General features: G+C 65.2%; 102 protein-coding genes, 2 tRNA genes and 1 riboswitch (1 of these 105 running past the window's edge). Of the genes, 42 read left to right on the top strand and 62 right to left on the bottom strand.

Features of this window, described 5'->3' with window-relative positions; all coding sequences use genetic code 11:
- On the top strand, positions 1-162 hold the 3' portion of the coding sequence (locus tag OIT41_RS06640; RefSeq protein WP_241707887.1) for a glycine zipper domain-containing protein. The gene continues 18 nt to the left of window position 1, outside the view; the window shows 162 of its 180 coding nt (coding positions 19-180); its start codon lies off the left edge, out of view; its stop codon occupies positions 160-162.
- Positions 163-220: 58 nt separating this feature from the next.
- On the top strand, positions 221-628 hold the full coding sequence (locus OIT41_RS06635) for a hypothetical protein (protein WP_078105782.1): 408 nt from the start codon (positions 221-223) through the stop codon (positions 626-628).
- Positions 629-735: 107 nt separating this feature from the next.
- On the opposite strand, the gene OIT41_RS06630 is transcribed toward OIT41_RS06635, so the two are convergent.
- Positions 736-808 (bottom strand) — tRNA-Asn (locus OIT41_RS06630).
- Positions 809-1,035: 227 nt separating this feature from the next.
- Between OIT41_RS06630 and OIT41_RS06625 the strand changes: the two genes are divergently transcribed.
- Positions 1,036-1,806: an MBL fold metallo-hydrolase gene (locus OIT41_RS06625; RefSeq protein ID WP_264637614.1), complete on the top strand. Its 771-nt coding sequence runs from the start codon at positions 1,036-1,038 to the stop codon at positions 1,804-1,806.
- Positions 1,807-1,929: 123 nt separating this feature from the next.
- Here the strand turns inward: OIT41_RS06625 and OIT41_RS06620 are convergent.
- The 13 genes from OIT41_RS06620 to OIT41_RS06560 all read right to left on the bottom strand — a co-directional run bounded on the left by OIT41_RS06620 (position 1,930) and on the right by OIT41_RS06560 (position 16,964).
- Positions 1,930-2,002: transfer RNA gene (locus OIT41_RS06620), tRNA-Asn, on the bottom strand.
- Between the two features lie 61 nt (positions 2,003-2,063).
- Positions 2,064-4,022 (bottom strand): DNA primase, encoded by a 1,959-nt coding sequence (gene dnaG, locus OIT41_RS06615; protein ID WP_264637613.1) that lies wholly within the window; start codon positions 4,020-4,022, stop codon positions 2,064-2,066.
- A gap of 60 nt (positions 4,023-4,082) precedes the next feature.
- Positions 4,083-5,393 (bottom strand): deoxyguanosinetriphosphate triphosphohydrolase, encoded by a 1,311-nt coding sequence (locus tag OIT41_RS06610; RefSeq protein WP_370873900.1) that lies wholly within the window; start codon positions 5,391-5,393, stop codon positions 4,083-4,085.
- 113 nt (positions 5,394-5,506) lie between these two features.
- The gene (dusB, locus tag OIT41_RS06605; protein ID WP_241707890.1) at positions 5,507-6,688 is read right to left on the bottom strand and encodes a tRNA dihydrouridine synthase DusB; all 1,182 of its coding nucleotides are present in this window, start codon (positions 6,686-6,688) and stop codon (positions 5,507-5,509) included.
- A 58-nt stretch (positions 6,689-6,746) separates the two neighbouring features.
- A complete protein-coding gene (locus OIT41_RS06600; RefSeq protein WP_241707891.1) occupies positions 6,747-7,358 on the bottom strand; it encodes a response regulator in 612 nt (203 codons plus the stop codon).
- Positions 7,355-8,461 carry a sensor histidine kinase gene (locus OIT41_RS06595; RefSeq protein WP_241707892.1) on the bottom strand — a complete coding sequence of 369 codons (1,107 nt, stop codon included), beginning with the start codon at positions 8,459-8,461 and terminating at the stop codon, positions 7,355-7,357. Before OIT41_RS06595 ends, OIT41_RS06600 begins: the two co-directional genes overlap by 4 nt.
- 22 nt (positions 8,462-8,483) lie before the next feature.
- A complete protein-coding gene (locus tag OIT41_RS06590) occupies positions 8,484-9,260 on the bottom strand; it encodes an ABC transporter permease (protein WP_241707893.1) in 777 nt (258 codons plus the stop codon).
- Positions 9,257-10,195: an ABC transporter ATP-binding protein gene (locus tag OIT41_RS06585; protein ID WP_264637612.1), complete on the bottom strand. Its 939-nt coding sequence runs from the start codon at positions 10,193-10,195 to the stop codon at positions 9,257-9,259. Before OIT41_RS06585 ends, OIT41_RS06590 begins: the two co-directional genes overlap by 4 nt.
- A gap of 103 nt (positions 10,196-10,298) precedes the next feature.
- Positions 10,299-11,738 (bottom strand): YibE/F family protein, encoded by a 1,440-nt coding sequence (locus OIT41_RS06580; protein ID WP_264637611.1) that lies wholly within the window; start codon positions 11,736-11,738, stop codon positions 10,299-10,301.
- Positions 11,739-11,874: 136 nt separating this feature from the next.
- Positions 11,875-13,248, bottom strand: a complete 1,374-nt coding sequence (locus OIT41_RS06575) for an FAD-binding oxidoreductase (RefSeq protein ID WP_264637610.1) — start codon at positions 13,246-13,248, stop codon at positions 11,875-11,877.
- Positions 13,249-13,457: 209 nt separating this feature from the next.
- Positions 13,458-14,432, bottom strand: coding sequence for a GNAT family N-acetyltransferase (locus OIT41_RS06570; protein WP_078105792.1), 975 nt, complete (start codon positions 14,430-14,432; stop codon positions 13,458-13,460).
- Between the two features lie 2 nt (positions 14,433-14,434).
- Positions 14,435-15,820 (bottom strand): glycine--tRNA ligase, encoded by a 1,386-nt coding sequence (locus tag OIT41_RS06565; RefSeq protein ID WP_264637609.1) that lies wholly within the window; start codon positions 15,818-15,820, stop codon positions 14,435-14,437.
- A gap of 127 nt (positions 15,821-15,947) precedes the next feature.
- The gene (locus OIT41_RS06560) at positions 15,948-16,964 is read right to left on the bottom strand and encodes a DMT family transporter (protein ID WP_241707899.1); all 1,017 of its coding nucleotides are present in this window, start codon (positions 16,962-16,964) and stop codon (positions 15,948-15,950) included.
- A gap of 33 nt (positions 16,965-16,997) precedes the next feature.
- On the opposite strand from OIT41_RS06560, the gene OIT41_RS06555 reads away from it, so the two are divergent.
- Entirely contained in the window at positions 16,998-17,228 is a 231-nt protein-coding gene (locus OIT41_RS06555) for an RNA-binding S4 domain-containing protein (RefSeq protein ID WP_078105795.1), read from the top strand.
- Between the two features lie 76 nt (positions 17,229-17,304).
- Here the strand turns inward: OIT41_RS06555 and OIT41_RS06550 are convergent, their stop codons facing one another.
- Complete coding sequence (locus tag OIT41_RS06550) at positions 17,305-17,958, bottom strand: alpha/beta hydrolase (protein ID WP_241707900.1); 654 nt, start codon at positions 17,956-17,958, stop codon at positions 17,305-17,307.
- A gap of 69 nt (positions 17,959-18,027) precedes the next feature.
- On the opposite strand from OIT41_RS06550, the gene OIT41_RS06545 reads away from it, so the two are divergent.
- Entirely contained in the window at positions 18,028-18,867 is an 840-nt protein-coding gene (locus OIT41_RS06545) for an SGNH/GDSL hydrolase family protein (RefSeq protein ID WP_241707901.1), read from the top strand.
- A 64-nt stretch (positions 18,868-18,931) separates the two neighbouring features.
- Positions 18,932-19,348, top strand: coding sequence for a hypothetical protein (locus tag OIT41_RS06540; RefSeq protein WP_264637608.1), 417 nt, complete (start codon positions 18,932-18,934; stop codon positions 19,346-19,348).
- An 18-nt stretch (positions 19,349-19,366) separates the two neighbouring features.
- On the opposite strand, the gene metX is transcribed toward OIT41_RS06540, so the two are convergent.
- Both metX and OIT41_RS06530 read right to left on the bottom strand, forming a co-directional pair.
- On the bottom strand, positions 19,367-20,488 hold the full coding sequence (metX, locus tag OIT41_RS06535; RefSeq protein ID WP_264637607.1) for a homoserine O-acetyltransferase MetX: 1,122 nt from the start codon (positions 20,486-20,488) through the stop codon (positions 19,367-19,369).
- A gap of 13 nt (positions 20,489-20,501) precedes the next feature.
- A riboswitch (SAM riboswitch) is annotated at positions 20,502-20,617 on the bottom strand.
- A 160-nt stretch (positions 20,618-20,777) separates the two neighbouring features.
- Entirely contained in the window at positions 20,778-22,094 is a 1,317-nt protein-coding gene (locus tag OIT41_RS06530) for a bifunctional o-acetylhomoserine/o-acetylserine sulfhydrylase (protein ID WP_241707904.1), read from the bottom strand.
- A gap of 246 nt (positions 22,095-22,340) precedes the next feature.
- Here OIT41_RS06530 and OIT41_RS06525 point away from each other — a divergent pair, with 246 nt between their 5' ends.
- Entirely contained in the window at positions 22,341-22,979 is a 639-nt protein-coding gene (locus OIT41_RS06525) for a VOC family protein (RefSeq protein WP_028266517.1), read from the top strand.
- Between the two features lie 121 nt (positions 22,980-23,100).
- On the opposite strand, the gene OIT41_RS06520 is transcribed toward OIT41_RS06525, so the two are convergent.
- Entirely contained in the window at positions 23,101-23,865 is a 765-nt protein-coding gene (locus OIT41_RS06520) for a CPBP family intramembrane glutamic endopeptidase (protein ID WP_264637606.1), read from the bottom strand.
- Positions 23,866-23,965: 100 nt separating this feature from the next.
- On the opposite strand from OIT41_RS06520, the gene OIT41_RS06515 reads away from it, so the two are divergent.
- Entirely contained in the window at positions 23,966-24,646 is a 681-nt protein-coding gene (locus tag OIT41_RS06515; RefSeq protein WP_264637605.1) for a histidine phosphatase family protein, read from the top strand.
- A gap of 16 nt (positions 24,647-24,662) precedes the next feature.
- Here the strand turns inward: OIT41_RS06515 and OIT41_RS06510 are convergent, their stop codons facing one another.
- The 11 genes from OIT41_RS06510 to tdh form a co-directional block, all read right to left on the bottom strand.
- The gene (locus tag OIT41_RS06510) at positions 24,663-25,454 is read right to left on the bottom strand and encodes a DeoR/GlpR family DNA-binding transcription regulator (protein ID WP_078105802.1); all 792 of its coding nucleotides are present in this window, start codon (positions 25,452-25,454) and stop codon (positions 24,663-24,665) included.
- Between the two features lie 22 nt (positions 25,455-25,476).
- Positions 25,477-26,316, bottom strand: a complete 840-nt coding sequence (locus OIT41_RS06505; protein WP_253190691.1) for a class II fructose-bisphosphate aldolase — start codon at positions 26,314-26,316, stop codon at positions 25,477-25,479.
- Positions 26,313-27,284: a 1-phosphofructokinase family hexose kinase gene (locus OIT41_RS06500; RefSeq protein ID WP_264637604.1), complete on the bottom strand. Its 972-nt coding sequence runs from the start codon at positions 27,282-27,284 to the stop codon at positions 26,313-26,315. Before OIT41_RS06500 ends, OIT41_RS06505 begins: the two co-directional genes overlap by 4 nt.
- On the bottom strand, positions 27,281-28,231 hold the full coding sequence (locus OIT41_RS06495) for an ROK family protein (protein WP_264637603.1): 951 nt from the start codon (positions 28,229-28,231) through the stop codon (positions 27,281-27,283). Before OIT41_RS06495 ends, OIT41_RS06500 begins: the two co-directional genes overlap by 4 nt.
- Positions 28,232-28,239: 8 nt before the next feature.
- Positions 28,240-29,172: an SIS domain-containing protein gene (locus tag OIT41_RS06490; RefSeq protein ID WP_264637602.1), complete on the bottom strand. Its 933-nt coding sequence runs from the start codon at positions 29,170-29,172 to the stop codon at positions 28,240-28,242.
- 194 nt (positions 29,173-29,366) lie between these two features.
- Positions 29,367-30,590 carry an imidazolonepropionase gene (hutI, locus tag OIT41_RS06485; RefSeq protein WP_241707911.1) on the bottom strand — a complete coding sequence of 408 codons (1,224 nt, stop codon included), beginning with the start codon at positions 30,588-30,590 and terminating at the stop codon, positions 29,367-29,369.
- Between the two features lie 11 nt (positions 30,591-30,601).
- A complete protein-coding gene (locus OIT41_RS06480; protein WP_241707912.1) occupies positions 30,602-31,699 on the bottom strand; it encodes an NAD(P)/FAD-dependent oxidoreductase in 1,098 nt (365 codons plus the stop codon).
- A 40-nt stretch (positions 31,700-31,739) separates the two neighbouring features.
- Positions 31,740-32,210 carry a pyridoxamine 5'-phosphate oxidase family protein gene (locus OIT41_RS06475; protein WP_078105809.1) on the bottom strand — a complete coding sequence of 157 codons (471 nt, stop codon included), beginning with the start codon at positions 32,208-32,210 and terminating at the stop codon, positions 31,740-31,742.
- A gap of 54 nt (positions 32,211-32,264) precedes the next feature.
- On the bottom strand, positions 32,265-33,665 hold the full coding sequence (locus OIT41_RS06470) for a 6-phospho-beta-glucosidase (RefSeq protein WP_241707913.1): 1,401 nt from the start codon (positions 33,663-33,665) through the stop codon (positions 32,265-32,267).
- Positions 33,666-33,672: 7 nt separating this feature from the next.
- Positions 33,673-34,881 (bottom strand): glycine C-acetyltransferase, encoded by a 1,209-nt coding sequence (locus OIT41_RS06465; protein ID WP_241707914.1) that lies wholly within the window; start codon positions 34,879-34,881, stop codon positions 33,673-33,675.
- 44 nt (positions 34,882-34,925) lie between these two features.
- On the bottom strand, positions 34,926-35,972 hold the full coding sequence (gene tdh / locus OIT41_RS06460) for an L-threonine 3-dehydrogenase (RefSeq protein WP_078105812.1): 1,047 nt from the start codon (positions 35,970-35,972) through the stop codon (positions 34,926-34,928).
- Between the two features lie 115 nt (positions 35,973-36,087).
- Between tdh and OIT41_RS06455 the strand changes: the two genes are divergently transcribed.
- Positions 36,088-37,032 carry a LysR family transcriptional regulator gene (locus tag OIT41_RS06455; RefSeq protein WP_264637601.1) on the top strand — a complete coding sequence of 315 codons (945 nt, stop codon included), beginning with the start codon at positions 36,088-36,090 and terminating at the stop codon, positions 37,030-37,032.
- A 65-nt stretch (positions 37,033-37,097) separates the two neighbouring features.
- On the opposite strand, the gene OIT41_RS06450 is transcribed toward OIT41_RS06455, so the two are convergent.
- The 11 genes from OIT41_RS06450 to OIT41_RS06400 form a co-directional block, all read right to left on the bottom strand.
- Positions 37,098-38,279, bottom strand: a complete 1,182-nt coding sequence (locus OIT41_RS06450) for a Gfo/Idh/MocA family protein (RefSeq protein ID WP_264637600.1) — start codon at positions 38,277-38,279, stop codon at positions 37,098-37,100.
- Positions 38,280-38,289: 10 nt separating this feature from the next.
- A complete protein-coding gene (locus OIT41_RS06445; protein ID WP_264637599.1) occupies positions 38,290-40,011 on the bottom strand; it encodes a DUF4091 domain-containing protein in 1,722 nt (573 codons plus the stop codon).
- Positions 40,012-40,069: 58 nt separating this feature from the next.
- Positions 40,070-41,065, bottom strand: coding sequence for a carbohydrate ABC transporter permease (locus OIT41_RS06440; protein ID WP_264637598.1), 996 nt, complete (start codon positions 41,063-41,065; stop codon positions 40,070-40,072).
- Positions 41,058-42,008, bottom strand: a complete 951-nt coding sequence (locus OIT41_RS06435; RefSeq protein WP_241707919.1) for a carbohydrate ABC transporter permease — start codon at positions 42,006-42,008, stop codon at positions 41,058-41,060. Before OIT41_RS06435 ends, OIT41_RS06440 begins: the two co-directional genes overlap by 8 nt.
- The gene (locus OIT41_RS06430) at positions 42,005-43,327 is read right to left on the bottom strand and encodes an extracellular solute-binding protein (RefSeq protein ID WP_264637597.1); all 1,323 of its coding nucleotides are present in this window, start codon (positions 43,325-43,327) and stop codon (positions 42,005-42,007) included. Before OIT41_RS06430 ends, OIT41_RS06435 begins: the two co-directional genes overlap by 4 nt.
- A 285-nt stretch (positions 43,328-43,612) precedes the next feature.
- Complete coding sequence (locus tag OIT41_RS06425; protein ID WP_264637596.1) at positions 43,613-44,617, bottom strand: LacI family DNA-binding transcriptional regulator; 1,005 nt, start codon at positions 44,615-44,617, stop codon at positions 43,613-43,615.
- A 97-nt stretch (positions 44,618-44,714) separates the two neighbouring features.
- Positions 44,715-45,332, bottom strand: coding sequence for a hypothetical protein (locus tag OIT41_RS06420; RefSeq protein ID WP_241707921.1), 618 nt, complete (start codon positions 45,330-45,332; stop codon positions 44,715-44,717).
- Between the two features lie 243 nt (positions 45,333-45,575).
- Positions 45,576-47,084 carry an Asp-tRNA(Asn)/Glu-tRNA(Gln) amidotransferase subunit GatB gene (gatB, locus tag OIT41_RS06415; protein ID WP_078105820.1) on the bottom strand — a complete coding sequence of 503 codons (1,509 nt, stop codon included), beginning with the start codon at positions 47,082-47,084 and terminating at the stop codon, positions 45,576-45,578.
- A complete protein-coding gene (gene gatA / locus OIT41_RS06410) occupies positions 47,084-48,640 on the bottom strand; it encodes an Asp-tRNA(Asn)/Glu-tRNA(Gln) amidotransferase subunit GatA (RefSeq protein ID WP_241707922.1) in 1,557 nt (518 codons plus the stop codon). The genes gatB and gatA overlap by 1 nt, the downstream gene beginning before the upstream one ends.
- Positions 48,641-48,644: 4 nt before the next feature.
- Positions 48,645-48,941 carry an Asp-tRNA(Asn)/Glu-tRNA(Gln) amidotransferase subunit GatC gene (gene gatC, locus OIT41_RS06405; protein ID WP_078105822.1) on the bottom strand — a complete coding sequence of 99 codons (297 nt, stop codon included), beginning with the start codon at positions 48,939-48,941 and terminating at the stop codon, positions 48,645-48,647.
- Between the two features lie 137 nt (positions 48,942-49,078).
- Positions 49,079-50,527, bottom strand: coding sequence for a CitMHS family transporter (locus tag OIT41_RS06400; RefSeq protein ID WP_264637595.1), 1,449 nt, complete (start codon positions 50,525-50,527; stop codon positions 49,079-49,081).
- A gap of 226 nt (positions 50,528-50,753) precedes the next feature.
- Between OIT41_RS06400 and OIT41_RS06395 the strand changes: the two genes are divergently transcribed.
- Complete coding sequence (locus tag OIT41_RS06395; RefSeq protein WP_264637594.1) at positions 50,754-52,526, top strand: sensor histidine kinase; 1,773 nt, start codon at positions 50,754-50,756, stop codon at positions 52,524-52,526.
- A complete protein-coding gene (locus OIT41_RS06390; RefSeq protein WP_264637593.1) occupies positions 52,523-53,197 on the top strand; it encodes a response regulator in 675 nt (224 codons plus the stop codon). Before OIT41_RS06395 ends, OIT41_RS06390 begins: the two co-directional genes overlap by 4 nt.
- Positions 53,198-53,293: 96 nt before the next feature.
- Here OIT41_RS06390 and OIT41_RS06385 read toward each other — a convergent pair whose 3' ends face one another.
- The 10 genes from OIT41_RS06385 to OIT41_RS06340 form a co-directional block, all read right to left on the bottom strand.
- Positions 53,294-53,674 carry a RidA family protein gene (locus OIT41_RS06385; RefSeq protein ID WP_078105825.1) on the bottom strand — a complete coding sequence of 127 codons (381 nt, stop codon included), beginning with the start codon at positions 53,672-53,674 and terminating at the stop codon, positions 53,294-53,296.
- Between the two features lie 57 nt (positions 53,675-53,731).
- A complete protein-coding gene (locus tag OIT41_RS06380) occupies positions 53,732-54,244 on the bottom strand; it encodes a GNAT family N-acetyltransferase (RefSeq protein ID WP_241707926.1) in 513 nt (170 codons plus the stop codon).
- A 234-nt stretch (positions 54,245-54,478) separates the two neighbouring features.
- Positions 54,479-55,306, bottom strand: a complete 828-nt coding sequence (locus OIT41_RS06375; RefSeq protein ID WP_241707927.1) for an inositol monophosphatase family protein — start codon at positions 55,304-55,306, stop codon at positions 54,479-54,481.
- Positions 55,303-57,579: an NAD-dependent DNA ligase LigA gene (ligA, locus tag OIT41_RS06370; protein ID WP_319801843.1), complete on the bottom strand. Its 2,277-nt coding sequence runs from the start codon at positions 57,577-57,579 to the stop codon at positions 55,303-55,305. Before ligA ends, OIT41_RS06375 begins: the two co-directional genes overlap by 4 nt.
- Positions 57,580-57,618: 39 nt before the next feature.
- On the bottom strand, positions 57,619-58,281 hold the full coding sequence (locus tag OIT41_RS06365) for a hypothetical protein (protein ID WP_264637591.1): 663 nt from the start codon (positions 58,279-58,281) through the stop codon (positions 57,619-57,621).
- A gap of 143 nt (positions 58,282-58,424) precedes the next feature.
- Positions 58,425-59,183: a PP2C family protein-serine/threonine phosphatase gene (locus tag OIT41_RS06360; protein ID WP_413542313.1), complete on the bottom strand. Its 759-nt coding sequence runs from the start codon at positions 59,181-59,183 to the stop codon at positions 58,425-58,427.
- On the bottom strand, positions 59,183-60,346 hold the full coding sequence (locus OIT41_RS06355) for an adenylate/guanylate cyclase domain-containing protein (RefSeq protein WP_264637590.1): 1,164 nt from the start codon (positions 60,344-60,346) through the stop codon (positions 59,183-59,185). Before OIT41_RS06355 ends, OIT41_RS06360 begins: the two co-directional genes overlap by 1 nt.
- Entirely contained in the window at positions 60,336-60,962 is a 627-nt protein-coding gene (locus OIT41_RS06350) for a PH domain-containing protein (RefSeq protein WP_264637589.1), read from the bottom strand. The genes OIT41_RS06355 and OIT41_RS06350 overlap by 11 nt, the downstream gene beginning before the upstream one ends.
- The gene (locus OIT41_RS06345) at positions 60,955-61,863 is read right to left on the bottom strand and encodes a biotin--[acetyl-CoA-carboxylase] ligase (RefSeq protein WP_264637588.1); all 909 of its coding nucleotides are present in this window, start codon (positions 61,861-61,863) and stop codon (positions 60,955-60,957) included. Before OIT41_RS06345 ends, OIT41_RS06350 begins: the two co-directional genes overlap by 8 nt.
- A gap of 47 nt (positions 61,864-61,910) precedes the next feature.
- Positions 61,911-62,801, bottom strand: a complete 891-nt coding sequence (locus OIT41_RS06340) for an SDR family oxidoreductase (protein WP_264637587.1) — start codon at positions 62,799-62,801, stop codon at positions 61,911-61,913.
- Between the two features lie 211 nt (positions 62,802-63,012).
- On the opposite strand from OIT41_RS06340, the gene OIT41_RS06335 reads away from it, so the two are divergent.
- From OIT41_RS06335 to OIT41_RS06295, 9 genes are all read left to right on the top strand, one after another.
- Positions 63,013-64,596, top strand: a complete 1,584-nt coding sequence (locus OIT41_RS06335) for an acyl-CoA carboxylase subunit beta (RefSeq protein ID WP_264637586.1) — start codon at positions 63,013-63,015, stop codon at positions 64,594-64,596.
- Complete coding sequence (locus OIT41_RS06330) at positions 64,593-64,847, top strand: acyl-CoA carboxylase epsilon subunit (protein ID WP_241707934.1); 255 nt, start codon at positions 64,593-64,595, stop codon at positions 64,845-64,847. The genes OIT41_RS06335 and OIT41_RS06330 overlap by 4 nt, the downstream gene beginning before the upstream one ends.
- 141 nt (positions 64,848-64,988) lie before the next feature.
- Positions 64,989-66,674, top strand: a complete 1,686-nt coding sequence (locus OIT41_RS06325) for a DUF885 domain-containing protein (protein WP_241707935.1) — start codon at positions 64,989-64,991, stop codon at positions 66,672-66,674.
- A gap of 230 nt (positions 66,675-66,904) precedes the next feature.
- The gene (locus OIT41_RS06320; protein ID WP_241707936.1) at positions 66,905-68,317 is read left to right on the top strand and encodes a dicarboxylate/amino acid:cation symporter; all 1,413 of its coding nucleotides are present in this window, start codon (positions 66,905-66,907) and stop codon (positions 68,315-68,317) included.
- Between the two features lie 89 nt (positions 68,318-68,406).
- On the top strand, positions 68,407-68,862 hold the full coding sequence (locus tag OIT41_RS06315; protein ID WP_241707937.1) for a YbjQ family protein: 456 nt from the start codon (positions 68,407-68,409) through the stop codon (positions 68,860-68,862).
- 37 nt (positions 68,863-68,899) lie between these two features.
- Positions 68,900-69,604 carry a TetR/AcrR family transcriptional regulator gene (locus OIT41_RS06310; protein ID WP_241707938.1) on the top strand — a complete coding sequence of 235 codons (705 nt, stop codon included), beginning with the start codon at positions 68,900-68,902 and terminating at the stop codon, positions 69,602-69,604.
- Positions 69,605-69,630: 26 nt separating this feature from the next.
- The gene (locus tag OIT41_RS06305; RefSeq protein ID WP_264637585.1) at positions 69,631-72,153 is read left to right on the top strand and encodes an MMPL family transporter; all 2,523 of its coding nucleotides are present in this window, start codon (positions 69,631-69,633) and stop codon (positions 72,151-72,153) included.
- Positions 72,154-72,323: 170 nt separating this feature from the next.
- On the top strand, positions 72,324-72,998 hold the full coding sequence (locus OIT41_RS06300; protein ID WP_241707940.1) for a Maf family protein: 675 nt from the start codon (positions 72,324-72,326) through the stop codon (positions 72,996-72,998).
- Positions 72,999-73,147: 149 nt separating this feature from the next.
- A complete protein-coding gene (locus OIT41_RS06295; protein WP_241707941.1) occupies positions 73,148-74,956 on the top strand; it encodes an acetyl/propionyl/methylcrotonyl-CoA carboxylase subunit alpha in 1,809 nt (602 codons plus the stop codon).
- Between the two features lie 94 nt (positions 74,957-75,050).
- On the opposite strand, the gene OIT41_RS06290 is transcribed toward OIT41_RS06295, so the two are convergent.
- The gene (locus OIT41_RS06290; RefSeq protein ID WP_241707987.1) at positions 75,051-76,460 is read right to left on the bottom strand and encodes an MFS transporter; all 1,410 of its coding nucleotides are present in this window, start codon (positions 76,458-76,460) and stop codon (positions 75,051-75,053) included.
- A 288-nt stretch (positions 76,461-76,748) separates the two neighbouring features.
- Between OIT41_RS06290 and OIT41_RS06285 the strand changes: the two genes are divergently transcribed.
- The 3 genes from OIT41_RS06285 to OIT41_RS06275 are packed head-to-tail and all read left to right on the top strand — an operon-like array spanning position 76,749 to position 81,908.
- Positions 76,749-78,155 carry an MFS transporter gene (locus OIT41_RS06285; protein WP_372489633.1) on the top strand — a complete coding sequence of 469 codons (1,407 nt, stop codon included), beginning with the start codon at positions 76,749-76,751 and terminating at the stop codon, positions 78,153-78,155.
- Position 78,156: 1 nt separating this feature from the next.
- On the top strand, positions 78,157-80,349 hold the full coding sequence (locus OIT41_RS06280; protein ID WP_264637584.1) for a molybdopterin oxidoreductase family protein: 2,193 nt from the start codon (positions 78,157-78,159) through the stop codon (positions 80,347-80,349).
- Positions 80,346-81,908 carry an FAD-dependent oxidoreductase gene (locus OIT41_RS06275; protein ID WP_241707943.1) on the top strand — a complete coding sequence of 521 codons (1,563 nt, stop codon included), beginning with the start codon at positions 80,346-80,348 and terminating at the stop codon, positions 81,906-81,908. Before OIT41_RS06280 ends, OIT41_RS06275 begins: the two co-directional genes overlap by 4 nt.
- Before the next feature lie 92 nt (positions 81,909-82,000).
- Here OIT41_RS06275 and OIT41_RS06270 read toward each other — a convergent pair whose 3' ends face one another.
- Positions 82,001-82,354 (bottom strand): hypothetical protein, encoded by a 354-nt coding sequence (locus OIT41_RS06270; protein WP_241707992.1) that lies wholly within the window; start codon positions 82,352-82,354, stop codon positions 82,001-82,003.
- Between the two features lie 244 nt (positions 82,355-82,598).
- A complete protein-coding gene (locus tag OIT41_RS06265) occupies positions 82,599-84,014 on the bottom strand; it encodes an NAD(P)H-quinone dehydrogenase (protein ID WP_241707944.1) in 1,416 nt (471 codons plus the stop codon).
- Between the two features lie 145 nt (positions 84,015-84,159).
- Between OIT41_RS06265 and OIT41_RS06260 the strand changes: the two genes are divergently transcribed.
- The 4 genes from OIT41_RS06260 to OIT41_RS06245 all read left to right on the top strand — a co-directional run bounded on the left by OIT41_RS06260 (position 84,160) and on the right by OIT41_RS06245 (position 88,434).
- Positions 84,160-84,960 (top strand): purine-nucleoside phosphorylase, encoded by an 801-nt coding sequence (locus OIT41_RS06260; protein ID WP_241707945.1) that lies wholly within the window; start codon positions 84,160-84,162, stop codon positions 84,958-84,960.
- A 106-nt stretch (positions 84,961-85,066) separates the two neighbouring features.
- Positions 85,067-85,669 (top strand): hypothetical protein, encoded by a 603-nt coding sequence (locus tag OIT41_RS06255; RefSeq protein ID WP_241707946.1) that lies wholly within the window; start codon positions 85,067-85,069, stop codon positions 85,667-85,669.
- Between the two features lie 113 nt (positions 85,670-85,782).
- On the top strand, positions 85,783-86,508 hold the full coding sequence (locus OIT41_RS06250; protein ID WP_241707947.1) for a YcnI family protein: 726 nt from the start codon (positions 85,783-85,785) through the stop codon (positions 86,506-86,508).
- A gap of 177 nt (positions 86,509-86,685) precedes the next feature.
- The gene (locus OIT41_RS06245; RefSeq protein WP_241707948.1) at positions 86,686-88,434 is read left to right on the top strand and encodes a phospho-sugar mutase; all 1,749 of its coding nucleotides are present in this window, start codon (positions 86,686-86,688) and stop codon (positions 88,432-88,434) included.
- On the opposite strand, the gene nirD is transcribed toward OIT41_RS06245, so the two are convergent.
- On the bottom strand, positions 88,435-88,806 hold the full coding sequence (gene nirD, locus OIT41_RS06240; protein WP_078105873.1) for a nitrite reductase small subunit NirD: 372 nt from the start codon (positions 88,804-88,806) through the stop codon (positions 88,435-88,437). It lies immediately after the preceding gene.
- A 279-nt stretch (positions 88,807-89,085) separates the two neighbouring features.
- Between nirD and nirB the strand changes: the two genes are divergently transcribed.
- From nirB to OIT41_RS06225, 3 genes are read left to right on the top strand one after another with little or no spacing between them, the layout of a single operon-like run.
- Positions 89,086-91,710 carry a nitrite reductase large subunit NirB gene (nirB, locus tag OIT41_RS06235; protein WP_241707949.1) on the top strand — a complete coding sequence of 875 codons (2,625 nt, stop codon included), beginning with the start codon at positions 89,086-89,088 and terminating at the stop codon, positions 91,708-91,710.
- Positions 91,711-91,723: 13 nt separating this feature from the next.
- Entirely contained in the window at positions 91,724-92,758 is a 1,035-nt protein-coding gene (gene cobA / locus OIT41_RS06230; RefSeq protein WP_241707950.1) for a uroporphyrinogen-III C-methyltransferase, read from the top strand.
- 10 nt (positions 92,759-92,768) lie between these two features.
- Positions 92,769-93,929 carry a uroporphyrinogen-III synthase gene (locus tag OIT41_RS06225; protein WP_241707951.1) on the top strand — a complete coding sequence of 387 codons (1,161 nt, stop codon included), beginning with the start codon at positions 92,769-92,771 and terminating at the stop codon, positions 93,927-93,929.
- Here OIT41_RS06225 and OIT41_RS06220 read toward each other — a convergent pair.
- Positions 93,926-95,383 (bottom strand): sugar porter family MFS transporter, encoded by a 1,458-nt coding sequence (locus tag OIT41_RS06220; protein ID WP_274619665.1) that lies wholly within the window; start codon positions 95,381-95,383, stop codon positions 93,926-93,928. The two genes, OIT41_RS06225 and OIT41_RS06220, sit on opposite strands and share 4 nt — an antisense overlap.
- A gap of 133 nt (positions 95,384-95,516) precedes the next feature.
- Here OIT41_RS06220 and OIT41_RS06215 point away from each other — a divergent pair, with 133 nt between their 5' ends.
- The 9 genes from OIT41_RS06215 to OIT41_RS06175 all read left to right on the top strand — a co-directional run bounded on the left by OIT41_RS06215 (position 95,517) and on the right by OIT41_RS06175 (position 103,280).
- Positions 95,517-96,527: a LacI family DNA-binding transcriptional regulator gene (locus tag OIT41_RS06215; protein WP_241707952.1), complete on the top strand. Its 1,011-nt coding sequence runs from the start codon at positions 95,517-95,519 to the stop codon at positions 96,525-96,527.
- A 74-nt stretch (positions 96,528-96,601) separates the two neighbouring features.
- Positions 96,602-97,549: an acetoacetate decarboxylase family protein gene (locus tag OIT41_RS06210; protein WP_264637583.1), complete on the top strand. Its 948-nt coding sequence runs from the start codon at positions 96,602-96,604 to the stop codon at positions 97,547-97,549.
- A gap of 177 nt (positions 97,550-97,726) precedes the next feature.
- Positions 97,727-98,638 carry an FAD-dependent oxidoreductase gene (locus OIT41_RS06205; RefSeq protein ID WP_241707954.1) on the top strand — a complete coding sequence of 304 codons (912 nt, stop codon included), beginning with the start codon at positions 97,727-97,729 and terminating at the stop codon, positions 98,636-98,638.
- Positions 98,639-98,804: 166 nt separating this feature from the next.
- Positions 98,805-99,509 carry a deoxyribose-phosphate aldolase gene (gene deoC / locus OIT41_RS06200; RefSeq protein ID WP_241707955.1) on the top strand — a complete coding sequence of 235 codons (705 nt, stop codon included), beginning with the start codon at positions 98,805-98,807 and terminating at the stop codon, positions 99,507-99,509.
- 53 nt (positions 99,510-99,562) lie between these two features.
- The gene (locus tag OIT41_RS06195) at positions 99,563-99,787 is read left to right on the top strand and encodes a hypothetical protein (RefSeq protein WP_078105872.1); all 225 of its coding nucleotides are present in this window, start codon (positions 99,563-99,565) and stop codon (positions 99,785-99,787) included.
- 342 nt (positions 99,788-100,129) lie between these two features.
- Positions 100,130-100,612, top strand: coding sequence for a hypothetical protein (locus OIT41_RS06190; RefSeq protein WP_078105874.1), 483 nt, complete (start codon positions 100,130-100,132; stop codon positions 100,610-100,612).
- Between the two features lie 73 nt (positions 100,613-100,685).
- On the top strand, positions 100,686-101,525 hold the full coding sequence (locus tag OIT41_RS06185; RefSeq protein ID WP_241707956.1) for a hypothetical protein: 840 nt from the start codon (positions 100,686-100,688) through the stop codon (positions 101,523-101,525).
- A 49-nt stretch (positions 101,526-101,574) separates the two neighbouring features.
- Positions 101,575-102,051 (top strand): hypothetical protein, encoded by a 477-nt coding sequence (locus OIT41_RS06180; protein WP_308196775.1) that lies wholly within the window; start codon positions 101,575-101,577, stop codon positions 102,049-102,051.
- Positions 102,048-103,280, top strand: coding sequence for an OmpL47-type beta-barrel domain-containing protein (locus tag OIT41_RS06175; protein WP_241707957.1), 1,233 nt, complete (start codon positions 102,048-102,050; stop codon positions 103,278-103,280). Before OIT41_RS06180 ends, OIT41_RS06175 begins: the two co-directional genes overlap by 4 nt.
- 9 nt (positions 103,281-103,289) lie before the next feature.
- Here the strand turns inward: OIT41_RS06175 and OIT41_RS06170 are convergent, their stop codons facing one another.
- Together OIT41_RS06170 and mfd are read right to left on the bottom strand one after the other, a co-directional pair.
- Positions 103,290-104,096 (bottom strand): metal-dependent hydrolase, encoded by an 807-nt coding sequence (locus OIT41_RS06170; protein WP_241707958.1) that lies wholly within the window; start codon positions 104,094-104,096, stop codon positions 103,290-103,292.
- Between the two features lie 3 nt (positions 104,097-104,099).
- A complete protein-coding gene (mfd, locus tag OIT41_RS06165; protein ID WP_264637582.1) occupies positions 104,100-107,816 on the bottom strand; it encodes a transcription-repair coupling factor in 3,717 nt (1,238 codons plus the stop codon).
- A gap of 142 nt (positions 107,817-107,958) precedes the next feature.
- On the opposite strand from mfd, the gene OIT41_RS06160 reads away from it, so the two are divergent.
- The 3 genes from OIT41_RS06160 (at position 107,959) to nhaA (ending at position 110,152) form a co-directional block, all read left to right on the top strand.
- Positions 107,959-108,456: a DUF2505 domain-containing protein gene (locus OIT41_RS06160; RefSeq protein WP_241707960.1), complete on the top strand. Its 498-nt coding sequence runs from the start codon at positions 107,959-107,961 to the stop codon at positions 108,454-108,456.
- A 1-nt stretch (position 108,457) separates the two neighbouring features.
- Entirely contained in the window at positions 108,458-108,679 is a 222-nt protein-coding gene (locus OIT41_RS06155) for an SCO4848 family membrane protein (protein ID WP_241707961.1), read from the top strand.
- Between the two features lie 183 nt (positions 108,680-108,862).
- Entirely contained in the window at positions 108,863-110,152 is a 1,290-nt protein-coding gene (gene nhaA, locus OIT41_RS06150) for a Na+/H+ antiporter NhaA (protein WP_241707962.1), read from the top strand.
- Here nhaA and OIT41_RS06145 read toward each other — a convergent pair.
- From OIT41_RS06145 to OIT41_RS06125, 5 genes are all read right to left on the bottom strand, one after another.
- A complete protein-coding gene (locus OIT41_RS06145) occupies positions 110,149-111,138 on the bottom strand; it encodes a glycosyltransferase family 2 protein (protein ID WP_241707963.1) in 990 nt (329 codons plus the stop codon). The two genes, nhaA and OIT41_RS06145, sit on opposite strands and share 4 nt — an antisense overlap.
- A complete protein-coding gene (locus tag OIT41_RS06140; RefSeq protein ID WP_241707964.1) occupies positions 111,135-112,673 on the bottom strand; it encodes a polysaccharide pyruvyl transferase family protein in 1,539 nt (512 codons plus the stop codon). Before OIT41_RS06140 ends, OIT41_RS06145 begins: the two co-directional genes overlap by 4 nt.
- A gap of 536 nt (positions 112,674-113,209) precedes the next feature.
- Positions 113,210-113,347, bottom strand: coding sequence for a hypothetical protein (locus tag OIT41_RS06135; RefSeq protein ID WP_241707965.1), 138 nt, complete (start codon positions 113,345-113,347; stop codon positions 113,210-113,212).
- A gap of 68 nt (positions 113,348-113,415) precedes the next feature.
- Complete coding sequence (sufU, locus tag OIT41_RS06130) at positions 113,416-113,931, bottom strand: Fe-S cluster assembly sulfur transfer protein SufU (RefSeq protein ID WP_241707966.1); 516 nt, start codon at positions 113,929-113,931, stop codon at positions 113,416-113,418.
- The gene (locus OIT41_RS06125; protein ID WP_241707967.1) at positions 113,928-115,262 is read right to left on the bottom strand and encodes a SufS family cysteine desulfurase; all 1,335 of its coding nucleotides are present in this window, start codon (positions 115,260-115,262) and stop codon (positions 113,928-113,930) included. Before OIT41_RS06125 ends, sufU begins: the two co-directional genes overlap by 4 nt.
- Between the last annotated feature and the right edge of the window lie 81 nt (positions 115,263-115,343).

The following is a 115,343-nucleotide window of genomic DNA, read 5'->3' as shown; positions in this document are numbered from 1 at the left end:
CGCAACGGCAGGGGCCTTTTCCTCGGAGCGATGCTTGGCGCCGTCGTCGGCTTCCTGCTGGGCCGCGGGGCCGGAAACCCTGTGTTCGGAGCCCTGCTGGGCGCGGTGATCGGTTCAGCACTCCTCTACCGGATCAATCCCGGGCCGTGGAAAAAGGACTAGGGGCCTTCCGTTGCTGCGGGGCCTGTTGCCGGTCATGGCCCGGCGATAAAGTTGAGATGTGCCCCGTTGGCAGGAACTGCAGCCTATTCCAGCTCCATGGCAGCGCAAGGATGATGGCATCCTGCCGCTGTGGTGGGATCGTCTATGCACGGTGACCAGCCCGCAATCGGCAGCCCTCTATGCGGCCGGCCTCTTCACGGAGGACCGCCGCCGCCCGATTGCGCAATGGTTCAATCCGAGCAACGGCGCGGCCCTGCTCGTGGCTCCCGAGACCTCTCCCGAATGGCCTGTCCAGCGCTTCGGAATCTTCTACGCACCCCCAGGGGGCGGATTCACCCGAGTCCACTCCGCCGCCCACGAATGGCACCCGAGGGAACCGCGGACCCCGCCCACCGAAGATGACGCCTTCCAGTCCGCCGTGGCTGAGGCAGCGAGGTTCCTCCAGGTGGAGATGGACTTTGTCTGAAGTCGTGACGGCGGAATTCTGCCCGTTCGAATAATCGCGCAAAATCAGGCAAAACGAAGCAAAAAACAGGCCCCGCACCAGATAAAACCGGTGCGGGGCCTTTCGCGCTCCTCCGACTGGACTTGAACCAGTAACCCTTCGATTAACAGTCGAATGCTCTGCCAATTGAGCTACGGAGGAATGAAGCGGTTATGACTTTAGCAAAGGTTTTGCCTCAAGTGAAATCGAGCCCCGGGCACTGCGGGAAGGACGGCAAGATACCCCTCCCGGGTATCTTCGATGGTGCCATGCCGACTCCCTCCCCGAGGATAGGATGGTCCGGCGCGCGCGAGGCGCTCACGATCCGCGCACGGGGCTCGCGAGGTGCGTCCACGGCGCATCCGTGACGCACAGGAACAGAAGGAAGCATGTCGAAGAACTGGTCAGCCGAGGACAACGTGAAGGAAGTTGCCGAGGACGTCTTTTTCGTCCAAGGCCCGGCAGTCAATTGGACCATCCTCACGCGGGGCGAAGAATTCACCCTCATTGACACGGGCTATCCCGGGAACTGGCCGCTGCTCCAATCCAGCGTGAATTTCCTGGGACTGGCCATGGAAAATGCCGCCGGAGTTCTCCTGACGCATGGCCACTCTGACCACATCGGCAATGCGGCGAGAATATCCGCAATGGGCATTCCGGTATTCGCGTCCCAGGCGGAGTTGCCGAACATCCGCCGGGAGGTCCTCGAGCAGGTCACCATCAAGGATCTCGGTGTGCGGATGCTCCGGCCCAGGGTCGGCGCGTGGGCCCTGCACGCCGTCCGATCCGGGGGCCTGTCCGACGTCGCGGTCCCGGGCGTCGCTGCGATGACCCCGGACACCCTGGACGCGCTCCCGGGATCTCCCCGGATCATTGCCACGGCAGGGCACACCAGCGGCCACGCGTCTTTCTTCATCCCTTCAGCCAAAGCCGTGGTCACCGGGGACGCGCTCGTCACAGGCCACGCCGTCAGTCCGGCCTGCGGGCCACAGCTGTTGCCCGCCGTCTTCCATCACCTCCCGGCGCAGACCGTGGCCAGCATAGGGATACTCGGGGAGTTGGGCGCCGAAACGATCCTCCCGGGCCATGGACCGTTGATGAGCGTGCCCGACGGGACAATCGAGCTCGTCTCTGACGGCACGTACTCCCCTTTCGGCTGAGTCGGCGGCCCTTCCGGCCGGGTACGCGCACCGCAGCCTGAGTGGACGAGTGGAAGACCCGGTCCGACACATAGACGCCAAAAATCCCCGCCCTCTGCTGAGGACGGGGATTTTTGAGTAAAGCTCCTCCGACTGGACTTGAACCAGTAACCCTTCGATTAACAGTCGAATGCTCTGCCAATTGAGCTACGGAGGAATGAAGCGTGTACAAGCCTAACAAAGGGCTGACGGGAAACGAAATCGGCGCCGGGGAGGCCCTAGCTGTCCATGCGCAGGGCGCGGCGCTGCATTTCCAGCTGCATGAGTTCCCGGTTGAGGCGTTGGAACTCTTCCGGCTGGGCCGAGGCGTCCAGGCGCTGCAACTGGCCCATCTTGTCCGCTTTGACCCTGGTGATCTGCAGCTCGAAAAGCCGGGCCAAAATGTCGCGGCAATACCGCTGAAGCGCTTCGGGCGTGCTGGCGGGCAATGGAACCACGGCAAGCTCGGAAACCAGGCCCTGGAGCGGCTCCGGAACCTCCTGCCGGATCCCTTCCACCCAGGCCACAGGGTCCCCCGCGTGGACCAGCCCGGCAGCCCGGATGGCGGTGTGCACAGCTGAGTAGGCAGGAGTGACGAAGTGGCAGGCCTCAAACCGTTCCCAGGCTCCGCCGCCAAGGGCAGCCTCGCCCCCAAGGACGGCAGGGTTCTGGATGACCACTTCGAGCGCCTGCCGCTCCATGGCGGCGATGGGATCCCGGGGATCCGGCCGCATGAAGGCGATGTGGGCGTCCGACGGCGGTGCTGCCGCCGGTTGGCCGGCTTGGCCCGGCTGCGTGCCCTGCCCGTGCCCCGGCGTTCCTGGAGTGCCCGCAGTTCCCGCGGTGCCCGTTGCCGGTACGCCCGAGGCGGCACGTTTGGCGGCCAGGCCCACTGCGCGGCTGACTTCCTCGATGGGCATGCCGAGCCAGCCCGCCAACTCCCGCACATAGGCCGGACGGATGCCGGAATCCCTGATCTGGGCCACGACAGGGGCGGACTCCCGCAAGGCGGCCACCCGGCCTTCCACGGTGTCCAGGTTGTGGCGTTTAAGGGAGGCCCGGATGGCGAATTCGAAGAGGGGCCGGCGGGTGCCGATCAGGTCCCGGACGGCCGCGTCCCCCTTGAGCTGGCGCAAATCGCAGGGGTCGGCTCCGCTAGGTTCCACGGCAACATAGGTCTGGGCGACGAAACGCTGGTCCTCCTCAAAGGCGCGCAATGCCGCTTTCTGCCCGGCGGCGTCGCCGTCGAAGGTGAAGATGACCTCACCCCCGGTGCCGTCGTCGGACAGCAAACGGCGCGCGATCTTGATGTGGTCTGTGCCGAAGGCCGTACCGCAGGTGGCCACGGCGGTGCCGACGCCGGCAAGGTGGCAGGCCATGACGTCCGTATACCCCTCCACCACCACCAGTTGCCGGTCCTTGGCGATGTTCCGTTTGGCGAGGTCGATGCCGTAGAGGACCTGGGACTTCTTGTAGAGCACGGTCTCCGGAGTGTTCAGGTACTTCGGGCCCTGGTCGTCCTCGTAGAGCTTGCGGGCACCGAAGCCGATGGTGTCGCCGGCGATGTCCCGGATGGGCCAGATGAGCCGGCCCCGGAAGCGGTCGTAGATGCCCCTGTTGCCTTCGGAAAACATCCCCGTCAGCTTCAGCTCAGCATCCGTGAATCCGCGTCCCCGCAGGTGTTTCAGGAGCGAGTCCCAACCCTGTGGCGCATAGCCGACGCCGAACTGTTCGGCCGCGGTCCGATCGAAGCCGCGGCCGTGGAGGAAGTTCCGGCCCTCGGCGCCACCCGCAGTGAGAAGTTGGGCACGAAAGAACTCATCAGCGATCTTGTGGGCATCGAGCAGCCGTTGGCGCTTGCCTACCTCTTCGCGGTTGGGACCTGTGCCGCCGTCTTCATAGCGAAGCTCGTAGCCGATCCGGGCAGCGAGCTTCTCCACGGCCTCGTGGAAGGAACTGTGATCCATCTTCTGGACAAAGGAAATGGCATCGCCGTCTTCTCCGCAGCCGAAGCAATGGTACCGGCCTACTTGGGGACGGACTGTGAACGACGGCGAGCGCTCGTCGTGAAAGGGACAGAGACCTTTGAACGTGCCCAGGCCTGCGCCCTTGAGGGTGACGTAGCCGTCCACGACTTCCTTGATATCGGTGCGCTGGCGTACTTCGTCGATATCTTCACGTTTGATCAGGCCAGCCACGTCACCATCCTAGTCGCTCCGCACGGGCAACCGTGGGCCGCCGTCGGTGTCGCCCGGGGCCTACCAGAGCGACGGCAGGCTGCCTACAAGCCGTTCGTACATCGCCAGCGCCGAAGCGTCCGTCAGCGACGCCACCTGGTCGATGACGACGCGAAGACGGGCGCCGTCGTCGGGCGCGTCCCGCCAGTCCGCGGCGAACATCGGTTCAAGATGCCGGTCTCCGCTCGCGTTCAGCACGCCGACGAGGGCGTGCAGGACTTCGCGCTGGCGCTCATAGACGGGCTGCCGATGGTCAGTGGAGATCACGAACGTCGTGGCAAGTCCCTTCATGGCCGCGATCTCGGTGACCGTGTCCTCGGGGACCATGAGTTCCGCGGCGTATCGGGTGAGGTGGTCCGGGCCGAAGTGCGCCCTCGTGGTCTCCAAGGCGCTTTGGCAGAACCGGCCGATCAACTGGCTGGTCATGTCCTTCAGCGCGGCCATCGACTTCCGGCTGCCGTCGGCCTCACGCACCCACACGCTGGTGGCTTCGAGGCGGGCCAGCGCAGCGTCGATTTCAGCGGGATCATTGTGGGGCAAGTACCACTGCTTGGTGTACCCCACCACGCGGGCCCGGTGGTCCGGATTGTCCAGCCACTTCAGCTGGAAATGGCCGGCAACGATGGCGTCCTCGACGTCGTGGACGGAGTACGAGATGTCGTCGGCCAGGTCCATCACCTGGGCCTCGATGCAGGAGCGGTTGCCCGGCGCTCCGTCGCGAAGCCACGCAAACACGGGCAGATCGTCTTCATAGGCACCGAATTTGCTGCTCCGCTGCCCGTGGATGACGGGGGCGTCGACGGCGGACCACGGGTACTTGGAGGCGGCGTCAAGGCTGGCGCGGGTCAGGTTCAGGCCCGCGGGCCGGCCGTCGGCGGCAAGGACCTTGGGCTCAAGGCGGGTCAGCAGGCGCAGGGTCTGGGCGTTGCCCTCGAAGCCGCCGATTCCGTGGGCTACCTCGTTGAGCGCGGATTCCCCGTTATGCCCGAACGGCGGGTGGCCAAGATCGTGGCTCAGGCACGCCGTGTCCACAACATCCGGATCGCAACCGAGCGCGCGGCCCAACTCGCGGCCCACCTGGGCCACTTCAAGGCTGTGCGTCAGGCGGGTGCGGACAAAGTCGTCGGTGTCCGGGGCCACCACTTGGGTCTTCGCCCCGAGCCGCCGGAGTGCTGACGAATGCAGCACCCTTGCCCGGTCCCTCTCGAAGTCCGAGCGGTAGGTGTTCTTGCGGGGTTCCTGGACCCAGCGTGCCGAGTCGGCTTCCACATAGCCTGGAATGCCCGTTGCGTTTTCGGCCGGGCGTGCTGCAGACATCGCTTCAGTTCCCATGGGTATCTGCCTCCTCCGCTTGCCGTGCGCCGGTGTCTCTTCAGCCGGTGCCTATGCAGCAAGTTTTCCACGACTCGGGCCGTGCGCGTGCACGCGCCGGTCCGGGCCGCGCCCTAGCCGCCTGAGACGTCGAGTTCGGCTGCGGCGATATCGCGGGTCTGGTCCGCGTCCATCTGGCGGCTGAGCAGCCAGTCCTTGGGCAACGCCGGCTTCTTGGGGGAACCCGCACGCCCGCGCGGGCCTTCCGAGTCCGTTCCCGGATACGGCAAGTCCATGTCCAGTTGGTCCAGCAGTTCGCGCAGTACCTCGAGGGTCGGCACGGTGGCCAGTTTGGCGCGCAGTTCCCCGCCCACGACGTAGCCCTTGAAGTACCAGGCCATGTGCTTGCGGATCTCGCGCAGCGCCTTGTACTCGTCGTTGCCGAAGGTTTCGATCATGAGCTCGGCGTGGCGGTAGACGCCGTCGGCCACTTCGCGCAGCCCGGGACGATGGCGGTGATCGCTTCCCTCAAACGCGGCCTGGAGGTCGCCGAAGAGCCACGGGCGGCCCTGGCAGCCGCGGCCCACCACGACGCCGTCGATCCCGGTTTCGCGCACCATGCGGACGGCGTCTTCGGCGGACCAGATATCGCCGTTGCCCAGGACGGGAATGTCCGGGAGCGCCTCACGCAAGCGCGCGATGGCGGACCAGTCGGCCTGGCCGGAGTAGAACTGCGCGGCCGTGCGGCCGTGGAGCGCGACGGCGGCAACGCCGGAATCGCGGGCGATGCGTCCGGCGTCGAGGTACGTGAGGTGGTCCTCGTCAATGCCCTTGCGCATCTTGATGGTCAGCGGGATATCGCCCTTGGACGCTTCCTTGACGGCCGTCTGGACGATGGAGGTGAAAAGGTCGATCTTCCAGGGCAGTGCGGAGCCGCCGCCGCGCCGGGTGACCTTGGGCACGGGACAGCCGAAGTTGAGGTCGATGTGGTCCGCCCGGTCTTCTTCGACGAGCATGCGCACGGCCTGGCCCACGGTGACAGGATCCACGCCGTACAGCTGCACGGAACGGACCTTTTCATCATCGTCGTGGGAAATGATGCGCAACGATTCCGGGGTGCGCTCCACCAGGGCACGGGAGGTCACCATCTCCGCGACGTACAGGCCGCCGCCGTATTCACGGCACAGCCGGCGGAAAGCCGAGTTGGTGATTCCGGCCATCGGCGCGAGGATCACGGGGGTGTCCACGGTGATCCGGCCGAGCTGCAGCGGGGGCAGTTCGAGCTTGGGCGAAGGGGGCGTTGCTACTACAGTCACCCGTCCATTGTCTCAAAGCGGGGCAAATCGGATGGCCCGTCCGTTCTCGCGGCGCTGGCTAGAGCAGCCAGCCGTTGTCTTCGGCGATCCGCACAGCCTCGGCACGGGTCCGTCCGCCGGTCTTGGCCATCGCTGCGGACAGGTAGTTCCGCACGGTCCCTTCGGAAAGCATCGCCGACTTCGCGATATCGGCCACCGTGCCGCCGTCGGACGCTGCCTTGAGCACCTCCACCTCACGTTCGGTCAACGGGCTGTCCCCCGCGGTCAAGGATTCCGCGGCGAGCACGGGGTCCACCACCCTGAGCCCCTGATGGACGCGGCGCACCGCTTCGGCCAATTGCCGCGCCGGCGTGTCCTTGACAACGAATCCGGCGGCGCCGGCCTGCATGGCGCGCTTGAGGTAGCCGGGCCGCCCGAACGTGGTGACCATGAGGACGCGGCACGACGGTGCGGCCCGCCGCACGGCCGCTGCCGCGCTGATCCCGTCGAGGCCGGGCATCTCGACGTCGAGCATCGCCACATCCGCGGAGTGCTCGACGACGGCGGCCGCCACCCCTGTCCCGTCGCCCAGTTCGGCGACCACCTCGATATCCGGCTCCAGGCCCAGCAAAGCGGCCAGTGCCCCGCGCACGAGTGCCTGGTCATCTGCGATCACCAATCGGATGCTCATACCTCCACCGCCAATCTGAACCCTCCCAGGTCACTTGGGCCAATGTTTACCGTTCCCCCGGCGGCACCCACGCGTTCGCGGATCCCGGCCAGTCCGTTCCCGGAGCGGCCCCCGGAGGCCGGTCCGACGCCGTCGTCCTCCACCAGCACGCTCGACGCCGTCAACTGGACGCGGCAGCGCGCGGCACCGGAGTGCCGCACGACGTTGGTGATGCCTTCGCGCAGAACCCAGCCGAAGAGCTCCCGGTGGCGTGGCGGAACCTGCTCCACGGTTCCCGGCAATTCCGCGTCGATCCCGGCCGATTCCAAGGCCGTCCGGGCGACGGCGAGTTCCGCCAGGACGTTGACGCCGCGGTAACCGGCCACCGTGGCCCGGACGTCGGCGAGCGCACCCCGGGCCAGGTCCTGCACCGCGGAGATCTCGGCGGCCGCCCGGTCCCGGGCAGGGTGGTCGCCGTGGACGGTTTCCAGCATCCTGCCCGCCAACTCGGCCTTCACGGCGATGACCGTCAGGGAATGCCCCAGGATGTCGTGCATGTCCCGGGCCACGCGGCTGCGCTCCGCCGCCACGGCTGCGTCGGCCAGTTCAGTCTGCGCTTCCCTGAGCCGTGCTGTCTGCCGGATCAGCCGGGCGAAGGCGGACATCATGAGGCCGAGGGACAGGATGATCCCGGCCTGGAGCAGGGCCTGCTCGCCGTTGCCCGTCACCAGCTGCGTGGCGAAGGAGACGAGGGCCAACGCGACGATGAGGAAGAAATCGGTGCGCGGCGGAAGGGACGTCATCGCGATGGCGCAGGCGAGGAACGTCCAGGTCCATAAGGCTTCCCTTCCGATGATGAGGACCATCAGCCCGTTCAGCGCGAGCAGGATGCAGACGGACACGATGCCGGCGCGGACGCCCAGGCGCCAACTGACCTGGGGCAGGAAGACGTAGGCACCGAAGAACACGATCAACGACGCCGACGCCGCCATTTTCCAGGCCAGCGGCTCGTCCACGGACCACACGATGTTCCACGTCGGCCACGCCCAGAGGAGGATGGAGAGTCCCGCACCGATGAACCAGCCCCGTGGCCCGGGACCACGGAACATGGCTTTGCTGGTCATGCTGCCCACCCTGGCGGCCTGTTCAGACACGTTTCGTGTCGCGGCGGAATGCCATGGCGGCCCCGGCCACGAAGATCGCGAGCCAGATGAGCACGTTGAGGATCCACGCCCAGTCGAACTCGCCGGTGATGGGGCTCCGGGCCAATTGCCCGATCCCGTAGGCGGGCGTGAACTTGGCGATGTTCCCGAAGGTCTCCCCCATGATTTCGATCGGCATGAACAGCCCACCGAGCATGGCAAGGATGGCAAGGGCCGGGCCGAGGATCTGCATGACGTTCTGGCTCGGCATGAGGTATCCGACGAACAAGCCGAGGGCCGCGAACACCAGGGAGCCCAGCCAGGCTACCAACCCTGCCGTCAGCCAGGTCCGGGCATCCATGGTGACACCTGCCAGGGCGCCGATGACGAACTGGGCCACGACGGCAACGAGGGACAGCGTCAGCGCGGCCATGGCTTTCACCGCGATATACGCACCGGGCAGGAGGGGCGTGAGGCGAAGCTGGCGGCTCCAGCCTTGGGCACGTTCCACTGCCACCTGGCTGCCGGCGCCGGTAGCGGCGGTCATCGCGGCGTAGACCGTGAGGCTGATAAGGATGTACTGGCCGTAGCTGTGCCCGTTGGGCAGGAGCTTGTCCTTGTTGGACAAGCCGAAAATGAAGAAGAAAACGGCCGGCATGAACACCGTGAAGATGATGGTCCGGCGGTTCCGGAGCATCCGCTTGATCTCGATCCACAGGAACGTGCGGTTGACCCCGCCGGCGGACGGTTTCCGTTCCTGGACGACTGCTGCCGTGCTCATACGAGGTCTCCTTCAAAAGTGATGCTCGTGGACTCCGGAACGGCATCGTCTCCGGTGAGGGCGACGAAAGCCTCCTCGAGGTTGTTGGCCGCCACTTCGACGTCGTGGGCGCCCGTGTTGTTGAGCAAGTACCGCACGACGGCGTCCGAGTCACCCGTGCGGACGGTGAGGCGGCCGCCGTCGTAATCCATGCTTTCGACGGGCGGCAAGCCGGCCAGCAGTCCGCGTTCGGTTGCCGGAAGCGAAGCCTTGACGGTGCGGCCCGAGGCAAGGTTCTTGATCTGGGCGGCGGTGCCGTCGGCAACGATGCTGCCTTGCCGGACCAGGACGATCCTGTCCGCGTAGGCGTCGGCTTCTTCGAGGTAATGCGTGGCGAAGATGACGGTCCGTCCGCGCTGGGCGTCGGTCCTGATGGCGTTCCAGAAGTCTCGTCGTCCCGCGACATCCATGCCGGTGGTGGGCTCGTCCAGGATGAGCAATCCGGGATCGGAGACGAGGGCCATGGCGAAGCGCAGCCGCTGCTGCTGGCCGCCGGAGCACTTTTCGACCTTGCGGTCGGCAATCTCCAGGATGCCCGCCCGCGCCAGGACTTCGTCCACGGGGCGGGCGGAATCGAACATGGCGGCGTTGAGCTGTACGGTCTCGCGCACAGTGATGTCCCGCAGCAGGCCGCCGGTCTGCATCACCGCTGCCACCTGGCCGCGGGCGATCGCTCCCCGCGGAGTGTGGCCGAAGATTGAAACGCTTCCCTGGTCCGGGGCGCTCAATCCGAGGATCATGTCGATCGTGGTGGTCTTGCCCGCCCCGTTGGGACCGAGGAACGCCACCACGTCCCCCGGCTGCACGGTGAGGTCGAGGCCGCGTACGGCGTGGACCTTCCCGAAGCTCTTGTGCAGTCCGGCGGCGTGGACTGCCGGCACACTCGCTGTTGTCATGACTCTCCTTGGCTTGGTTTACTCCACTACCCATCAAAGCCGGGATCCGCGTCCGGCGCCGGGGCGTGTGTCACCAATGCGGGATGACAAATGTCATCGGGGGCTAGCGACGCTCGGCTTCCCTGCGTGCCCGCCTGGTCATGACAACGGCGGCGAGCTCGCCGGTGTCGAAGGATTCGAAGGCGTCGGCGGGCCCGGCGGCTTCAAGCTCCCGGACGTCGCCGTCGTCGTGGGCTGCTTCCGAAACCGCCGCGCCGGCGGCCCCGAACCGCTTCGGACCGGTCGCCTTGACCACCAGGACGGCGATCAAGGTGGTCACCGGGATGGCCAGCACGAGGCCGATGGAGCCCACCAGCGTGCGGATGACTTCCTCGGACAACTCGGCACTGGTGAGGGCATCCACCAGCGGGCGGTCGTACAGCATGACGATGATCAGGATGGGCAGCGCGGCACCGGCGTAGGCGAAGGCGATGGTGTAGACCGTGGAGGCGATGTGGTCCCGGCCGATCCTCATGGCCGAGGTGAACAGCTTGCGCGCCCCGGTCTCCGGCGCCAGCTCGTAGAGTTCCCACACGGCCGCGGACTGGGTGATCGTCACATCGTTGAGGACTCCAAGCCCGGAAATGATCAACCCGCACAGGATGATCCCGGAGAGCGAGATCTTGTCCGACATGTTGACGAGCGTGGCGCCCTCGCTCGTGGCGATCCCGGTCAGGTTGGCTGCATCCGTGGCCCAGGCCGCCAGCAGCGCCGTGATGCCGAGGCCGAAGATCGTGCCGAGCAACGCGGTGGAGGTCTTGGCCGAGAATCCGTGGGCGAAATAGATCACTCCCATCATGATGGCCGTGGAGCCGACCAAAGCCACGAGCAGCGGCGGTTTGCCTTCCACCAATCCCGGAAGCATGAAGCTGACCATCACCACGTAGGCCCCGGCCAGTCCGAGGAGCGCCCTGAAACCGCGCCAGCGCGCAACCGCGATGACCACCACGGCGTACAGGATCGCAAGGAGGGCCATCGGAACGGTCCGCACGAAGTCAAGGAAAACGTACGACGGCGAGCCGTTGCCTGCCGCTGCGCCCTGCACCCGGGAGAGGTTCAGGTAGCGGATGCTGTCCCCGGCTTTGACGCCGTGGGACTTGGCGACATCCGGGTTGATGACCACTTTCACGGGGCTGCCGCCGTTATCCGGCTGCGTCGACGCGAAGGTGCACTGGGACCCCTGCGGCTGTGCTCCGCTGCTTTGGTTTGTGCCGTTCGCCCCGTTCGCTACCGGAGCCTGGGTCCCCTGCGTGCAGCTCTCTTGGGTGACGGATTGAATCTTGCCGGTATCGAACGTCACCCCGGGAGCAGCGGCGTACGGGCTCGCGAAGGTGATGCCCTCCTTGCTCCCGGACGGCCACATGAGCAGCATGGCAACGATCGTGAGCACGGCAATCGGAGCCAACACGGCCACGAGGAGCCAGTTGGCCCGTTTGCGTGCCGCGAGCGCCGTCGGGCTTGGCTCGAAATTCTCGGTGTGTCCGTGTGAATGGCCGTGACCCATTAGCTGCAAAACCTCATGCCCACAAGCCTACGTGGGGCAGCCCGGTGTCCCGCCCAACTGACTCGCATTTGTGGCCGTTTTGAGGGCTCAAAACGACAACTAATGCGAGTCAGTTGAGCCGGGTCCGCACCCGGGGTCAGGCGGGTTTGATGTTTTGGTTCACGTGGAAGAGGTTTCCGGGATCGTACTTGCCCTTGATGGTTTGCAGCCGCCCGTAATTGACCCCGTAGTTCTCACTGATCCGGCCTTGGTCGTCACCGTCCATGAAGCCGATGTAGCCTCCCGGCGAAGAGTGCGGGCGCAATGCCGCGGCATAACTGCGCACCCAGTCGATGTTCGCCTCGTTGTCTGCGGGATCGTTCCACATGCAGGCGATCACGGGAGAGAATTTGACGCCGCGGTTGACGAACGCAGTGTCTGTCTGCCCCACGCGCTGCACCGCGCCGTCGATCGGATAGACGTGGACGGACGTCTGCACGCTGGGAACTTTGCTGCCGTACTCAAGATGGGCCGCGATGGCACCGTCGTTGAGTTCGGAGAGGAAGTCCGCTTTCCAGTAGGCCTGCATCCCTTTCGGAAGGAGCGGATCGAATGCCGAGTTGAGTACCGGGTACGGCATGGGTCCAACCAGCGAACCCGCCACGGGGGCAACGTCCAGGAAAGGCTGCCAGCAGGCTGTTCCTTCGGCAGGATCACCCGTCCACATGCCGATGACCACGCAGACTGGCTTCCCGTGCCATTCCTCGGGAAGGAACGGGACGGGAGGGCCCTGGTGGAAGCCTACGAACGCTCCGAATTCCTCAGGGGCGGTGTCCATGTAGTCGCGGTAGAACTTCGCGACGGTGTCGGCCTGCTCCATGCCGTAGATGATGATGGCCGCGTGGACCATGTCCACAGGATGCAGCTTGTATTCCAACGACGTCACCACACCGAAATTGCCTCCGCCGCCCCGCAACGCCCAGAAGAGGTCCTCGTTCCGGGTTTCGCTGGCGGTCAGGAATTTGCCGTCCGCAGTCACCACGTCAGCGGAGATCAGGTTGTCACAGGAAAGGCCGTGCTTGCGGGCGAGATAGCCGATGCCACCGCCCAAGGTCAGGCCGGCGATGCCGGTGGATCCCACAATCCCGCCGGTGGTTGCCAGCCCGAAGGCATGGGTGGCGTGGTTGAAGTCAGCCCAGGTTGTCCCCGCCTCGGCACGGGCCGTACCGGCTTCGGGGTCAACGCGGATTCCGGTTCGGTTGACGAAATCGATGACAAGGGCATCGTCCCAGGTCCCGAAGCCGGGCGCGCTGTGGCCGCCGCCGCGAATGGCCAAGGGCAGGGAGTTGTCGCGGGCGAAGTTCACGCTCGCAATGACGTCCGCCACCTGGGCCACGCGGACGACCCCTGCCGGACGTTTGTCGATCATCCCGTTGTAAACGGCCCGGGCGGAATCATAGTCAGGATCACTTGGGGTGATGAGTTGCCCGCGGAGCTGTTTGCGCAGTCCGTCGAGGGCTGTTCCATTCATGGGTGTTACCGCCGATTCTCTTCATGAGACCGGATCCGTTCCACCCGCCGCCACCCCACCAGACCAACGGCCGGGGCTTACGTCGTTATGCCTACACCCACGCCGCGGACTCGTCAAGGGTTCACCCAACTGGCTCGCAGTTGTTGTCGTTATGAGTGCCCATAACGACAACAACTGCGAGCCAGTTGGGCGGGGCGAGGGGAAGGGCGCTATTCGCTGACCACCAGGGTGTCCGCACCGCGGAGCTTCGCCTTGCCCAATTCCAGCAAGGGATCGACGACGGCGCACACGGCCGTCATGGAGTCGTCCACTTCGAGGAGCACGGGGTGCTGGTAGGCAATGAGCGCCAGCAGGTCACGGATTGCGGCGCGCGCTTCGTCGTCCTGCAGGAGCGGATCGTGCCCGAGGAACACTTCCGAGGGCTCGTCCGAGCTGCCCTGTGCATAGCTGATCGCGAAGGCCTGCAGCTTGCCCTTGCGGGTGGCCGGGACGCCCGAGCCAAAGGCACTCGCCTTCGGCGCGCGAAGCACAACCGCCCCGTGTGCCCCAGTCAGGTCGTCGAGGAACAGACGCTGCACGGTGGGGATGCCGAGCTCGCCGGGGTTGTCCCAGTGGTGCACGGCGGTGTAGTACCGGCCTACGACGTCGCTCAGTTCCACGGATCCCGTGGCGAGGTCTTCCACCTGCTCGGAAGCGGCTTCTTCGGAGCCGTCACCAAACACCGGAAGCCTGAGCGGTTCGGGATCAACCACCACGAGCCGGGAGCGCTGGATGGGCGCCAGCCCTGCCCACTCGGCGAAGGCGGCACCGGCCGTGCCTGGCTCCACTTTGCTGCGCAGCGTGGAAACGCCCGACGGCGACTGCTCGGCTTCGCGCCGCAGCATGGTCAGGAGCGTGGCCCCTATCCCGCTCCGGCGGTGGTCCTTGGCGACCTCGATGTAGGCCCAGAGGCGTTCCGGGTGCAGGGACGCCTCATGGACCACGCCCGCGGCCACCGGGATGCCGATGCCGTCGACGACGTCTTCCGCCACGATGCACCGGCGCCAAGGCTGGCCTTGACCACTGTTGCTCGACGGCGCCAGGGCTGCACGGAATTGCTGGGCCGGCAGGGTCTCGGGCCCACCCCACATCTCCAGGAGCGCGAGGTCGTCGCCCTCACGCCATTCGCGGTATTCGATGGACACGCTTAGGCGCCGATCAGCCGTGCGGCCAGGTAGCCCTCCACCTTGTCCAGGGAAACACGTTCCTGGCTCATGGTGTCGCGCTCGCGGATGGTCACGGCCTGGTCGTCAAGGGTGTCGAAGTCCACGGTGATGCAGAACGGGGTACCGATCTCGTCCTGGCGACGGTAGCGGCGGCCGATGGCGCCGGCGTCGTCGAAGTCGATGTTCCAGTTCTTGCGCAGCTGGGCGCCCAGGTCCTTCGCCTTCGGGGACAGGTCCTCGTTGCGGCTCAGGGGCAGCACAGCTGCCTTGACCGGTGCCAGGCGCGGATCGAGCTTCAGGACGGTGCGGACGTCGACGCCGCCCTTGGCGTTGGGTGCCTCGTCTTCCGTGTAGGCGTCCACAAGGAAGGCCATGAAGGAACGTGTCAGGCCGGCGGCCGGTTCAATGACGTACGGCGTGTAGCGCTCGTTGGTGGCCTGGTTGAAGTAGCTGAGGTCCTGGCCGGACGCCTTCGAGTGGGTGGAGAGGTCAAAGTCGGTGCGGTTGGCGATGCCCTCGAGCTCGCCCCACTCGGAGCCTTGGAAACCGAAGCGGTACTCGATGTCCGTGGTGCCTTTGGAGTAGTGGCTGAGCTTGTCCTGCGGGTGCTCGAAGAAGCGCAGGTTCTCCGGCCGGATACCCAAGTCCGTGTACCAGGACATGCGTTCCTTCATCCAGTACTGGTGCCATTCTTCGTCCGTGCCCGGTTCGACGAAGAATTCCATTTCCATCTGTTCGAACTCGCGGGTGCGGAAGATGAAGTTGCCCGGCGTGATCTCGTTGCGGAACGACTTGCCGATCTGGCCGATGCCGAAAGGCGGCTTCTTGCGGGACGTGGTCAGCACGTTGCTGAAGTTGACGAAGATGCCCTGCGCGGTTTCCGGGCGCAGGTAGTGCAGGCCTTCTTCGCTGGCCACGGGGCCCAGGAAGGTCTTGAGCAGGCCGGAGAACTCTTGCGGTTCGGTCCATTGGCCGCGGGTGCCGCAGTTGGCGCAGGCGATGTCCTTGAGGCCGTTTTCGGCGGGACGGCCCTTCTTTTCCGCGTACTCTTCCTCGAGGTGGTCGGCGCGGTAGCGCTTGTGGCAGGAAAGGCACTCGACGAGCGGGTCGGAGAACACCTCGACGTGGCCGGACGCTTCCCACACCTGGCGGGGCAGGATCACGGAGGAATCGAGGCCTACTACGTCTTCGCGGCCGCGGACAACGCTCTGCCACCATTGGCGTTTGATGTTTTCCTTGAGCTCGGCACCGAGGGGGCCGTAGTCCCATGCGGACCGGGAGCCACCATAGATTTCACCGGCCTGGAACACGAAGCCCCTCCGCTTGGAGAGGGAAATGACCTGGTCGAGGACGGATTTTGCTGCCATGGGTACTCCAATGTTTTACAGGGCCGCTGGGTGCGGTCCGTGGTTGTGCGCGAAGGTATTGCTGTGCAGGAAGCTGCGTGTCCTAGCCTACCGGCCTTTGGCCGCGGTCCTGCTTCCGGGACCGGCCCTAAAGGCTCTTCGAGGGACGGCGGGACGAGATCGCGCCCTTCGGCCAGGGCAACGTGGCCACGATGATGGCGAACAGCGTCAGCAGGGTGCCGAGGATCGTGGGGTACGCCACTACTGTTCCGGGAGCCGGCAGGACCAGGTCAAGCGCCAGCGATCCCAGCAGCTGCCCGGCGATCATCCCGAGCCCGGTGACCAGGACACCGAGGCTCCGGACCAACAAAGCAGCCAGGCCAATGAAGACGCACCCCATCGGCCCGCCCAGGTAGTACCACCATTCAGAAGGCAGGGCGTGGCCGGGACCAAGGAGCAACACTTTGATGAGCCAGGCAATCCAGAGAATCACCGTTCCGGCCACGAAATTGACGAGCGTTGCAGCGATCGGACTGCCGTAGTGCACGGTCGCAGTCCCGTTCATGGCCTGCTGGAAACTCATGAGGCAGCCCGCCACGACCGGCAACAGGATGGGGAGCAGCAAGGACCCGACGTCGCTGGCCGCCCCGAGGCGCGGCGACACGGCCCAGACGACGGCGGCGATCGTCAGGACGCTGCCGAGGATTCGGACTCCGGTGATCGAGCGTTTGCCGCCGGGCCCGATGCCGAGCCGGTCCACGAGTAGTCCGCTCAGGGTCTGGCCCGTCACTGCAGCGACCGTGAACAAGGCCACGCCAAGCAGGCCGACCGTGAACGATTGGGCGAAAACGAACAGCGCGCCAATGCCACCGGCCAGGACGTAGAACCGTGGAAAGCTCCGCTCCGTGAGGGCCGGCAGGATCCTTCGAAGGGCCGCGCGGCCTTTCGGCAGCACGAGTCCGATCGCGGCGATCAGTACCAGCCCGGTGGTGAAGCTCACGACGGCGGCCGCGATACCGTCGTCGAGCTTTGCCCCCAAGGCGCCGTTGATCCGGCCCTGGAGCGGAATCACGAGTCCGGTTGCCACGGCAAGGAGCAGCCCGGTGAGCAAGGGCAGGGGCGTACGGGAGGGACTTCCAGGCAAGGTGCGGGACGACTGCGGCATTTTCACCACCCTACTTCAGGCATCATTGCTTGTATGAGCAACCCGGAAATCGAAGAAATCCCCATCCGCGACGACATGATCCGGCTCGGCCAGCTCCTGAAGCTCGCCAACCTCGTGGAGGATGGCGTGGAAGCCACGGAACTCATCAAGAACGGCCTGGTCAAAGTCAACGGCGAGATCGATGATCGGCGCGGCCGCCAACTCCATGTGGGCGATACCGTGACCGTCAACGGTCAGACGGTGCGGATCACCACAGAGTCCTAGCAACGCGGGGTCACTTACGGCCCATTGCGCGCCTCGTCATGGGCCGCAAGTGACCCCGCGTTGTTGTCAGATGGAGTCAGACGGACGCGAGGACCTTGTGCTCCAGGAATTCGCCAACGTGCCCGATTTCCTGCTGGTTGATGCCGTGCCACATGCCCGTGTAGAGCACCTTGGTAAGGTCCGTGTGCTTTCGGGCCCAATCCATGGTGTATTCGATCTTGTCCGGGGTGATGACAGGGTCCTGCTGGTCGCGTCCCCAGAAGAGCGGCACGGATCCGTCCAGCTCGGCGTCACGGAACGCGGGGTCCTCACCGGCGTCGACGGCGAACCCTGAAAGCCCGACGACGGCGGCAAAGTCCGCCGGGCGGTGCCGGAGCAGCGAGGTGGCCATGGCCATGCCCATGGAAAACCCGAGGAGCGTCACTGAACTGTGGTTGGACTTCAACGAATCCAGCCAGGAAAACACATACTCCGCGGCGTCCTTGACGGCGTCGAGGGAGTAGTCGATGGACGCCGTGAGGGGGAACCACGTGAAGCCCGGACCTGTGGCGATCGGCGCGCGGAGCGAGGCCACGACGAAGTCCCGGGGCAACAGGCCGGCCAGGCTGAAGAGGTCCTGCTCGTTGGATCCGTAACCGTGCAGAAGGACCAGCAACGGCTTTCCAGCCCGCTCTTCCTCTTCGTGGGACCACAAAACGACCGGGGCAGGAAAGGCGGAAGCTTGACTCATGGGACTATTCTTGCAGTTACCGATGAGTAACAAGCTACGGGCGCGTAGCGACGCAGCAAGAGGCAGGATATGGACGTGAGTGACACTGATTCCACGGTGGCAAAGTCGGACGAGCGGATTCATCCGTGGACCCGCTACGTGGCGCTAGGTGATTCCTTTACCGAAGGCATCGGCGACCCCGAGCCCAACAACCCCGGAGCACATCGCGGCTGGGCCGACCGCGTCGCCGAGGAACTGAGCCGGGGACACCGCGACTTCGCCTACGCCAACCTCGCCATCCGCGGGCGCTTGCTGCAGCAAATCCTCGACGAACAACTTGGCCCGTGCATGGACCTCAAGCCGGATCTCGTGAGCATCTCCGCAGGCGGCAACGACCTCATCCGTCCCGGCGGCGATCCCGACGCCCTGGCCGAAAAACTCGATGCCGCAGTGCAGACCCTGAGTTCCGACGGCGCCACGGTGGTTCTCTTCAACGGTCCGGACACCGCGTCATCGGTCCTCGGCCGGATCCGCGGCAAGGTGGCCATCTACAACGAAAACCTCCGCACCGTGGCCGCCCGCCACGATGCCGTGGTGGCTGACATGTGGTCCTTGAGGCAGCTTTCCAACTCCCAGATGTGGGACGAAGACCGCCTCCATTTCTCGCCGCTCGGCCATCACACCATCGCCGCGATGGTCCTCGACTCACTGAATGTGCCGCACAACCTTGAACCGCTCTACCCCAAGCCGCTCCCCCAGCGCAGTTGGCGCCAAGCCAGGTCTGGCGACCTGGTCTGGGCACGCGAATATTTTGTCCCGTGGGTCATCCGCCGGATCAGGCACCGCTCCTCCGGTGACGGGATCCTGCCGAAACGCCCGACGCCGGGACCCGTCTTCGGTCCTGCTGACACCTTCCTGCCCGGGAGCTGAACGAACCGCGAGGTTAGTCACAGGGAGCGGGGCTAAGCTGGTGAAAGACAGGGAGGCCTCCGCCGTGAACAATTTGATCTTCTGGATCATCGTCTGCTCTTGGCTGATTCCCATGGGGATCCGCATGTACAACCGGTCGCGCCAGCGCAGGATCTTCCCTCCGCAGAATTACCCCGGGCAGCCCTATCCTCCGCAGAATTACCCTGGGCAGCCCTATCCTCCGCAGCACAACCCCGTCGGATACCCGGAGCAACCCCCGGTGGTCATCCCGGATGAGCCGCAACCCCCGATGGCGACGCCCGCGCGGCAGGCCGTTCCGCCGTCGTCGGCTACTCCGCAAGCGAGCGGCGCTCCCCAGCCGAACAGCGCGCCCCAAGGCTACCGTGCACGGAAACTGGCCGAGCTGGACCAGGAGTACAGCGACGGGAAAATCGCCATGGAGGATTACATGAAGCTCCGCCAGGAGATCATGAACGGCTGATTCAGCCGAAGAGGCGCGCTAGCCGAAGAATGCCTCGCGCAGTTGGGGGCCGAGCTGGCCGATCTCGGTGAGGAAACCGTCGTGCCCGATCGGCGCCTCGATGACATGAACCGGGACCTCTCCGGGCAAGGCCTTGGCAAGCTCGCGGGATTGCTCCGGGAAATAGAGCCGGTCCGAGTCCACCGAGGCCACGAAGAACGTCGCCGTGGCCACGGACAACGCGTCCTCCAACGAGCCCCGGCCGCGCGTGATGTCGTGGCTCATGAGCGCTTCGGTAATGGCGATGTAGCTATTGGCGTCGAAGCGCTGGACCAGCTTGCTCCCCTGGTGGTCCAGGTAGCTCTCCACTTGGTAGCGGCCCCGGTCCCCCAACGCGGCAGCCTGGAGGGGTGCCTCGCCGCCCTGGGCGTTCCGGCCGAAGCGGAAGTCCAGCTCGTCTGCCGAGCGATAGGTGATGTGGGCAATCCGCCGGGCAAGGGCCAGACCCGCTTCGGGGGCGGCCTGTCCGTAGTAGTCTCCGCCGTTGAAGTCGGCGTCCTGCCGGATGGCGAGCGTCTGGGCCTGTGCGAACGCGATCTGCTCGGCGGTGCTGTACGCCCCGATGGAGATCACGGCGCATCGCTTGACGCGGTCCGGATAGCCGACGGCCCATTCCAGTGCACGGGCACCGCCCATGGACCCGCCCACGACGGTGTGCCAGCTGTGGATCCCCAAGGCGTCGGCCAGCCTGGCCTCGGCCACCGTGCTGTCCCGCAGGGTCACGAGCGGGAAGCGGGAGCCCCACGGCTTGCCGTCAGGAGCGCTCGACGACGGCCCCGTGCTGCCGTAGCAGCCCCCCACAATGTTGACGGAGACCACGAAGTAGCGGTCCGTGTCGATGGTGGCGCCGGGACCCACAAGCTGCTCCCACCAGCCGTCTTCGTCGCTCTCGCCACGGGCCACATGGGTGCTGCCGGTCAATGCATGTTCCACGAGGACAGCGTTGGTAGCGTCTGCGTTGAGCCGCCCCCACGTCTCGTACGCAAGGACGACGTCCGGGAGGGAACCTCCGGCCTCCAGCTCGAGTCCGCCCACGGAAACATACTTGAGGGTTCCGTCCTGGGTACCGGAAAGGGGTATGGCTGTTGCAGCAATTGTCATTCGTTGACACCTCACATCGCGCTTGCCCGCCGCCAACACAGCGAAGGGCCAGGTCTTCACCCGGGGCACCCCACCGCGAATGGAGGGTTGCCGGCCAGCAAGCCGGGGCTGTCGCTGGCACTCATGACCTATAGGAAGAGTCTAGGAAAACCGGACCCCTTCTGACGAAGATTATGACATCTTTGTGACACTTGGCCGCGTTTTGTTCACGAAGGGGTGGCTGGGAAGGCTGGCCGGCGAAGATTCATCTTGCGTCGCCGGCCAGCCTCGTACGCCCTCCGGGCCCGTGCTAGGCGCTCTTGGCTGCCCGGAATCCCGACTCGAGGTCCGCGAGGATGTCGTCGATGTGCTCGATTCCGACGGACAGCCGCACCAGGCCAGGGGTCACTCCCGCAACGGCCTGCTGTTCCGGCGTCAGCTGGCTGTGCGTCGTCGACGCCGGGTGGATGACCAAGGACCGGACGTCGCCGATGTTGGCCACGTGCGAATGCAGTTCCAGGGCGTCCACGAAGCGCTTGCCCGCCTCGACCCCGCCGTTGATGGTGAAGGACACCACGGCGCCGGTGCCCCTGGGGCCGTACTTCCGGCCCCGTTCGAACCACGGGCTGGAAGGCAGCCCCGCGTACGCCACCGATTCGACGTCGTCGCGCCCTTCGAGCCATTGCGCCACCTTGGTGGCGTTGTCCACGTGGCGCTCCACCCGCAGGCTGAGGGTTTCGATTCCCTGGGAGATCAGGAAAGCGTTGAACGGGGAAACCGCCGAGCCGAGGTCGCGCAGGAGCTGGACCCGGGCTTTGAGGATGTAGGAGAGGTTCGCGCCGAGGGCCCCGTCCTTGCCGAGGTCGCGGGCATAGACCAGGCCGTTGTAGCTGGGGTCCGGGGTGTTGAAGCCGGGGAACCGCTCAGGGTCCTTGCCGAAATCGAAGTTGCCGGAGTCCACGATGACACCGGCAATGGCGGAGCCGTGCCCGCCCAGGTACTTGGTGGCCGAATGCACCACGATGTCCGCTCCCCACTCGATGGGCCGGATCAGGTAGGGCGTGGCGAGGGTGTTGTCCACGACGAGCGGGACTCCCGCCTCGTGCGCGATGCGGGAGACACCCTCGATGTCCAAGACGTCCTGCCGGGGGTTGGAGACGACTTCGGCGAAGAACAGCTTGGTGTTTGGCTGCACCGCGTCCCGCCAGTGGTCCAGGTTGTCCGGATCCTCGACGAAGGTGACCGAGATGCCGAATTTCTTCAGTGTATGGGCCAGCAGGTTGTACGTGCCGCCGTAGAGGCTCGGGCTGGCGACCACGTGGTCACCGGCCTCGGCCACGTTGAGGATGGCGAAGGTTTCCGCGGCCTGGCCGGAGCTCAGCAGGAGCGCAGCCAAGCCACCCTCCAAGCTCGCTATGCGCTGCTCCACGGCATCCTGCGTGGGGTTGCCGATCCGGGTGTAGATGGGCGCCAGTTCGGCCAGTGCAAAACGGTTGGCCGCGCTTTCCGCGCTGGGAAAGACGAACGAGGTGGTCTGGTAGATGGGGAGGGCGCGGGCGCCGGTGGCGGCGTCCGGCTCCTGGCCAGCGTGGATTTGGCGCGTTTCGAATGACCATCCTTGGGACATGCGGACTCCTGGTTGTCTGGGCTCTTGCCGTGCGTCAGCCTGCCGGGCCGAAGGGTTCAGCATGCCGGCGAGCGGTTGCCGCCAGTCTAGGGAGGGTATTGCGGGCTCCGGAAGCTTTGTGACGAACGCAGAAGTTTTCTGTCCCGGTGCGTCCTGAAGTGACCCTGAGCGGCCTTTTCGATACATCCCACCTTGGTTAGGCTTGACTTAGCTGAGAGCTCCATCACAAAGTGCCAAGATGAAGCCATGCGCATGGATCACGTCTCTTACGCTTGTGAACGAGATGGCCTGTTGGCCACCACCGAGCGGATTTCCGCAGCATTGGGAGTGGACGCGGTCCGGGGCGGAGTGCATCCGCGCTTTGGTACCCGGAACATGATCATTCCCCTTGCTGACCACAAATACCTGGAAGTTGTCGAGGTCCTGGACCACCCGGCCTCCGACAAGGCACCTTTTGGACAAGCTGTCCGTGCACGCTCCGCCGCAGGAGGTGGGTGGATGGGCTGGTGCGTCGCTGTGGACGACCTGAGCCCGTTCGAGCAGCGGCTCGGACGCGCCGCCGTCCCGGGCAACCGCAAGTTCCCGGATGGCCGGGAACTCGTCTGGTCGCAGATCGGCATCCTGGGACTCATCGCCGATCCCCAGGTTCCCTACCTGCTCCGCTGGGAGGGCGACCCCGCACTTCACCCGTCGCTCGTTTACCCAAGCGACGTCAAGATGTCCAGCCTCACCATTGCCGGCTCCGCGGAGCGCGTCACCGAGTGGCTTGGTGAACCCGTGGAGAAGCCCCTCGAGGACGTCGCAGTCCAATGGATGGCTCCGCACGGGACGCCGGGAATCATGTCAGTAACGTTCGAAACCGCCAACGGAGCCGTCACGATCTGACGGACCATCCCGTCACGATCTGACGGATCAACGGGCAAGGAAGCCCGGAAAAGCTTCGGCCGCCATGTGCGGGTGCCAATGACGTCACCCAGCAATGGCGGCCGAAACCTTTTAACGCGCGCTAGCCCAGGCCAATGGCCTTGCCGAAGACGCTGAAGCCGACGAAGGCCACGATGTCCAGGAGCGCGTGGGCCACCACGAGCGGCATGACCCGTTTGGTCCTGGTGTAGATCCATCCGAACACGAGGCCCATGACGGCGTTGCCGATGAACGGCCCGAAGCCTTGGTACAGGTGGTAGCTGCCGCGCAGGAGCGCGCTGAGCACGATCGCCAACGGAGTGCTCCATCCGAACTTCCCGAACCGGTCCAGGAGATAGCCCACCACGATCACTTCTTCGACGATGGCGTGCCGCACGGCGGAGAGGACGAGCACCGGCACGGTCCACCAGTAGGAGTCCAGGCCGCTGGGGATGATCGCCGTCGTGATCCCGAGGGCGCGGCCAACAGCATAGAGGCCCAGCGACGGGATTCCGATGAGTGCGAACAGGCCAAGTCCTTGCAGCGCGTCGCGGCCCGGGCGGGCGAAGTTGAAGCCCAGCCGGGTGAACCCCGAGGGACTCTCGGCGGTTTGGCGGTGCAAGGACAGGAAGTAGAACACCAACACCACCGGGACCAGCGCGAACGCGATGTCCAGCAGCTGGTAGGTGAGATCGAAGTACTCGCGCGTGCTCTGCGAACGGTTGAGGGTAGACGTCGCATGGGCCAAAGGTCCCTGGGTCATCTTGTCCAACAGCTGCACTACGGAGTACACCGCCGATTGGCCCAGGGACAGTCCAAGGACAATCAGCACTTCGGCGCGCAAACGGCGCGTTGAGGCTAGGAGCATGCTCCTATCTTGCCCGTATTTGCCTGATGTTTTCCTCGGAGCTGGGTCTCCGCTGTCCGCGTGCGCAGCCAGGGCGGCTCCTGAGCCTATGCTTGGTGGGATGAGCGCGCCCGCACGAATCTTCATGATCCGGCACGGCCAGTCCGCCGCCAATGCCGACACGTCCATCTACAACCGTGTGCCCGATTACCGGATCCCGCTGACGGAGCTTGGCATCGAGCAGGCACGGGCCGCGGGTGAGGCTTTGCGCAGGAAGCTCGACGGCGAACCGGTGTGCGTTTACGTCTCACCGTACCTCCGGGCCTACCAGACCCTCGAGGCGCTGAATCTGGGCAGCCTCACCGAACGGGTGATCGAAGAGCCCCGGCTGCGTGAACAGGACTGGGCCAACTTCCAGATCGCCGGGGACATCGGGGACCAGAAGGAACTCCGCAACCTCTACGGGCACTTCTTCTACCGGTTCCGCGAGGGCGAATCGGGCTCCGATGTGTACGACCGGATTTCGTCCTTCATGGAAACCCTGTACCGGCATTGGCAAAAGCCCGACTACGCGCCCAACACCCTGCTGGTGACCCACGGCCTCACGATGCGGCTCTTCTGCATGCGGTGGTTCCACTGGTCGGTGGAGTACTTCGAATCCCTCAACAACCCGGGCAACGCGGAGCTACGGACACTGATCCGCAACGACCAGGACAAATACGATCTCGACACGCCGTTCAGCCAGTGGGTGCAGCGCAGCACCGACGAGACCGTGCTGAACGCTCCCCCGATGGTCTTCTGACGGGCAGTAAACCGAGCTAGGCGTCCTTGGCCACGATCACTTCGGTGCCGTTGGCTTCAAATGCCGCCTTGTCCTCAGGCGTGATGCCCGCGTCAGTAATGAGCCGTCGGAATTCGTACCCGGCCATCGCCGCGAAGGCGCGCTTCCCGATCTTCGTGGAGTCAGCCAAAACATAGGAGTCGGTGGCACGCCGGGCCATGACGGTATTCACCATCGCTTCTCCCTCGTCGGTGATGGTGGGGCCGATCTTGGGATCGACTCCGTTGACGCCGATGAAGGCGATGTCCAGGGCAACCTTCTGCATGATGACATCGGTGTAAGGTCCGACGAGTTCGTAGGATCGCGGATTCAGGATGCCGCCGGTGACCATGATCTTGATGTTGGGGCGCACGGCAAGCTGGGCCGCAATGTTGATGGCGTTGGTGACCACCGTCAGCATGGGCCTGTTGGAGGGGGCGTTGAGGTCTTCGCGGGTGGACAGCACCTGGGCCAGGGCCGTATTGGTGGTCCCGCCGCTGAGTCCGATCACGGCCCCGGGCACGATGAGCTCAGAGGCTGCCAAGGCAATCTGTTGCTTGGCTTCGGCGTGATCATCCCGGTTGTAGCGCCCCGGAAGTTCGTAGGCCACTGAACCCGTGGTTGCTCCGCCCCGGGTACGGCTCAAGAGCCGTTGCTTGGCGAGGCTGTCCAGGTCGCGGCGCGCCGTGGCCGGCGAGACAGCCAGGCGGGTCACGATATCGTCGACCTCGACATGCCCTGACTCGGCGAGGAGATCAAGGATGGCTGTCAGTCGATCGTTGCGGGTCATCACGAACCTTCCGGAATTGGGACTAATTCACTTTCGCGAACAGCGTCAGCAGACGTGCGGTTTCCAACACCAGCGCGTCCCGTCCGGCCTTGATGTACTTGCGGGAGTCCACCACGGAAGGGTTGGCATCCAGGTACTCACGGACGGCGCGGGTGAAGAACCCGTTCAAGTGTGTGGATACGTTGATCTTAGTCATACCGGCCCGGATTGCCGCCACCAGCGTTTCATCCGCCACGCCGGAGGACCCGTGAAGGACGAGCGGAAGCTGGACGGCCTGTTTGAGCCGGGTGATGAGCGCGAGGTCCAGGGCTGCGCTCCGTTGGGTCATGGCGTGGGAGGACCCGACGGCGACGGCCAGGGCATCGACGCCGGTGGCACCGACGAAGGAACGGGCCTCGGCGGGATCCGTCCGGACTCCCGGAGCATGGGCACCGTCCTTGCCTCCCACTTTCCCGAGCTCGGCCTCGACGTAGACTCCGTGGTCCTGGGCGTATCCGGCGATCCTCCGCGTGACTTCGACATTCGAGTCGTAAGGCAAGTGCGCGCCGTCGTACATGACGGACCCGAACCCGAGGTCGACGGCCTGCAGCGCCAGCTCTTCGGATTCGGCGTGGTCCAGGTGGAGGGCCACGGGCACCGAAGAGTCGCGGGCGATGGACATGGCCCCCCGGGCAATCGGGACGAGCCCGCCGTGGAAACGGACGCAGTTCTCGGAGATTTGCAGGATCAGCGGGACGCCCGCGGCCTCCGCTCCGGCAACCAGTCCTTCCGCGGTTTCGAGGTGGATGACGTTGAAGGCGCCTTGTCCGATTCCGTTGGCGGCGGCGGTATCCATGAGTTCCCGTGTACTGACGAGCGTCACCGGGTCTCCTTCCAGCTGAGAATGAGTTGGTCTTCGAGGTCCGCGTAAAGCGGCGAGATCTCGCCGGCGGCAGGCATGAGCACCGCGGCGGCGGACCAGGCCGTTGCCCGGCGGAGGATCGTGGGGATGTCGGTGATCCCGTCGGCGAGCGCGACGGCGGCAGCCGCCACTCCGGCGTCGCCGGCTCCCGTGGGGTTGCCGCTAAGCGGTTCCGGGAGCCGTGCGCTCCAGTAGCCTCCGGGAGCCGCATCGTGGAACGCAAGCATCCCTTCGGCGCCGGCACTGACCAGGACGGTCTTCGCTCCGAGGGCGATCAGTCGCCGTGCTGCGACGTCAAGGCTGCTTTCCCCTGTTGCTTCGAGGAGTTCGTGGTTGTTGGGTTTGAGGAGGTCCGCCCCGGCCCGCGCTGCCGCGACGATCCCGGGACCGGAGGTGTCGACGACGGCGGGAATCCCGGCGTCGTGCGCCAGGCGCACCAGCGCGGGGTAGAAGTCGGCGGGCGCACCGGGCGGCAGGCTCCCGGAACCGACAAGCACTCCCGCGCTTTGCCCGTCCGGGTTGTCGATGTGCAGGGCGTCGACAACGGCGGCGGCGAGCGCCTGCCATTCGGATGGTTGGAGGGGACTCCCCTCTTCATTGAAGATGGACGTTTCGCCGCCCACCGTATCGACGAGGGCGATGCTGCGCCGGGTGTCCGCGGCGACTGGAATCAGGCGATGCGGCACGCCGCTGCTGCGGAGTTCGGCGGCGAATTCGGCACCGGCCGCGCCTCCCGAGGGCGCGAGCGCCAGCACGGGATGGCCCAGCTGGTGGGCCACTCGCGCGACGTTGAGGCCCTTTCCGCCTGCGCGGCTGAGGGGTGCGGCAACGCGATGGCTTGCTCCGGAGGTGATCCCGGCGACGTGGTAGCTGAGGTCGATGGCCGGATTGGGCGTGACGGTGATGACCCGTTTGATGGCCCCGTTCATCGGCCCGCCCCCGTGCCGGAAGCGGCCTTCGCAGCCGGGAGCAATGCCCGGGCCCTCATGGCGGCGCCGAGCAAACCCGCATCCTGTCCCAGCTGGGCGCGCATGATGATGGGCCGCCGTTGGAAGTCGAGCAGCTCGTCGAGGCGCGAACGCAGCGGCTGGAGGAGCCCTTCCCCCGCTTCGGCCAGTCCGCCGCCCACCACCACTGCCTCGGTGCCGATGATGCTGACGCATTGGCTGAGGCTGAAGGCGAGGGCGTCCACGGCGTCGGCCCAGATCCGGGCCGCAAGTGGGTCGCCGGCTGTGGCCCGTTCGAGGACTTCACGGGCGCCGGCACGCGGAGTTCCGGCTTTGTCGCTGTAACGCCGGGCGATCGCTCCGGCGGAGCCGACTGCCTCAAGGATCGTGTGGCTGGGACCGTCGGGGTCCGGAACGAGGGCGTGGCCCAGTTCCCCGGCGAAGCCGCCCGCGCGCACCGGGTATCCGTCGGAGATGACGGCGGCGGCGATTCCGGTGCCGACCACCATCACCACGACGTTTCGAAAGTCCTTGGCGGCTCCGAAGCGGCATTCGGCTTCGGCCGCCGTGCTGACGTCATGCCCGAAGGAGACCGGCATTCCGAGGCGCTGCGCGGCTTTATCCCCGAAGGGAAAGTTCCGCCAGCCCAGGTTCGCCGAATAGATCCCCACTCCGGTGTCGGAGTCCACGATTCCCGGAACCACGATGCACGCGGCCTTCGCCGGGTGGCCAGGGAACTCGGCGGCAAATTCCGACGCCAAGCCCTCGACGGCGTCCAGGATCGCCTCGCCCGGGCGCAAGGGATCGTGCGGCGTGGCGGTGCGGCGCAGGCCAAGGACATTCCCGGCCGTGTCCACAAGGCCTGCCTTCAGATCCGTCCCGCCCACGTCGAAGGCCAGGACTGCGGATTCAGCGGCTCCGAGAACCATGGGATTGCCTAAGCCCTGGCGTTCAGGACAACAGAGCGCGTCAGGTTGCGCGGCAGATCGGGATTGAGGCCGCGCACGCGTGCCCGCTCCAGCGTGACCTTATGGACCCGGGCCAGCTCGGCGAGCGGGTGCTTGCCGGTGTGGACGTAGAGGGCGCCGGTGCGGCTCATGTCGGCATCCAGGCCCTCGGGCTGCGGGCCGAAGATCCACGTCACCCGGCCAGGGGCCGCGATGGAGATGGGACCGTGCCGGTATTCCATTGCCGGATAGGATTCGGTCCATCCCTGCACCGCTTCGCGCATCTTGAGGCCGGCTTCGTGGGCCAGGCCAACGGTCCAGCCGGTACCGAGGAAGGTGAACTGTTCGGCGTCGAGCAGCTCCTGGGAAACGGCTTCGGTCACAGCGGTACGGGCGTCCTCGATTGCCTCGCCGAGTTCGATGCCCAGGCTCGCGAGGAGGTACACCAGGGCGGTCGTGGCGAAGCGGGTCTGGACCACCGACTTCTCGTCCGCGTAGGGAAGGCCGATCACGACGTCGGCCAGCGTGGTGATGGGCGAATCCATGTCCCCGATCACCGCGATGGTGCGGACTTTCCCACGCAAGGCCTCGAGGAGTTCAAGCACCTCCGTGGTGGTTCCGGAGCGCGTAATGGCGATGACGGCGTCGTATTGGCGGCCGGCACTGTTGTGATTGAGGAAGGCTTCCGACGCTGCGAACGCGTCGGTGACGCCTTTGCCCGCGGCTTCGCGGGCAGCGGCATAGCTCTGCGCCATGAACCACGAAGTACCGCAACCGACGACGGCGATCCGCTCACCGTCAGCGGGAAGCAGGCGCCCTGCCTTGGCTTGCTCAAGTTCGCATTGCCCGATGGCCCGCTGCCAGACCTCGGGCTGCGAAACAAGCTCTTCTTCCATGAAGGCCCCGAGGGTGTTGTTACTCATCGCACTTACCATTCCTGTCCGCGCTTCTTCGACGCACTCTTCAACACTCAACCATTTGACGTTTTATGATCCATATAAACACTAAACGATCATATTCAATCGCACAAGGATCGCGGAGGGCTTCAGCGCGCCGCGCAAAAAAGCAGGGCCCCTCCATCTGGAGGAACCCTGCTTTTGCGTGCCGGATTGAGTTGCTACACCGCCCGGACACCCGCCCGCCACACCGCGAAAGTCAGCGGAATACCGGGCCTGTACGCCAAGTGCGTGGCCGACGGCGCCTTGAGCATGTGCAGGTCGGCGCGGTGCCCGACGGCGATCGAACCCACCGCGCGTTCGCCGTCGACGTCGTTGCCCGACTCCCTGCCGAGCGCGAGAGCACCGCCATACGTCGCGGCCCGGACGGCCTCGTGGACGCTCAGGTGCATCTGCAGCACCGCCGTGGTGACGCAGAAGGCGATGGAACTCGTGTAGGAGGTGCCCGGATTGCAGTTCGCGGCCAAGGCGATCTGCACCCCGGCGTCGATCAAGGCGCGGCCCGGGGCGAGCGGCTGGCGGGTGGAAAGATCGCAAGCGGGCAGGCAGGTGGCAACCGTGCCGCGCGTGCCCGTTCCGGTGGAGGCATCCCAACCGCCCCAGGTTCCGGCGAGCGCTTCGATGTCCGCGGCCGAAAGGTAATTGACGTGGTCGACGCTGGCGGCACCGAACTCCACGGCCAACTGCACGCCGGGCCCCTCACCCAGTTGGTTGCCGTGCACACGCAGGCCCAGGCCCGCGTCGCGGCACGCGGTCAGGACCCGGCGCGATTGCTCCTCGGTGAAAGCGCCGCGCTCGCAGAAGACATCGGCCCACTGGACGTACGGGCGGACTGCGTCGAGCATCGGACCGCAGACGAGGTCCGTGTATTCCTCGGCGTCGGCTCCGGCCGGGACCAGGTGCGCGCCGAGGTAGGTGACTTCATCGACGGTCGCCGCCGCGATGCGTGCGCTGCGGGCCTCGTTCTCCAGGTCCAGTCCATAGCCGGTCTTGCTCTCGAGGTAGGTGGTGCCTTGGGAGACGGCTTCGGCCACGCGCCCGGCGGCGAGCCGGGTCAGTTCCCCATCGCTCGCGGCCCGCGTCGCGCCGGTGGTGACGGCGATGCCGCCGGCGCTGTAGCTCTGGCCGGCCATCCGTGCCTCGAATTCGGCGGTGCGGTCCCCGGCGAAGATCAGGTGTGAGTGCGAGTCAACCCAGCCCGGGAGCACGGCGCGGCCTTCCGCGTCCACGTGCTGATCGGCCGAGGGAGCCTCCGACGCCGGACCGATCCAGGAAATCCGCTCACCTTCGATCACGACGGCGGCGTCCTTGAGGACGCGGTGCCCAGCGTCCTGGGTCATCAGTTCGCCGATGTTGCTGATTAGTGTGCTCGTCTGCCCGCTCATGAACCTATTGTTCAACGGCGGATGGACCATCGGGCCGCTGCGAGCTCCCTCGGTGTCCGGGATGCCGGACTAGTGCCGGATGCATAGTCCAGGATTTCCGCGGCTGCGAGCTCCGCGATGGCGGACGAGGTCTGGAAACCGTAGCCGCCCTGCCCCGCAAGCCAGAAGAAGCCGGGAGCCTCGGCGTCGAAACCCACCACCGGCACCCCGTCGGCGGCTTCCGTGCGCAACCCGGTCCAGGCTTTGGCCACTGCGCGGATGCCCAACGAGGTGATCGAATTCAACCGGGTCACGAGTTCTTCCACGTCGCCGGGCCGCGGTTGCGCGTCTTCAGGGCCGCTCGGCACCGTCTCCGACGGCGAAATGAGCACCTGTCCGCCCTCGCGCCGGAAGTAGTACGTGTCATCAGCGGCGCACACCATGGGGCTCCCGGGCGGAAGCGGGTGCTCGACGTCGACGATGGCCGCCGTGCGCCGGAACGGCTGCAAGCCCAGCTTCTCCACCCCGCTGAGCACCGCGAGTTCATCTGCCCAGGCACCTGCCGCGTTGACGACGACGGCCGACTGGAAGGCTTCCAGCCCGGCGCCCACTTGCCAGCCGGAGCCGAGGCGTTGGGCCGAATGGACCTTGGCGCCGGTGATGATGTCCACTCCCCCGGCCTCGGCACGTTGCCGGTGGTCCTCCAAGAGCACTGGCGTGTTGCAGGCGAATGACTCTGTATCCAGGCCAGCTGCAGTGAAAGCCCCGGGGTTCAGGGCCGGGCACAGCTTGAGGGCTTCGGCATGCGTGATGGGGTGCATGTGCCCGCTGGCTGCTGCCTTGACGGTGGCTTCGTCGCCCACCAACATGAACGAGCGCGGTTCCAGCACCGGTACCGGCAGTGCTGCGTCGCGGGCCGCCATCAGCTCCAGCGTGCGGACGGTGAGTTCCTGCACGACGGCGGGTCCGTAGCTGGGGATCAGCTGCCGGGCCGAGCGGGAGGACGTGTGGTAGGCCAGTGTCTGTTCGGCTTCCACCAGGGCCACCGAACACTGGCCTGCCAGCGCTGACGCGAGCGACAACCCCGCGATGCCTCCCCCGACAATTACCACATCATAATTTGCAGCCATTCCCCCATCCTGTCAGCGCGCAGGCCCAGATGCGAGGGGGCTACTCCGTGGCGGAGGGTTTGATGCCGCTGTAGGGAGTCCACCACGTGAGCGGCTCCGTGACGGTGAAGCGCCGCCCGGAGATCGAATCCGCGGGAACCCGCACGAAATGGTCCTTCTTGCCGGATTCCCAAGGAAACAGGGGCAGCGAGAACGAGTTGATGACGTCGTCCAGCTGTTTGACGGGCGCCGCCTTCCCGTGGAGGACAACACTCCATGCGACGCCGGTGTTGGGGTCGACGCCGTCGACTTCCATGGCTACCGGGAATTCGCCCAAGGCCGCGGCGAGCTTTGTGCCCGCCCCGGTCCGGAAGACAACCGTCCCTTGGTCCACGGTGTAATTGATCGGAAAAATGTCAGGGTGGTCTCCGAGCCACACGGCCAGCCTGCCGACGGACACGCCCCTCAGGAGATTCCAGCATTGCTGCGAATCCAACACCTCGGTTACACGTTGTGCTGCATCTTTGTCCATGCTGCAGATACTAGGCCTCCGATCCCCCTCGGGACAGGGCTGAGGCAAAGGGGTTCAGCGCAGGTACTGGAGTTCCTTGAAATGGCCGACGTAGTCGTCCAGGAGCGCTTCTGCCACCCTGACCGAGTCCACGAGCGGGTTCAACGCCATCGCCTTGTAGGCGGAGCTCCGGGAACCCGTGAGCGCAGCGTCGATCGTGGCCCGTTCCACCGCTTTGGCATTGACGACGAGCCCGCGCGCGTAGTCCGGAAGAGAATCGGCCGGGAGCAGGCGGACTCCGCGGGCATCCACGAGGCAGGGCGCCTCGATGACCGCGTCGTCGTCGAGCTCAGCGAGGGTGCCGTTGTTGGGGACGTTCAGAATCAGCCGGGCCGATTCACCCTGGCTGATGGCACGCATGATCGCCAAGGCAACGGCCTCGTAACCGCCCGACACCAGATCCCCGGCGTCGCGTTCGAACGTACCGGCCGCGTCCCTGTTGCTCTGCATGTACGTCTCTTCGCGATCCAGCTTGGTCTTTTCCCAGAGCCTAAGGGCCGACTTCGACGACGGGACCCCCGGAGCGGGCTCCGCACCGCCGTCGTTCGCTTCCGCCAACCCGCTGTAGAAGGACGACTGCTGCCGGGCCAAGTAGGCGCCGCGGGTGGTTCCGGCGCGCCGGTCGGCGTCGAGCGCCTCGCGCTTGAAGTAGTAGTAGTGCAGATACTCGTTGGGAACCGCACCCAAGGCCCTGATCCACGAAGCGCCGAACAGCCGGCCTTCTTCGAAGGACTCGATGGCGCCGTCGTCGGAGAGGAGCCGCGGCAGGACATCCGTACCATCGACCACCAGCCCGCGCAGCCAACCCAGGTGGTTCAGGCCGATGTAGTCGATCTCCACGGAGCCATCCCGAAAAGCCGCAGCACCACGGTGGACTCCGGCGGCGAGCAGGCAGCGCCGGGCGAGCCCTACGGGGGAATCGCAGATCCCCACCACCTTGTTGCCGAGGACCCGCGTCATGACCTCGGTGATGACCCCGGCCGGGTTGGTGAAGTTGATGAACCAGGCGTGCGGGGCATGCTTCTTCACTGCCTCGGCGATGTCCAGGACCACGGGAATGGTCCGCAAGGCATAGGAAATTCCTCCGGCGCCGACGGTCTCCTGCCCGATGACACCGTGCGCGAGGGCGATCCGTTCATCGGCGGCGCGCCCCTCCAGCCCGCCCACCCGGATGGCGGAGAAGATGAAGTCGGTACCCGGCAGGGCTTCCGACAGCGCCGTGAACGTCCTCACCGAGGGAGCGTCGGGCACCCCCTCGGCCATCCCGGCGAGGACCTTGGCCACCACGCCCAGGCGCGCGGGGTCCGTATCGAACAGTCTCAGTTCGGTGACCCGTCCGGGCCCATGGTCCGACAGCAGTGCTGAATAGACCAGGGGTACCCGGAATCCCCCGCCGCCCAGGATGGTGAGGATCATGGGAAACTCAGAGCCCCGCGGCCGCGCGGCTCTTCACGAAGGCCTGGACGCAGGCTTCGACGTCCTCGGAGCTGTGCGCGGCCGAAAGCTGCACGCGGATCCGGGCAGCTCCCTTGGGTACCACGGGGTAGCTGAACGCCGTGACGAACACTCCATGGTGGAGCATCTCGTCGGCAACCTTCGCGGCCGCCACAGCGTCGCCGAACATCACCGGAATGATGGCGTGTTCGCCGTCGAGCAGTTCGAAGCCTTCCTCGCTCATGCGACGGCGGAACAGGGCAGCGTTCTCGAAGAGCCTGGAGCGGAGCTCGCCCGAGCCCTGGACCAGCTCAATGGCCTTGATGGTGGCGGCGACGATGGCCGGCGCCAGCGAGTTGGAGAACAGGTAGGGGCGGGCCTTCTGGCGCAGCATGGCGATGATTTCACTGCGGCCGGACACGTAGCCGCCCGAGGCGCCGCCAAGGGCCTTGCCGAACGTGCCGGTGTAGATGTCGATCCTGTCGGAAACACCCGCGTGTTCCGGAGTTCCGGCGCCGGTGGCTCCCATGAAGCCGACGGCGTGGGAATCGTCCACCATGACCAGGGCGTCGTGTTTTTCGGCGAGATCGCAGATGGCTTCGAGCGGCGCGAGGTAGCCGTCCATGGAGAAGACGCCATCCGTCACGATGATCTTGCGCCGGGCCGGGGCATCGCCGGTGGAGGCCTCGATCAGCTTGGCTTCGAGGTCAGCCATGTCCTGGTTGGCGTAGCGGAAGCGCTTGGCCTTGCTGAGCCGGATGCCGTCGATGATGGAGGCATGGTTCAGGGAATCAGAGATGATGGCGTCCTCGGCCCCGAACAGGGACTCGAAAACGCCTCCGTTGGCGTCGAAGCAGCTCGAGAAGAGGATGGTGTCTTCGGTTCCCAGGAACTGTGAGACCCGGGCTTCGAGCTCCAAGTGCAGGTCCTGGGTGCCGCAGATGAAACGCACGGAGGCCATGCCGAAACCGCGCTCGTCCATCGCGGACTTGGCGGCCGAGATGATGTCCGGGTGGTCTGCCAGGCCAAGGTAGTTGTTGGCGCAGAAGTTCAGGACGGTGTTCGCCGGCTGGCCGAGCTGGCCTGCCGAGATGTGGCTGGCCTGCGGCGAGTCTATGTGGCGTTCGGTCTTGAAGAGGCCTGCGGTGCGGATCTCGTCAAGTTCGCCCTGCAGCTGGTCTTTGATGCTTGAGTACATGGTGGCTCCTGGTACTGGGGTCTTGGGGAGGACTTTACGGTGTCTTAGATGTCGGTCCAGTCGAGGACAACCTTGCCCCCGGTGCCGGCGCGGGCGATTTCGAAGCCCTTTTCCCAGTCGGTGGCGGACAGCTTGTCCGTGACGACGGCGGAAATGCGGCTGTGCAGTTCGGGGTTGGAGGACAGCATGGCGCTCATGGCGTACCAGGTTTCGTACATTTCGCGGCCGTAGATGCCCTTCAGGGTCAGCATGTGGGTGACCACTTTGCCCCAGTCGATGTCGATGGACTGGCTGGGCAAGCCAAGCATGGCGATGCGTCCGCCGTGGTTCATGTTGTTGATCATCTCAGGCAGGGCCGTGGGATGCCCGGACATTTCCAGGCCGATGTCGAACCCCTCGCGCATGCCGAGCTCGAGCTGGGCATCCTTGACGCGCATCTTCGACACGTCGACGGCGAGGTCCACGCCCATCTTCCGGGCGAGTTCAAGGCGGGGAGCGGACACGTCCGTGATGGCGATCTTGCGGGCACCGGCGTGGCGCGCGACGGCGATTGCCATGAGCCCGATGGGTCCGGCACCCGTGATGAGCACGTCCTCGCCGACGAGCGGGAAGCTCAGTGCGGTGTGGACGGCGTTGCCGAAGGGATCGAAGATGGCGCCGAGCTCCGGGGTGATGGAGGGATCCTGGTGGACCCAGACATTGGTCTCCGGAATCACGACGTATTCGGCGAAAGCACCATCGCGCTGCACGCCCACGGACACCGTGTGGATGCACATCTGGCGGCGGCCCGCACGGCAATTGCGGCAGATGCCGCAGACCACGTGGCCTTCACCGGAGACGCGGTCACCGACCTTGACGTCGCGGACGTCCTCGCCCACGGAGACCACTTCGCCGTAGAACTCGTGACCGGCGATCAGGGGAGTCTCGATGATGCTCTGCGCCCAGGCATCCCAGGACTGGATGTGCAGGTCGGTTCCGCAGATGCCGGTGGTCATGACGCGGATCTTGACGTCGCTGGGACCTGCCTCCGGCTCAGGACGTTCGACGAGTTCGAAACCAGCGTGGGGACCGGACTTGTAGAGAGCCTTCATGGGTCTTCCTAACTCAAGGGATTGGGCCGTTTGTGTGCCGTTTCACTTCATTGAAGCCCCACGGACTGTTTAGCACAACTAGGTTTTTCTCAATCAACGATTTAGCATTTGCTAAATGGAAGTACATCAGCTCCAAATGCTCAGGGAACTAGGAGATCTCGGCAGTGTCAAGGCCGTGGCCGAGACGCTCATGGTCACTCCCTCGGCCGTCTCCCAGCAGCTCGCCCTCCTGCAGAAGTCGGTGGACGTGCCCCTGACCCGCAAGGAAGGCCGCGCCCTGGTGCTCACCGACGCCGGCCGGGTCCTCGCCGACGCCGGAGCCGCCGTCGTGAATGCGCTCGCGGACGCCCAGGCCGCCATCGGCGCCTACCACGACTCGCCTGGTTCGACCGTGACCGTGAGCGCCTTCCACAGTGCGGGGCAGGCTTTGTTCGCTCCGCTCGCGGCATTGCTGACCACCGCCCGCAACGCGGCCCCTGAAAACAGCGTTCCCCGCGTGAAGCTCGCCGACGAAGACGTTGCCCAGGAAGACTTTCCCGGCCTGGCCGCGCGCTATGATCTGGTGCTGGCGCACCGGATGGAGCACAGCCCCGAGTGGCCCACCGACAAAGTAGCCGTGATTCCGCTCGCGGACGAACCGCTCGACGTCGCGCTGCCTGCCGGGCACCCGCTCGCGGCGCGCCGCGAACTCAGGCCGGCCGACGTCGTCGGGCAGCCCTGGGTGACCAGCCGCGACGGTTACTCCCCCGCCGACGTGCTGGCCGCCGTCGTCGCCGTCAGCGGGCGTCCTGCCGATGTGCTGCACCGCATCAACGACTATTCCACCGTGGCCTCGCTCGTGGCCGACGGCGGCGCGATAGGTTTGCTCCCGCGGTTCACCGCCCAGCGCGTCCTGGACGCCGGCGTGGTGCTGCGTCCACTGGCGGGGGTGAATTCCGTGCGCAAGATCGACATCCTGGCGAGGCCGGAAACCCTGAAACGGAAATCGGTCATGACGGTGTGCGAAGCACTGCAGACCGTCATGACCGAACTCGCCGGGGGCACCTCACAACCCAACTGACTCGCATTTAATGTCGTTATGGGCCCTCAAAACGACAACAAATGCGAGCCAGTTGGGCGCGGCCTCTAGAGTTCCCGGACCCGGGCCTGCTGGCCTGCGTTGAAGTACTCCACGAGTTCTTCGGGCAACGCCGGAACCCGCTTCGAACAACCGTCACCACGGAGGGACTCGGTGGCGAGCACTCCCGCGGCCACGGCCTCCCGGGCTGCGATCGGCGAGGTCGCGGTGGCTCCCCCGTCCTTGGCGAAACGCAGGAACTCGGCGATGAGCAAGGGGTCCGCGCCGCCATGGCCGCCTTCTCCCTCGCGGACCTCGACCCTCTGGTCGGGCTCGGCGAAACCGCTTGTGCGCGTGGTCCATACATGGATCTGGTCGCCGGCGCCGTCACCGAAGTTCTCCATCCTGCCTTTGGTGCCGATCACCGTGTAGTTCCGCCAATAGTCCGGGGTGAAGTGGCACTGCTGGTACGAGGCGAGCACACCGTTGTCCAGGACCATGTTCATCATCGAGATGTCCTCGACGTCAATCGTCTCGGCGAGATCCGTCTGTTCGGTGGGAGGCCAGTTGTCAACCGAGAACCAATCCCCCATCCGGCGCCCCGTGTTGTCGCGACGGGACGCGACGTCCCCGTAGACGGCCAGATCGCCGATCGCCTGCACCGTGGTGCTGTATCCCCCGGCGAGCCAGTGGATGACGTCAATGTCGTGCGCGCCCTTTTGCAGCAGCAGCCCTGTGGTGTTGGCACGCTGGGCATGCCAATCCTTGAAATAGTAGTCCCCCCCGTTCCCCACGAAGTGCCTGCACCAGACTGCCTTGACGTCACCGATGGTCCCGGCCTGGATGATCTCTCGCATCTGTACCACCACCGGCATGTGCCGCATGTTGTGGCCCACGTAGAGCCGCGTTCCGGTGTCGAAGGCTGTCTGGAGGATGAGGTCGGCCGCTTCGAGCGTGACGTCGAGCGGTTTCTCGCAGAAGGTGGGGATGCCCGCTTTGAGCGTCCGGACGGCGACGGCGGCGTGCTGGTTGTCCGGGGTCAGGACCAGGACCGCGTCCAGGTCGGAGGCCAACAAAACGTCCAAATCGTCGGTGATGACCGCCGTCGGGATCTTCTCGGCCGCATCGGCCCTGCCGCGCTCGCCCAGGTCGCACACGACCGTGACTTCCGAACCGTGGCCAGGTTTATGCGCGTGGCGCCACAGTGACGACCGCAAGCCGAATCCGACGATGCCTACTTTGAGGTCCATAAGTACTTTCCTAACTCGATAAGTTGATGCGCTGGTGTGTTTGACCCACGCGCTGCGCGATTCCCTGGTTGACCAGCTCGCGAGCCCTCCGGTAATGAAGGGGGTCGTAGCTGAAGCTGTCCATGGCGAGGCTTCCGCCCGAGCCGTCCGTATCGATGAGCGCCAGCGCCTCCTCGCGACCGGCCAGCTGGGCCAGGAGCGAGAGTGCCCGGTGGTCCCACATGGCCTGGGCGAACACCTTGTAACGGATCGATTCCCACGGCACCCCGTCCGGTCCCGGGTAGACCATGAAGGCATCGCCGCCCGGAAAGGCTCCCCCGGCACAGGTGTCCTTGAACGGGTCCACGGACGCCAGGGAATGAGCCGTGTTGTAGAAGTTGAATCCCCAATGCAGGAATCCCGCACATTCCTGGGCGAAGAGCTGGTGGCCCAACACCCGGTTTCGCACTGAAGGCATGGAAATGAACCGGTTGGCAACGCCGGTATCCTGGGCGACGCAGTAATAGACCCACAGATTCTTCACCCCGGCCGCCAGGAACGGCGCCACGGCGTCGGTTGCCACCACCGGGTTCGGCACGGCCCCGCTGCTGTAGAACTCGAAGTCGCTCAAGGCGTCAACCACCGTCAGCCCGTCCAGGAGATCCGCGACGATGGCCTTTGCCTGTTGGTATCCCGCCAGGGCCTCGGCGCCCTCCGGTTCATCGGAAAGGTGGAAAATGACGCGATCAAGCGACCAATGCTCTGCCAGGAACGAACGCAGGGCCGGCAGCAGCTCGGCCATGAGCTCCCGGTATGAAGCAGCCGATGCCGGCACGTCCCAGCCGAAGCGCCGTTCGAGTCCCTGGGCAGTCTCCACGTAGATCGCCGGGGTTGCCTTGGCCCCCCATTGGGTGAACAAATGGGCGATTTCCAAGTACTCTATGCCGTGTTCGGCACACAGGCCCACCCAGCGCAGCAGCTTGCTGAAATCAAAGTGGTAGCCGGAATCTTCGCGAATCCCGATCAGCTGGGTGGGCAGCCTCGTTCCCCCGACTGCTGTGTCGAGCGGAGGGGTCCATGTGGGCGTCAGGAGCGAGTTGGCGCCCATCCTTGCCGCGGATCCCATGAAGGCATCGATGATCGACCAATGCTCCTCGCCGAAGACCCCGACGCCGTAGTGGCTCGCCAAGCCGTCGCAATGGAACCAGTGGGCGTTCACGATTTCCAGTTCCGGGGCCTGCGCGGGCATCACGGTGACGCAGATGTGGGTGCTGAAGAGCGTGTTGCCTTCGGCGTCCCGCACGGAGATCCCGAGTCCGTGCTCGCCGGCGTTCTCGGCGGATGGCACCACGAAGTCGATCCATGCAGCCGTCCATTGCCCGTAGAGGGGCCTGATCAACCCATCCGGGGCTGGCCGCAAAAGGTCTGGAAACAGTCCGGGGGTGTCCCGGTCGTAGCCGTCGTCATGCTGCGGGAATGCCGCCAAGGAACACGGCACCAGCTCAACCTGCGAAATGGTGGCGAACCCTGCCGACGGACCATCGATTGCAACTTCCAACGCCCCCGCCAGCCGGAAACCGTGCTTCATAGGCGGCCTGAGGGCCACTTGGACCGACGCTGTCTCGCCGGGGAAAACGGACACCGGGATGGTCCTGTCGAACGGCCGTGGTGGAGCGTCCGGGTAGACCTTTTCCAAGGAGTCCGCCAGTACGAACGACCAGCCGTCCAGCTGGACCGGGTTCTGTTCCGTCAAGGGCTGCGATCCTTTCCTGTTGCGTGGGGTCTTTGCGTGGGGTCTTTGCGTGGGGTCTTTACTTGAGTCCGGAGCGGCCGATGCCCGCCATGACACGCTTCTGCATGAGCAGGAACATGATCAGGATCGGGGCCATGGCCATGAGCGATGCCGCCATGAGGATCGGGTAATTGTTGGCGTGCTCACCCTGGAGGTTCGAAAGCCCGACGCTCAACGGTGCGGCGTTCGCCGTCGACGTCACCACCAAAGGCCACAAGAGGTCATTCCAGGACCACAGCACGGTAATGATGACGAGGGCCCACAGACCGTTTGCTGCCAAAGGCAGCATGACCCGGAAGAAGATCTGGAACGGATTGGCGCCGTCGAGCCGTGCCGCGTCTTCGAGTTCGTCCGGGAGGCCCATGAAGAACTGACGCATCAGGAACAGTCCGAAGGCGCTGAAGATGCCCGGAGCCACGATGCCGGCGATGCTGTTCAGCCAACCCAGGTTTTGGATGATCTGGTATTGCGGGATCAGGAACAACTGCGACGGCACCATGATGATCGACAAGACGACGGCCAGGATGAGTCCTTTGAACCGGAACTGCATCCGCGCGAAGGCGTAGCCCGCCATGGAGCAGAGAAGCACCTGCCCGATCACGCGGATGACCGTGATTGCCACCGTCACCCAGAGCTGGGAACCGAAGTTCATGGACGTGAAGACATCCGCGAAGTTGTGCCACTGGACAACGCTGGGCCACAGCGTGGGCGGAGTGCTTTGGACTTCCGCGTTCGTCGAAAGCGACATGACGATCTGATAGAGGAGCGGCGAGATCATGGCCAATCCGCCAATGGCCAGTACGCAGTGCGCCAGGACGTTCGAGCCTTGCTTGCCGCCCTTGGCGCCCTTGGTGCCCCGGTTTTTGCCTGCCGGGCGCGGGGTGTCTCTGCCCTTGGTGCTGCGGCTTTTGCCGTCCCGGCCCGCGGGTGCGCCTCCGGCTTGAGGCGGATCTGCAACCGGTCCGCTGCGTCGCGATTCGACGCCGCTTTGTGTTGAGAGCATCGATTCAGACATAGTTGACCCACCTCTTCTGGATACGGAATTGGAAAGCGGTCAGAAGAGCGATGATGACCAGGATCAGGATGCCGATGGCTGCCGCATAGCCCTTGTCGTTCTGCAGGAAGGCCTGGTTGTAGAAGATGTACACGAGGCTTTGCGTCTGCGGCATGGCCAGGTTCGCCTTCCCCATCATCACGTACAGCAGATCGAACAGCTGGAAGCCGCTGATCACGGTGACGATCGTGACGAAGAAGATGCTGGGCGTCAACAGCGGTACGGTGATGCTGAAGAATTGGCGGACCCGGCTGGCGCCATCCATCTCCGCGGCTTCGAAAAGCTCCCGCGGAATCTCGCGAAGTCCCGCGCTGATGATGATGAGGTTGAATCCCAGCGACATCCAAAGACCCACGGTAGCCACGGCGAGCAGCGCGAATCCCGGCGTCGATGTCCAATAAGGGCCTTGGATCCCGAACAAGCCCAGGAACCAGTTGATGGGTCCGAAGTCGCCGTTGTAGATCAGCCTCCACACGATCCCGACGGCGGCCGGCATGGTGATGTACGGAATGAAGTACAGCGTCCGGTACAGGGCCGCGAAGCGCAGGCCGGGACGCTCGATCAGGGACGCAAGGATGACCGCGATGGGAATCCCCAGCAGCACGACCACCGTATAGATCAGCGTATTGAGGATTGATTGCGGAATGGTGGAATCCGCGAACAACCGCACGTAGTTGTCCAGGCCGATGAACTTGGTTCCTCCGAAGACTCCCCACTTGGTGAAGCTGTAGTAGAACGTCTGGACGATCGGCCAAAGATAGAACACGCCGATTCCCGCAACGGTGGGCACCACGAACAACCACGGCCACCAGCCATCCGACTTGGATTTTCCATTGCGGCGGTCCCCCGCTGCTTGGGCGGCACGGACACTCTTGGATGCCGGCGTCAGGATCTGGGCTTTCATGATTCTTTGGCCAGCGCTGCGTTCATCTGGCTGGCAAGGTCCTTGGCGACGTCGGCAACCGGCTTGGTCCCGGCGAAGGCCTGCGGCAGCAAGGTGTTCTCGAGTTCGTTCCAGGCGGCCGTGTTGGCAGACGCCGGATAGGGCGAGGCATCCTTGGCGAGGTCGAGGAAGACGGTGAGGTCAACGGAGGGAACAGCCTTGACCCAGGCATCCTGGGTGCCGTTGAAGGCCGGGATGACGGTTCCGGTTTCCGCCTGGATCTTGGCCGCATCCTGGGTTCCCAGGAAAGCGACGAACGCCTGCGCCGCAGCGGGATTCTTCGCATTGGCGGGAATCACGTTGGCAAGTCCGTGGATCACGCTCTGGTTGCTCTTCGGCCCCTTCGGGAGGCTGACAATGCCAAGATCGTCACCAAGAGCCTTTTGGGCCGGCCCGACGGTCCAGGAGCCGTCCATGGTCATCGCCAATTTCCTCGACGTGAACATGTCGCTTGAGGAGGTGTCCGTCAATTGCTGCATCGACGGCGATACGCCGGATTCGATCAGGTCGCGCCAGAACTGGAGGCCGGCGATTGATCCGGCGGAGTCGTATCCGGACTTCTTGCCGTCGGCCGAGATGATGGTCCCGCCGGCTTCGATCATCGTGTTGTAGTAGCTGGTCTGGCCGCCCGTGAGGTCGCCGGCGTATCCGTAGACGCCCTTGCCCTGGTAGAACTTGGACAGTTTGGCACCGGCGGATTTCACGTCATCCCAGGTCCAGCTGGATGTCGGCTCGGACACTCCGGCTTCCTTGAAGAGCGCCTTGTTGTAGAAGAGCGCGCTGGTATCGAAGTCCTTGGGGACCCCGTAGAAGGCCCCGTTCACCGTGTACAGGTCCACGAGCGCCTTCGGGTAATTGGCGGTATCCACTGCCTTGCCGGACACCAAGCCGTCCAGCGGCATCAGCTGGTTGTTTTGCGCGTAAAGCTTGATGTGCGGGCCATTCATCCAGAAGACGTCCGGCAGGGTGTTGCTGCTTGCCTGGGTCTGGATCTTCGTCCAGTAGGCAGAACCCTTCGACGGCGTGACGTCGATGGTGACCAAGATGTTCGGGTATTGCTTGTTGAATTCGGTCACGATTTTCTGCATCGCGGGCTTTTGCGCCGCGTCCCAGATGGCGTAGCTCAGCTCCGCGCTCAGGTCCTTCGCGGGAGCAGCGTAGGCGGCCTTGGCTGCGCTACCCCCTGCGGCACTGTTCCCGCCGCAGGCGGCGAGCGAAACGACGGCGGCGCCGGCAGCCGCAAAGGAAAGGAATGACCTGCGGGTCACGTTGTGGTTCATAAGAATTCTCCGATGTCTTGGTCAGAAGACCGACGGTCCTTCGGGGGCGGGCCCGCATTCGGCGAACAGCCAACCCAACTGGTGTTGTGCAGTCGATCACATCATGTTAATCGTTTAAAGGCAAGATTCTGAGTGATCTTTCCTTAACTTTTTAGGGTAGAAAACGTCATCAAAGTGCAAAAAGGATGGATCGCCTGATCATCGGGCACGCGCCTAGACAAACCGCGGGGATGGCACCGGGTCGGCACCGGGGGCTCCGGGTTCTCGCACCGGGCGCCCCGGATTTCACGCAGAGGGCGCTGAGTCCCTCACGATGAGCTTCCACGGGAATTCGAGGATGCGCGCGGGTCCATCGGGATTCTCTGCACGGTCGAGCAGGAATGCGGCCAGGCCATCGAAAAAGCCCTCAGGACCAACGGTGGTCAACGACGGCGTCATGCGCTCGCCTTCGGTGGTGTTGCCGATACCGATCACTTCGACGTCTTCTGGAATGCGGAGTTGCAGCCGTTGGGCCGCATGGATGGCGGCTATTGCCGCGAAGTCGGTGGTCGCATAGATCGCGGTCGGACGGTCCGCCCGCTGAAGGAGCCGCAACGCCGCATCGAACGCGCTGAGTCCGTCGCGGTCGTACGCCTCGACGTAGTCGTCCCGGTACTCCAAACCGGCTTTGGCAAGGCCGCGCGTGTAGGCGCCCAGGCGGATGTCGAGGGTGCTCATCGAAGGTGCCGAGGAGATCAGGCAAGCCACGCGGCGATGCCGGGCGGTGAGGTGCTCCACTGCCAGATCGCACGACGAACCCACCACCGGCCGCACGACGTCGAATCCCTCAGGTTCCATGGTGTCGCTGAAAACCACCAGGCGCTGCGATCTTGCCGCCTGCGCCAGCAGTTCGACATCCCCGGGCTCGTCGGCGCCATCGATGAACGTCACGTCCGCGTTTTGCCGTTTGAGGGCCACCCGCCAGTCGGTATCGGCCAGGATCATCGGCGTAACGCCGTGCCGGGCCGCGGCCTTACCAACAGCGCGGCTTACGTCCAAGGCCCACGGATCCGAGATCATGGTGAGCGACAACATGAGCAGGTTCGTTCGGCCGGTGCGGATCGCCCTTGCCGATTGGTTGGGGCGATATCCGAGGGCGAGGGCAGCCTCTTGAACCCGCAGCACCGTAGCTGGCGCCACCCCGGAACCGCTCCTGCTGCCGTCCTTGCCGCTCCTGCCTGAAAGCACATAGGACACGGTCGCCGTCGAGACCCCCGCTGCAGCCGCCACGGACTTGATCGTGGGGCGCATTCGTCTCCTTCGTGGCTAAGCCGCCGGACCTCGGGCGTGGTCCGGCGGTAGTAGCATCATAGCCAGACGAACGGGTGCGGGTTCAGGAGGCGCGGGTTCAGGAAGAGACGCTGCCGTAACCGAGCCGTCGGCCGCCATTGTTGGACGCAGCGGGCAAAGTACCCCCGACAATGCGGGTGGCCGTGACAGTGGTGCCGCTCTTCGTGCCGGAGACTGCGACGGTGTCGCCCGCCTTCAGGTCCGTGGCCTTGATGGTTTGGGGCGATGGCCTCTTGCCTTGCGTGCCGGTTCCAGAGGCGGGGAGCTTGACGATGGTGGTCGACGTTGTGATCGCGAAGCTCTGCGTGAAGCCATCATCGCTCTTCACGGAAATGCTCGTATCGCTGACGGACTGCACTGTACCCCGCTGTGTCACGAGCGTCGTGTAGCTGCCGTCCTTGTTCTTGACCGTGAACTCACCGTGGATCCCCGGTCCTGCGACGCCGCGGGGAAGGACGGGGAACGGCCGGACCTTGCCGGGCGACGGTGCGGCGGGCGACGTGGCCCCTGGCGACGGGGTGGCAGGCGAAGCCGTGCTGGTCGGCGTCGCGCTCACGACGTACTCGGGGATGATCTGGCCGGCAGCCCAGACTGCGGCCACACCACCGCCGCCCAGGACGACGACGATTCCGCCGGCGATGAGGGCCCTGCGAACCCCCGGAGTCATGGTGGACATAGCCGAATCCTTTCTCCGCTCCTCCCCGGTGCGGTAAAGGGGCGGGCAGCAAAGAACTGATGACTCCATGATGAGCCTTGAAGCTGTGTGAGGGCTGTGGATCCTCACCCAACTGGTCCCCACCGCCTCCCTAACCTCGCTTCGCTCGGCCAGGGAACCCGGGCGGCGTGGGCCCCGCAGTTGTTGTCGTTTTGACGGCTCAAAACGACAACAACTGCGACCCGGTTGAGCGAGCCGGGGTGGTCAGCCTTCGACGCCGAGGCGCTCCAGGATCAGCTCGCGCACACGGCCGGCGTCGGCCTGCCCGCGGGTGGCCTTCATGACTCCGCCGACGATCGCACCGATGGCCTGAAGCTTGCCGCCGCGGATCTTCTCCGCGACGTCGGGCTGGGCTGCCAGTGCGGCGTCGATCGCTTCCAGGAGGGGGCCGTCGTCGGACACGACGGCGAGGCCGCGCTTCTCGACGATCTCGGCCGGAGTGCCCTCGCCCGCGAGGACACCGTCGAGCACCTGGGCAGCCATCTTGTTGTTGATCTTGCCGCCCTCCACGAGCTTGTTGAGCTCCACGATGGTTTCCGGCGTGACGCCGAGTTCGGAGGGGTCGACGTCGGCCGTCTTGGCGCGTCCGACGATCTCGCCCATCCACCACTTGCGGGCCACGGAGGCGCTGGCACCGGCGGCGATGGTTTCCTCGATGGAGTCCATGACACCGGCGTTCACGACGTCGCGGAACTCGAGGTCCGAATAGCCCCAGTCGGCCTGGAGCCGCTTGCGGCGGGCCGCGGGCGGTTCGGGCAGCGTGGCGCGGAGTTCCTCGACCCATTCACGGGACGCGAGGACCGGAACGAGGTCCGGCTCCGGGAAGTAGCGGTAGTCGTCGGCGTCGGACTTGGCCCGGCCCGACGTCGTCGTGCGCGTGTCCTCGTGCCAGTGGCGCGTCTCCTGGATGACCGGCTCGCCGGAGTCCAGGACGGCGGCGTGGCGCTGGATTTCGTAACGGACGGCGTGCTCGACGGCGCGCAGCGAGTTCACGTTCTTCGTCTCCGAACGGATGCCGAAACGTTCGCGGCCGTGCGGGCGCAGCGAGACGTTGGCATCGCAACGGACGTTGCCGCGTTCCATCTTGGCGTCGGAAACACCGAGGTTCTTGACGATTTCGCGCACCGCGGCAACGTAGGCCTTGGCGAGCTCGGGTGCGCGGCTGCCGGCGCCCTCGATCGGCTTGGTGACGATTTCGACCAGCGGAACACCGGAACGGTTGTAGTCCACCAGCGAGTAATCGGCACCCTGGATGCGGCCCGTGGCGCCACCCATGTGGGTCAGCTTGCCGGCGTCCTCTTCCATGTGTGCGCGCTCGATCTCGACGCGGAAGACTGTGCCGTCCGAGAGTTCGATGTCCAGGTAGCCGTCGTACGCGATGGGCTCGTCGTACTGGGACGTCTGGAAGTTCTTCGGGGTGTCCGGGTAGAAGTAGTTCTTCCGGGCGAAGCGGCAGTACTCGGCGATCTTGCAGTTCAGGGCAAGGCCGATCTTGATGGAGGATTCCACTGCGGTCTTGTTCACCACGGGCAGGACGCCGGGCATGCCGAGGTCCACCTCGTTGACGTTGGTGTTCGGCTCGTCGCCGAAGACGTTCGGGGCGGAGGAGAACATCTTGGTCTTGGTGTTGAGCTCCACGTGGACCTCGAAGCCAAGGACGGGATCGTACTTCTCCATGGCCTCTTCGAAGCTGAGGATGGCGTCGGTAGACATCAGTTGGAACCTCCGGCGATGGTGGAGCTGGAACCGAGAACGGGTGCCTTCGCGAGCAGCGGGCCGCCCCATTTCTCTTCGAGCAAGGATTCAAGGACAGCGCCCACGCGGTACAGGCGGGCGTCCTCGCGGGCAGGCGCCAGGAGCTGGATACCCACGGGCAAGCCGTCTTCGTCGGCCAGGCCGCCCGGCAGGGACAAACCCGGGATACCGGCCATGTTCGCGGGGATGGTGGCGACGTCGTTGAGGTACATGGCCAGCGGGTCGTCCAGCTTCTCCCCCAGCTTGAAGGCTGTGGTCGGGGCCGTCGGCGATATCAGGACATCGGCCTGCGCAAACGCGGCGTCGAAGTCACGCTGGATCAGCGTGCGGACCTTCTGCGCGGAACCATAATAGGCGTCGTAGTAGCCGGCGCTCAGGGCGTAGGTGCCCAGGATGATGCGGCGCTTGACCTCATCGCCGAAACCGGCGGCGCGGGTGGCGGCCATGACGCGTTCGATCGTCATGGGACCGTCCTCGGGCAGGACACGCAAGCCGTAGCGCACGCCGTCGAACTTGGCCAAGTTGCTGGAAACCTCGGACGGCATGATCAGGTAGTAGGCGCCCAGCGCGTACTTGAAGTTGGGGCAGGAAACCTCGACGATTTCCGCGCCGGCCTCCTTGAGCAGCTCAAGGGACTCGTTGAACCGGTTCTCGACGCCGGCCTGGTAGCCCTCGCCGTGGAGTTCCTTGATGATGCCGATCTTCATGCCCGTGACGTTGCCCGTCTTGGCTGCGGCAACGAGGGTGTCGAAGGGGTCCGTCAGCGAAGTGGAGTCGAAGGGGTCGTGGCCGCCGATGACTTCCTGCAGGAGTGCCGAGTCCAGCACGGTCCGCGAAACCGGGCCGATCTGGTCCAGCGAAGATGCCATGGCAATGGCGCCATAGCGGGATACCGCACCGTAGGTGGGCTTCATGCCGACCGTGCCGGTGACAGCGCCGGGCTGGCGGATGGATCCGCCGGTGTCCGTGCCGAGGGCCAGCGGAGCTTCGAAAGCCGCGACGGCGGCCGCGGAGCCACCGCCCGAGCCGCCGGGAATGCGGTCCAGGTCCCACGGGTTGCGGGTGGGGCCGTACGCCGAGTGTTCCGTGGAGGAACCCATGGCGAATTCGTCCAGGTTGGTCTTGCCAAGGATGGGCATCTTCGCTGCGCGCAGCTTCTTGATGACGGTGGCGTCGTAGGGGCTGTGCCAGCCCTCGAGGATCTTGGAGCCGGCCGTGGTGGGCTGGCCGATCGTGACGATAAGGTCCTTGACGGCGATGGGTACGCCGGCGAGCTCGTGCAGCGCTTCGGCTTCGGCACCGCCGGCGGCGCGGATCGCGTCCACCTCGGCGGCGACGGCGAGCGCCTCTTCGGCGTTGACGTGCAGGAATGCGTTGACTTGCCCGTCAACGTCGGCAATCCGGTCCAGGTACGCCTGGGTGACCTCGACGGACGTGACCTCGCGCGCGGCCAGCTTGGCGGCCAACTGTGCTGCGGACAGGCGGATGAGTTCGGAGTTGTTCAATTCAGTCATTCGCTTAGTCCTCATCCAGGATTGCCGGAACCTTGAAGCGGCCCTCGAAGGAATCCGGGGCCCCGGACAACGCCTGCTCGGCGGTGAACGTGTGGCCCACGACGTCCTCACGGAACACGTTGCTCAACGGAATCGGGTGGGACGTGGCCGGGACATCGTCCCCGGCGGCTTCGCTCACGGACTTCACCGAATCCACGATGACGGCAAGTTCGCCGGCCATCCTGTCCAGCTCTTCGGCACTCATTTCAATGTGAGCCAGACGCGCAAGATGCGCGACGTCGTCACGGTTGATCGCAGCCATGGATCTCCCCTGCAAAGTTCAATTGGTTTTCCGGACTAGTCTACGTGGCTTGGACGACGAACAACGCGGGGTCACTTACGGCCCATCCGGGGGTCCCGAATGGGCCGTAAGTGACCCCGCGTTGCGTGGTTGCGTTGCTAGCCGATGCCGATGGCTCCGGTCAGCATGCCCACCGCGAGCATGACGACGGAGATGACCGCCGTGCGCCACAGGACCTTCTTGTGGTGGTCTCCCAGTTCCACCTTCGCCAGGGACACCAGCAGCAGGATCGCGGGGACCAACGGGCTCTGGAGGTGGAACGGCTGGCCGGTGATGGAGGCACGGGCCATTTCCGCGCCGCTGATGCCGTAGTGCGCGGCGGTTTCGCTCAGGACAGGCAGGACGCCGAAGTAGAAGGCGTCGTTGCTCATGAAGAACGTCATCGGGATGCTGAGCAGGCCAGTGATGACGGCCATGAACGGACCCATCTCGGCCGGGATGATGTGGACCAGCCACGCCGACATTTCCTTGACCATGCCGGTGCCGTTGAGGACACCCGTGAGGACGGCCGCCGCCATGACCATGCTGACCACGGCCACGATGGACGGCGCGTGGGCCACCAGCTGCGCACCCTGTTCCTTGACCTTCGGGAAGTTCACCAGCAGGGCGATCGCGGAACCCACCATGAAGACGTACGGCAGCGGCACCAGGTTGGCCACGAGCATGACCATCACCGCGACCGTGAGTCCGAGGTTGAACCAGAAGAGCTTCGGGCGCAGGGTCTTGCGGTGGGGGTCGAGTGCGGTGGCGGTCAAACCCGCATCGGCGAGGTCAACCAAGGTTTCGGTGCGTTCTAGGACCACGACGTCGGAGCTGCCGCCGGAGCCCGAGCTGCCGGTGCCCGAGCCGCCGGTGCCCGAGCCGCCGCGGCGGGTGCCGCCGTCGAACACGTCACCGGCGTCGGCGACGTCACCCCAGATCCCGGGGGCCGTGGCGCGGAGGCGGTTGCGTTCCTGCAGGCCCAAGAGCCAGGAGAACACGAAGACGACGACGAGGCCGGCGATGAGGGACGGCACCATGGGAACAAACACGTCGTTGACGTCGACCTTGAGTGCGGTGGCGGCACGGGCCGTGGGACCACCCCACGGCAGGATGTTCATGGTTCCGTTGGCCAGGCCGGCCACGCAGGTCAGGACCACGGGGCTCATCTTCAAGCGCAGGTACACGGGCAGCATCGCAGCGGTGGTGAGGATGAAGGTGGTGGAGCCGTCGCCATCGAGTGATACTGCGGCGGCGAGGATGGCGGTGCCCAGGACCACTTTTGCGGGGTCGTTGCCAAGCTTGCGGAGGATGAACCTCACCAACGGGTCGAACAGCCCGACGTCGATCATGAGTCCGAAGTACACGATCGCGAACATCAGCAGGGCGGCCGTGGACGTCATGGACTTCATCGAGTCCATCACCATGCTTCCGATGCCGAGGCCGGCACCGGCAAACAGGCCGAAGATGGTGGGAACGATGATCAGCGCCAGAACGGGCGTCAACTTCTTTGTCATGATCAGGACCATGAACACCGCAATCATTGCGAATCCAAGCAATACCAGCACAGCCGGCTCCTTACTACAGTGAACGGCATCACGTCGATGTGATGCGCGATACAGAACGTATAGTGGCCACGCTCAGAGCAAGGCGTTTGTGGGATTTGATCGACATACTGCTGATTGAGAGCATTTTGCTCATTGTGCTCAATGCTTCAATGGAGAGGTAGACGTCGAAGTACAGCGCCGCTGCTGCCCCGCTCCAGCCGGCCGTTCCCCGCCGGAAGGAGGCAGCATGCCCAGGCTTGCCCTGCGGTTCTCGACGCAGACCCTGCTCCTCCAGCTCGGCGTCGTTGTCCTGGTGGTGCTGCTCAGCGGCACCGTGCACGCATGGCTCGTCTACGGCCGGATCGGCACGGAAGCAGAAAACCAGGCACTGACTTTGGCGCGCACCGTGGCCTCGGATCCGGCGATGCGTTCCCAGGTCGAAGCCATCAGCAAAGAGCAGGGAACCCCACCCGCCACGGTTCTCTCGGCCGGCCCCATCCAAGCGGCCGCCGAGGCTGCAAGGAACCGCACCGGGGCTTTGTTCGTGGTGGTCACCGACGAAACCGGCCTGCGGTTGGCGCACCCGGACGTGGTGCGGCTCGGCGAACGGGTCAGCACCGATCCCTCGGACGCCCTCTCCGGGAAGGAAGTCACCACCCGGAATACCGGCACCCTGGGAGCGTCCGCGGGAGCCAAGGTCCCGGTATTCGCCCCGGGTTCCACAACCACCGTGGTGGGCGAAGTCAGCGTCGGCTACTCCATGGAGTCGCTCGGCCAAAGCCTTGCAGAGGACATCGTTCCCATCGCCTTGACCGCGGCGGGTTCCCTCCTGGTCGGCGTCCTGGCGTCCTTCCTCCTCCGCCGCCGTTTGCAACGCCTGACCCTGGGCCTCGAGCCCGAAGAGATCAGCACCCTCGTACACGACCAAGTGGCCGTGCTTCAAGGCGTGGACGACGGCGTGATCGGCATTTCCGCCGATGGCCGCATCACGGTCTTCAATGCAGCAGCGAGGCGGTTGCTGGGCATGCCGGAAGGCTCGGAGACTCCCGGCTCTCCCACAGCGGCGGGAACCGATTGGGAAGGGGCACCCGTCCCGGCGCAGCTCAAGGCCCTCACCCAACCCTCTGCGCACGACGCCGAAGCCGTGGAAATCGTCGCGGGCGGCCGGGTCTTGGTTGCCAACGCCCGCAAGGCGCTGCACCGCAAAGAGGATCTCGGCTGGGTGGTCATGCTCAGGGACCGCACCGAGCTGCAGCAGCTGACACGCCAGCTCGACGCCGTGGGCACCATGTCCGCCGCGCTCCGGGCCCAGCGCCACGAATTCGCGAACCAGCTCCACACGATCGCCGGCTTCATGAGCATCGGCCAACACGGCCAGGCCAAGGACTATCTCGCCAGGATCTCCGCCACAGGGCCGCTGAAATTTCCCGTGCAGCAAGCCGAGCTCCTCCAGGATCCGTATTTGCAGGCGTTCGTCGGCGCGAAAAGCGTGGAGGCGGACGAGCGAGGGGTGGCATTGCGGATCGGCCCGGAGACCCTGGTGCGGGAGCACGTCACCGAACCGCAGGACGTCACCACGGTGCTTGGCAACCTGATCGACAATGCCGTCAACGCCGCCGTCGACGGCTCTTCGATGCAACGCTGGGTAGAGCTTGAGCTGCTTGACGAACCGGGGCCCGACGGCGGCACGCTGCACATCGTCGTCGCTGACTCCGGCGACGGCCTAGGCAGCGTCGATCCGGAAAAGGTTTTCGTGGAGGGGTTCACGACGGCGGAGCCTGCGGAAGGCGGCATCGCCAGGGCGGGTGGGCAGGGTTTCGGCCTCGCGCTGGTCCGGCAGCTCGCCCGCCGTCGCGGTGGTGATGTGCGCGTCCTGGACCCGGGCTCGCCTGGCGGGCCAGGCGCCGTCTTCATGGCCACGATGCCGAAGGTGACCGGCGCGCCGGACGATGCCCCTCGAGCGGTACCCGCACCCGTGGCCCAACGACCTGCAACCGAACCCAAGGAAGGACAGCCGTGAGCGAAGACTTCAGGGTGTTGATCGTCGATGACGATTTCCACGTCGCCAAGCTCCACGCCGCCTATGTGGACTCCGTGGCCGGTTTCCTGGCCCTGGCCCCGGTGGGATCCACGGCGCAGGCGTTGCAATCCGTCCATAGCCTGCGGCCGGACCTCGTGTTGCTGGACGTTTATTTGCCGGACGGTTCGGGCCTGGACCTTCTGGGGCAACTCGACGTGGATGCCATGATGTTGACCGCAGCGTCCGACGCCGTGTCCATCAGGACAGCATTGCGTCGCGGGGCCGTGGCGTATCTGTTGAAACCGTTCACCGCCGAGTCGCTGTCGCAGCAATTGCGTTCCTATGCCAGATACCGGCGTCTTCTCGGCCGGCAGCACGCCGTGGACCAGGACACGATCGAACGGGCCAAGCGGGCGCTCATCGCCGGTGACGTCGCGCCGTCGGGAAAGCCGCGTTCCGCGACCGAAGCATCGGTGCTGGAGTCCTTGGCACCGGGGGAACAATACTCGGCCACCGAAGTGGCGGAACGCGTGGGGGTCTCGCGCGCCACGGCGCAACGGTACCTGTCCTCGCTCGCCGACGATGGCGCCGTCGAGATCCAACTGCGCTACGGGAGCACCGGCCGGCCGGAACACCGCTACGGCGTCCCCGCGCGGCTCTCCCCAAACTAGCCCGGCAACCCCGAGCGGCCCGCCAACCCAACTGACTCGCAGTAGATGTCGTTATGAGGCGTCAAAACGACACCTACTGCGAGTCAGTTGGGCTGCTTAGGCGCTCTTTTGGGCTACTAGTTCAATTTCGACCAGCATTTCCGGGTCGAGGAACGGCAAGACGTGGACCAGGGAAAGGGTGGGCCGGATCTCGCCGAACACCTCGCCGTGCGCGCGGCCGGCGTCTTCCCACTTGCTGATGTCGGTCAGGTAGAGCTTGGACTGCACGACGTCCTCGTAGTCGAACCCGGCGTCGGCCAGGACCGCGCCCAGTTTTTCGAGGATGTATTTGGTCTGCGAGTAGAAGTCGTCGCCGACGATGCCATCCGGCCCGGACGCCGCCGTGGCCGAAATGAAGAGCGTGTTGTCCACCTGGACCGCACGGGAATATCCAAGGGTCTGTTCCCAGACCGAGCCCGTGCCGAATGTCTTGCGCATGCCGCGCCTTTCTCAGTTTCCGCACCCGGCCCGATAGCCGGGGTTTACGAGGAAACTTTATGGCTGGCGGACATCCTGCCGGTAAACGAACAGTTTTATGTCGGTCCCGGGAACAAACCAATCACGCTCCGGTTCCCTGTCGAATCCGGTCTTGGCGTAAAGGGCGTTGGCGCTTTCCCACGTTGCGCCCGTGGTGAGGGAAACGGCGTTGATGCCATCCATGGAGCGGGCTTGGTCGACGACCGCCTGCACGAGGGCGCGTCCCGCACCCGAGCGCTGAACCTCCGGATCCACTACCAAGGTGCGCATTTCGAGTTCGTCCGGAAGGCCAATGTCCGAAAAATCGCCTCCGGCCTTGGCCGACGTAACGGAACCGATGATCCGGCCATCGCGCTCGGCGACGAAAACGTCGGCGTACCGGGCGCGCCCGGCCACGTCGCGCAGCTTCTCCAAGTAAGGGTGGTCCGGGCTGCCGTAATAGCCAGCGGTCACGTAAGACGCCATCGTGATACGGGCTACGGCGTCGTAGTCTTCGGGCAGGGCGGGACGGACGGTAATCTGCGAATGCACTGATCCATGGTAGTCGGGTCTGCGGGGGCCGGGACGCCAAAGCAGCGTTTCCGTGACCGAACTATCACCGTTCCACCCAACGCCCGCTCAGATACAAGTGAGCGAGCGACGGCGGAACACCCCACATACGTGAGCGAGCGTTTGAACATGTCGAACAAGGTTCCACCAGGCTGGCGCAGCCGAACGCCCAGAACGCCCCGAACGACCAGGACCACCCGTACACCCAGAACGACCTTAGAGCGGGAACTTGCCCGAGAGCTCGAGGGTTCCCGCGCAGGTCCACGCTTCAAGGCGGTCCGCGTCAGTGGGGCCTCCGTCAAGCGGGCTGGTCAGCCGTGGGCGGCGGACCCAGCATCCTGCTTCCTCGGCGATCAACGCGCCCGCCGCGTAGTCGTGCTCGTTGAGCCCGCGTTCCCCGAAGGCGTCGTGGGTTCCATCGGCCACGAGGCAGAGATCCAACGCTGCGGAGCCGAGCCGACGAAGATCGGCGAAGCCCTCCATCAGGTTGCCGAGCCCGGCGAACTGTTCGGCCCTCGTGGCGGGATCGTAGCTGAACCCGGAGGCCACGATCAGTCCCGTGCGGCCCAGCAGGGGTCCGCTCAGCTGGCTGCGCTGCCCGTTTTCCTCAAGCCATGCTCCGTGGCCACGTGCCGCAGAGTAGATGCGCCCCAGCGCGGGGGCGTTGACGACGCCGGCCAACCAGACGCCGTCGGCGTCCGCGACAGCCACGGACGTGGCGTAATAGACGATGTTACGGATGAAGTTGGTAGTGCCGTCGAGCGGATCGATCGACCATCGGTAGCCGCTCGGCTGATCGGGCCGGGTGGTGCCGTGCTCTTCGCCCGTGATGGTGTCATGCGGGCGGGCAGCCGTAATCGCGGCCCGCACAGCGTTCTCCGCCGCGACGTCGAAGGCCGTCACCCAGTCGCCGGCGTCGCCTTTGTTCACGACGCCGAGGGTTCCCGCCGAGTTGGGCCCGGCCGGCCGGGCGGCGAGTACCTCCGCTCCTGCCGCAGCTGCCGCACGGGCGACCGCGAGAAGGTCCAAGGCATCGGCCGTCATTCGGAGGATTCCGTTTCCGCAGCGGTAGCGGCCGCTAGCGCGACGGCGGCGCCCTCGTCATCCGGTGCGGCGCCAGCGGCAGGTTCCAGGACGCCGTCGAGCAATGCCTTGAACCCGTCCTCGTCCAACACCCGGATGCCGAGCTGCTCTGCTTTGTCCAGCTTGGAGCCCGCGTTCTCGCCGGCCACGACGTAACTGGTGTTCTTGGAAACCGAGCCGGCTGCCTTGCCGCCCCTGATGATGATGGCTTCCTTGGCTTCGTCGCGGCTCAGCGTGGGCAACGAACCCGTCACCACGATGGTGAGGCCTTCCAGGTTCCGCTTGATGCCGGCGTCGCGCTCGTCAACCATGCGCACCCCGGCGGCCGCCCAGCTATCAACGATTTCCTGGTGCCAGTCGACGGCAAACCATTCCTTGAGTGCCGCGGCAATGGTCGGGCCCACCCCGTCGACGTTGGCCAGTTCCTCCTCGGACGCGGCACGGATGGCGTCCATGCTGCCCAGTGCCGTGGCCAGTGCCCGGGACGCCGTGGGGCCAACGTGCCGGATGGACAAGGCAACAAGGACGCGCCACAGTGGTTGCGTCTTGGCCTTCTCAAGCTCCTTGAACAGTTTGTCCGTGGTGGCTGTGGGTTTGGACGGGGTCTTGGCGGTGGCCTTGGAATAGAAGTAGGGCACCAGTTCGAACGTTCCCGTGCCTACGCCCTTGGAGCGCTTCTCGCGATGGATGCGGACCTCCGCGAGGTCCTCCGGCGTGAGGCTGAACAACGCCGCCTCACTCCGCAGGGGCGGAGTTTCCGGTTCGGCGGGCTGGGTGAGGGCGATGGCTGCTTCCCACCCAAGAGCCTCAATGTCGAAGGCTCCCCTGCTCGCGACGTGGAAGACACGCTCGCGCAGCTGGGACGGGCACGACTTCGCGTTGGGACAACGGATATCGACGTCGCCTTCCTTCGCCGGAGCCAGCGGCGTGTGGCAGGACGGGCATTCCGTGGGCATCACGAACTCACGCACGGGAGGATCCTGTTGATCGCGCAGCGCCAAGACCGGACCGACGATCTCAGGAATGACGTCTCCGGCCTTCCGCAGCACCACGATGTCACCGATCATGACGCCCTTGGCCTTGACCACATCCTGGTTGTGCAGGGTGGCCATTTCCACGGTGGATCCGGCCACCTTGACCGGTTCCATCACCCCGTACGGGGTGACGCGGCCCGTGCGGCCAACGTTGACCTGGATGTCCAGCAGCTTGGTGTGGACTTCCTCCGGCGGGTATTTATAGGCAACGGCCCAACGTGGCACGCGTGAGGTGTAGCCGAGGGCACGCTGCGTGGCGAAGTCGTCGATTTTGACTACGATGCCGTCGATCTCGTGCAGGAGATCGTGCCGGTGTTCGCCGAAGTGCTTGATGAAGTCCAGGACCTCCTCGAACGAGTCCAGGACCTTCAGGTAGGGGCTGACCGGCAGGCCCCATTCCTCGAGCAGCTTGTACGTCTCCGACTGGCTCGTGGTGTCGAGGCCTTCGCGGGCCCCGATGCCGTGGACGAACATCCGCAACGGACGCTTGGCGGTTTCCGCGGGATCCTTTTGGCGCAGGGAGCCGGCTGCGGCGTTGCGGGGATTTGCCAATGGCGCCTTGCCGGCCTCGATCAGCGCTTCGTTGAATTCCACGAAAGCCGTGGACGGAATGAAGACTTCGCCGCGGATTTCCACCTCGGACGGAAACCCGCTGCCGCTGAGCTGGCGCGGGATCTCCTTGATGGTGAGCACGTTGTGGGTGATGTCCTCACCCGTGGTGCCGTCTCCGCGCGTGGCGGCACGCACCAGCTTGCCGTCGCGGTAGAGCAGGTTCACTGCCAATCCGTCGATCTTGAGTTCCGTCAGCCACGCAATGCGGGAGGCCGCCGTTCCGAGCTTGTCGACCGAAGCCTCGGCCTTGCGGACCCACGCTTCCAGCTCGTCCAGGGAGAAGACATCCTCCAGGCTGTACATCCTCTGCAGGTGCTCGACGGCCGCGAACGCGGCCGAAACCTCGCCGCCCACTTCCTGCGTGGGCGAATCGTTGGACACGAGCTCGGGATGCAGGGCCTCGAGTTCCTCGAGGCGGCGGTAGAGGGAGTCGAACTCGGCGTCCGAAACCGTCGGGGCATCTTCCTGGTAGTACGCATAGCGGTACTTGCGGACGAGGTCTGCGAGGTTTTCGTACTCTTCCCGTACGGCTTCCGTTGGAACTGCGGTTTCGCTCTCTGCTGTGCTCACGTACCTATCTTGCCGCAAAGCCGCGACAAAATAGGGTCCCCGGATGGGAAGAAGGAATCAGTGCGTGAAGCGGTGGCGGCTCCACAACGCGAAGGCAATGCCGCCGGCCGCCACCAAAAGCACGGCGCCCATAATGGCGATCACAGCGAACATGTCCGAACCCGGCCCTTTGGCATTGCTCACCGCGGCAGCCTGGGTGGCCTTGAGCCCGTCCTGGATGGGGGTATTCCAATTGGACGACGCCGACGGCGAGGGGCTGCTCGTCGTCGGGGTGTCCGTCGGGGTCGCCGGGCTGGAGTCCACAGGAGCCTCCGACGGCGCCATGCTGGGTTCCGGTTCGACGGTCACCACGGGGGCCGGCTCGGGTGCGGCGGGCGCGGGCGCCACCGGGCCGGGTTGAACGGGCACGACGACGGGTGCCGGAACCACCGGCGCGGGCGGAGCCGGCGCCGGAGGCTTTGCAGGCGGAGCCATGTCGGGAGCAGGATCCGGAGCCGGGTCGGGAGCAGGATCCGGTGCGGGGGCCGGGGCCGGGGCGGGGGCCGGGGCCGGGGCGGTTTGGCTATTCTGAGGAGCCACGAGGGTCTCGGCGTGGGCCGAAAGCATCGGGAAGGCGCACATCACTACAGCCATGGCAATACCCGCGAGGGCAACGGAGAACGGGCGCCGCACGGCGGCACGGGTCGCGCCGCCAGAGCGCGCGGAGGAGCGTTGGGTCATGTTTACCTCTGCAGGACGGCACAGGCCGCCCGGAGTTGGGGTGGTATTGACCGGAATCTTCCTACATAGTCCGGGCGTGTCGCAAATCCCGTTCCCCGAAACCGCCGTCGACGGGAGCCTGTGCGGGCTCCATCGGCGTCGTTCTAAGGGGTCCTGGCATCCACCACAATCGCGGTGACATTGTCCCGCCCGCCACTCAGCAACGCCTCCTTGATGAGGGCATCCACCGCGTCCTGGGGCTTTTCCATAGTGCTCAGGATCCGGAACATGTGCTCGTCGCTCAACTCGCCGGTGAGTCCGTCCGAGCAGACCAGTATGCGGTCGCCGTCCTGGATGGGCAACAACCAGAAGTCCGCTTCGTTTTCGCCGCCCGTCCCGAGGGCCCGGGTCACCACGTGGCGGCGCGGATGCACTGTGGCTTCTTCACGCGTGATCCGTCCGGCCTCCACAAGTTCCTGGACTTCCGAATGGTCCACGCTGATCTGCCTGAATTCGCCCCCGCTCAAGCGATACGTCCGCGAGTCGCCGATGTTCATAACCAGCCAATACGCGACGCCCATATGCTCCGCGACAACCACCCCGGACAGCGTGGTTCCGGCCCGGCCACCCGTGGCATTCCGGATCTCGGAGTCGGCGGCAAGGATGCACTCCTGCACGACGACGGCAGTCGCCGATCGTACGCCCGCCGCCAATTGCGACATGTTGCCAAGCGTCTGTACGCACAATGCGCTGGCAATCTCGCCTGCCTCATGCCCGCCCATGCCGTCGGCTACCGCGAAGACCGGGTCCACCGCGATGAGCGAATCTTCGTTGAGTTCCCGGCTGAGTCCACGATCCGTCCCGTAGCCACAGGTTACTGTGAATCCCGGCTTGGGGGTGGGCGCTGCGGACTGTGAACTCATCAGTCGAGGACCAGTCCCTTGCCAAGCCCGCGGGCAAGCCGGACCGGAAGAATTTCCCCAAACCCACGAACGTTTTCGGCTGTCTGCGGAACAAGGACGAAGCGTTCGTCCTGGCCCAGCGCTGCTGCCGTCATCTCGTCCACCAGGACCGTGCCGGGTTCAGCCAGGGCCGTCAGGCGGGCCGCCAGGTTGACGGTGGGGCCGTAGATGTCGCCGAGACGGGAAAGGATGCGTCCCCAGACCATGGCCACGCGGGCTTCCGGGAGGATCTCGTCTTCGGTGAAGGCCTGGGCGAGCGCCAAGGAAATCTCAGCTCCCGCGGCCGGCGTCTCGGCAATATAGAGGACTTCGTCGCCGACCGTCTTGACGAGGCGGCCTCCACCGATCGAGATGATTTCCGCGCACTTGTTCTCGAAGCGCTGGACCAACTGCGCCAGGGTCTTCTCGTTCATGCGGCGCGACAGGCTCGTGTAAGAGACGAGGTCGGCAAAACCCACGGCGCGTGCCAAGGGCAACGGTGCGTCGTCTTCGTCCCCTTCGCGGCCGGCCTCGCTGGCCTGCAGACCGGCCTCGGCACGCACGGCCAGGCGCTGCACACCGGCGTTCATCTGGCGGCGCCACGAGTACAACAGGATCTCTTCCATGGCATCCACGAGGTTGGGCAGTTCGTTGACCAACTGTTTGCGTGCAACGGCATCGGGAATGCCTTGCTGCACCACCATGTCTTCGATGAGCGCCTCGACTTGCCACACCACCATGCGGTCGGTCATCTGGCCGATGGCGCGGGTCACGGAAATGGCAGCTTCTTCGGTGAGCTTTCCGGCGCGGACAAGGTCAAGGATGGTGGACAGCGCCCCGAGGTCGCGCTCGGTGAACGCCACGTCCTGGTCGCCGAAATTGGGGAAACCCAGCGCCCGCCAGAGTTTGCGGGCTGACAAGAGCGAGACGCCTGCGCCGGCCGCCACTTCGCGTCGACGGAGTTTGCGTTCGCCGCCCAAAAGCCTGGTTTCAAGGGCTTTGATGGCCACCCGTTCCGCAGACAGGGCGCCGGTGGGCGGGGAAACGACGGGGAGGACCCCCGTTGCCGCGTGGTCCACGGAAGGTTCGGGCACGGCGTCGGGCTCGTGGTCCATGTACTCAGGCTCCTGCTCGTCAACGCTCATCTCTTCCACCTTCTCTCATATCCCAGGGCAACGCGGCATCCGGGTACTCAGCAAAACTGTCAAAATCGCCGGATCCCGGCACCGGGACGGAGCCGAATCCGACACTCGTCGGAAGCTCCGCCATGGCATCCATGATGAAACTCCGGAACTTGCCGACCTCCGGAACATCCGCGAGGACCGCCTCGCCGGGGTGCCCGGTATCCAAGGATATATTCCCGGAGCGCAATATCCGTTGGAGCAGCGATTGTTTGATGCCCACCCCGCGCACCGCGGCCAACGGCACTTGCCAGTCGCCGCGGCGAAGCATTCCAAAACGGGCAACTATCCGCCCGCTCGTGAGGATGTACCGGATGCCGCGCCAGCGGATGAATCGCGGGAGGCTGTAGCCGAGCAGCACGATTGCCACGATCACCAGGCACGCCATGACCAACCATTGGGTCCAGTCGCTTGTGATGACCGGCAGCAGCTTGCCCGGCCCGCCCTTGACTATCCAGGCACAGGCGAACGCTGCCGCGGCAGGGACCAGGATGAAGGCCAGGACGGGACCAAAGAGCATCCTGGGCTGCTGCCGCGTGATCACGATGACTTGCTCCCCACGCAGGAGCTCTTTACGCATAACCGCTTTCGGTAGCCCTCAGGTGGACGACGTCACCGGCGGTCACGACGTGCTCGCGACCACCGTGGTCCACCACCAAAAGGGAACCATACTCATCCAATCTGGACGCATGCCCCACCAACTCGTGGTCGCCGGGCAAATGAGCCTTCACCTCGCGTCCCAAGGTGACCATGACGGCTTCCACCCGCTTGTGCAGGGAAGCGCCGCCGGCCAATCCCGCTGTAGGGTCGCCGTCGGCATTGCAGAAGCTGCGGTAGAGCGTCCCGAAGCGGGACAAGTAGTTCCGCAATAGAACGGTGCGGTCCGTGGTGCTTGCACCCTCAAGCAAGAGGGAGGTGGCGGTCGGGACAGGCAATTCATCCTCGCCGAGCGTCACGTTGAGGCCGGTCCCCAGAATCACGGCTGGAACAGACCCGTCCCCCATCGGCCCCATCTGGGCCAGGATGCCGGCAATCTTCTTGCCTCGGACGAGGACATCGTTGGGCCACTTGATCTCGGCGGGCAGGCCTGCGGTTTCCAGGAGGGTCTCGTGCAAGGCCAGCGCGCCCAGGAGGGACAGCCAGGAGTAGCTCTGCGTGGGCACGGGCAGGCCTTGCGCATTGACGGGACGCAGGACGATCGAAACGGAAATCGCCGAACGTTCGGGAGACTCCCAGTGACGGTCGAGACGGCCCCGTGCCGCCGTCTGGTGCTCGGCGGTGAGGACCGCGAGATCGGCCCATTCCTTCGGCTCCGTGGTGACGGCGCGCAGCAGATCAGCGTTGGTGGAGCCGGTGGTCTCCACGATCTGCAATTGCGAAATGCCGGCGGCCGCGAGGAAGTCGGGGTGGAGCAGGGCATCACGGTCCAGGCCCGGGCGCGGGGCACGTGGTTCGCTGCTGGCAGGCTGTTCGACGTCCATAGACAGAATCCTATCCAGCCAGGCCGGTCCCGGAAGAAGTTGTCCGCTCAGAGGAAGATATCCGGCACCAGCTTCTCCTCCGCGGCCCCCAGACTGTAGGGCCTGAAGTCCGAAACACCCGCAGCCCTGAGCACTTCTTCGTCGGTGTAGAAATTGCCTGTATTAATAGCCGAACCGTTGCCCAGGTTTGCTCCGGTCAGGACTGCGTGGGCGGCGTCGGCCATGATGTCCGATCCCCTGGCGGCTTGCACGATCTGCGCTCCGCCCGGCATGTTCCGGATGGCAGCGGTGTCGATCAGCGTGCAGGGCCACAGCGAGTTGACGGACACGCCGTCGTTCTTGAGTTCTTCGGCCAGGCCCAGCGTGGTGAGGCTCATGCCGTACTTGGCCATGGTGTACGCCAAGTGCATGCCGGCCCATTTAGGGTCGAGGTTCAGCGGCGGCGAGAGCGTCAGGATATGGGCGTTGCCCGATTTCCGCAGGGCCGGGAGCGCGAGTTTGGACAGCAGGAAGGTGCCGCGGACGTTGATGTCCTGCATGAGGTCATAGCGTTTCATGTCGATCGCGTCAGTGCGGGAGAGATCTATCGCCGAGGCGTTGTTGACCACGACGTCGATTCCGCCAAAGCGTTCGACGGCGGCGGCAACCGCCGCGGCGACGTCGCCGTCGTTGCGGACGTCCCCTACGAGAGGCAGTGCCTGGCCGCCGGCTGCTTCCAGTTGTTCAGCGGCAGTGAAGACCGTTCCCTGCAGCTTGGGATGCGGTTCTCCGGTCTTGGCCATGATGACGATGTTGGCGCCGTCGCGGGCCGCGCGTGTGGCGATTGCCAGGCCGATGCCGCGGCTCCCGCCGGACATCAGGATGGTGCGGCCCTTCAGTGATCCGCGCGCCCGGTAGGGAAGGGCACGGCTTGCAGAAGCAACGTTGCTCGAGGTCATGAGGACACTGTAGCCCAACGATGTTACCGGTGAGTAACATTGCTTGATGCTCGACTTGAAGTCGGAAAATTGTAGGGTTTCTACAGCGGTCTGTGGCTTTTGCGTCATTAGACTAGCCAACAGGGCCCGCACTTTGTACGGATGCTACTTAAGAGCGCATGCCTAACAAAGCAGTGCCAGCGTAAATCAGCTACAGAGCCGGAGACATTTGATGAGCCACGATCTGACAACGACAGCGGGAAAGATTGCCGACTTCCGCGACCGCCAGGCCCGTGCAGAACAACCTTCCGGCCCCGAAGCCATCGAGAAGCAGCATGCCCGCGGCAAGAACACCGCCCGCGAACGCATCGACATGCTGCTCGACGAAGACTCCTTCGTCGAGTTCGACGCCTTGGCAGTCCACCGCTCCACCGCGTTCGGCATGGAGAAGAAGAAGCCCCTTGGCGACGGCGTCGTCTCTGGCTACGGCACCGTGGACGGCCGCCTCGTGGCCATCTACAGCCAGGAATTCAGCGTCTACGGCGGCTCCCTGAGCCAGGTCAACGGCGAAAAGATCGTCAAGGTCCAGGAATTCGCCCTCCGCAACGGCTGCCCGATGGTGGGCATCAACGACGGCGGCGGCGCGCGCATCCAGGAAGGCGTCGCCTCGCTGGCCATGTTCGCGGATATCTTCCGCAACAACGTCCACTCCTCCGGCGTCGTCCCGCAGATTTCCCTCATCATGGGCCCGTGCGCCGGCGGCGCGGCCTACTCCCCCGCCCTCACCGACTACGTGGTGATGGTGGACAAGACCTCCCACATGTTCATCACCGGCCCGGACGTCATTAAGACCGTCACCGGCGAAGACGTGGACATGGAAACCCTCGGCGGGGCGCGCCAACACAACGCCACCACCGGCACCTCCACCTACCTCGCCAGCGACGAAGCCGACGCGATCGAATTCGTCCGCGAGCTCCTGGACTTCCTGCCGTCCAACAACCTGTCCGAGGCCCCCGTCCTGGAACACGAGCAGGAGCTTGAGCTCGACGACGACGACCTCGCCCTGGACACGCTGATCCCGGACTCGGCCAACCAGCCCTACGACATGCGCAAGGTCATCGAGCAGATCGTTGATGACGCCCATTTCCTCGAAATGCAGTCGCTCTACGCCCCCAACGTGATCATCGGCTACGGCCGGGTTGAAGGCCACACGGTCGGGATCGTGGCCAACCAGCCGATGCAGTTCGCCGGCACGCTGGACATCTCCGCTTCGGAGAAGGCCGCCCGCTTCGTCCGCCACTGCGATGCCTTCAACGTCCCCATCATCACTTTGGTGGACGTCCCCGGCTTCCTGCCCGGCAAGGACCAGGAATTCCAGGGCATCATCCGCCGCGGAGCCAAGCTGCTTTACGCCTACGCCGAGGCCACCGTGCCCAAGCTGACGGTCATCACCCGCAAGGCCTACGGCGGAGCGTACATCGTGATGGGTTCCAAGAAGCTTGGAGCCGACCTCAACCTGGCGTGGCCTACGGCCCAGATCGGTGTCATGGGTGCCCAGGGTGCGGTCAACATCCTGTACCGCCGCGATCTTGCCGCTGTCGCCGAGGCCGGCGGCGACGTCGAAGCCAAGCGAGCCGAGATCATCCGCCAGTACGAGGAAGAACTCCTCAACCCCTACCAGGCGGCCGAGCTTGGCTACGTCGACGCCGTCATCGCACCGTCAGAGACCCGCATCCAGATCATCAAGGGCCTCCGCGCCCTGCGCGACAAGCGCGCCAGCCTGCCCACCAAGAAGCACGGAAACATCCCCCTGTGAGCGCCGAACAGCATCTTCCTGGCTCCGGTCCCGATTCCACGGACACGGCGCCCGCCGAGCCGTTGCTTTCGGTGGTCAAGGGAGACCCGACGCCGGAAGAGCTCGCGGCGCTTGCCGCCGTCGTCGCCTCCTTCGGATCGCACGAGGAAGCCGAAGCTCCAAAGCCGAGCACCCGCCACTGGCTGCGACGCCAGCAACTGCGTATGGACCCCACGCCGGGACCAGGCGCCTGGAAACGCAGCCGGGGCTAAGTTCCGTGGTAACCCAACCAGCTCGCATTTAATGTCGTTTTGAAGGCCCGGAACGACATTAAATGCCAGTCAGTTGGGTTGGCCTTCGGATCTTCTGCAACAACCCTTTCACAAATAACCGGGCGCGGTTAGGCTCGTGGGGTGACTACTCCTAACACAGCTCCGGCACGCCTCCAGACTGCCATCGACGCGGTCGCCGACGCCTACACGGACACGCTCCTTGCCCTCAACCCGAGCCTCGCCACCACCCTCGGCCTGCCCGGACACGAAACGGAATACCAGGACTTCTCGCCTGCCGGCGCGGCGGCCTTCGCCAAGGCAGCACGCCGCACCCTCGACGAGCTCGCGGCCCTCGAACCCACGGACGCCTCCGACGTCGTCACCCTGGACGCAATGCAGGAACGGCTCGGCCTGGCCCTCGAGATCCACGAATCCGGCTGGGACGCCGCGGACCTGAACAACATCGAGTCGCCGGCCCAAACCATCCGCTCGATCTTCGACCTCATGCCCACCGGGACGGCCGAGGAATGGGAGCACATCGCCGGCCGCGCGGCCAACGTTGCGGAAGCGATCGACGGGTACATCGTGTCCCTTCGTTCGGCCAGGGACGCAGGGAAAGTCTCCGCGCTCCGCCAGGTGAAAATCGTGATCGAACAGACAACCAAGTACGCGGCCGAAGACGGCTTCTTCGCCAAGCTCACCGCCGAAGCCTCGATCGACGGCCAGCCGCTGCCGGCGGAACTGCAGGAAACGCTCGACGCCGGGGCCGCCGTCGCGCGGTCCGCCTACTTGCGCCTTGCCGCCTTCCTTGAGGCGGAGCTTCTGCCTTTCGCCCCCGAAAAGGACGCCGTGGGCCGCGAACGCTACGCAGTGGCCTCGCGTTCCTTCCTGGGCGCGGCCGTGGACCTGGAAGAAACGTACGCGTGGGGGGTGCAGGAACTCGACAGGCTCATTGCCGAACAGGAACGGGTGGCCGAACAAATCAAGCCCGGCGCGTCCATCGAGGAGGCCAAAGCCATCCTCGACAACGATCCCGAACGGCAAATCAAGGGCACCGATGCCCTCAAAGCCTGGATGCAGGACCTCTCCGACCGCGCGGTGTCCGAACTTGCCGACGTGCACTTCGACATCCTGGACATCATGAAGACTCTCGAATGCCGTATCGCCCCCACGGACGAAGGCGGCATCTACTACACGGGTCCCTCGGACGACTTCTCCCGGCCAGGCCGCATGTGGTGGTCCGTCCCCGCCGGCGAGGACACCTTCACCACCTGGGCCGAAACCACCACGGTGTTCCACGAAGGCGTCCCCGGCCACCACCTCCAGGTGGCCACCGCCGTCTACCGCCGCGAGCTCCTCAACAACTGGCGACGCAACGTCTGCTGGGTCTCCGGTCACGGCGAAGGCTGGGCACTCTATGCCGAAAAGCTCATGCTGGAGCTTGGCTACCTCAAGGACCCGGGCGACCACATGGGCATGCTGGACATGCAGCGCATGCGTGCCGCCCGAGTCGTGTTCGATATCGGCGTCCACCTCGAACTGGAGGTTCCGGAACGTTGGGGCAGCGGCACCTGGACCTCGGAAAAGGGCTTCGAATTCCTCAAGGCCAACCTTCCCATCAGTGCGGGCCAGCTCCAGTTCGAATTCACCCGGTACCTCGGCTGGCCGGGCCAGGCGCCGTCGTACAAGGTGGGGCAGCGGCTGTGGGAAGAAATCCGGGCGGAACTCGAACGCCGCGACGGATTCGACCTGAAGTCCTTCCACACGGATGCGTTGAACATCGGCTCTGTCGGCCTGGATACGCTTCGTCGGGCGCTGCTGGGGTAGCCCAACTGACTCGCATTTGTTGTCGTTTTGGAGGCTCAGAACGACAACAAATGCGAGTCAGATGGGCTGAGACGTACGAGACATTCCCCACATTCCGTCCGGGAATAACTTCATAAATGGGTGGATTGACGGCGGATTAGCAGGCTTGTACGGTGGCGGCTCGAATTGGGGAATGTAACATTTCTCAACGTCGGCTCGCGGTGGTATTTACCGGGGCCTAGTTTGTTCCGGTGAGCAATTCATCCAACACTTTGACTTCCGCCGGAAAGACCTCGTCCCGGCTTCCCAAGTGGGCAATGTCTTTCGGCGTCCAGATCATCGCGGCCCTGGTGATCGGCCTGGCCCTCGGCCTCGTGGCCAAAGCCACCGGTAGCACTACGAAGGCTCCCAACGGGCTCGGCACCACGTTGCAGACCATCGGCTCGAGCTACGTCTCGCTCCTGCAGACCGCCGTCGTGCCCTTGATCTTCACCGCAGTGGTGAGCTCCATCGCGAACCTGAGCCAGGTATCCAATGCGGCGAAACTGGCATGGAACACCTTGCTCTGGTTCGCCATCACCTCGCTCATCGCCGTGACGATCGGCATCGGACTTGGCGTGCTCCTGCAGCCGGGCTCCGGCACCGGCATCACCAAGAAGGCCGAGTATGCTGGCAAGACCGGGGACTGGTGGGCGTTCCTGACGGGTCTTTTCCCCAAGAACTTCCTGGGCATCGGCGCCAGCACGAGCGTCACGGACGGCGTTGCCAGCACCTCGATCAGTTTCAACGTGCTGCAGATCCTGGTGATCGCCATCGCGGTCGGCGTCGCAGCCCTCAAGGTCGGCAAGCAGGCCGAACCGTTCCTGAACCTCAACGCTTCCGCCCTGGCCGTCATCCAGAAGGTCCTCTGGTGGATCATCCGCATCGCCCCGCTGGGCACCATCGGCCTGATCGGCAACGCCGTCGCGGTCTATGGTTGGGACACCATCGGTTCGCTCGGCAAGTTCACGGTGGCCATCTACGCAGGCCTGGCCCTTGTGCTCTTCGTCGTGTACCCCATCCTGATCAAGAGCCACGGACTGTCCGTCAAGCAGTACTTCTCGGGCGTGTGGCCCGCCGTGCAGTTGGCCTTCGTCTCACGTTCCTCTATCGGCACACTGCCGCTCACGCAGCGCGTCGCCGAACGCAACCTCGGCGTTCCGCGGGGCTACGCGTCCTTCGCCGTGCCGCTTGGCGCCACGACCAAAATGGACGGTTGCGCGGCCATCTACCCGGCCGTCGCTGCGATTTTCGTTGCCCAGTTCTTCGGCATCAACCTGGACTTCAGCCAGTACTTGCTGATCGTGGTGGTTTCGGTCCTTGGTTCCGCTGCAACAGCGGGTACCACGGGCGCCGTCGTCATGCTCACGTTGACCCTGTCCACGCTGGGACTGCCGCTCGCCGGCGTCGGACTCCTCCTGGCGATCGACCCCATCCTGGACATGGGCCGCACGGCGGTCAACGTCGCAGGACAGGCGCTGGTTCCGGCCATCGTCGCCAAGCGGCAAGGAATCCTGGACGAATCGCTCTATAACGCGCCCCGCAAGGGAACGGCGTTCGCGGCGGAGACAGAGTCTGCGGAGGCAAGCGAGGAGCCTCGGGAACTCGCTGCCGCCGGGGCCTAACAAGGCCCATTATCGCAAGGACAAATCCCCGGGAAATGCCCCGGGGATTTGTCGTATTAACAGGGGTGAATTCTGGGTAGGCTCTGTCCATGCTGATTGTCACCTCAAACAAGATTCCGGGCCATAGGATCGACGCCGTCTTCGGCGAAGTCATGGGCCTCACCGTCCGCTCGCGGGATCTCGGCGCCCAAGTGATGGCTGGTTTCCGCTCGCTCGGCGGCGGCGAACTGCCCGAAATGACCAAGGCGCTCTATGAAAGCCGCCAGGAAGTCATGGCCCGGATGGTCAACGAGGCACAGCAGCGGGGCGCCAACGCCATCGTCGCCATGCGCTTCGACACGTCCGAGATGGGCGGCAACTGGACTGAAGTGTGCGCCTACGGCACCGCGGTGTTCGCCATTCCCCTGGCCGAAGGCGAGCCGGGCGCCACAGGCCAGTCGATCTACCTGACGAGCGCCGCATCCAAGCAAGGCGCATCCGAGCAATCAGCGCAGCCCGCGACGTCGGCCGCGGCCCAGGAACACGAGGCCTCACCGGAGATTTAACTTGCCCTGAGTGCAAAGTTGCACTTAGTGTAAGTACGTGACAACCACCGACACCACCGCCCTCCCCTCGCGCCGGGAACAGAACAAACTGGCCAACCGCCAGGCGATCGCGGACGCGGCCCTCGCCATGTTGCGCAGCAAAGGCGTTGGCAACTTCACGGTGGAAGACATCGCGGAAGCGGCCGGCGTATCCCGTCGTACCTTCTTCAATTACTTCCCCAGCCTCGAAGCCGCCTTGGCCTCCGTAACCGAAGGCTTCCTGGACCATGCCCTGGAGCAATTCCGGCTGCGCCCCTCGGACGAACCCATCCTCGATTCGGCCCGGGCGGCCCTCATGGCGCTGGCCGACCCGATGACGGTCTCCCCCATGGCCGAGCTCTTCAGCCTCACCCACGACAACCGGGCTTTGGTGCGCTCCGAACTCGAAGCCTGGGACCACTGCACCACGCAGATCATCGATGCCGCCCGTCTCCGCCTCGGTCCGGGTGTCGACGAGCTCTATTTGCGAGCCCTGGCCGGGTCCATCATTTCCTGCGGCAAGGCAGCCATGAGCGTCTGGTTCGAACAACACGGCCCGGATCTTTCCCCCGAATCCCTCGCAAGCTTGCGGCAGCACTTGATCGACGCGATCGGTCTTCTCGGTTCAGGCTTCACGGCACCCGCCCCTCACGGCACGGCACCCGCCCCTCGAAGCCCGGCGTCGCACAATCAGCCCGCAGCTGATCCCCACCACTCGGCATAACCACACACCGAAAGATCGGTTCCGATATGGCACTCCTGCTCTACCGTCTTGGCAAGTTCTCCTACCGTCACCGCTGGCTGGTGATCTCCCTCTGGCTTGCCGTGCTCGTGGCTGTCGGCGGCTCCGCCGCTGCCTTCCACGGCACCATGTCCAACAACTTCCAGATCCCCGGCACGGAGACCCAGCAGATGCTGGACAAGCTCAAGAAGGACCTTCCGGCCTCTTCGGGTGGTTCCGCGGGTATCGTCTTCGAAGCCGGCGACGCCGGATTCAACCAAGCCGGCAAGGACGCCGTTGCGTCGGCCCTCGCCCAGCTGGAAAAGCTTCCGGATGTGCAGTCCACGGTCAACCCCTTCACAACCCAAGCCACCTTGGACAAGGCGCCGTCCGACCTTGCCGCCGGGGAACAGAAGGCGGCCGCCGGGCAGGCTGAGCTGGACAAGGCCCGTGCCACCCTCGACGCGGGCGACGCCCAGCTCAAGGCTGCCGAGCAGCAAATGACCGCTGCGGGCATGCCGGCAGCCCAGATCGAGGCCCGACTTGCCCCGCAAAAGGCCGAACTCCTGGCCGGGCGCCAGAAGCTCGACGCCGGACAGAAGCAAGCCACCGACGGCGCCGCCGCGCTTGCCTTGGCCAAACGCGAGGTGACAGCTTCCCAAGGCATGCGGTTCGTCTCCACGGACGGTAAAGCTGCGATTGCCCAGGTCCAGTTCAAGACCTCCATCAATGGCCTGACCCCCGCCGTCCGGCAGCAAGTCCAGGACATCGTCCACGGAGTCTCGTCGGCCGGTGTCACGGCCCTGGCCAGCAAGGAAATCACCGAGGACGTCTCGCAGTTGTTCGGTGTCTCCGAAATCATCGGCATCGCGGTGGCTGCGATCGCCCTCATCGTGATGCTGGGAACGCTCGTCGCCGCGGGCTTGCCCCTCCTGATGGCGATCATCGGCGTGGCCGGGGGTGTCGGCGGAACGTTTGCCCTCACCGGCGTCATCGACATGAGTTCCATTTCCCCGATGCTCGCGCTCATGCTGGGCCTCGCCGTCGGAATCGATTACTCGCTCTTCATCGTCAACCGCCACCGCGGACAATTGCTTTCGGGGATGGACGCGGAGGAATCAGTGGCGCTCGCCACGGGCACCTCGGGCAACGCCGTCCTTTTCGCGGGCCTCACTGTCGTCATTGCGCTTGCGGCGCTCGTGGTTCCGGGGCTCCCGTTCCTGGCCGTCATGGGCGTGTCGGCCGCTGCGACGGTGGCAGTCGCCGTCGTCGTCTCCCTGACGCTAACGCCGGCAGTCCTCTCGCTGGTGGGCCGCAAACTGATCTCGAAGCGGGCCTGGGCCAAGGCGGAACACCACAACGCCGAACCGGAGCACGCCGCTGCGGACCGTGCCGAGGATCACCGGCGAAGCAGCCGTGGGTGGGGCGGCCTGGTGACCCGGCACCCCGTGATCTGGCTGCTTGCCGGCGTCGTGCTGCTCGGGGTGCTGGCCCTTCCGGCCTCCCAGCTGCGCCTCGCTTTGCCCGACGGCGGTTCGGAACCGGTCGACTCGCAAGCGTTCAAGGCCTATGACCTCACCCGGACCAGCTTCGGCGAAGGCATGACCGGCCCCATCGTTGTTGTCGGCACGTTCCCGGACGGCCTCAGCGACGACCAGGCCAAGACCAAGCAGTTCGACGTCGCGGATAAACTGCGCAGCGTCGACAACGTCGTGGCGGCCGTTCCGGTAGCCCTCAGCCCGGACCACCGCACCGCCGTCTTCCAGGTCATCCCCAAAGACGGACCCGCGAGCGCCAGCACCGTCCAGGTTGTCTCGGAACTGCGCGCCAAGGGTTCCGAAATCCAACAGGCCACGGGCGCCACCATCGGGCTGACGGGGCAGACAGCCGGCAACATCGACGTCTCCGCGAAGCTCGGTGCCGCGTTGCCGCCTTACTTGGCGATCGTCGTCGGGCTCTCGCTGGTCCTCCTTCTCCTGGTGTTCCGCTCGATCGTGGTTCCGCTGCTCGCCACCGGCGGCTTCCTGCTCTCGCTCGCGGCGGCGTTCGGCGCCGTGGTGGCCGTATACCAGTGGGGCTGGCTGGGCACCGTGTTCGACGTTCCCAACCCCGGAGCCGTGCTGAGCTTCCTGCCGATCATCCTGATTGGTGTGCTGTTCGGCCTCGCCATGGACTACCAGGTGTTCATCACCTCCGGCATGCGCGAATCGTTCATGCACGGAGAGAACGCGAAGCAAGCGGTCCGAACCGGCTTCCGCCATGCCGCCGCTGTGGTCACGGCCGCCGCCATCATCATGGTCAGCGTGTTCTCCGGGTTCATCTTCAGCCACCTGACCATGGTCCGGCCGCTCGGTTTCGCGATGGCGTTCGGCGTGCTCGTGGATGCGTTCGTGGTGCGGATGACGATTGTTCCGGCCGTGATGTACCTGTTGGGCGAGAAGGCCTGGTGGCTGCCGCGTTGGCTGTCCCGGATCCTGCCCGACGTCGACGTCGAGGGCGCCAACCTCCAGCGCACGACGCCGGCAGGCGAGGCCAAGGAACTGGTGCACTAAGCGCCTGGTTGCCTTTGAGCGGGCGTCGGTTCTGTGTCCAGAACCGACGCCCGCTCACCTTTAACGCCTTTTCCCCAAACGCTCGCTCACGTGGGTGAGCGAGCGTCGGCTCAAACACCCACATATGTGAGCGAGCGTCGGAGGAAGGCCCCGCGTACTACGCTTGAGCCGTGACCCGATTGATCCTCGCTTCCCAGTCCCCCGCCCGCACCAAGCTCCTTACCGACGCCGGCATCCACCACGAGGTGCTCGTCTCGGACGTGGACGAGGACGCGGTGCAAGCCCGGTACGGGGTGACCGACGCGCACGACACCGCGCTCCTCCTGGCCCGCGCCAAGGCCGAGGCCGTCGCTTCCCTGCCCGACGCCGAGGGGGCCCTCGTGATCGGCTGCGATTCCGTATTCGAGTTCGACGGCGAATCGCACGGCAAGCCCTACACGGCGGACGTTGCCAGGGAACGGATGCTGCGCATGAGCGGCTCCAAGGGCGTCCTCCACACAGGGCACTGGCTGGTGGACTGCCGCGACACCGCAGCGGACATGAACGACGGCGAGACGGCCGACGGCACCGGGGCCACGGTGGGTGCCGTGTCCAGCGCAGAAGTCCACTTCGCGGAGATGAGCGAGGACGACATCGACGCCTACATCGCAACCGGCGAGCCCCTGCATTGCGCGGGTTCGTTTACGATCGACGGCTTGGGCGGCGCCTTCATCCGCAAGGTCGACGGCGACCCGCACGCCGTCGTCGGGCTCTCCATCTCGACCCTCCGCGATCTGCTCGGGCAGGCGAACGTCGGAATCACCGAACTCTGGACCCACAACGGCTCCGGCATGCCCACCGAATAGCGGCCGGCCAAGTGGCCGGGCCGGTCGCCCGGTTGCGGCCTTTGTAGCAACCCTACAAAGACAGGCCGTCTTACACACGGAATCCCCCATCAATATGGGCGGAACCCTCAAAATCACGCTAGGCTCCCTGAAGGACAGAAGGAGTCAACTTGTCAGCTAATCCGGCGCAGCCCATTTCCAGCCCTCTCACCAAGGTCTTGATCGCCAACCGAGGCGAAATCGCGGTCCGCATTATCCGCGCAGCCCGCGACGAAGGCATCGCCTCAGTGGCCGTCTACGCAGACCCGGACCGCGACGCCCTGCACGTCCGGTTGGCAGATGAGGCGTACGCGCTGGGCGGCAACACCGCCGCTGAGTCGTACCTCGTGATGGACAAGTTGATCGAGGTCGCCAAGCAGTCGGGCGCGGACGCGATCCACCCCGGCTATGGCTTCCTCGCCGAGAACGCCGAGTTCGCTGCCAAGGTCATCGACGCCGGCATCACCTGGATCGGCCCGTCCCCGGACGCCATCTCGGCACTGGGCGACAAGGTGCAGGCCCGCCACATCGCCGAAAAGGTCGGCGCTCCCCTGGTTCCCGGCACGGCCGACCCCGTCAAATCCGCCGACGAGATCCTGGCCTTCGCCCAGGAATTCGGCCTCCCGATCGCCATCAAGGCCGCCTACGGCGGCGGCGGACGCGGCATCAAGGTGGCCCGCACCATCGAGGAAATCCCCGAGCTTTTCGAATCCGCAGTGCGCGAGGCCATTGCCGCCTTCGGCCGCGGCGAGTGCTTCATCGAACGCTTCCTCGATTCCCCGCGCCACGTCGAGACCCAGTGCCTCGCCGATGCCTACGGAAACGTCGTTGTGGTCTCCACGCGCGACTGCTCCCTCCAGCGCCGCAACCAGAAACTCGTGGAAGAAGCCCCCGCACCGTTCCTGAGCCCTGAGCAGAACGAGCGACTGTACGAGTCTTCCAAGGCCATCCTCAAAGAGGCCGGCTACCTGGGCGCGGGAACGTGTGAGTTCCTCGTGGGCCAGGACGGCATCATCTCCTTCCTCGAGGTCAACACCCGTCTTCAGGTGGAGCACTGCGTTTCGGAGGAAGTCACGGGCATCGACCTGGTCCGCGAGCAGTTCCGCATTGCCCGGGGCGAGAAGCTCGGCTACGGGGATCCCGAGGTCCGCGGCCACTCTTTTGAATTCCGGATCACCGGCGAAGACCCGGGGCGCAACTTCATGCCCGCTCCGGGAACCATCAGCACCCTGAAGAACCCGACGGGTCCCGGCGTCCGCATCGACTCCGGCGTCGAGCAGGGCGATGTCATCAGCGGGAACTTCGATTCCATGCTGTCGAAGCTGGTCGTCACGGGCGCCACCCGTGAACAGGCCCTCCAGCGTTCCCGCCGCGCCCTCGAGGAAATGGTGGTCGAAGGCATCCCCACCGTCATTCCTTTCGACCTCGCAGTGGTAACCGATCCTGCGTTCGCTCCGGCCGAAGGCCCGTTCAAGGTTCACACGCGCTGGATCGAGACTGAGTTCGTCAACAACGTCCCCGCGTGGACACCCACCGGAACCGGGACAGAAGCCGCCGACGCCGGTGAGCGGCAGCGCGTCGTCGTCGAAGTGGGCGGCAAGCGCCTGGAAGTTGTCCTTCCCGCGACCCTCGGCTCGGTTTCCGCGGCTTCCAGCGCCGGCACCAAGGGCGCGAAGGCCAAGAAGCGTTCCCGCTCGGCCGGCGCCACGGCTGCGGTTGCGGGCGGCAACGCCCTTACTTCGCCAATGCAGGGCACCATCGTCAAAGTGGCGGTAGCCGCCGGGGACGTGGTTGCCGAAGGCGATCTGATCGTGGTCCTCGAAGCCATGAAGATGGAACAGCCCCTCACTGCCCACAAGGCCGGCACCATTCACGGTCTGGTGGCCAAGGCAGGCGAAACCGTCTCCGCAGGCGCCGTCATCGCGACGATCGAAGACTAAAGCAGCACTTAAATGGTTCCGGACCCGCACCCATGGGTGCGGGGCCGGAGCCATTTAACTCGAGCCTGTTAATCGCGAGCCTGTTAATACAGGGTCAGGCGACGTTGTTCTCGTAGTCCGTGTCCTTGGTTTCCTTGGACAGGAACAGTGCCACGAGCGTCAACACTGCCATGGCGCTGAGGTAGACGCCCACCAGGACCGTGCTGCCCTTGGCTGATTCCCAGAGCCAGACCGCGATGAACGGAGCCACGGCCGCGCCGAGGATGCTGGACATGTTGTAGCTGACGGCGGAACCGGTGTAGCGGACGTTGGTGGGGAACAGTTCCGGAAGCAGCGCACCCATGGGCCCGAAGGTAAGGCCCATCAGCGTGAAGCCGAGGATCAGCAATGCCATGGTCCCGACGAAGCCGCCGCTGAACAACGGCACGAAGAGCAAGCCGAACACCAGGATTCCCGCCGTCACGGCCAGGAGCATCTTGCGGCGGCCATACTTTTCGGCCAGCGGGCCCGCCACCAGGGTGAAGATGCCGAAGAAGACGACGCCGGCAATCAGCATCCACAGGAAGTCGTTCCGGCTGAAGCCAAGGCCCGGGACGAACGCCGCGGCGGCCGCGTCCGTCATGGGCTTTCCGGCCTTCACCGCTGCGGCCTGAGCGCCCGCCAGCGTGGGCTTCGTGCCGTAGGTCAGGGTGAACGTGGTCATGAGGTAGAACAACACGTACGTCGCCAACATGATGAAAGTACCGAGGATGAGCGGGCGCCAGCTTGTCTTGAACACGCGTCCGATGGGCAGCTTGGCTACTTCGTTCGACTCCAGCACCTTGGTGAACGCAGGAGTTTCAATCAGCTTGAGGCGCACGTAGAGGCCAAGGATCACCATGACGGCGCTGAGCAGGAACGGCACGCGCCAACCCCAGGCGGCGAAGGCCTCGGGAGTCAAGGTGTAGCTAAAGACCAGGAAGATGATGTTGGCCAGGATGAAACCGATCGGCGCACCCATCTGAGGGAATGTCCCATAGATCGCGCGTTTGTTGGCCGGCGCGTTCTCGGTTGCGAGCAGCGCGGCGCCGCTCCATTCGCCGCCGAGGGCCAGGCCTTGGGCGAAACGCAGGACTACCAGCAAGGTGGGTGCCAAGAAGGTCCAGCCCGGGACCTGGGCAGTCGGGAGGCAGCCGATCAGGAACGTGGCAATGCCCATGGTCAGGAGGGACGCAACTAGGGTTCCCTTGCGACCGAACTTGTCACCGAAGTGGCCGAAAATGATGGAGCCAAGTGGCCGCGCGACGAAGGCGACACCGAATACCGCGAAGGAGCTCAACAGCTGGGTGGTCTCGTCCGCCGTCGGGAAGAAGAGTTTGGGGAAGACGAGCACGGCTGCCGTGGCATAGACGTAGAAATCGTAGAACTCGATGGACGTGCCAATGAGACTGGCAAAGATCACCCGCCCCCGCGAGTTGACCGGCTTGACTGACTCGCTTTCCTTGGATGCAGCGATGGAAGACATGTAGTGGTTGCTTTCGTTCACGCCGGCCCGGCGTTCCTGAGCCTGCCTGCAGATTATTTGAGAGTTCAATAATAGTTCCGGGTATCCAACAAATGGACAATTCCGTCCATTATGCGGACACTTCGAAAAGTCTCATCCTGTGGTCCGCGCCACAACCTCACCATCGCCTCACGCACCGGTGACCCCCTCCGATAGGTGAATGTCACAGCACGTTTACACACCGCGACGGTCCGCGAAACGCGCTCTCCCTAACGTGGAAGGACAACGTCCCCACAAAGGAGGCACCCCGTGACAGTTGACCGAAGCACTGAAATCCTCACCACCGAGCAGGCGCCCACCGCCCTCGTCCCCGAGCTTGAACACCGCCCTGGCCGCTGGATTGCCAACTGGGATGCAGAGAACAAGGAACAGTGGGAAGCCGCGGGCCGTTCCATCGCCAAGCGCAACCTGTACTGGTCCATCTTCGCCGAGTTCCTCGGCTTCGTCGTCTGGCAGCTCTGGTCGATCGTTGTCGTCCAGCTCCCTGCTGCAGGCTTCAAATTCGACACCAACCAGATCTTCTGGCTCATCTCGATCCCCAGCCTGGTCGGCGCCACGCTGCGTATCCCCTACACCTTCATGGTTCCGAGGTTCGGCGGCCGCAACTGGACCATCGTCTCGGCCCTCCTGCTGCTGATCCCGACGGCGGGCCTCGCCTTGTGTGTCTCAAACCCCGGCACCCCGTTCGGCGTCATGCTGCTGGTCGCCGGTCTCGCTGGCTTCGGCGGCGGCAACTTCGCCAGCTCGATGGCAAACATCACCTTCTTCTACCCTGCCCGTGAAAAGGGTTGGGCGCTGGGCCTGAACGCCGCGGGCGGAAACCTCGGTGCCGCCGTCGCGCAGCTTGTCGTCCCGATCGCCGTCACCGTCCTGGCCGCCGGGACCGTCAACCTGCCCATGGCCGGCCTCATCTGGATTCCCCTCATCCTTGTCGCTGCGTTCGGCGCCTGGAAGTACATGAACAACCTCACCAGCGCCAAGGGTGACGTCGCAGGCTCCATCGCCGCACTCAAGGAACCGCATCTGTGGGTCATGGCTTTCCTGTACATCGGCACCTTCGGCTCGTTCATCGGCTTCTCCGGAGTCTTCCCCAAGCTCATCAAGGACTACTTTCCGGCCTTTTCGTCCATGCACCTCGGCGCGGTTGTCCTCTCGCTCGCCTTCCTTGGCCCGCTGGTCGGCTCCCTTGCCCGTCCCTACGGCGGACGCATGGCCGACCGCATGGGCGGAGCCCGCATGACCGTCACGGCGTTCGCGGCGATGGCGGTCATCACGTTGACCATGATCTGGACCCTTCCCCTCAAGAACTTCTGGCTCTTCCTGCTCCTGTTCCTGTTCCTCTTCACCGCAAGCGGCTTTGGAAACGGCGCCACCTACCGCATGATCCCGGTCATCTTTGCCACGTCCAGCCGGGCAGCGCTCTCCGGTGCAAAGCCCGCCGAAACGGCCCGGCTCGCGGCTTCCTCCCTCGGCCTGATCTCGGCGATCGGCGCTTACGGCGGATTCGTCATCCCCCAGGTGCTCAACGCATCCAGCGCTTCCGGCTCCTACACCCCGGCGTTCTATGGCTTCGTCGGCGCCTACGTGCTGATGCTCATCGTCTGTTGGGCCTGCTACCTCCGGAAGGCCAACCGCAACGCGATGGGACACATCTAACATGCCCAATGGCGCCAACACCCACTGCCCGTATTGTGCGCTGCAGTGCGCCATGACCCTGACCCCGGCGGCGCCCACAGCGCAGCCGGGGTCAGGGGTTGCGCAGCCGGGGTCAGACCCCGCTCCCGCGGCAAAGGCGCTTCCGCTCCTGGAAGTAGCCGGCCGCGACTTCCCCACCAACCGGGGCGGGCTGTGCCGCAAGGGCTGGACATCGCCGTCGTTGTTGAACCACAGCGGACGCGTCACGGAACCCATGCTCAAAGGGTCCGACGGCGTCCACCGGCCGGTTACGTGGGACCAGGCACTCATGCTGGTGACCGGAGCCGTCAAGCAGACCCGCGAGCAGTACGGTCCCGACGCCGTCGGCGTGTTCGGTGGCGGCGGACTCACCAATGAGAAGGCCTACCAATTGGGCAAGTTCGCCCGCCTGGCGCTCGGAACCTCGCGCATCGACTACAACGGGCGCTTTTGCATGTCTTCAGCTGCGGCAGCCGGAAACCGCGCGTTCGGCGTGGACCGCGGCCTTCCGTTTCCCGTCGAGGACCTTGATTCGGCAAGCGTCATCTTCCTCCTCGGCTCCAATGTTGCCGAGACCATGCCGCCGTTCGTCCAGCACCTGCAGGGCGCGCGGGATTCCGGCGGGCTGATCGTGGCCGATCCCCGCCGTTCCGCGACCGCCGCATTCACCGGTGACGGCGGCGGCATCCACTTGCAGCCGACCCCGGGAACGGACCTCGCCCTACTGTTGGGTATCTCCCACGTGGTGGTCCACGAAGGCCTCGCCGACACCGACTACCTCCAGGACCGCACCACGGGTTACCCCGCGATCGTTCGCAGCCTCGCCGGCTTCTGGCCGGAGCGCGTCCAGTCGATAACCGGCGTGCCCGCCACGCTTATCCGGGACACCGCCCGCCGACTTGCCGACGGCGCCCGGCGCGGCGGCAGCTACATCCTGACCGGCCGCGGCGTCGAGCAACACGTCGACGGCACGGACACCGCGACGGCAGCGATCAACCTCAGCCTCCTCCTCGGCCTGCCGGGATCTGCCCGCAGCGGCTACGGCACCCTGACGGGCCAAGGCAACGGCCAGGGCGGCCGCGAGCACGGTCAAAAGGCCGACCAGCTCCCTGGCTACCGCAAGATCACCGATCCCGCCGCCCGCGCCCACGTCGCCAAAGTGTGGGGCGTCGACGAATCCCTCATCCCCGGCCCCGGACTTCCGGCCGTGGAGCTCTTGAATTCTTTAGGACAGCCCGACGGTATCCGTTGCCTTTTCGTGCACGGCGCCAATGTGGCAGTGTCAGCCCCCGACGCCGGTGCCGTGATCGAGGGCCTGCGCAGCCTGGATTTCCTTGTCGTCTGCGATTTCTTCATGTCCGAGACGGCGCTGGAAGCCGACCTGGTCCTCCCGGTGACCCAGTGGGCCGAGGAAGAAGGCACCCTGACCAACCTCGAGGGCCGCGTGCTCCGCCGTCGAAAGGCACTCAGCCCTCCCCCGGGCGTCCGCAGCGAATTGTGGCTCATGGCCCGGCTCGCCGAATCGCTCGACGCACCGTCCACGTTCAGCGACGATCCCGAGACCGTCTTCGAGGAGCTCCGGCTTGCCTCGGCGGGCGGCCTGGCCGACTACTCCGGAATCGACTACGCCATGCTGGACCGCGGGGAAGCCGCCTACTGGCCTTATCCCACCGGCAGTTCGGGAACGCCGCGGCTCTTCCTCGACGGTTTCGCGCACGCCGGCGGACGCGCGGTGATGGTCCCGGTGGCGCCGCAGAAGCGGTCCCGGCACTCCGCCGTCGTCGGCTCTGATCCTGATCCGCTGACGCTCGTCACCGGGCGGCTGCTGGAACACTACCAATCGGGCGCCCAGACCCGCCGCGTGGCCGAACTTGCGGCGGCGCAGCCGGAACCGCTGTTGCAGATCCACCCCGCGACGGCGGCTGTCAGGAAAATCTCCGACGGGGACTTCGTCCGGGTCTCCAACGAGCGCGGAGAGGTCGTGTGCCGGGTGGAGCTCAGCAACAGCATCCGGACGGACACCGTCTTCCTCCCCTTCCATTTCCCCGGACCGGGCAGCGCCAACCTGCTCACCGAAGCGGTCAGCGATCCTATTTCCGGCATGCCGGAGTTCAAGACCAGCACGGTCTGGGTCCGTAAGGCGGCACTGCCAATTCAAGTCAAGGAGGCGTCGTGAGCGAGCGAATTGTGGTGGTGGGATTCGGGCCGGTCGCGGCCCGGCTGGTGGACGAGTTGGTGCCTGCCGTGCGGAGCGGCCTTGTCCGGTTGCTCGTCGTCGGACAGGAAGCCGAAGCCGCGTACAACCGCGTCATGGTGGCGGAACTCGGCGTGGGGCGGACCACCGCGGAGGCACTCGCGATGGCGGACGCTGCCGCTTTGGCGGCCGACGGCGTCGAGGTCCGGCTGGGCGTCACGGTCAAACGCATCGACCGCGCCCGCCAGCAGGTGGTCCTATCGGATGGGACCACGCCCGGTTACGACCGCCTGGTGTTCGCCACAGGCTCGCGGCCCGTCATTCCGAACCTTACGGGTATCAACCCCGATCCTTCGCACCCTGTACTCCCTTCAGGGGTGACGGCCCTCCGCGACCTTCGTGACGCCGCGCAATTGCGCGACGCCGTGACTGCCGGCAAGCGCGTGATCGTCCTCGGCGGCGGTGTACTCGGCCTCGAAACTGCCTTGGCTGCGGCCGAAGAAGGCGCCCTCACCACAGTGGTTCACAACGGCGCCTTCCCGCTGGGCCGCAATATCGACCGCGGAGGCGGGGCCGTTCTCGCGGCGAGCTTGCGCAACAGCGGGATCACCATGGTGGGCAACGCCCGTTCCACGGCGGTGGAACACAACGGCCCGCACGGAATGTTTTCCGCCCTGGTACTCAACGATGGATCGAGGGTCGAAGGTGACCTGCTGGTTCTGTCCTGCGGCGTGCGTCCGCGGATCGAACTGGCCGAAGGTTGTGGGTTGCCTGCGGCCACCGGGATCCTAGTGGATCACCACTTGCGGACCTATCACGAGCCGCACATGTTCGCGATCGGCGACTGCGCCGAAGTCCGCTGCGCCGATGCCGAGTGCCCCGAATGCCGCACCGCGCTCGGTCCTTCAGGCTTGGTGGGTCCGGGCTGGCGGCAGGCCGAGTGGCTTGCCGAGTATCTGATCCTCCTTGCAGAGGGCGGCCAGGGCGCTGCGGACACCTTGGCACCGCTCCCGCAGGAGAAGCCCGGCGTCGTGGTGTTGAAGGCGCGCGGCATCAACCTGGCGGTTGCCGGGGACAACAGCGCCGAACCGTGGGATGACGAGTTATTGTCCGCCGGCGTCTCCGAGGGGATGCCGCGGCGCCAGGTCGCCCAGTGGGCCGATCCGGAACACGGCCGCTACGTCAAAATGACCACGCGGGGCGGCGCGCTCGAAGGACTCGTGACGGTAGGCATGCCGCGCACGGCCGCGGAGCTCGTGATGCTGTTCGAACGCGGCTCCGAGCTGCCCGCAGACCGTTCGCTCCTGCTTCGACTGGACGGTCCGGACCAACTCGGCCTTTCCGCTTCGAATGATGACCCGCAGCGCACGGTGTGCCGCTGCGCCGGCGTCAGCGGTGCGAGCATCGAGGAAGCCGTGCTGGATGGCTGCTCTTCCGTGCCGGAGGTTTCCAAAGCGACCCGCGCGGGGACCGGGTGCGGCGGGTGCCATGGGGACATCAAGGGGATTATTGAAAAGCACTTTCAGGGGGTTGCGGCGTAGGGGCTCGATCTTGGGTTCGGCGTTGTTGCGGTTGCCGATAGCTGCCCGTGCATCGCCTAGCCTGACAGTTTCCATCACACGGACACACGTGGTCACAGCTGAAAGTAGCGGTTCTTGCGTGGTCTTTGCCGTGGGTCGATGTGGGGTGGCGGGATGAACCAAGGCAAGCCGGTTCGGACTTGGATGAGTGGATCAGATGGTGGTGGTGGCTGCACAGCAAGCTGCAAATAGTCCAGCGTGCGGGAGAGTTCCTCCACACGGGAAGCAAACGCGGCGGAATCCTGCAGCCCCAGCGGCCCGACGTCGTCCACCGCCGTCCGTGCCAGCGAGCGCAACGCCGCGAGTGCGCCCACCAGAACCCGCTGCGGATCACCGCCGCCGCCGTCGTGACCGCGGTCGCGATCCTCGGGCGGATCCAGCAGGGCGAGCCGGCGCGGCCCCGGCATTTGACCCGGCGCTTGGGCAGCCGCCGTCACCTTCCGAGGACCGCGCACCTTACGGAACACGACGAACCCGCCGCCGGGCGCAGCGGCCTGGCGGGTAGTGGGATGTCCGATCCACCGCGAGTACGGAGCGGTTTGGATGGCGCATCTGGTTTCACGCGACGCAAAATGCCCCACGACACGCGAATACGCGCGTCGCGGGGCATTTAATGTGTCACAAATCCGAATGCGAGTCGAGAGCCATGCCCTACATATGCACGTGCAACCGTCGCGCAGCTTCCGAGATGGACCCGGTCAGCGAGGGGTACACGGTAAAGGTACTCGCGAGGTCGTCGACATGCAGTTTCTGCTTCACTGCGACGGCGATCGGGAAGATCAACTCGGAGGCGTTCGGTCCAACGACGACGCCGCCGATCACGGTGCCCGAACCCTTGCGCGCGATGATCTTGACGAAGCCGTCCTTGGAATTGCGCATCTTGGCGCGGGCGTTGCTCAGCAAGGAGAGCATGACCACGTCACCCTGGTATTTGCCGGATTCGAGGTCGGCCTCGGAGACGCCCACGGAGGCGATTTCCGGTGAAGTGAAGATGTTTGACGCCACCTGGCGGAGCTTGATCGGCATGACCGCGTCGCCCAGGAAGTGCGCAACCGCGATGCGGCCTTGCATGGCAGCGACCGAGGCGAGGGCCAGGATCCCGGTGCAGTCGCCCGCCGCGTAGATGTTCGGCGCCGTGGTGCGGGACACGCCGTCGACCTTGATGTGGCCGGACTCCGTGACAGCCACGCCGGCTTCTTCCAAGCCCATTCCGTCAGTGTTCGGGATGGAGCCAACACACACGAGGCAGTGGCTGCCCGAGACGGTGCTGCCATCGCCGAGCGTCACCTTCACGCCGGCGTCGGTCCTCTCAACCGCCTCCGCGCGCGAGCGGGACAGAACGCGCACGCCGCGTCGCTTGAAGACACCCTCAAGGACCTGGGCCGCGTCGGTGTCCGAGCCGGGAAGCACCTGGTCGCGGCTCGAAATCAGGGTGACGTTCGAGCCAAGGCCGTTGTAGGCGGAAGCGAACTCTGCGCCGGTGACGCCGGAACCGACGACGATCAGGTCTTCCGGAAGCTCCTCGAGGTTGTAGATCTGTGCCCAGTTCAGGATGCGCTCACCGTCGGGCTTTGCCGTGGGCAGCTCGCGCGGGTGGGCGCCGACAGCGAGAAGAATGGCGTCGGCGGTGATCGTCTTGACGCCGTCCGAGGTGATGACCTCGATGGTGTGGTTGTCGAGGAGCTTGCCGGAGCCCATCAGGATTTCCACGCCCAGGTTTTCGAGGCCCACCCGGATGTCGTCGGACTGCTCCCGCGCGAGGTGCAGCACGCGGTCATTGATGTGTGCGAGGTCCGCGCGCATGCGCGGCGCTACATCGCCGCCGTCGACGGCGAACTTGACTCCCAGCTCCCCCGCCTCGCCGACGCGGGTCATGAGATCCGCCGTCGCGATCAGGGTTTTGGAAGGTACGACGTCGGTGAGGACGGCTGAGCCGCCGAGCCCGGCGCGCTCGATGAGGGTTACCCGCGCGCCCAGGTGCGCTGCGACCATGGCCGCTTCATATCCGCCTGGACCTCCGCCCAGGATCGCGATTCGTGGTGAGCTGAAGTCTGGATGCATGGTCACAATGTTCAATTCTCACTTAATGCCGGCGGACCTGCCACTAAGCCCCGCCTGAGGACGCCCGCCGAGGCCGTTTACCTGCCCGACTGCGCCCTGTTCAACAGCGCGCGCGGCACTGTAGTTTGTACCAGTGAGTAACACAGAGCTGATGAAAACAGACCCATTCGAGGCCGCCAAAGCTGCGGCCGACTACATCGCGGCGGAGACCGGCGTCGAATCGCACGACGTCGCGCTCGTCCTCGGCTCAGGCTGGGGCGCGGCTGCGGACCTCATAGGCGAAACGACGGCGACCCTCACGGCGTCGGAGGTTCCCGGCTTCCATGCTCCTGCCGTTGAGGGGCATGTGGGCACCATCCGCTCGGTCCTGACGAAGCAGGGCAAGCGGGCCCTCGTCCTGGGCGCGCGCACCCACTACTACGAAGGCAAAGGCGTCCGCGCAGTGGTCCACGGCGTGCGCACGGCCGCGGCGGCCGGATGCAAGACCTTGGTGGTAACCAACGGTTGCGGCGGATTGAACGAGGCCTGGACCCCCGGAACTCCCGTGCTCATCAGTGACCACATCAACCTGACGGCGGCTTCGCCCCTTGAAGGCGCCACGTTCGTCGACCTCACGGACCTGTACTCCTCGCGCATCCGTGGCCTGGCCCGCGAAGTGGATCCGACGCTTGATGAAGGCGTCTACGCCCAGTTCACAGGCCCGCACTACGAAACTCCGGCCGAGGTCCAGTACGCCAAGCGAATCGGCGCGGACCTGGTGGGCATGTCCACTGCTTTGGAAACGATCGCCGGCCGGCATGCAGGCATGGAGGTCTTCGGCATCTCGTTGGTGACAAACCTCGCCGCAGGCATCAGCCCGGTACCGCTGAGCCACCAGGAAGTCATCGAGGCGGGCCAGACGGCGGGTGCACGCATTTCGCGCCTCCTGGCGGACATCATCGCCAAACTTTGATCGAGTGCCGGGGGGTCAAAGCTCCCCGGCGCTTCGGGCCCGGGCGGCACCGTAGAATTTGAGTGATTCTCCGCCACTGCCACCGAACCGGAAAGGACCGCCGATCATGACATCCGCGCCTTTCCGGCTATTACGAACAACCCTGATCGGCGCAATCATCCTGGGCTTGGCCGCGGGTGGTCACCTTGCCGGCGGCGGAAACCTTCCGGCGCCAGCCATTTTGACGGCGCTCTGTGCTTTGACGATCCTCCCTGTCGCCATCCTGACGCGCGCCCGGCTGTCGTTTCCGGCCCTCGCAGGACTACTAGGGGCCGGGCAGCTCTGTCTTCACTGGGCGTTCGGCGCCCTGTCCGGGACCTCCACCGCGGCCCAATTACCGTCCGGGCATGCTGGACATGTCCCTTGGTCGCCGGCACCCGACGCCGTAGGCGTCATCGCCTCGAGCCACGCCGCGGCAAGCGACTGGCAGATGCTCGCGGCGCACACCCTGGCAACCGCGGGCACTGCGCTGGTGCTTGCACGCGGCGAACAAGCGCTGTGGGCCTTGGCATCGTGGCTGCGACCGTTGGTCCAACTGCCGGCTCCAACAGCGATTCAGCCGCTCCGCGCCCCAGCCCCCTGCACGCCTCCGGCTGTGCGTCCTCGCGGCCTTGCCGGACTGCGGCTTCCCTCGCGGCGCGGTCCACCCACCCTGGTGCCCGCCGCCTAAGACCCGTCATCACACACGGAAAGGGTCCCGGCGGCGACTCGCTGCCTTCACCGGTCCGGACCCACGTCCGCCCGGCCACCCACCGCTTTTCATTTGTGAAAGGGCACCTTGCCATGAAATCCTCACGCCGCCGTACCCTCAAAACCGCCTCCGCTGCCATGATGGCCGCGGGGCTGCTCGCCTTCGGCGTCTCAGCCGCCTCAGCACACGTCAACGTCAATCCCGACGACCCCGCAGCTGGTGGCTACACCCACCTGACCTTCAACGTCCCCAACGAGTCCGCGACAGCCAAGACCAACAAGCTCGAAGTCGCCCTCCCCACCGATACACCCTTCAACTCGGTGTCCGTGAAACCCGTTGAGGGCTGGACGGCCCAGCTCGTCACCACCACCCTGCCCAAGCCCATCACGGTTGCCGGAGCAACAGTGACCAAGGCGATCAGTTCAGTGGTGTGGACTGCGGACGCCGCCCACCAGATCGGGCAGAACGAATACCAGGCGTTCTCGATCTCCGTGGGGGTCCTGCCCGACGCCGGCACCACTGTGTCGCTGCCGGCGACCCAGACGTACACCGACGGCTCAGTAGTGAAATGGGACGAGAAGACCGTTGCGGGACAGCCCGAACCGGAACACCCGGCTCCTTCGTTCGTGACCACAGCTAGTGACGATGCCGCGGCTTCCACGTCCTCACCGTCCGCGACACCTGCTCCGTCAGCTGCGGCGTCGACGAGCGACGCCGGATCCACGGCCGGCTGGTTCGGCCTCGCGGCCGGCCTCATCGGCCTGGCCGTCGGCGTCACAGCCCTGGTGCGGACCCGCTCGACCCAAGCTGCCAAATAGCGCCACCACGAACAGCGGAACCGCCCCCGGCATCCCAACTGACTCGCAGTACTTGTCGTTAAAACGCCCCATAACGACAACAAATGCGAGTCAGTTGGGGTGGGGGCGACCGGACTGTGACGGCTGCCATAGCTCGTGACCTCGGCATTCAATCTCTTTGACGATAGCTTTGTTCCTATGACATCGAGCGATGCCGAATTTGAAAAGCTGATATCCGACGCCGGCGAGTGGGCTGCCCAGGACCCGGACCCGATCACTGCGGCAGCACTGGCCGAACTGACCGGACTCGCCTCCAGCGGCGTCGCTGCAGCCCGTCAACAGCTTGAAGACAGCTTCAGTGGAACCCTGCAGTTCGGTACCGCGGGACTCCGGGCAGCCCTCGGCCCAGGTCCCAACAGGATGAACCGCGTGGTGGTGCGGCGCGCAGCGGCAGGTTTGGCGGCCTTCCTCAAGGACGCCGTTGAGGCGGCTTCCCCCGGAACGCGGCCGCGCGCCGTCGTCGGCTATGACGCGAGGCACAACTCGGATGTCTTCGCCCTGGAAACGGCGGCAATCTTCACGGCCGCGGGAATCGACACCTTCCTGATGCCTTCGGCGCTTCCTACCCCGCTGCTGGCGTACGCGGTCCGTTCCCTTGATTGCGACGGCGGCGTCATGGTCACAGCGAGCCATAACCCCCCGCAGGACAACGGATACAAGGTGTACCTGGGCGGCCGGGCTGTTGAGGAAAGCGGCCAAGGGTCCCAGATCGTGGCGCCCTACGATTCGCAGATAGCCGCAAGCATCGAAGCCGTGGGCTCTTTGGATTCCATTGAACTGGCTGAATCCGGCTGGACCGTGCTCCCCGGCTCCATCACCGGCGAGTACGAGGCCGCAATGGCCGGCCTGGCCGACGTCGAAAACTTTCCGGCCCGCGAGCTGAAGATCGTCCTGACCCCCATGCATGGCGTGGGCGGCGAGACTGCGGTGTCGGTACTCAATGCCGCGGGCTTCACGGACGTCTCACTCGTGGAAGAGCAAGCAGCCCCGGACCCGGATTTCCCCACGGTCAGCTTCCCCAACCCGGAAGAACCCGGCGCGCTGGACCTGGCTTTGGCGGCAGCGGCGCGTTTGGATGCCGATATCGTGCTGGCCAACGACCCCGACGCCGACCGTGCGGCCGTGGCGGCGAAGGACCCGGACACGGGTGCTTGGCGGATGTTGCGCGGCGACGAAGTAGGAGCCCTGCTTGGGGCACATGTCGTGGCCCGGCACGCCGCCGACGTCCGGCAAAGCGACTCAAGCCGGGGTGTATTTGCCAATTCGATCGTCTCGTCCCGGCTGCTCTCCCGCATCGCTGCTGCGGCTGGCTTCGCGCATGAGGAGACCCTGACAGGATTCAAGTGGATTTCCCGAGTGCCCGGGCTGGTTTACGGCTACGAAGAGGCCCTGGGCTACTGCGTGGCACCCGAACTCGTCAGGGACAAGGATGGCATTTCGGCCTCCTTGCTCATCGCCGAACTGGCTGCGGCGGCCACGGCCGAAGGAAAGACGATCTTCGACACCTTGGACGAGATCTACCTGGTGCACGGCCTGCATGCGAGTGACCAACTCAGCATCCGGGTGGCGGACCTTGGATTGCTGGACGCCATGATGAACCGGCTCCGGGCCGATCCCCCGGAATCCTTCGGCGGATCCGCCATCGAGACCTTTGTGGACTTGGCCGAGGGAAGCGAGCAGTTGCCGCCGACGGACGGCCTCCTCTACCTGACCAAGGACCTAAGCCGCGTCATCATCCGGCCCAGCGGCACCGAGCCGAAGCTCAAGTGCTACCTGGAGGTCATCAAGCCGGTCGGATCGGCGGCGGAACTCGCGGAAACCCGGCAGGCAGCGCGAACCACTTTGGATCACATCCTCGCGGACGTCCGCGAGGCGCTCGGGCTCTAGTTAGACTTCGACCTCGATGAAACCGTCAACCATCCGGGTCTTGAATGCCGGAAGCCGGAGCCCGGGGTTGGAATAGCACTCACCGGTCTGCAGGTCGTAGACCTCCTTGTGCAACGGCGAGGCGATGGTGGGGCGTGATCCCCGGGAACCGGTAATGCCGCGGGCCATGACGTTGGCCAAAGTTGCAGGGTCCTGCTGGGCAACCGCGTAGACATTTTCGGCGTCGACACGGAAGAGCGCCACCTGCACGCCGTCGATCAACGCTGCCTCGCCCCAAGCCGGCTCCAGCTCATCCAACGGGCATATCCGGTGCCAGCCCGACGCCGTCGACGCGCTCGTCAGTTGTTCTTCCCGTTCCAGAATGACGGTCATGTCAACCCTTTCCACTATGCCTGCGTCGGGACAAATGCTGCCCTTCCTTTCAGGCCCTGGCCGCGCAGCAGCCATACCTTCAAGGTAGGCGGGCAGTGTTTCACTCGATCGCAGTCAATGTGTCCGGTGCGTAAAAGAGACCTCACGCGACCCGACATCCAATCGTGACCCAGAAGTTAAGACCACGAAACAAAAGGGAAACTGAGGAGAAACTGCCCGTCCGTAGTCTGAAACGACAAGTTGCGGAGCACGTTCTGCGGCGTATGCGAAAGGCCACCAGTGACCGGACACACCTCCACCCCAGAAAACCTGCGCCGTATTGTCGTGGCGGGCGGGGGCCCTGCGGCCCACCGTTTCGCCGATGCCATGCATACCCGCGGTCTTGAGGGCTGGCACGTCACGGTCCTGGCCGAGGAAGATCACGTTCCGTATGACCGGGTCACCTTGAGCAAGGCACTGACCGACGTGGACTACGACCTCAGCCTGGGGGACATGTCCATGTGGGAGCACGAGGCCCTGGACCTGCGCACGGGCGAACGAGTGGTCAAGATCAATCCCGAGGCCAAGTCCGTGGAAACCGCGGCCGGCAATACGTACGGCTTCGACCACCTGGTGGTGGCCACCGGCTCGGACGCGGCACGGCTCCCCTTCCCCGGCGGTGAGCTCGCCCATGTCTACCGCACCCTCGACGACGTGTGGGCCATCAACAATGCCATCGCCGAACTCAGGGAGACGCTCGGGCGGACCGTCAGGACCGTCACCATCGGCGGCGGCCTCCTCGGCTTGGAAGCAGCAGCCGGCACCATGGAGCTGGGCGCGCAAGCCACTGTCATCAACGGCTCGCGCTGGCTTATGAACGCCCAGCTGGATGAGGGCGCCGGCCAGGCATTGGGCCGGCTGGTCGCTGCCAAGGGACTCGAAGTGCTGACGGGAACCTACCCCGCCGAAGTATTGTCCGACGACGACGGCCGGGTCACCGGAGTCCTCATGAAGGACGGCCGCATCATCCCCGCGGACATGGTCATCGCGTCCATCGGCATCCGCCCCCGCGATGAACTGTTTCGCGCCGAGGACAATGCGGACGGCGCAGAACAGCTGTTCGAACTCGGCAAGAAAGGTGGCGTGGTCATCAACGACCATTGCGCCACGCCGGTCCCCGGTGTTTGGGCCATCGGTGAGGTGGCGAACTTCGAGGGCATGTGCCTGGGACTCGTGGCGCCGGCGAACACCATGGCCGAGATCGTGGCCGACCGGCTGCACGGCGGGCAGGCGACCTTCCCCGGCTTTGACACCGCCACCAAGCTCAAGCTCTCCGGCGTGGACGTTGCCAGCTTCGGCGACGCCTTCGCCACCACCGAACACTCCCTGGAAATCGTCTATGCCGACCCGGCCCGGGGCGTCTACCAGAAAATCGTCACCACCGACGACGCCAAGACCCTCCTGGGCGGCATCTTCGTCGGCGACGCCACCCCCTACATGAGCCTGCGCCCCTTGCTCGGCCGCGAACTTCCCGCCGAACCCGGCGCCTACCTCACCGCCGCGGGCGGCGGCGACGCGCCCGACACCGAACTGCCGGACGACGCGATCCTGTGCTCCTGCAACAACGTGGCCGCAGGCAGCGTCCGCGACGCCATCAACGGTTGCGGCTCCTGCGACGGGAACGCCCCCGTCCAGGAACTCGGTGAGCTGAAGACCTGTACGCGGGCCGGGACGCAGTGCGGCTCCTGCGTCCCGATGCTCAAGAAACTCCTCGAAGGGGAACTGAAGAAATCCGGCATCGAAGTCTCCAAGGCCCTGTGCGAGCACTTCAGCCTCTCCCGCCAGGAGCTCTTCGACGCCATCCGTGTCCTGGAACTGACCTCCTTCGAGGACATCCTGGCGAAATACGGCACCGGCGCGGGCTGCGACATCTGCAAGCCCACCATCGCCTCGATTCTCGCCTCGCAGAACAGCGAATACGTCTTGGGCGCCGGGCGCGGCACCCTCCAGGACACCAACGACCGCGCCCTGGCCAACATGCAAAAGGACGGCACCTACTCCGTGGTCCCCCGCATCGCCGGCGGCGAAATCACGCCGAAGGGCCTCGGGGTCATTGCCGCCGTCGCCGAGAAGTACGGGCTCTACACGAAGATCACAGGCGGGCAGCGGATCGACATGTTCGGGGCCCGCCTCGAACAGCTCCCGGAGATCTGGAAGGAACTCGTCGACGCCGGATTCGAGTCCGGCCAGGCCTACGGCAAGAGCCTGCGTACCGTGAAATCCTGCGTCGGCTCCACCTGGTGCCGCTTCGGCGTCCAGGACTCGGTCGCCATGGCCATCAATTTGGAACTGCGCTACCGTGGACTGCGCAGCCCGCACAAGCTCAAAATGGGCGTCTCCGGCTGCGCCCGCGAGTGCGCCGAAGCCCGAGGCAAGGATGTCGGCGTCATCGCCACCGACAAAGGCTGGAACCTGTACGTCGGCGGCAACGGCGGCTTCCTGCCCGCCCATGCCCAACTCCTCGCCCAGGACCTGGACGACGACACCCTGATCACATACATCGACCGTTACCTCATGTACTACATCCGCACCGCCGACCGCCTGCAGCGCACCGCCCGCTGGCAGGAAGAACTCGACGGCGGCCTCAAGCACATCGAAGACGTCATCATCCACGACTCCCTCGGCATCGCCAACGAGCTCGAGGCCGCCATGGCCCGGCATGTAGAGAACTACCAGGACGAATGGGCCGAAACCCTCAAGGACCCGGAACGCCTGCGCCGCTTCCGTTCCTTCGTCAACGCCCCCGACCAGAAGGACGAGGCCATTGCGTTCGTCCCCGAACGCGGCCAGATCCGCCCCGCCACCAACGAGGAAAAGGGCGGCGTCCTCATCGCCAGCACCATCCCCGTCCGCGGCCAGGACTAAGGAGCACCAAGCCATGCAGCTCACCCTCGACCTCACAGGCCGCGACGTTCTGGTCACCGGCTCGGCCCACGCCGCACGCCAAGCGGTCCGGCGCTTCGAAGCCGCCGGCGCCGTCGTCCATCGGCTCAGCACCCCCGACGGCGCCGGCGCTGACGGCCCGCTGCCCGAGCGCCCCTTCCTGGTCGCGGCAGTCGACGACGGCCAGCCCGGATGGGAACCCCTGCTCGAACGCTGCCGCGAAGCGGGGATTCCTGTCGCCAGCGAACCTCCCGCAGGCGGGTCAGGCCACGTCACCTTGGTCGGCGGCGGACCCGGCGCCCTTGACCTGCTCACGGTGGGCGGGGTCAACGCGCTGCGGGACGCCGACGTCGTCTTCTACGACCGGCTTGCCCCCTACGCGGAGCTGGCGCAACTCACGTCCGCGGAGATGGTGGATGTCGGCAAGCGCCCGGGGCACCACAAGGTCGCCCAATGCGACATCGAAAAGCTCATGGTGGACGCCGCATTGAGCGGCAAGAATGTGGTCCGGCTCAAAGGCGGTGACCCCTATGTGTTCGGCCGCGGCGGCGAAGAAGTCAGCGCCTGCGTGCAGGCGGGTGTCCCCGTCCGCGTCATCTCCGGCGTCACGAGCGCCATCTCGGTCCCCGCGGCCGCAGGCATTCCCGTCACGCACCGCGAGGTCAGCCACATGTTCACGGTGGTCTCCGGCCACGCACCCCTGACCGAAAAAGAGCACACGCACCTCGCCGGGCTTGGCGGGACCATCGTGGTCCTGATGGGCATCGGGACCCTCCCCCAACTCGCCGCCGGGCTAAGGCGGGCCGGGATGGATCCCGCAATGCCCATGGCCGTCGTCGAACGCGGCTACCGCCCCGGACAACGCACCACGATCGCCGAACTCGGTACCATCGAAACCGCGGCCGCCGGCTGTACCAACCCGGCCGTCCTGGTCATCGGCGAGGTGGTCCGGGTGGCCGAAGCCAACCGCAGCCACGCCGAAGCCACGGCAGACCTGGACCGCCTCGCAGCTTCCCTCCTCGAAGCCTGAAAGAATACACATGACTACGTTGAATGCCCTTGATTCCCTCGATGCTGGCTCGGCGTTGGCCACCCAGGCATTAAACGACGACGCGCCCTTGGACGGTTTCCGCATCGGAGTGACTTCACACCGGCGTTCACGCGACTTGATCGAGGCGCTCGAACGGCGTGGCGCTTCGGTGCTGCACGCCCCGGCGCTGAAGATCGCCCCGGTCCAGGAAGACGTGACGCTCATCGAGGACACGAAAACGATCATCGCCGCCAAGCCCGATATCTGCATCGCAACCACCGCCTACGGCATGCGGCGCTGGTGCGAGGCCGCGGACTCCTTCGGCATCGGCGAGCAACTCCTCGACGTCCTGGCCGCCTGCCGCATGTTCGTGCGGGGACCCAAGGCGCGGGGTGCGGTCCGCGCGGCAGGACTTGCCGACGTCGGGATCAGCAGTGACGAAACCACCGCCACGCTGGTGGACATGCTCCTTCACGAAGGCGTCCGGGGGAAGACCGTCGCCGTGCAATTGCACGGCTACACCGACGTCCGCCAGCTGGAACGCCTAAGGATGTCCGGCGCGACGGTCCTCACCGTCACGCCCTACCGCTGGGTCAAGCCCGACGGCGAAGACAAGCTGCCGCGCCTTATCGAAGCCGCATGCTCTGGGGACTTGGATGTGCTCACCTTTACGAGCGCGCCCGCGGTAGACGCCATGTGGAGCACGGCCCACGAGATGGGCCTGTACCGGCAGCTGGTCGATGCCCTCAAGACCCAGGTGACCGTCGCCGCCGTCGGGCCCGTCACCGCACAGCCGCTGATCGACGCCGGGCTCTCTCCGCTCATCCCGGACCGCTACCGCATGGGTGCGCTCATCCGCCTCGTGACGGAACACCTGGCCTTGAACCATGTGCGCCGGCTCGACACGCCCGCCGGGCATATCGAGCTCCGGGGCCGCTGTTTGAGGATCGATGGTTCCGTGGTGGAGCTGGCCCCGGCTCCGCTGCTCCTGCTGCGGGCGCTTTTGGGAGCCGGGGGCGCCGTGCTGTCCCGCGAGGCGCTATCAGACCTACTGGAATTGCGTGGCTCGGTCCATGCCTTGGACATGACGGTGAGCCGCTTGCGGTCCTCGCTGCCGGACGGGAAGCTCGTGGAAACCGTAGTCAAGCGGGGCTATCGGCTCCGCGTCTAGCCCTGGCTCTTGTGGACGAGGTAGATGGCACCGGTGGTGACGTCTTCCTCGAGTGCTTCCAGGGTGCGGCCACGGGTTTCGGGAACCTGCTTGACGACGAAGACCAGGGCGAGCGCCCCGACGACGGCGAAGAGGAAGAACGTGCCGGTGATCCCGACCCCCGCGACCAACGACGGGAAGAACAGCGAAAGGAAGCCGTTGACGACCCAGAGGAAGAAGATCGAGACGCCGGTGCCGAAGCCGCGCATGTGCAGCGGGAAGACCTCCGACAAGTAGACCCACACCGCGACGTTCAAGAACGTCTGCATGGACCCGACGAAGGCAACCACCAGGAAGAGGATCAGGTACGGGCGGATCGGGTTGCCCACGGGCAGCATCATGGAGGCGAAGCCGATGAGCAGGTGGCAGCTGGTGGTCAGCGTGAGGCCCAGGATGAAGGTCTTGCGACGGTCGATCCGGTCCATGAGAGACAAGGCGATGACGCCGCCGATCACGGCGATCACGCCGGGCGCGATGTTCGCGATGAGCGCGCCGCTCTCGTTGAAGCCAGACTCGACGAGCACCGTCTGGCCGTAGTACATGATCGAGTTGATGCCGGTCAGCTGTTGGGCGACGCCCAGGCCGATGCCCACGAGCAGGATGCGGAACAGGTTCTTGTTGCTGAAGACCGCACGCCAACCGATCTGCTGGCTCTGCTGCTCTTCCTTGGCGACGCTCTCGACCTCGCCGAGCTCGGCAAGGGCACGGTCCTCGGAGCGGACGGACTGCAGCACGGCGAGGGCTTCGTCGTGCCGGCCCTTCTCGACGAGCCAGCGCGGCGACTCGGGCACGCGGAGCATCCCGAAGAACAGCGCGATCGCCGGCAACGCGCAGACCGCAAGCATGATGCGCCACACGCCGGGGATGTCGCCCCACACGATGCCGATGATGGCGTTGACCACGAAGGCGGCCAGCTGGCCGACGACGATCATGAGCTCGTTGCGGCCCGCGAGGGAGCCGCGGATCTCATACGGGGCCATCTCTGCGAGGAACACCGGGACCACCGCAGAGGCGCCGCCCACGGCAAGACCGAGCAGGACGCGGCCGACGACGAGCACGCCGAAGCTCGGTGTGAACACGCACACCAGGGTGCCGGCGAAGAACAGCACAGCCAGCAGAATGATCGTCTTGCGCCGACCCCACCCGTCGGAGACGCGGCCGCCCGAGAGCGCGCCGATTGCCGCGGCGAAGACGAGCGAGCTGGCGACGATGCCCTCGGTGAACGGGGTGAGGCCGAGCTCGGCCGTCATCGGCCGGAGCGCCCCGTTGATGACCCCCGTGTCATAGCCGAACAGCAGACCGCCGAAGGTGGCGATCAGGGCGACCATGCCAAGGCGCTTGCGGTGCGGGCCGCTCGTCAGTGGAGGAAGCGCGATTGCGCTGCCGGCTCCCCTATGGCTTTGCGTTGCAGACATCAGGACTCCTTTGTCTTGTGATGCGGGTCATACACCCGCGCTGAATTACAGACTAACGCGCGAAAGGGTTAAATGTAAGGTCAATCTAACAAATGACTTAATTGAGACCTCTGCGCCGTGGGAAGATGAACCCATGGGTCTTGACCGGCAGCTTCGTCCCGCGACACAGAGCGATGTGGCCCGTGAAGTCGGCGTCTCCCGCACGCTTGTGTCTTTCGCCTTCCGCGATGCACCCGGTGTCAGCGGCGAGACGAAACAGGCCATCTTCGACGCGGCAAAACGTCTCGGCTACCGGCCCAACGCGGCCGCCGCCGACCTGGCACGCAAGCATCGCTCCGCCGTCGGGCTCTATTTGATGGACATCCACAACGAGGTCTACGCCGACATCCTCAGCGGCGTCAGGATGGCGCTCCCCCAGGCGCGCAACCGACTCATCCTGAGCGTCTCCCAGTCTATCGACGGCGTGGATCCGGGTGCCGTGGAATCGCTGATCGAGGCGCGGGTGGGGATCATCATCGCCGCAACGCTGCTCGACCCGGACGAACGGGTGCAGGAACTTGCACAAATAGTCCCGATCGTCAGCGTCGCGCGGCCGGTACCCGGCGTCGACAGCGTCTATTCGGACGACGACGCCGGCGCCCGCGCCGCTACCGAACACCTCCTCGGCCTTGGACACACCCGGATCGCCCATCTGGCTGGACCCGATTATCACGGCCACACGGTCCGGCGGAAAAGCTACGAAAAGACGATGCGCGACGCCGGCCTGGTTCCCTGGACCGTACCGGCGGATGACTTCACCCAGGCTGCCGGACAGCGTGCCGCAGTTGAAATTCTTGGCTCAGCGGACCGCCCGACCGCCGTCTTCGCCCACAATGACCAGTTCGCCATGGCGGCACGCGAAGCTGCCTACGCCAGGGGCCTCGCCGTTCCCGGGGACCTGTCGCTGGTGGGCTACGACAACTCACGGACCGGCCGGCTCCACGGCATCGACCTGACGTCGGTCGACCTCCACGCGATGGAACTGGGAAGCGTCGCCGGAGCCGTGGCCATGGACCGGCTCAACAATCCCGAGGCTCCCGTCGCGGACGAGCGCCTCACGCCCGAACTGGTCATCCGCAACTCGACGGCGGCGCCCAGGCGCTAAGTCCGCGTCATGGACAGATGCCCGGCCCGGTGGGACCATGGCCGTAGATTCGCTGTTGGTCCCGAGGAACGGCCATGAAAAACTTCGCACAGCTGCATGCGGCGATGCACAGGTCCTTCCACAGCTTGCTTCCCTCACCGGTCCCACGCCGCCAGACCAGACTCAGCGGCCAGTACGCCAAAGTGGATGGCATCAATCATGTGATGCCGCTTGAGTCGAACGACTCCCCCATGCTGATGGCGGCCTTTCCCATCAACAAACGCGCCGCCGCTGGACTGCTCCCAGGCAAGGAATTGCGGCCCTTCAGCTTCGGGGGCAAGGCCCTGCTGATGGTCATGGTGGTCAACCATACGTCGACGGATATCGGCACATACATCGAATATTCCCTGGCCATTGCCGTCACCCACGGCAGCCGGCCCGTCCCGCCGTTCCTGCCGCTCATCTTCCAGAAGTCGTTCAGGCTGGGCCTCTTCGTGTTGGACCTGCCGGTCAACACCGAAATCTCGGTCAAGGGCGGCAAGGGAATCTGGGGCATGCCCAAGCATCAGGCCAACCTCGACTTCGTAGTCACGGACGCCACCGTCTCAGCCCAGTACGACCAGGACGGAATGCTGGGCTGCTATGTCGAAATCGAAAAGCCTCCTCCGGTCGGGCTCCCGGTGGGGCTCGCCGTCTCCAACTACTGCGCCTTCCGTGGGATGCTCTGGAAGTCGGACAGCTATGTAGAGGGCACGGCGAACGTCGCCTACGGCAGGCAGGCCAAGGCGCGGCTCGTCTTGGGCGACGCTCCCGGCGTCGCACCCTTGAAAGCCCTCCAGGTGGCACCCGAGCCAGTGTTCACCGGGTGGCTTCCCCACGCTCATAGCCTCCTGGACGACCACGTCGAGGGCTGGTTCCTTACGGCTTCCACGCAAGCAAGTGCGGCGGCCCTCGGGGGCGCAGGCACGATGGACAGCGTCGTCGGGCTTGGCCAAGGTCAGCAGTGGTTGGCGCCTCCGGACCGCTCCCGCACTGCGCACTAACTGTCCCGAATTGTTGCCGCGCCCGCGCCCGTGTGACCCAGCTCATTACCGGCCGGTAACCATTAGGGAACGGGTCACCGCCAAATGGCAACAACGGGGAAACACCACCGAAAAACCCCGCGCCTACGCTGGGCACAGGCACATCCACCACAGCTCAGTTCAGCGAAGGGACCCGCCATGTCCATCACCCCGTCCGCAGGCTCCATCCACCTCGTCATCGCCGGAGCCGGGCCCGCAGCCCAGGCCCTGGTCCGTCGGCTGACAGGCAGCAGCGCTACATCGCGACAGCCGGGAACGGCTGCATTCCACGGCACCATCACCGTCCTGAGCAACCGCGACGATTGCCCGGATGAGCTCCTGGAGCTCGCCGCCCTCCCCCAGGTCTCCATGCGTTTCGGCCAGGCCGCGAGCTTCATCGATGCCGACGCCCGCACGGTCACCACCACGGAGGGCCTCGAGTTCCCCTACGATCAGCTGGTCATTGCCACCGGCTCCTCCCCCATGTTTCCCCCGGTCCAAGGCGCCGCGCGGAGCCTGAGTTACTCCACCATCGACGACGCCGAACAGATCGGCACCGCAGTCCAGGACATCACCCGCGTTCTGGGCCGTCGGCCGCTGGGCATTTTGGTTGGCACCGGTCCGGCAGCCGGCCAGGCCGAGGCTGTGCTGCGTGCCCGCGGAGTCCGGCCTATCCGAACCACCTTGCGGCCGGCCGCTGTCATGCCTTCCGTCGCCGGTTCGGCCCTGCCGGCCACCGGGATCATTTTCGAGGACGGGAGCAGCATGAACGGCGATCTTGTGGTGCTCGCCGAGGAACGGCTCCCCCGCAACGGGCTCGCTGAAAGCGCGGGCCTGCAAACAGCTCCCGACGGCGGCATCAGGGTGGGGCGCGACTTCGCCACGTCGGTGCCAGGCATCTGGGCGATCGGCGACGCCGCCTCCCGGGACGGCATGCGCCTTGGTCTCGTGTTCTCCTCGAATGCAGCGGCGGCCCATTGCGCCGCCCGGCTCGAGGAAGACGCCAGGCTCCGCTCCTCCAGCCCCGCGCAGTCCCCGCGTTCAGCACGCTCCGCCGTCGCCGCGGCCTGAGACGACGCAGCCGGGTGCCTTCGCCGGACTGGGGGCCGGGGAGCCCGATACCGGGCGCCCCGGCGCCCCACAGGGAGCCTCCGCGGCGCCCGGGCAGTGTGGCAAGATGGTCATTTGACGAGCCGCGACCCGTGCGGCACATCCGGCCCGCCACGGAAGGACCTCCATGAGCAACGAAGCCTCCCCCGCACTGGACAATAGTGCAAGCATCGCCTCCTACATCGACCACACGCTCCTCAAGCCAGAGGCCAGCGAAGCCGAGGTGCGCCAGATCTGCGCGGAGGCCGCGGAGTACAAGTTCAAGTCCGTGTGCGTCAATCCGATTTGGGTCAAGACCGTCACCAAGGCACTCAAGGGTTCCGGAGTGCTCACCTGCTCGGTCGTCGGATTCCCGCTCGGCGCCACACCCAGCGACGTCAAGGCTTTCGAAGCACGCGGCGCAGTGTTGGACGGTGCGGATGAAGTGGACATGGTGATCAACATCGCCGCGGCCCGCGCTGGAGACAAAGGCGCGTTGGTGGATGACATCACGGCCGTAGCGGAGGCGGTCCACGCGGGCGGAGCCATCCTGAAGGTCATTATCGAGACCGCCCTGCTGAATGACGAGCAAAAGGTCCTGGCTTGCGAGGCATCCGTGGAGGCAGGGGCGGACTTCGTCAAGACCTCAACCGGCTTCAACGGTGGCGGCGCCACGGTGGAAGACGTGGCCCTCATGCGCAACACCGTGGGGCCGGACCTCGGCGTCAAAGCCTCCGGCGGAGTACGCTCCCTGGCCGATGCACAGGCTATGATTGCTGCTGGTGCAACACGTATCGGTGCGAGCTCCGGAATTGCCATCGTCAAAGGTGAACAAGGTTCATCCGCGTACTGAGTTTCCCGGCAGCCGCCATAGTTTTTGAGCCCCTCGGGGCCGAGGAGGAAAGCATGTCACAGAACACCAGCCAGCCCATCGAAAAAGAGAACCCGCTGGGCCAGAGCATTCTGCTCTTTGTGATCAGCATGGTCCTCTTCCTCGGCGCCATCTACTCCCTCACGTTCCTGACGCTTGAGAACACGTGGCCGATGGCCGTCTGCCTGGTCCTCTTTGGCCTCGCGTTCTGGATCCCGCAGACCATCCTCGGCCGCTCCAACTCGGCCGGCGAGAGCTAAGAACCCAACTTCAAACGCTGTGGCCCCGGACTTCGGTCCGGGGCCACAGTCGTTTAAGCGTCACTCCACCACTTCTGACCTCTTTTGAACGCGGACGACGGCGACACGCCCCAAAAGAGGGTGTGTCGCCGTCGTTTTCCCAGCAAAGAATGTCGAAACAAGTAGTACCACTCGCTTTTGACAGCGAAAGACGGGTAACACCACTCGTTGTTAGTTAAAGACCGCCCATGCAAGCATTTGGTCATCGATTGAATGGGCAATCGAAGCAAGGGTTGGAATTTTCGAATTCATTGCCGCTGTCGCCTGTTCTGGGGAACACCAATTCACAAAGGAGTCTCACTCATGCGCAAATTGAGCAAAAAAGGAAAAGTCTACGCGGCAGCGGCAACAATCGCCCTCGTGGCGGCAAGCGGCGGAGCGGCCTACGCCTACTGGACCACCACGGGCAGCGGTTCCGGTTCCGGAGCAACAGGGACGAACACCACCATCACGGCCGTGCAGACCAGCGTCGTCAGCGGTCTGCAGCCGGGCGGGGCAGCTCAGCCTCTGAGCGGCAATTTCAATAACCCCAACACGAGCCCGGTTTACGTTGCTGACGTGACGGCGAGCATCGCAAGCGTGACCCAGGCCGCTGGTGCAGGCGGAACATGCGATGCGAGCGACTTCACGCTCAGCGGCGCGCTGATGACCGTCGGCCACGAAGTGGCCAGCGGTACGGGCGTCAGCAGTTGGGGCGGTGCGACGATCGCGTTCAACGATAAGACCGACACCAACCAGGATGGCTGCAAGGGCGCGACTGTTAACCTCGCCTACGCCAGCCACTAGGCAAGAACTGGTGGGCCCACCAGCTTGTGCTGCCTCCACAGAAGCCACGCAAAAAAACCCAGAGGAGCAAACGGTGCCACGCATTCCGGAGTTATTCCGATCGCCGATCCGCACCGTTCGCGCGGGAGCGAAAGTGCTTCTGGCCGGCCTTCTCTTGGTGACCCTCACATCGGGCGTCGTGCTCGCCGCCGGCAGCAATGGCAACCAGGGCGTCCAAATGGGCATCACCCTGCAGCTTGCCCCAAGCAGCAGATCTGTCACCCAGGGTACCTCGGCAAGCTACAACGTGGTGGTCCAGCCCTCGGGCGGGTTTGTTGGGAACGTCTCACTGACAATCTCGGGACTGCCAGCGGGCGCCACAGCATCGTTTTCGCCCGCAGTCGTCGCCGCCGGGCCAGGATCGGCAACCTCGAACCTTGACGTGTCCACGAGTTCCGCCACACCCCTTGGCAACTACTCCCTGAGCCTCAAGGGCACCAGCGGAACGTTACAGGCCGCCGTCGTCGTCGTTTCGTTGACGGTGAGCGCCGGGCAGCACGCACCGTTCACCATCTCAGGCGGTCCCACCGGTCTTCTGGCCCCGGGCAGCGTCGTACCGATCAATCTGCAATTGACGAATCCGGGCAATTCCATCCTCAGCGTCACTGGCCTCACTGTTTCCATCGCGGGAGTCACAAGGACTGCCCAGGCAGTGGCAAACAACCTGCCATGCAATCCCTCGGACTACCTCATCGCCCAATTCAGCGGCAGTTATCCGCTCTCCACCCCGCCGGGCAATTCTTCGCTCTTGGGAAATGGAATTCCTGCAAATCAATGGCCGCAGATAAAGATGCTGAATAGCTCGCTCAACCAGGACGGTTGCAAAGGCGCAACCCTCCAGCTTTCCTACTCCGGAACGGGACAGGGCAATTGAAATGCGGGCGAATGACATGAGAGCGAACAGGCGGATGAAGGCGGGATCCTTGACCGCAGCCAAAGCAGCCGTGACGGCCCTCCTGCTGACCCTGGTGTTGGGCGTCGGTTCGGCCTACGCGTACTGGTCCACGATCGGAGCAGGCAGCGGCGCGGCAGCCACAGGCACCATGCAGACCGTCACGGTAGACGCCCTCGTGGGCGGAGACACTCCATCAACAACACTTGTCCCCGGCGGTAGCGCAGACGTGATCGTCCGGGCAAGCAATCCAAACGCCTTCGCGGTGCAGGTGTACAGTTTCACCGCCAACGGCACCGCGACGGCGGATGCATCCCACCCGCTGTGCACCACCACGGGCGTGACGTTCAACGCCCCGGCCGCTCCTTTGGCGCCAACGTTGTCCATACCGGCAAACTCCTCCATTCTGATCACCCTGCCGGCAACCGCGTCGATGTCGACGGCCTCACAATCCAGCTGCCAAGGCGCCGTATTCCACCTTCCAGTAACGATGGCGGTCCGCAAATGAACAAGCCCAGGCACTCTGCAGGCAGCGGACGCAATCGAGTGGTCCGCCGTCGCGTGACGTGGACGCTCCTTGCGGTACTGTTCATCTCCTGGGGCGGCCCGGCGGCCAACGCCTATTGGCAGTCGCTGAGCAGCAGCAACTTCGGGGCGGCAAAAGCCGACAGCATGCCGCAAGGCGGCACTCCCGCTGCGTCCCTGAGCGGCACGAATATCACCATCAGCTGGGCTGCGGTCTCCACACCGGCCGGACATGCAGTGACGGGTTACACCGTCGCGCGCTACACCTCTGCGAGCGGTGGTACCGCGGTAGCCGCAGGAGGGGGCTGCGCGGGCACGGTGACCACCCTCAGCTGCATTGAACAAAGCGTGCCGGGCGGCTCCTGGTTCTACACCGTGACGCCCGTCATCTCCTTGTGGGCGGGCGCGGAAAGCGCCCGCAGTGCTGCCGTAAATACCGATTCGACGCCGCCCACTATCAGCGTGACGTCAATATCCCCGACGCCGAACGGTTTGGGCTATGACAACACCAGCCCGGTGACCGTGAACCTCGCCGCCGTGGACAACACGGGCGGATCCGGTATTGCGAACATCAAGTACGCGGTCGACGGCGGCAGCGCGGTAACGGTAAACGCGGCCACAGCCGCAGTAAGTGTCAGTGGCAACGGCACCCATACGGTGTCCTATTTCGCCACCGATGTCGAAGGGAACTCCAGCACACCCCAGACCCAGACGGTCAACATCGACACCACAGCCCCGACGGTCAGTTCCGTGACCATGGCCAACGGCGGGGGCGGCGGCAACGCCGGACGCGCAAGCACTGGCGACACGCTCACCATCGCCTTTTCCACGGACATGGACCCACACACCCTTTGCAGTGGCTGGGACTCCACCTCCGCCAGCCAGACGGCCAGCGGCATGGCCAGCATCAGCACTGCCGAGGTTTTGACGTTCAGCAGCACGAGCTGCGCGGTACCGTCGTTTGGCAGCGTCGCCCTTGGCGCCGCCTACAACACCAGTACCACGTCGTCCTTGGACTTCACCTCGTCCACGATGACCTGGACCCAGTCCACTGGGACACTGGTCATCACCCTCGGCATGCCGGGTACGGGGGGCACTGCGGGAACCGGCCTCTCACCGGCTACTCCCGTGTACAGCCCGGTCACGGGTGCAGCGGACAAGGCGGGCAACCATGTTGGAACCATCACCTCCGGCGGCAAGTCCAAGTTCTGAATTCCACCGTCATCCACCCAGGCCCAACATGAGCGCCAGGAGTGCCGGCCACTTGTTTCGCAGCAATGCCCACGCCGCAAGCCCGAATCCAACCATGGCATAGCCGCCCACGGGTATCAGGACAAGCCATTCCCGCCGGGAACCGGCCTTGCCAAGCAGGGGGATGGAGAAGGCGCCGTTGGACCGCCAGATCCCGCTGACCAAAGGCAGTTTGCGCCAGAACTTCGGCGGCTTGATGACGATGGGCCACAGCAGCGGCACTCCCCCGGTGGTGATCATGTCGCCCACGATGTGGACCACGACGCCGGTGAGCATGGCCAAGGGCAGCCAGCTCCACTGATGCGGGGCGAACCACGTGACCAGGCCGGCCATGGCAAGGGCAAAGACCCAGTTGGTGATCCACCCGGATTTCGGGAACAGCTTGAGTGCTTTGGCGGCCAAATTGACCATGAACATGCACAAGAGCCCGGCCCCGATGGACAAACGGCCCACGGGAGTATCCAGCTGGAGCTGGGCAGCCATGGCGGCGAGCACCACGAATGCCGAGGCACCCAGAAGCGAATGGGTTCCCTGCCGGTGCCCTCCGCTGGCCTTCTCGATCCCGACGGCAATCACGTTGGACAGCGGCGGCAGTGAGTGGGCGATGGTGCTTGCGCGGTGGTCCCAGTCGCACACCAAGGCAGTCCCCGCCGTCGTCATTGCTCCTATGAGGATTCCGGTGGCGTCCAGCGGGTACCAGCCCAGCGCGTACGGGCCGGTTGAAGCGATAGCTATCCACGCCGCGGCCCCGGACGCGGCGTGGTGTCCTCCCATCATCGGCTAGCCTGCGGTCTGCGAAGCGCTGGGTGTCGGCGAAGCCGAGAAAAAGATGGCTTCGATCACGGTGTTGGCCCACTCGAGGATCTCGGCGTCCTGCAGGTCCCGGCCGCCGATCCTCGCCGTCTTCGGCTTGGGGAGCAGCACGGCGTCGAGGGCAGGCTTGATCTGCGAGCCCGGGTACATGCGGTTGAGCCGCATGACCTTTGATTCAGGCAGCTGGGCCGGCGAGAAACGGATGAAGTTGCCTTGGAGCGCGACGTCGGACAGTCCGGCTTCGCGGGCACCCACCCTGAACCGGGCGACGGCGATCAGGTTCTTCGCGGGCAGCGGCGGCTCACCGTAACGGTCCACGAGTTCAGCCAGGACCTCGTCGATGGCGTCGTTGGTGATGGCTGCGGCCAGTTTCCTGTAGGCCTCGAGGCGAAGGCGTTCGCCCGGCACGTAGTCGTGCGGCAGGTGGGCGTTGACGGGCAGCTCGATCTTCATGTCGGCAGCCTTCTCTTCCGCCTCGCCGCGGTATTCGGCCACGGCTTCACCCACCAGCCGGATGTACAGGTCGAAGCCGACTCCTTGGATGTGCCCGGATTGCTCCCCGCCCAGCAGGTTGCCGGCGCCGCGGATTTCGAGGTCCTTCATGGCCAACTGCATGCCGGCGCCGAGCTCGTTATGCGTGGCGACGGCTTTGAGCCGCTCGAGCGCCACCTCGCCCAGGGGCTTCTCGCTCGGGTACAGGAAGTACGCGTAGGCGCGTTCGCGGCCACGGCCCACGCGGCCGCGCAACTGGTGGAGCTGCGACAGGCCGTACTTGTCCGCGCCGTCCACAATCAGGGTGTTGGCGTTGGAAATGTCCAGGCCGGTTTCGATGATGGTGGTGCAGACCAGGACGTCAAAGCGCTTCTCCCAGAAGTCCACGATGATCTTTTCCAGGCGGCTCTCGGACATCTGCCCATGCGCCACTTCGACGCGGGCTTCGGGAACGAGTTCCCGGATCTGGGCGGCGATGCGCTCAATCGAGGACACCCGGTTGTGGACGAAGAAGACCTGGCCTTCGCGCATGAGTTCGCGCCGGATCGCCGCGGAGGTCTGCTTGTTGGTGAACGGCCCGACGTAGGTCAGCACGGGGTGCCGTTCCTCCGGCGGTGTGGCCAGTGTGGACGTTTCGCGGATGCCTGTGAGGGACATTTCCAAGGTACGCGGGATGGGGGTGGCACTCATGGCAAGGACGTCCACGTTGGTGCGCATCTTCTTGAGCGCTTCCTTGTGTTCCACACCGAAGCGCTGCTCCTCGTCCACGATCACCAGGCCGAGATCCTTGAACTCGAAGTCCTTGGACAACAGGCGGTGCGTGCCGATGACCACGTCAACGGAGCCGTTCCTGACTCCTTCTATGGTCTCCTTGGCCTCCTTGGCACCTTGGAACCTTGACAGCGGCTTGACCCGCAGGGGGAATCCGGAAAAGCGCTCCGTGAATGTCTCGTAGTGCTGCTGGGCGAGCAGGGTGGTGGGAACCAGCACCGCGACCTGTTTGCCGTCCTGTACCGCCTTGAACGCAGCGCGGACGGCGATCTCGGTCTTCCCGTAGCCGACGTCGCCCGAGACCAGGCGGTCCATGGGGATCTCGCGTTCCATGTCGGCTTTGACCTCGTTGATCGTGGTGAGCTGGTCCGGCGTCTCCACATACGGGAAGGCTTCCTCGAGCTCCCGCTGCCACGGCGTGTCCGGCGCGAAGGCATGCCCGCGCGAGGCCATGCGGGCCGAGTACAGCCTGATGAGCTCACCGGCGATTTCCTTGACGGCCTTGCGGGCCTTGGACTTGGTGCTTGCCCAGTCCGCTCCGCCCATCTTGCTCAACGACGGCGTGTCGCCCCCGACGTAGCGGGTCACCTGGTCCAGCTGGTCCGTCGGCACGAAAAGCCGGTCGCCCGGGGCACCCCGCTTGGACGCTGCGTACTCGAGCACGAGGTACTCGCGGAGACCTTCATCGTTCGGGGAGGAACCGGCCACCTTGCGCTGGATCAGCTCCACGAACTTGCCGATCCCGTGCTGTTCGTGGACCACGAAGTCACCGGCGTGCAACTGGAGGGGGGCGACGGCGTTGCGGCGCTTGGAGGGCATGCGCCGCATGTCCTTCGTGGACCCGGCCGAGGTGCGGCCCAGGAGGTCCGCTTCCGTCAGCAGCCCTAGTTTGAGGCCGTCCAGGACAAAACCGCGTCCGACGGCGGCAGTGGTTACCTCGATGATCCCGGCCTGCGGTTCGTGGGCCAGGGATTCGACGCGGGAGCACGGGATATCCGCATCATGGAACAACTCGGCGAGACGCTGGGCAGGCCCAGGGCCATCGGTCGCCACCACGATGCGCCATTGCTCGCGCACGTGGGAACCGATGAATTCGAGCATTTCCGCGACGTCACCCTGGTAGCCGCGAGGTTCCCGGGCGTGCAGGTTCAGGACGTCGATGTCGAGGACCAGTTCCTCGTCCGTCGCCAATGATGTGATGGACCACCAGGACACGCCGTGGGCCAGGGCTGCGCTCCGGGTGTCCGTTAAGGATCGGAAACTGGCCGCATGCAAGGCGGAAGCGGCCTGGGAGCCCAACACCGAGTCGAGATCGAGGGGCGCCGTCCCGCCGTCGGACGCCGTGGACCAAGCCGCCTCGAGGAACTCCTCGTTGGTGGCCGCGAGGTCGTGCGCGCGGGTGCGGACCTTCTCCGGCTCGATGACCACACCGATCGAACCGGCCGGCAACTGGTCCACGAAAGGCACCATCGCGTCCACCAGGACCGGGGCCAGGGACTCCATGCCCTCGACGGCGATGCCGCCGGCGATCTTTTCCAACATGTCCGCGGCGGCCGGCAAGTCTGCCTTGAGCTTGGCCGCCCGGGACATGACCGACGGCGTGATGAGGATTTCCCGGCACGGCGGGGCGTGCAATTCGGTGGGGTGGTGCACGCCCGGGCCGGAGAGCGAACGCTGGTCTGCCACCGCAAACCAACGCATCTGGTCCACCTCGTCGCCGAAGAATTCCACCCTGATCGGGTGGTCTTCGGTGGGTGGGAAGACGTCCAAAATACCGCCCCTGACGGCGAATTCACCGCGGTGGGTAACCATGTCGACGCGCGAATAGGCAGCGTCGGCAAGGCGGCGTACCACGTCGCTGAAAGGCATTTCCTGCCCCACGCTCAACGTCACGGGGACCAGCTCGCCCAAGCCTGCCACGACCGGCTGGACCACGGCGCGAACCGGTGCCACGACCACCCGCAGGGGGCCCGCCGTCGAGCTCTCCGGGTGGGCCAGGCGCCGAAGGACCGAAAGCCTGCGTCCCACGGTGTCCGAGCGCGGGGAGAGCCTTTCGTGCGGCAGGGTTTCCCAGCTGGGGAAGGCCGCTACCGAGTCCGCGGGAAGGTAGGCGGCCAAAGCCGCGGTGAGGTCCTCGGCTTCCCGGCCCGTGGCCGTCACGGCCAACACCACCGCGCTGTCGTCGAGATTCCGGGAGGCGAGGCCGTCGGCCATCTCCGCCAGCAGCGCAGCCCTCAAGCCCGCCGGGGCGCTGATCTGGTAATCGCTACTGCGTTCACTAAACGCGCGCGAAGCCTCGGGCCTGACCCGCGAGAACGTCCGGTCCTCACCCAGGGCACGCCGCAATCCATCAAGCGATGCGACAGCAGCGGCAGGGCTGATTCCGGAGTTGACCGCTGACGGTTGGCCTTTGGGGCTCATTTGGCTCTCCTGGGATGGGGGAAGGCAGCACGAAAACCCGAAATTCTCTCGAATCCCGGGGCGTTCCTAGCCTACCCCGACCACACCGTAGGATGTTTGGGAGCCGCAAGAGCTTTCAACCGAGATATTCACGGAGGACCCCATGGCCCTGAACGCATCCACCACCCTGCCCTACGGCGTCGACCGCGTAGCCGCTACTTTCATTGACGAAGACTTCCTGCGCCACACGAGCGAGTACGTCGGCGGCACGTTGGAGTCATTCCAGATCGACGGCGACGTCGCCGGCGCCTTCACCACCACCACGGTCCGCACGCTGCCCACCACGCGCCTTCCGGAGATCGCCCGCAAGTTCGTGGGCGAGAAGCTCACCGTCACCCAGACCGAGAAGTGGGACGCCCCGACCGCCGACGGCTCCCGGAGCAGCAACATCTCCCTGAAGATCTCCGGCGCCCCGCTTGATGTCACCGCAGTCCAGCGCCTCGTGGCCGACGGCGGCAACACCCGCGTCGAGCTCGAAGGTGCCGTCACGTCGTCGGTCCCGTTCCTCGGCGGCAAGATCGCCGACGCAGCAGAACCGATGGTGGGCAAGGCCTTGAACATCCAGTCGCAGCAGGCCCAGGCCTGGCTCGAAAGCCACTAGCATGCAGCTGGGAGCCGGGCTGTCGATCGTACTGATCGTCGCAGGTGCGTGGTCCCTCATCGTGTGGCCACAGTTCCTGCGGCGTGTCATGGCAGACTCCCGTGCCCGCGACTCCAACGGGAAAGCCACGAAGTTCCTCACGGTGCACGTCGTGTTGGTCACCATCTCCATGGTGCTCGGACTCGCGACGGCGGTCATCGGGATCGCGGCGCTGCTCACGTAACGCCCCTTCCGGCCCCAACTAGCTCGCATTTGTTGTCGTTATGAGGGCTCATAACGACAACAAATGCGAGCTAGTTGGGGGCACGGCAGGGTGGGTGACCGTTCCGCTAAAATAGAACACAGGTGCGCCGGGAAGTCTGGTCGGCAATAGTTTTGTCGACCCCCGCACTTCCCAAGGAGCCACATGGCGAACCGTCCGCACCCCGCTGCCCCTTCCACGGTTTTCAGCCGATCCAGTCTCCCGGAATACCAACGGATCCTGGCCATTCTGCGCACTGAAACCGTTGGAGGGGCACTCCTGCTCGCCGCCACGGTGGCCGCGCTCGTCTGGGCAAACTCACCCCTCGCGAACGGCTACTTCGCGCTGCGCGACGTCAAGATCGGCTACGCCCCCTGGCATCTCGAATTGAGCCTGGGCCACTGGGCCTCCGACGGGCTCCTGGCCGTGTTCTTCTTCATTGCGGGGCTGGAGCTCAAGCGCGAATTCGTGGCCGGGGAACTGCGGAAGCCCGCAAAAGCCATCGTCCCGGTGGCGGCAGCAGTGGGCGGCGTGGTCCTTCCCGCACTCATCTACGTGGTCGTCAACCTCGGCTCGGGCCCGGAAACGCTCCGGGGCTGGGCCATTCCCACCGCCACGGACATCGCCTTCGCCCTGGCCGTCCTCGCGGTCATCAACACGCATTTGCCAGCTGCGTTGCGGACCTTCCTCCTGACACTCGCGGTGGTGGACGACTTGATTGCCATCGGCATCATCGCGTTCTTCTACTCGAGCGGCCTGGAGCCCTTCATGCTGCTGGCCGCCGCCGTGCCGCTGGCCCTCTTTACCGTTTTGGTCCAGAAACGCGTCCGGAGCTGGTACCTGCTGCTCCCCCTGGCCGCAGCCACCTGGGCCTTCGTCCATGCCTCGGGAATCCATGCCACCGTAGCGGGTGTCCTGCTCGGTTTCGCCGTGCCGGTCGTGGCCTCCGGCAAGAAGGGCGAGCCTGCGACCGGGCTCGCCGAAAGCTTCGAACACCGCTTGCGCCCCTTCTCCGCCGGCTTTGCGGTGCCTGTTTTCGCGTTTTTCTCCGCCGGCGTGGCCTTGGGCGGCGCCGGGGGCCTCGGAGCTGCCCTGCGCGATCCCGTGGCGATCGGCATCGTGCTGGCCCTTGTGGCGGGCAAAGCGGCAGGAGTCTTCGGCACCACATTCCTGATCACCAAGACCACCCGCGCGCGGCTCGATGACGGCCTCGGGTGGATCGACGTCGCGGGGCTGGCCATGCTGGCGGGCGTCGGGTTCACCGTCTCCCTTTTGATCGCCGAGCTGGGCTTCGGCACTGGCTCTCCGCACGATGACCACGCGAAAGTGGCCATCCTCGCCGGTTCCGTCGCCGCCGCGGTGCTTGCCGCCGTCGTGCTCAAAGCCCGGAATCGGCACTACCGCCGGGTCACGTGGGAGGAACAAGCGGACGACGGCGGATGGGTTGGCTTTTAGCGGTTGCCGCGCAGGAACCGGACGATCCTGCCGGTCAACCGGCCCGGCCGCCTCGCGAGATCAGTGAAACTCGTCCTGTTCAGGACGGTTTGTTCCAAGGAGGCCACCCTTCGTCCGAGCTCGTCCACGCTTGAATTTATCCGCTCGGCCAATTCGCGCAACGCATGGATCGAGCCTTCTTGCTGGCCGTGCATTTGGGCCAAATAAAGCAACGTTCCGTATCCGGTCTTGCCTGCCTCTTCGCGAAGGTAGACGTCACGGACGTAGCGGTCGAACTTCTGGTGGTCATCGGCACCGGCTATGACGCTGTTTCCCATGTCGCCGCGCTCTGATGGTCGATGGCACCAAAATGCGAGAGGCTCGCCGTCCAGCAATTCGATGGGGGAATCCGAAAGGAAACGGAGGTTGAACTCCCAATCTCCCACGGCGTCCAACGCTTCGTTGTAGACCCCGATCCTCTCGAGGATGGAACGGCGGTACAGGAAGGAAATCGGCACCACCCGGTTGGTTCGAAGCATATCTGACAGGGTGATTGCCCGAAGCTCACGCTCAAACCCTTGGGAGCCGGTCTGCTCGATGACTCCCCCGCGGATCTCCTCATAGACGATATCCGTCCGGACAGCCACGCCCTGGGCCTGCGGCGTCCCGTCGAGGAACCCCACGGTCTTCTTCAAGAAGTCCCTGTGCCAACGATCGTCGTCGTCGTGAATGGAGATGAACTCCGAGGCGCTGGCTTGGATTCCCGCGTTGGACGCGGCCTCCATGCCTTTGCTGGCCCCGTGGTGGAGGATCGTCAGCTTGCCGGCGGGAAGGTGGTCCCAGGTCCTGGCGAGCGCATCCACGGGAACCGGATCCCCGCCGTCGTTCACGACGACCACCGCAACATCCTCAAAGGACTGGTCAAAGATGTCCTCGAGCGCCCGGCGCAGGAGGACCGGCCGGTTCTTCGTGCGGACGACGACGGCGACGCGGGCCTGGGCGTTCATCGACGGCCTCCCGAAACACGGCGCAGCAGGCCGGCGCCCCGGCGCAACAGGGAAGCGGTCCTGAACGATCGTGATCGCACTATTCGTTCCTTTTCTTCCATCGCTTCATTCCGTTCATGCAACAGCAGGTCCCGTTGCGAGCGGACATCGTCCCACTCCGTCCAAAGGCTGGCGATTCCCCCGCTCAAGGCACGGAACTGGCCGCGTTGCCCCCTGGCCTGCGTGGCCCATTCCGAGTCCGATCCAAGCGTCACGACGTCCCCCAGCCCCTTAGCTGCCTCGGCATCCGTTGCCGAGAAAATGCTTGCGACGGCGTCCCACCAGTTCTCGTGGACGGCACGTATCCCGGGACGCAACGATTCGAGGTGCTCACGGATCTCCGCGCGCCTCGCCCAGGCCTCGGCGATGGCGTGGTCGAAACCACCGATGTCGAGGCTGTTCAGCGGCAAGGCCCAGTCCTGCACACCCCAATTGCCCATGGCTCCGTGCAGTCTTACGTCCGAGTAGGCGTCATTCGCGAGCGCAACCACGGGCACGCCTGCCGCGAGGCCGAAGACCACAGGGTGGTAGCGGTTTGTCAGCACCAGATCCGCTGCCACGGTCAAGGCCGCGGCGGCGGGGGCAGGAAGGACGGGGCATACGTGAATCCGGCCGCTGCGGGAGTGCGCCACAACCGTCTCATGGGACTCGTGGTCACCACCCTGGCCATCGTGGCCCAGAGGACCCACATGTGGGATGAGATACACCGGAAGCCCGGTCAGCTCCACGGCACGGTCCAGCGCTTCTCCCAATTTCGCGAGGCTGCGGGTTCCGTCCCGCCAGGATTCAGGACCGAAGGTCGCCGCGATGAAGGGGCCGCTCGGAAGCCCGGATTCCTCCCCGGCTGGATCGTGCAACCTTGCCGATCCGGCCGGCATCCCTGGCGTTCCGGGCGGGACCAGGAAGCTCGCGTCGTCCAGGACCCTGGTCAGTTTCCCGGAATCCAAGCCCATCTGGAAGCCCAACGCATAGGAGGATGGCTCCCGCGCGCCCACCAATGCCGCGTAATCCAGGAGTTCGTGAAGAACATGCTGGTCCTGGGGCAACAGCGTGGGACCAAAGGTCTGGCCGCTCACCACCAAGGGCTTGCCCAGTTCCTTTGCGATGAGGCCAAGTGCCACGCGTTCGTACAGCAACCATCCGTAGAGGGAATTCATGTTGCCGCCGCCCGCGATCAGCACGCCGTCGGCCGACTTCACTTCGTCGATGACCTGCCACACGGAATCTTCCGGGGGCAAGGCAGTCCGGTCTCCGCGAGCGGCCCGGCGGACGAGCTCCAAGTGCTTAGTGCGTTCGGCGGGCGGCCAAGGGAACACCAAGGTGCCTATCGCGTCTGTGCCGTAAAGTTCCCTGGTCTGTCCCGGGTCACGGGTGAGGAGGACGATTCCGGCGTGCAACCGGGCTCGAAGCTCATCGGCCGCGGCGATTGCCATCGCCTCGTCACCTACGTGGTAGGCCACCTGGCCCAGGTCGCCTTGCACAAGAATCTTCAACACTCGGTCCTTCCCTCACGGCACGCAGCGGCTGCATTGGCTTGAGGCCTATGCACTTCCGGATGCGCTGAAACAGCCTATCGTTCTTCTCCCGGGATCTCCGAACCGCGGTGATTCCCCGGGTTTTGAGTGCTGTTACCCAGGAAATGCCCTGATGGGAATGATACGAGTAGCCGAAATTTCGATTGGAGTAATGAGCCGTTCAAGTAGGGTGGTTGGCACGCTGTTTGGGCGGAATCGGCAGGAATACCTTGCTGATATGGACGCGAATAGTATGGAACGAGTGTGGCATGGGGCCCACAGGAAAGCCCACGAGAAGAACTGGTCATTGATCTTTGTGTGGGCAATTCTCGGTATCATGTCAATTTCGGTGCTCATCGCAGCGGTACCCAAATGATGCGATGACTAGGCCAACGGTACAAAAAAGCTCGGACCGGTATTTGCGGGTCCGAGCTTTTCTTTTCTTTGTTCGTCCGATTTCCAACGTCGTATTGCCAGCGGTGAACGACGCAGCATGGCTGCGTTCGAGCTTCCGTTCTTTACTGCACCAGCCCCGCGACGGCGGCAAGGATGGTGGTCGCGACGAGGACGAGCAACATTCCCACGACCACGAACTCCGCCCGGCGGACCCGATGCTGGCTCCGGCGCCATTCGCGCCTGCTCTCCAAGGTAATCATGCTTCGAGGCTAGGTCCGGCCAAGTGCGCGACATAGAGTGGACGCTACTCGACCTTCGGCTCCGCGCATTAGAGAGGCCGGGATACCCCTTGGCTCGCCTCGGCCTGGCGCAGTGCGTCCTCCGCGGCAACCCATGCGAGCATGGCGCACTTGACGCGGGCAGGATATTTGGCCACCCCGGCCAGGGCAGCAGCATCCTGGAGCAATTCCTCATCAGCTTCCAGCTTGCCGCGCGAACGCATCAATTCCCTGAAGTGATCGATCGTGTGTCGAAGGGACACCGGGGACATGCCCGGTGCCATTTCACTGAGTATGGACGCGGACGCCATCGAAATGGCACAACCGTCGCCGTCCCAGTGGATTTCGGTAACGGTTTGTCCATCCCCGTCGGCGCCGAGGCTGAGCCGGAGGGTGATTTCGTCCCCGCACACGGGATTGAGCTGGTGGCTCTGTCCCGTCCCAGCCTGTCCCGCGTCCCCGCGTCCCGCGTCCGCTGCGGCCGGAAGCTTGGCAAGGTCTCCCCCGCTGCGGGCCTTGGAGTGCTCCAGGATCAGCTGCTGGTACAGGGAGTCCAGGCCGCTCATGATGCGGCTCCGGCCGCGGTTACCCCAAAGTAGGGCCTGACCTGGGCAACGGCCTCAACGAGCATGTCGACTTCTTCGGAGGTGGTGTACAGGTAGGTACTGGCCCTCGTGGTAGCGCTCAGGCCAAGCCTGCGGTGCAGGGGCTGGGCGCAATGGTGGCCCACCCGGACAGCGATGCCCAGGTTGTCGAGGTACTGCCCGACGTCGTGGGCATGCACTCCGGCGACGTCGAAGGCGGCAAGTCCGGTCCGTTCTTCCCCCGGCCCGGGTCCGAGCACCCGCACGCCGTCGATGGCGCTGAGGCCCGTGACAAGCTTTTGGCCGAGCTCCGCCTCGCGAAGGGCAATCCGGTGCATTCCCGTTTCACTGAGGTAGTTTGCGGCGGCGGCGAGGGCCACGGCCTGCGAAATAGGCTGGGTTCCGGCCTCGAAGCGCTGCGGGGCCGGCAGGTACCGGGCTTCTTCCATGGTCACCGTGGTGATCATGGAACCGCCGGTCAGGAACGGCGGCATGGCATTGAGCAATTCGCTGCGCCCGTAGACCGCGCCGATCCCCGTGGGCCCCAGCATTTTGTGGCCGGAGAAGACGGCGAAGTCCACGTCCAGGGCCTTGAAGTCCAAGGGCAGGTGCGGCGCGGACTGGCAGGCGTCGAGGACCACCAAGGCGCCTACCTCGCGTGCCATGCGGACCAGCACGTCCACGGGGTTGATGTTGCCGAGCACGTTCGAAGTGTGGGTGAAGGCCAGGATCCTGGTGCGCGCGGTGATGAGGCGTGCCGCTTCCTCAAGGCGCAGCGCACCGGCGTCGTCAATGGGGATGTACTTGAGTGTCGCCCCGGTCCGCCGGCACAGCTCCTGCCAGGGGATCAGGTTGGCGTGGTGTTCCATTTCGGTGACAAGCACTTCGTCACCCGGCTTCAGGGCGAAACGCCCGGTGCCGCCTGCGGCCCTGTCCACGCTGGCGTTCGACAACGAATAGGCCAGGAGGTTCAGGCCAGCGGTGGCGTTGGCGGTCCAGATCAGCTCATCGTCCTGCACGCCCACGAAACGAGCCACGGTGGCACGCGCATCCTCGAAGGCGTCCGTCGCCTCCACTGCAAGGTGGTGCGCGCCGCGATGGACGGCGGAGTTCCGCTGCTCATAGAATTCCTGCTCGGCCTCAAGCACGCTCCGGGGGTTCTGCGAGGTGGCTCCGGAATCGAGGTAGACCAGCGGTTTGCCATTGATTTCCTGCTCAAGGACGGGGAAGTCGTTGCGGATGCGACGGACTTCATCGTCATCGAGTGCGGAAACCTGGGCATCTCCCCACGCGGGGGTGGAAACCATTGTCAAAACCGGTGCTCCTTGTCAGGACTACGTTTTGTTGGGACTACGTGGCAGTCACGAGCGGCTGACCGCCAGGAGTGGCGGCGT

Origin of the sequence: Arthrobacter sp. YA7-1 (assembly GCF_025960325.1) — a bacterium.
GTDB classification, from domain to species: domain Bacteria; phylum Actinomycetota; class Actinomycetes; order Actinomycetales; family Micrococcaceae; genus Arthrobacter; species Arthrobacter bambusae_A.
Note: the sequence above shows the minus strand (reverse complement) of the source record. Positions and strands in the feature narration are given on the sequence as shown.

Bases quoted from the DNA above. Each gene is read 5' to 3' on its own strand.
- OIT41_RS06625 (WP_264637614.1), top strand. From the start codon at position 1,036: ATGTCGAAGAACTGGTCAGCCGAGGACAACGTGAAGGAAGTTGCCGAG.
- OIT41_RS06610 (WP_370873900.1), bottom strand. From the start codon at position 5,393: ATGGGAACTGAAGCGATGTCTGCAGCACGCCCGGCCGAAAACGCAACG.
- OIT41_RS06600 (WP_241707891.1), bottom strand. From the start codon at position 7,358: ATGAGCATCCGATTGGTGATCGCAGATGACCAGGCACTCGTGCGCGGG.
- OIT41_RS06595 (WP_241707892.1), bottom strand. From the start codon at position 8,461: ATGACCAGCAAAGCCATGTTCCGTGGTCCCGGGCCACGGGGCTGGTTC.
- OIT41_RS06590 (WP_241707893.1), bottom strand. From the start codon at position 9,260: ATGAGCACGGCAGCAGTCGTCCAGGAACGGAAACCGTCCGCCGGCGGG.
- OIT41_RS06585 (WP_264637612.1), bottom strand. From the start codon at position 10,195: ATGACAACAGCGAGTGTGCCGGCAGTCCACGCCGCCGGACTGCACAAG.
- OIT41_RS06580 (WP_264637611.1), bottom strand. From the start codon at position 11,738: ATGGGTCACGGCCATTCACACGGACACACCGAGAATTTCGAGCCAAGC.
- OIT41_RS06575 (WP_264637610.1), bottom strand. From the start codon at position 13,248: ATGAATGGAACAGCCCTCGACGGACTGCGCAAACAGCTCCGCGGGCAA.
- OIT41_RS06565 (WP_264637609.1), bottom strand. From the start codon at position 15,820: ATGGCAGCAAAATCCGTCCTCGACCAGGTCATTTCCCTCTCCAAGCGG.
- OIT41_RS06560 (WP_241707899.1), bottom strand. From the start codon at position 16,964: ATGCCGCAGTCGTCCCGCACCTTGCCTGGAAGTCCCTCCCGTACGCCC.
- OIT41_RS06555 (WP_078105795.1), top strand. From the start codon at position 16,998: ATGAGCAACCCGGAAATCGAAGAAATCCCCATCCGCGACGACATGATC.
- OIT41_RS06550 (WP_241707900.1), bottom strand. From the start codon at position 17,958: ATGAGTCAAGCTTCCGCCTTTCCTGCCCCGGTCGTTTTGTGGTCCCAC.
- OIT41_RS06545 (WP_241707901.1), top strand. From the start codon at position 18,028: ATGGACGTGAGTGACACTGATTCCACGGTGGCAAAGTCGGACGAGCGG.
- metX (WP_264637607.1), bottom strand. From the start codon at position 20,488: ATGACAATTGCTGCAACAGCCATACCCCTTTCCGGTACCCAGGACGGA.
- OIT41_RS06530 (WP_241707904.1), bottom strand. From the start codon at position 22,094: ATGTCCCAAGGATGGTCATTCGAAACGCGCCAAATCCACGCTGGCCAG.
- OIT41_RS06525 (WP_028266517.1), top strand. From the start codon at position 22,341: ATGCGCATGGATCACGTCTCTTACGCTTGTGAACGAGATGGCCTGTTG.
- OIT41_RS06520 (WP_264637606.1), bottom strand. From the start codon at position 23,865: ATGCTCCTAGCCTCAACGCGCCGTTTGCGCGCCGAAGTGCTGATTGTC.
- OIT41_RS06515 (WP_264637605.1), top strand. From the start codon at position 23,966: ATGAGCGCGCCCGCACGAATCTTCATGATCCGGCACGGCCAGTCCGCC.
- OIT41_RS06510 (WP_078105802.1), bottom strand. From the start codon at position 25,454: ATGACCCGCAACGATCGACTGACAGCCATCCTTGATCTCCTCGCCGAG.
- OIT41_RS06500 (WP_264637604.1), bottom strand. From the start codon at position 27,284: ATGAACGGGGCCATCAAACGGGTCATCACCGTCACGCCCAATCCGGCC.
- OIT41_RS06495 (WP_264637603.1), bottom strand. From the start codon at position 28,231: ATGGTTCTCGGAGCCGCTGAATCCGCAGTCCTGGCCTTCGACGTGGGC.
- OIT41_RS06490 (WP_264637602.1), bottom strand. From the start codon at position 29,172: ATGAGTAACAACACCCTCGGGGCCTTCATGGAAGAAGAGCTTGTTTCG.
- hutI (WP_241707911.1), bottom strand. From the start codon at position 30,590: ATGAGCGGGCAGACGAGCACACTAATCAGCAACATCGGCGAACTGATG.
- OIT41_RS06480 (WP_241707912.1), bottom strand. From the start codon at position 31,699: ATGGCTGCAAATTATGATGTGGTAATTGTCGGGGGAGGCATCGCGGGG.
- OIT41_RS06475 (WP_078105809.1), bottom strand. From the start codon at position 32,210: ATGGACAAAGATGCAGCACAACGTGTAACCGAGGTGTTGGATTCGCAG.
- OIT41_RS06470 (WP_241707913.1), bottom strand. From the start codon at position 33,665: ATGATCCTCACCATCCTGGGCGGCGGGGGATTCCGGGTACCCCTGGTC.
- OIT41_RS06465 (WP_241707914.1), bottom strand. From the start codon at position 34,881: ATGTACTCAAGCATCAAAGACCAGCTGCAGGGCGAACTTGACGAGATC.
- tdh (WP_078105812.1), bottom strand. From the start codon at position 35,972: ATGAAGGCTCTCTACAAGTCCGGTCCCCACGCTGGTTTCGAACTCGTC.
- OIT41_RS06455 (WP_264637601.1), top strand. From the start codon at position 36,088: ATGGAAGTACATCAGCTCCAAATGCTCAGGGAACTAGGAGATCTCGGC.
- OIT41_RS06450 (WP_264637600.1), bottom strand. From the start codon at position 38,279: ATGGACCTCAAAGTAGGCATCGTCGGATTCGGCTTGCGGTCGTCACTG.
- OIT41_RS06440 (WP_264637598.1), bottom strand. From the start codon at position 41,065: ATGTCTGAATCGATGCTCTCAACACAAAGCGGCGTCGAATCGCGACGC.
- OIT41_RS06435 (WP_241707919.1), bottom strand. From the start codon at position 42,008: ATGAAAGCCCAGATCCTGACGCCGGCATCCAAGAGTGTCCGTGCCGCC.
- OIT41_RS06430 (WP_264637597.1), bottom strand. From the start codon at position 43,327: ATGAACCACAACGTGACCCGCAGGTCATTCCTTTCCTTTGCGGCTGCC.
- OIT41_RS06425 (WP_264637596.1), bottom strand. From the start codon at position 44,617: ATGCGCCCCACGATCAAGTCCGTGGCGGCTGCAGCGGGGGTCTCGACG.
- OIT41_RS06420 (WP_241707921.1), bottom strand. From the start codon at position 45,332: ATGTCCACCATGACTCCGGGGGTTCGCAGGGCCCTCATCGCCGGCGGA.
- gatB (WP_078105820.1), bottom strand. From the start codon at position 47,084: ATGTCTACCGACGCCATCCTCAGCTTCGAAGAGGCCATGGAGAAGTAC.
- gatA (WP_241707922.1), bottom strand. From the start codon at position 48,640: ATGACTGAATTGAACAACTCCGAACTCATCCGCCTGTCCGCAGCACAG.
- gatC (WP_078105822.1), bottom strand. From the start codon at position 48,941: ATGGCTGCGATCAACCGTGACGACGTCGCGCATCTTGCGCGTCTGGCT.
- OIT41_RS06395 (WP_264637594.1), top strand. From the start codon at position 50,754: ATGCCCAGGCTTGCCCTGCGGTTCTCGACGCAGACCCTGCTCCTCCAG.
- OIT41_RS06385 (WP_078105825.1), bottom strand. From the start codon at position 53,674: ATGCGCAAGACATTCGGCACGGGCTCGGTCTGGGAACAGACCCTTGGA.
- OIT41_RS06375 (WP_241707927.1), bottom strand. From the start codon at position 55,306: ATGACGGCCGATGCCTTGGACCTTCTCGCGGTCGCCCGTGCGGCAGCT.
- OIT41_RS06365 (WP_264637591.1), bottom strand. From the start codon at position 58,281: ATGACCCAACGCTCCTCCGCGCGCTCTGGCGGCGCGACCCGTGCCGCC.
- OIT41_RS06360 (WP_413542313.1), bottom strand. From the start codon at position 59,183: ATGAGTTCACAGTCCGCAGCGCCCACCCCCAAGCCGGGATTCACAGTA.
- OIT41_RS06355 (WP_264637590.1), bottom strand. From the start codon at position 60,346: ATGAGCGTTGACGAGCAGGAGCCTGAGTACATGGACCACGAGCCCGAC.
- OIT41_RS06350 (WP_264637589.1), bottom strand. From the start codon at position 60,962: ATGCGTAAAGAGCTCCTGCGTGGGGAGCAAGTCATCGTGATCACGCGG.
- OIT41_RS06345 (WP_264637588.1), bottom strand. From the start codon at position 61,863: ATGGACGTCGAACAGCCTGCCAGCAGCGAACCACGTGCCCCGCGCCCG.
- OIT41_RS06340 (WP_264637587.1), bottom strand. From the start codon at position 62,801: ATGACCTCGAGCAACGTTGCTTCTGCAAGCCGTGCCCTTCCCTACCGG.
- OIT41_RS06335 (WP_264637586.1), top strand. From the start codon at position 63,013: ATGAGCCACGATCTGACAACGACAGCGGGAAAGATTGCCGACTTCCGC.
- OIT41_RS06315 (WP_241707937.1), top strand. From the start codon at position 68,407: ATGCTGATTGTCACCTCAAACAAGATTCCGGGCCATAGGATCGACGCC.
- OIT41_RS06305 (WP_264637585.1), top strand. From the start codon at position 69,631: ATGGCACTCCTGCTCTACCGTCTTGGCAAGTTCTCCTACCGTCACCGC.
- OIT41_RS06290 (WP_241707987.1), bottom strand. From the start codon at position 76,460: ATGTCTTCCATCGCTGCATCCAAGGAAAGCGAGTCAGTCAAGCCGGTC.
- OIT41_RS06280 (WP_264637584.1), top strand. From the start codon at position 78,157: ATGCCCAATGGCGCCAACACCCACTGCCCGTATTGTGCGCTGCAGTGC.
- OIT41_RS06270 (WP_241707992.1), bottom strand. From the start codon at position 82,354: ATGCCGGGGCCGCGCCGGCTCGCCCTGCTGGATCCGCCCGAGGATCGC.
- OIT41_RS06260 (WP_241707945.1), top strand. From the start codon at position 84,160: ATGAAAACAGACCCATTCGAGGCCGCCAAAGCTGCGGCCGACTACATC.
- OIT41_RS06255 (WP_241707946.1), top strand. From the start codon at position 85,067: ATGACATCCGCGCCTTTCCGGCTATTACGAACAACCCTGATCGGCGCA.
- OIT41_RS06250 (WP_241707947.1), top strand. From the start codon at position 85,783: ATGAAATCCTCACGCCGCCGTACCCTCAAAACCGCCTCCGCTGCCATG.
- OIT41_RS06245 (WP_241707948.1), top strand. From the start codon at position 86,686: ATGACATCGAGCGATGCCGAATTTGAAAAGCTGATATCCGACGCCGGC.
- nirD (WP_078105873.1), bottom strand. From the start codon at position 88,806: ATGACCGTCATTCTGGAACGGGAAGAACAACTGACGAGCGCGTCGACG.
- cobA (WP_241707950.1), top strand. From the start codon at position 91,724: ATGCAGCTCACCCTCGACCTCACAGGCCGCGACGTTCTGGTCACCGGC.
- OIT41_RS06225 (WP_241707951.1), top strand. From the start codon at position 92,769: ATGACTACGTTGAATGCCCTTGATTCCCTCGATGCTGGCTCGGCGTTG.
- OIT41_RS06220 (WP_274619665.1), bottom strand. From the start codon at position 95,383: ATGTCTGCAACGCAAAGCCATAGGGGAGCCGGCAGCGCAATCGCGCTT.
- OIT41_RS06215 (WP_241707952.1), top strand. From the start codon at position 95,517: ATGGGTCTTGACCGGCAGCTTCGTCCCGCGACACAGAGCGATGTGGCC.
- OIT41_RS06210 (WP_264637583.1), top strand. From the start codon at position 96,602: ATGAAAAACTTCGCACAGCTGCATGCGGCGATGCACAGGTCCTTCCAC.
- OIT41_RS06205 (WP_241707954.1), top strand. From the start codon at position 97,727: ATGTCCATCACCCCGTCCGCAGGCTCCATCCACCTCGTCATCGCCGGA.
- deoC (WP_241707955.1), top strand. From the start codon at position 98,805: ATGAGCAACGAAGCCTCCCCCGCACTGGACAATAGTGCAAGCATCGCC.
- OIT41_RS06195 (WP_078105872.1), top strand. From the start codon at position 99,563: ATGTCACAGAACACCAGCCAGCCCATCGAAAAAGAGAACCCGCTGGGC.
- OIT41_RS06190 (WP_078105874.1), top strand. From the start codon at position 100,130: ATGCGCAAATTGAGCAAAAAAGGAAAAGTCTACGCGGCAGCGGCAACA.
- OIT41_RS06175 (WP_241707957.1), top strand. From the start codon at position 102,048: ATGAACAAGCCCAGGCACTCTGCAGGCAGCGGACGCAATCGAGTGGTC.
- OIT41_RS06170 (WP_241707958.1), bottom strand. From the start codon at position 104,096: ATGATGGGAGGACACCACGCCGCGTCCGGGGCCGCGGCGTGGATAGCT.
- mfd (WP_264637582.1), bottom strand. From the start codon at position 107,816: ATGAGCCCCAAAGGCCAACCGTCAGCGGTCAACTCCGGAATCAGCCCT.
- OIT41_RS06160 (WP_241707960.1), top strand. From the start codon at position 107,959: ATGGCCCTGAACGCATCCACCACCCTGCCCTACGGCGTCGACCGCGTA.
- OIT41_RS06155 (WP_241707961.1), top strand. From the start codon at position 108,458: ATGCAGCTGGGAGCCGGGCTGTCGATCGTACTGATCGTCGCAGGTGCG.
- nhaA (WP_241707962.1), top strand. From the start codon at position 108,863: ATGGCGAACCGTCCGCACCCCGCTGCCCCTTCCACGGTTTTCAGCCGA.
- OIT41_RS06145 (WP_241707963.1), bottom strand. From the start codon at position 111,138: ATGAACGCCCAGGCCCGCGTCGCCGTCGTCGTCCGCACGAAGAACCGG.
- OIT41_RS06135 (WP_241707965.1), bottom strand. From the start codon at position 113,347: ATGATTACCTTGGAGAGCAGGCGCGAATGGCGCCGGAGCCAGCATCGG.
- sufU (WP_241707966.1), bottom strand. From the start codon at position 113,931: ATGAGCGGCCTGGACTCCCTGTACCAGCAGCTGATCCTGGAGCACTCC.